109 protein-coding genes, 1 tRNA gene, 1 pseudogene and 2 riboswitches (1 of these 113 only partly in view) are annotated in these 112,410 nt (G+C 68.6%); of the genes and pseudogenes, 60 read left to right on the top strand and 51 right to left on the bottom strand.

All coding sequences use genetic code 11. The annotated features are described in order from the left end of the window. Positions 1-2,368, top strand: the 3' portion of a protein-coding gene (locus D106_RS0100540; RefSeq protein ID WP_018878869.1) for an AAA family ATPase. The gene continues 1,085 nt to the left of window position 1, outside the view; only the last 2,368 of its 3,453 coding nucleotides appear in the window; its start codon lies off the left edge, out of view; its stop codon occupies positions 2,366-2,368. 15 nt (positions 2,369-2,383) lie between these two features. Here D106_RS0100540 and kdsB read toward each other — a convergent pair whose 3' ends face one another. Genes kdsB through cysM form a run of 10 tightly spaced genes read right to left on the bottom strand, consistent with a single transcriptional unit; the run spans position 2,384 to position 11,422 of the window. After that, a complete protein-coding gene (gene kdsB, locus D106_RS0100535; RefSeq protein WP_018878567.1) occupies positions 2,384-3,151 on the bottom strand; it encodes a 3-deoxy-manno-octulosonate cytidylyltransferase in 768 nt (255 codons plus the stop codon). 8 nt (positions 3,152-3,159) lie between these two features. After that, positions 3,160-3,354 (bottom strand): Trm112 family protein, encoded by a 195-nt coding sequence (locus D106_RS0100530; protein WP_018878568.1) that lies wholly within the window; start codon positions 3,352-3,354, stop codon positions 3,160-3,162. Between the two features lie 3 nt (positions 3,355-3,357). Further along, positions 3,358-4,380 carry a tetraacyldisaccharide 4'-kinase gene (gene lpxK / locus D106_RS0100525; RefSeq protein ID WP_018875787.1) on the bottom strand — a complete coding sequence of 341 codons (1,023 nt, stop codon included), beginning with the start codon at positions 4,378-4,380 and terminating at the stop codon, positions 3,358-3,360. A 2-nt stretch (positions 4,381-4,382) separates the two neighbouring features. Continuing rightward, positions 4,383-5,516 carry a glycosyltransferase N-terminal domain-containing protein gene (locus D106_RS0100520; protein WP_018866920.1) on the bottom strand — a complete coding sequence of 378 codons (1,134 nt, stop codon included), beginning with the start codon at positions 5,514-5,516 and terminating at the stop codon, positions 4,383-4,385. Further along, the gene (msbA, locus tag D106_RS0100515) at positions 5,506-7,287 is read right to left on the bottom strand and encodes a lipid A export permease/ATP-binding protein MsbA (RefSeq protein ID WP_018866921.1); all 1,782 of its coding nucleotides are present in this window, start codon (positions 7,285-7,287) and stop codon (positions 5,506-5,508) included. The genes D106_RS0100520 and msbA overlap by 11 nt, the downstream gene beginning before the upstream one ends. Further along, positions 7,277-7,705, bottom strand: coding sequence for a biopolymer transporter ExbD (locus D106_RS0100510; protein WP_018866922.1), 429 nt, complete (start codon positions 7,703-7,705; stop codon positions 7,277-7,279). Before D106_RS0100510 ends, msbA begins: the two co-directional genes overlap by 11 nt. Beyond that, positions 7,702-8,340, bottom strand: coding sequence for a MotA/TolQ/ExbB proton channel family protein (locus D106_RS0100505; RefSeq protein ID WP_018866923.1), 639 nt, complete (start codon positions 8,338-8,340; stop codon positions 7,702-7,704). The genes D106_RS0100510 and D106_RS0100505 overlap by 4 nt, the downstream gene beginning before the upstream one ends. 27 nt (positions 8,341-8,367) lie before the next feature. After that, the gene (gene rlmD, locus D106_RS0100500) at positions 8,368-9,708 is read right to left on the bottom strand and encodes a 23S rRNA (uracil(1939)-C(5))-methyltransferase RlmD (RefSeq protein ID WP_018878868.1); all 1,341 of its coding nucleotides are present in this window, start codon (positions 9,706-9,708) and stop codon (positions 8,368-8,370) included. Then, entirely contained in the window at positions 9,708-10,514 is an 807-nt protein-coding gene (locus D106_RS0100495; RefSeq protein ID WP_018878867.1) for a 3'-5' exonuclease, read from the bottom strand. The genes rlmD and D106_RS0100495 overlap by 1 nt, the downstream gene beginning before the upstream one ends. After that, the gene (gene cysM, locus D106_RS0100490) at positions 10,511-11,422 is read right to left on the bottom strand and encodes a cysteine synthase CysM (RefSeq protein ID WP_018875794.1); all 912 of its coding nucleotides are present in this window, start codon (positions 11,420-11,422) and stop codon (positions 10,511-10,513) included. Before cysM ends, D106_RS0100495 begins: the two co-directional genes overlap by 4 nt. 219 nt (positions 11,423-11,641) lie before the next feature. Here cysM and D106_RS0100485 point away from each other — a divergent pair, with 219 nt between their 5' ends. Further along, complete coding sequence (locus D106_RS0100485; RefSeq protein WP_018878866.1) at positions 11,642-12,349, top strand: MarC family protein; 708 nt, start codon at positions 11,642-11,644, stop codon at positions 12,347-12,349. A gap of 16 nt (positions 12,350-12,365) precedes the next feature. Here the strand turns inward: D106_RS0100485 and D106_RS0100480 are convergent, their stop codons facing one another. Further along, positions 12,366-13,136 (bottom strand): HAD family hydrolase, encoded by a 771-nt coding sequence (locus D106_RS0100480; RefSeq protein ID WP_018878865.1) that lies wholly within the window; start codon positions 13,134-13,136, stop codon positions 12,366-12,368. 168 nt (positions 13,137-13,304) lie between these two features. Between D106_RS0100480 and dksA the strand changes: the two genes are divergently transcribed. From dksA to thpR, 6 genes are all read left to right on the top strand, one after another. Continuing rightward, positions 13,305-13,757 carry an RNA polymerase-binding protein DksA gene (gene dksA / locus D106_RS0100475; RefSeq protein ID WP_018866929.1) on the top strand — a complete coding sequence of 151 codons (453 nt, stop codon included), beginning with the start codon at positions 13,305-13,307 and terminating at the stop codon, positions 13,755-13,757. 13 nt (positions 13,758-13,770) lie between these two features. Beyond that, positions 13,771-14,718 carry a tRNA glutamyl-Q(34) synthetase GluQRS gene (gene gluQRS / locus D106_RS0100470; RefSeq protein WP_018878864.1) on the top strand — a complete coding sequence of 316 codons (948 nt, stop codon included), beginning with the start codon at positions 13,771-13,773 and terminating at the stop codon, positions 14,716-14,718. Positions 14,719-14,807: 89 nt separating this feature from the next. After that, entirely contained in the window at positions 14,808-14,981 is a 174-nt protein-coding gene (locus D106_RS15150) for a hypothetical protein (protein WP_018866931.1), read from the top strand. Further along, positions 14,971-17,898: a sensor histidine kinase gene (locus D106_RS0100460; protein WP_018878863.1), complete on the top strand. Its 2,928-nt coding sequence runs from the start codon at positions 14,971-14,973 to the stop codon at positions 17,896-17,898. Before D106_RS15150 ends, D106_RS0100460 begins: the two co-directional genes overlap by 11 nt. Beyond that, positions 17,895-19,259 (top strand): sigma-54 dependent transcriptional regulator, encoded by a 1,365-nt coding sequence (locus tag D106_RS0100455; RefSeq protein ID WP_018878862.1) that lies wholly within the window; start codon positions 17,895-17,897, stop codon positions 19,257-19,259. Before D106_RS0100460 ends, D106_RS0100455 begins: the two co-directional genes overlap by 4 nt. Before the next feature lie 10 nt (positions 19,260-19,269). Next, the gene (gene thpR / locus D106_RS0100450; protein ID WP_018878861.1) at positions 19,270-19,791 is read left to right on the top strand and encodes an RNA 2',3'-cyclic phosphodiesterase; all 522 of its coding nucleotides are present in this window, start codon (positions 19,270-19,272) and stop codon (positions 19,789-19,791) included. Positions 19,792-19,846: 55 nt separating this feature from the next. Here the strand turns inward: thpR and D106_RS0100445 are convergent, their stop codons facing one another. The 3 genes from D106_RS0100445 to D106_RS0100435 form a co-directional block, all read right to left on the bottom strand. After that, a complete protein-coding gene (locus D106_RS0100445) occupies positions 19,847-20,446 on the bottom strand; it encodes a hypothetical protein (protein WP_018878860.1) in 600 nt (199 codons plus the stop codon). Between the two features lie 146 nt (positions 20,447-20,592). Continuing rightward, positions 20,593-20,883 carry a hypothetical protein gene (locus tag D106_RS0100440; RefSeq protein ID WP_018878581.1) on the bottom strand — a complete coding sequence of 97 codons (291 nt, stop codon included), beginning with the start codon at positions 20,881-20,883 and terminating at the stop codon, positions 20,593-20,595. 4 nt (positions 20,884-20,887) lie between these two features. Further along, positions 20,888-21,835: a sodium-dependent bicarbonate transport family permease gene (locus tag D106_RS0100435; protein WP_018866937.1), complete on the bottom strand. Its 948-nt coding sequence runs from the start codon at positions 21,833-21,835 to the stop codon at positions 20,888-20,890. 204 nt (positions 21,836-22,039) lie between these two features. Here D106_RS0100435 and D106_RS0100430 point away from each other — a divergent pair, with 204 nt between their 5' ends. Beyond that, a complete protein-coding gene (locus D106_RS0100430) occupies positions 22,040-22,618 on the top strand; it encodes an NAD(P)H-dependent oxidoreductase (RefSeq protein ID WP_018878859.1) in 579 nt (192 codons plus the stop codon). 185 nt (positions 22,619-22,803) lie between these two features. Here D106_RS0100430 and D106_RS14455 read toward each other — a convergent pair whose 3' ends face one another. The 12 genes and pseudogenes from D106_RS14455 to D106_RS0100380 form a co-directional block, all read right to left on the bottom strand. Beyond that, positions 22,804-23,133 carry a hypothetical protein gene (locus tag D106_RS14455; protein ID WP_081618705.1) on the bottom strand — a complete coding sequence of 110 codons (330 nt, stop codon included), beginning with the start codon at positions 23,131-23,133 and terminating at the stop codon, positions 22,804-22,806. Positions 23,134-23,248: 115 nt separating this feature from the next. Next, complete coding sequence (locus tag D106_RS0100425; protein ID WP_018866939.1) at positions 23,249-23,770, bottom strand: phosphatidylglycerophosphatase A; 522 nt, start codon at positions 23,768-23,770, stop codon at positions 23,249-23,251. 13 nt (positions 23,771-23,783) lie between these two features. Next, complete coding sequence (gene thiL / locus D106_RS0100420) at positions 23,784-24,791, bottom strand: thiamine-phosphate kinase (protein WP_018878858.1); 1,008 nt, start codon at positions 24,789-24,791, stop codon at positions 23,784-23,786. Between the two features lie 25 nt (positions 24,792-24,816). Next, positions 24,817-25,344: a transcription antitermination factor NusB gene (gene nusB, locus D106_RS0100415; RefSeq protein ID WP_018875806.1), complete on the bottom strand. Its 528-nt coding sequence runs from the start codon at positions 25,342-25,344 to the stop codon at positions 24,817-24,819. A 17-nt stretch (positions 25,345-25,361) separates the two neighbouring features. Next, positions 25,362-25,847 (bottom strand): 6,7-dimethyl-8-ribityllumazine synthase, encoded by a 486-nt coding sequence (gene ribE / locus D106_RS0100410; protein ID WP_018875807.1) that lies wholly within the window; start codon positions 25,845-25,847, stop codon positions 25,362-25,364. A 472-nt stretch (positions 25,848-26,319) separates the two neighbouring features. Then, positions 26,320-26,524, bottom strand: a pseudogene (locus D106_RS15350) (hypothetical protein). 364 nt (positions 26,525-26,888) lie between these two features. Beyond that, positions 26,889-27,995, bottom strand: coding sequence for a bifunctional 3,4-dihydroxy-2-butanone-4-phosphate synthase/GTP cyclohydrolase II (gene ribBA, locus D106_RS0100405; RefSeq protein WP_018867828.1), 1,107 nt, complete (start codon positions 27,993-27,995; stop codon positions 26,889-26,891). A 27-nt stretch (positions 27,996-28,022) separates the two neighbouring features. Beyond that, positions 28,023-28,706: a riboflavin synthase gene (locus D106_RS0100400; RefSeq protein ID WP_018878857.1), complete on the bottom strand. Its 684-nt coding sequence runs from the start codon at positions 28,704-28,706 to the stop codon at positions 28,023-28,025. A 365-nt stretch (positions 28,707-29,071) separates the two neighbouring features. Beyond that, positions 29,072-30,247, bottom strand: a complete 1,176-nt coding sequence (gene ribD / locus D106_RS0100395; protein ID WP_018878856.1) for a bifunctional diaminohydroxyphosphoribosylaminopyrimidine deaminase/5-amino-6-(5-phosphoribosylamino)uracil reductase RibD — start codon at positions 30,245-30,247, stop codon at positions 29,072-29,074. Beyond that, positions 30,247-30,828: a transcriptional regulator NrdR gene (gene nrdR / locus D106_RS0100390; protein WP_026280521.1), complete on the bottom strand. Its 582-nt coding sequence runs from the start codon at positions 30,826-30,828 to the stop codon at positions 30,247-30,249. Before nrdR ends, ribD begins: the two co-directional genes overlap by 1 nt. A gap of 30 nt (positions 30,829-30,858) precedes the next feature. Continuing rightward, a complete protein-coding gene (gene glyA, locus D106_RS0100385; RefSeq protein WP_018878854.1) occupies positions 30,859-32,118 on the bottom strand; it encodes a serine hydroxymethyltransferase in 1,260 nt (419 codons plus the stop codon). Positions 32,119-32,390: 272 nt separating this feature from the next. Beyond that, the gene (locus tag D106_RS0100380) at positions 32,391-33,185 is read right to left on the bottom strand and encodes a transglutaminase family protein (protein WP_018878853.1); all 795 of its coding nucleotides are present in this window, start codon (positions 33,183-33,185) and stop codon (positions 32,391-32,393) included. Between the two features lie 151 nt (positions 33,186-33,336). On the opposite strand from D106_RS0100380, the gene D106_RS0100370 reads away from it, so the two are divergent. From D106_RS0100370 to D106_RS0100340, 7 genes are all read left to right on the top strand, one after another. Then, on the top strand, positions 33,337-34,347 hold the full coding sequence (locus D106_RS0100370) for a TAXI family TRAP transporter solute-binding subunit (protein WP_026280520.1): 1,011 nt from the start codon (positions 33,337-33,339) through the stop codon (positions 34,345-34,347). Then, a complete protein-coding gene (locus D106_RS0100365) occupies positions 34,340-37,123 on the top strand; it encodes a TRAP transporter permease (protein WP_018878851.1) in 2,784 nt (927 codons plus the stop codon). The genes D106_RS0100370 and D106_RS0100365 overlap by 8 nt, the downstream gene beginning before the upstream one ends. A 30-nt stretch (positions 37,124-37,153) precedes the next feature. Then, positions 37,154-37,558: a DUF302 domain-containing protein gene (locus tag D106_RS0100360; RefSeq protein WP_018867836.1), complete on the top strand. Its 405-nt coding sequence runs from the start codon at positions 37,154-37,156 to the stop codon at positions 37,556-37,558. 181 nt (positions 37,559-37,739) lie between these two features. After that, positions 37,740-38,849, top strand: a complete 1,110-nt coding sequence (gene glcE, locus D106_RS0100355) for a glycolate oxidase subunit GlcE (protein WP_018878850.1) — start codon at positions 37,740-37,742, stop codon at positions 38,847-38,849. A gap of 4 nt (positions 38,850-38,853) precedes the next feature. Next, on the top strand, positions 38,854-40,119 hold the full coding sequence (glcF, locus tag D106_RS0100350; RefSeq protein WP_018877880.1) for a glycolate oxidase subunit GlcF: 1,266 nt from the start codon (positions 38,854-38,856) through the stop codon (positions 40,117-40,119). Positions 40,120-40,183: 64 nt separating this feature from the next. Continuing rightward, positions 40,184-41,368, top strand: coding sequence for an alanine--glyoxylate aminotransferase family protein (locus D106_RS0100345; RefSeq protein WP_026280519.1), 1,185 nt, complete (start codon positions 40,184-40,186; stop codon positions 41,366-41,368). A gap of 72 nt (positions 41,369-41,440) precedes the next feature. Then, positions 41,441-41,770: a hypothetical protein gene (locus D106_RS0100340; protein ID WP_018867840.1), complete on the top strand. Its 330-nt coding sequence runs from the start codon at positions 41,441-41,443 to the stop codon at positions 41,768-41,770. Between the two features lie 147 nt (positions 41,771-41,917). Here the strand turns inward: D106_RS0100340 and D106_RS0100335 are convergent, their stop codons facing one another. The 6 genes from D106_RS0100335 to D106_RS0100310 all read right to left on the bottom strand — a co-directional run bounded on the left by D106_RS0100335 (position 41,918) and on the right by D106_RS0100310 (position 48,005). After that, complete coding sequence (locus tag D106_RS0100335) at positions 41,918-42,448, bottom strand: phosphatase PAP2 family protein (protein WP_018867841.1); 531 nt, start codon at positions 42,446-42,448, stop codon at positions 41,918-41,920. Further along, a complete protein-coding gene (locus D106_RS0100330; RefSeq protein ID WP_018878848.1) occupies positions 42,423-43,658 on the bottom strand; it encodes a glycosyltransferase family 1 protein in 1,236 nt (411 codons plus the stop codon). Before D106_RS0100330 ends, D106_RS0100335 begins: the two co-directional genes overlap by 26 nt. Positions 43,659-43,684: 26 nt before the next feature. Then, on the bottom strand, positions 43,685-44,428 hold the full coding sequence (locus D106_RS0100325) for a 1-acyl-sn-glycerol-3-phosphate acyltransferase (RefSeq protein ID WP_018878847.1): 744 nt from the start codon (positions 44,426-44,428) through the stop codon (positions 43,685-43,687). A gap of 4 nt (positions 44,429-44,432) precedes the next feature. Beyond that, positions 44,433-45,248, bottom strand: coding sequence for a GNAT family N-acetyltransferase (locus D106_RS0100320; protein WP_018878846.1), 816 nt, complete (start codon positions 45,246-45,248; stop codon positions 44,433-44,435). A 157-nt stretch (positions 45,249-45,405) separates the two neighbouring features. Then, positions 45,406-45,819: a rhodanese-like domain-containing protein gene (locus tag D106_RS0100315; RefSeq protein ID WP_018867845.1), complete on the bottom strand. Its 414-nt coding sequence runs from the start codon at positions 45,817-45,819 to the stop codon at positions 45,406-45,408. A 152-nt stretch (positions 45,820-45,971) separates the two neighbouring features. Then, entirely contained in the window at positions 45,972-48,005 is a 2,034-nt protein-coding gene (locus tag D106_RS0100310; RefSeq protein WP_018878845.1) for a thioredoxin domain-containing protein, read from the bottom strand. A gap of 101 nt (positions 48,006-48,106) precedes the next feature. Between D106_RS0100310 and lgt the strand changes: the two genes are divergently transcribed. From lgt to D106_RS0100290, 5 genes are read left to right on the top strand one after another with little or no spacing between them, the layout of a single operon-like run. Further along, positions 48,107-48,922 carry a prolipoprotein diacylglyceryl transferase gene (gene lgt / locus D106_RS0100305; protein WP_018867847.1) on the top strand — a complete coding sequence of 272 codons (816 nt, stop codon included), beginning with the start codon at positions 48,107-48,109 and terminating at the stop codon, positions 48,920-48,922. 1 nt (position 48,923) lies between these two features. Next, complete coding sequence (locus D106_RS0100300) at positions 48,924-49,742, top strand: thymidylate synthase (RefSeq protein ID WP_018875823.1); 819 nt, start codon at positions 48,924-48,926, stop codon at positions 49,740-49,742. Positions 49,743-49,782: 40 nt separating this feature from the next. Next, entirely contained in the window at positions 49,783-49,989 is a 207-nt protein-coding gene (locus D106_RS14445) for a type II toxin-antitoxin system HicA family toxin (protein ID WP_018867849.1), read from the top strand. Continuing rightward, positions 49,989-50,204, top strand: a complete 216-nt coding sequence (locus D106_RS0100295) for a type II toxin-antitoxin system HicB family antitoxin (protein WP_018867850.1) — start codon at positions 49,989-49,991, stop codon at positions 50,202-50,204. Before D106_RS14445 ends, D106_RS0100295 begins: the two co-directional genes overlap by 1 nt. A gap of 26 nt (positions 50,205-50,230) precedes the next feature. Then, on the top strand, positions 50,231-50,728 hold the full coding sequence (locus D106_RS0100290; RefSeq protein WP_018877888.1) for a dihydrofolate reductase: 498 nt from the start codon (positions 50,231-50,233) through the stop codon (positions 50,726-50,728). A gap of 258 nt (positions 50,729-50,986) precedes the next feature. Here the strand turns inward: D106_RS0100290 and znuB are convergent, their stop codons facing one another. Further along, positions 50,987-51,808 carry a zinc ABC transporter permease subunit ZnuB gene (gene znuB / locus D106_RS0100285; protein WP_018867852.1) on the bottom strand — a complete coding sequence of 274 codons (822 nt, stop codon included), beginning with the start codon at positions 51,806-51,808 and terminating at the stop codon, positions 50,987-50,989. Next, positions 51,805-52,587: an ATP-binding cassette domain-containing protein gene (locus tag D106_RS0100280; protein ID WP_018878844.1), complete on the bottom strand. Its 783-nt coding sequence runs from the start codon at positions 52,585-52,587 to the stop codon at positions 51,805-51,807. Before D106_RS0100280 ends, znuB begins: the two co-directional genes overlap by 4 nt. A gap of 98 nt (positions 52,588-52,685) precedes the next feature. On the opposite strand from D106_RS0100280, the gene D106_RS0100275 reads away from it, so the two are divergent. Next, the gene (locus D106_RS0100275) at positions 52,686-53,828 is read left to right on the top strand and encodes a zinc ABC transporter substrate-binding protein ZnuA (RefSeq protein WP_018878843.1); all 1,143 of its coding nucleotides are present in this window, start codon (positions 52,686-52,688) and stop codon (positions 53,826-53,828) included. Between the two features lie 151 nt (positions 53,829-53,979). Here the strand turns inward: D106_RS0100275 and D106_RS0100270 are convergent, their stop codons facing one another. The 9 genes from D106_RS0100270 to D106_RS0100230 form a co-directional block, all read right to left on the bottom strand. After that, positions 53,980-54,339, bottom strand: coding sequence for a diacylglycerol kinase (locus tag D106_RS0100270; RefSeq protein WP_028484892.1), 360 nt, complete (start codon positions 54,337-54,339; stop codon positions 53,980-53,982). Further along, positions 54,329-57,904, bottom strand: a complete 3,576-nt coding sequence (locus tag D106_RS0100265; RefSeq protein WP_018878842.1) for a PAS domain S-box protein — start codon at positions 57,902-57,904, stop codon at positions 54,329-54,331. The genes D106_RS0100270 and D106_RS0100265 overlap by 11 nt, the downstream gene beginning before the upstream one ends. A 32-nt stretch (positions 57,905-57,936) precedes the next feature. Continuing rightward, complete coding sequence (locus D106_RS0100260; protein WP_018878841.1) at positions 57,937-60,309, bottom strand: sensor domain-containing diguanylate cyclase; 2,373 nt, start codon at positions 60,307-60,309, stop codon at positions 57,937-57,939. 251 nt (positions 60,310-60,560) lie between these two features. After that, positions 60,561-62,069, bottom strand: coding sequence for an aminomethyl-transferring glycine dehydrogenase subunit GcvPB (gene gcvPB / locus D106_RS0100255; protein ID WP_018878840.1), 1,509 nt, complete (start codon positions 62,067-62,069; stop codon positions 60,561-60,563). Positions 62,070-62,151: 82 nt separating this feature from the next. Then, positions 62,152-62,679 (bottom strand): thiol peroxidase, encoded by a 528-nt coding sequence (gene tpx, locus D106_RS0100250; RefSeq protein WP_018878839.1) that lies wholly within the window; start codon positions 62,677-62,679, stop codon positions 62,152-62,154. 86 nt (positions 62,680-62,765) lie between these two features. After that, positions 62,766-64,118, bottom strand: a complete 1,353-nt coding sequence (gene gcvPA, locus D106_RS0100245) for an aminomethyl-transferring glycine dehydrogenase subunit GcvPA (protein WP_018878838.1) — start codon at positions 64,116-64,118, stop codon at positions 62,766-62,768. An 84-nt stretch (positions 64,119-64,202) separates the two neighbouring features. After that, positions 64,203-64,595, bottom strand: coding sequence for a glycine cleavage system protein GcvH (gene gcvH / locus D106_RS0100240; RefSeq protein WP_018867861.1), 393 nt, complete (start codon positions 64,593-64,595; stop codon positions 64,203-64,205). A gap of 73 nt (positions 64,596-64,668) precedes the next feature. Then, positions 64,669-65,769 (bottom strand): glycine cleavage system aminomethyltransferase GcvT, encoded by a 1,101-nt coding sequence (gene gcvT / locus D106_RS0100235; protein WP_018878837.1) that lies wholly within the window; start codon positions 65,767-65,769, stop codon positions 64,669-64,671. 120 nt (positions 65,770-65,889) lie between these two features. Continuing rightward, positions 65,890-66,001, bottom strand: a riboswitch (glycine riboswitch). A gap of 1 nt (position 66,002) precedes the next feature. After that, positions 66,003-66,104: riboswitch (glycine riboswitch) on the bottom strand. A gap of 327 nt (positions 66,105-66,431) precedes the next feature. Then, entirely contained in the window at positions 66,432-67,352 is a 921-nt protein-coding gene (locus tag D106_RS0100230) for a ZIP family metal transporter (protein ID WP_018878836.1), read from the bottom strand. Positions 67,353-67,533: 181 nt separating this feature from the next. Between D106_RS0100230 and D106_RS0100225 the strand changes: the two genes are divergently transcribed. From D106_RS0100225 to D106_RS15210, 3 genes are all read left to right on the top strand, one after another. Next, complete coding sequence (locus D106_RS0100225; protein WP_018875834.1) at positions 67,534-68,925, top strand: sodium:alanine symporter family protein; 1,392 nt, start codon at positions 67,534-67,536, stop codon at positions 68,923-68,925. After that, positions 68,915-69,823 carry a carboxylating nicotinate-nucleotide diphosphorylase gene (gene nadC / locus D106_RS0100220; RefSeq protein WP_018878835.1) on the top strand — a complete coding sequence of 303 codons (909 nt, stop codon included), beginning with the start codon at positions 68,915-68,917 and terminating at the stop codon, positions 69,821-69,823. The genes D106_RS0100225 and nadC overlap by 11 nt, the downstream gene beginning before the upstream one ends. Positions 69,824-70,290: 467 nt before the next feature. Continuing rightward, positions 70,291-70,512: a hypothetical protein gene (locus D106_RS15210; RefSeq protein ID WP_081620038.1), complete on the top strand. Its 222-nt coding sequence runs from the start codon at positions 70,291-70,293 to the stop codon at positions 70,510-70,512. Between the two features lie 329 nt (positions 70,513-70,841). Here D106_RS15210 and lipA read toward each other — a convergent pair whose 3' ends face one another. The 6 genes from lipA to D106_RS0100190 form a co-directional block, all read right to left on the bottom strand. Beyond that, positions 70,842-71,798: a lipoyl synthase gene (gene lipA, locus D106_RS0100215; RefSeq protein ID WP_018877067.1), complete on the bottom strand. Its 957-nt coding sequence runs from the start codon at positions 71,796-71,798 to the stop codon at positions 70,842-70,844. Between the two features lie 70 nt (positions 71,799-71,868). Beyond that, the gene (locus D106_RS0100210) at positions 71,869-73,074 is read right to left on the bottom strand and encodes an HDOD domain-containing protein (RefSeq protein ID WP_018877068.1); all 1,206 of its coding nucleotides are present in this window, start codon (positions 73,072-73,074) and stop codon (positions 71,869-71,871) included. A gap of 5 nt (positions 73,075-73,079) precedes the next feature. Beyond that, positions 73,080-74,291, bottom strand: coding sequence for an HDOD domain-containing protein (locus D106_RS0100205; RefSeq protein ID WP_018878834.1), 1,212 nt, complete (start codon positions 74,289-74,291; stop codon positions 73,080-73,082). A gap of 87 nt (positions 74,292-74,378) precedes the next feature. Continuing rightward, complete coding sequence (locus D106_RS0100200; protein WP_018878833.1) at positions 74,379-74,933, bottom strand: hypothetical protein; 555 nt, start codon at positions 74,931-74,933, stop codon at positions 74,379-74,381. After that, the gene (locus D106_RS0100195) at positions 74,930-75,334 is read right to left on the bottom strand and encodes a hypothetical protein (RefSeq protein ID WP_018867212.1); all 405 of its coding nucleotides are present in this window, start codon (positions 75,332-75,334) and stop codon (positions 74,930-74,932) included. The genes D106_RS0100200 and D106_RS0100195 overlap by 4 nt, the downstream gene beginning before the upstream one ends. A gap of 18 nt (positions 75,335-75,352) precedes the next feature. Then, positions 75,353-75,592 carry a BolA family protein gene (locus tag D106_RS0100190; RefSeq protein WP_018867213.1) on the bottom strand — a complete coding sequence of 80 codons (240 nt, stop codon included), beginning with the start codon at positions 75,590-75,592 and terminating at the stop codon, positions 75,353-75,355. Between the two features lie 228 nt (positions 75,593-75,820). Here D106_RS0100190 and D106_RS0100185 point away from each other — a divergent pair, with 228 nt between their 5' ends. The 3 genes from D106_RS0100185 (at position 75,821) to D106_RS0100175 (ending at position 78,272) form a co-directional block, all read left to right on the top strand. Further along, a complete protein-coding gene (locus D106_RS0100185; protein ID WP_018867214.1) occupies positions 75,821-76,573 on the top strand; it encodes an MBL fold metallo-hydrolase in 753 nt (250 codons plus the stop codon). Between the two features lie 95 nt (positions 76,574-76,668). After that, positions 76,669-77,547, top strand: a complete 879-nt coding sequence (mazG, locus tag D106_RS0100180; RefSeq protein ID WP_018878832.1) for a nucleoside triphosphate pyrophosphohydrolase — start codon at positions 76,669-76,671, stop codon at positions 77,545-77,547. Then, positions 77,544-78,272 (top strand): ferredoxin--NADP reductase, encoded by a 729-nt coding sequence (locus D106_RS0100175; RefSeq protein ID WP_018878831.1) that lies wholly within the window; start codon positions 77,544-77,546, stop codon positions 78,270-78,272. The genes mazG and D106_RS0100175 overlap by 4 nt, the downstream gene beginning before the upstream one ends. A gap of 205 nt (positions 78,273-78,477) precedes the next feature. On the opposite strand, the gene nadB is transcribed toward D106_RS0100175, so the two are convergent. Next, entirely contained in the window at positions 78,478-80,118 is a 1,641-nt protein-coding gene (nadB, locus tag D106_RS0100170) for an L-aspartate oxidase (protein ID WP_018878830.1), read from the bottom strand. Positions 80,119-80,262: 144 nt separating this feature from the next. Between nadB and rpoE the strand changes: the two genes are divergently transcribed. The 18 genes from rpoE to D106_RS0100080 all read left to right on the top strand — a co-directional run bounded on the left by rpoE (position 80,263) and on the right by D106_RS0100080 (position 96,160). Further along, positions 80,263-80,844, top strand: coding sequence for an RNA polymerase sigma factor RpoE (gene rpoE / locus D106_RS0100165; protein WP_018867218.1), 582 nt, complete (start codon positions 80,263-80,265; stop codon positions 80,842-80,844). 12 nt (positions 80,845-80,856) lie between these two features. Then, positions 80,857-81,420: a sigma-E factor negative regulatory protein gene (locus D106_RS0100160; RefSeq protein WP_018878313.1), complete on the top strand. Its 564-nt coding sequence runs from the start codon at positions 80,857-80,859 to the stop codon at positions 81,418-81,420. Positions 81,421-81,426: 6 nt separating this feature from the next. Next, a complete protein-coding gene (locus D106_RS0100155; RefSeq protein ID WP_081618414.1) occupies positions 81,427-82,401 on the top strand; it encodes a MucB/RseB C-terminal domain-containing protein in 975 nt (324 codons plus the stop codon). Positions 82,402-82,419: 18 nt separating this feature from the next. Beyond that, positions 82,420-82,908: a SoxR reducing system RseC family protein gene (locus D106_RS0100150; RefSeq protein WP_018877076.1), complete on the top strand. Its 489-nt coding sequence runs from the start codon at positions 82,420-82,422 to the stop codon at positions 82,906-82,908. Positions 82,909-82,990: 82 nt separating this feature from the next. Further along, positions 82,991-84,415, top strand: a complete 1,425-nt coding sequence (locus D106_RS0100145) for a DegQ family serine endoprotease (protein WP_018867222.1) — start codon at positions 82,991-82,993, stop codon at positions 84,413-84,415. Positions 84,416-84,502: 87 nt separating this feature from the next. Further along, positions 84,503-84,742, top strand: a complete 240-nt coding sequence (locus D106_RS0100140; RefSeq protein ID WP_017940958.1) for a glutaredoxin family protein — start codon at positions 84,503-84,505, stop codon at positions 84,740-84,742. Continuing rightward, complete coding sequence (gene lepA, locus D106_RS0100135) at positions 84,739-86,547, top strand: translation elongation factor 4 (protein ID WP_018867223.1); 1,809 nt, start codon at positions 84,739-84,741, stop codon at positions 86,545-86,547. The genes D106_RS0100140 and lepA overlap by 4 nt, the downstream gene beginning before the upstream one ends. Positions 86,548-86,614: 67 nt before the next feature. Further along, complete coding sequence (gene lepB / locus D106_RS0100130; RefSeq protein WP_018878317.1) at positions 86,615-87,385, top strand: signal peptidase I; 771 nt, start codon at positions 86,615-86,617, stop codon at positions 87,383-87,385. 63 nt (positions 87,386-87,448) lie between these two features. Further along, positions 87,449-87,805, top strand: a complete 357-nt coding sequence (locus D106_RS0100125) for a DUF4845 domain-containing protein (RefSeq protein ID WP_018867225.1) — start codon at positions 87,449-87,451, stop codon at positions 87,803-87,805. Positions 87,806-87,848: 43 nt separating this feature from the next. Next, positions 87,849-88,526 carry a ribonuclease III gene (rnc, locus tag D106_RS0100120; RefSeq protein ID WP_018867226.1) on the top strand — a complete coding sequence of 226 codons (678 nt, stop codon included), beginning with the start codon at positions 87,849-87,851 and terminating at the stop codon, positions 88,524-88,526. Continuing rightward, positions 88,523-89,446 (top strand): GTPase Era, encoded by a 924-nt coding sequence (gene era, locus D106_RS0100115; RefSeq protein ID WP_018867227.1) that lies wholly within the window; start codon positions 88,523-88,525, stop codon positions 89,444-89,446. The genes rnc and era overlap by 4 nt, the downstream gene beginning before the upstream one ends. Positions 89,447-89,462: 16 nt before the next feature. Continuing rightward, a complete protein-coding gene (locus tag D106_RS0100110) occupies positions 89,463-90,122 on the top strand; it encodes a DNA repair protein RecO (RefSeq protein ID WP_018867228.1) in 660 nt (219 codons plus the stop codon). A gap of 35 nt (positions 90,123-90,157) precedes the next feature. Then, positions 90,158-90,925 carry a pyridoxine 5'-phosphate synthase gene (gene pdxJ / locus D106_RS0100105; protein WP_018867229.1) on the top strand — a complete coding sequence of 256 codons (768 nt, stop codon included), beginning with the start codon at positions 90,158-90,160 and terminating at the stop codon, positions 90,923-90,925. Between the two features lie 5 nt (positions 90,926-90,930). Beyond that, positions 90,931-91,311 (top strand): holo-ACP synthase, encoded by a 381-nt coding sequence (gene acpS / locus D106_RS0100100; RefSeq protein ID WP_018878829.1) that lies wholly within the window; start codon positions 90,931-90,933, stop codon positions 91,309-91,311. Between the two features lie 126 nt (positions 91,312-91,437). Then, on the top strand, positions 91,438-92,658 hold the full coding sequence (gene hflK / locus D106_RS0100095) for an FtsH protease activity modulator HflK (RefSeq protein WP_018878828.1): 1,221 nt from the start codon (positions 91,438-91,440) through the stop codon (positions 92,656-92,658). After that, complete coding sequence (gene hflC, locus D106_RS0100090) at positions 92,658-93,542, top strand: protease modulator HflC (RefSeq protein WP_018867232.1); 885 nt, start codon at positions 92,658-92,660, stop codon at positions 93,540-93,542. Before hflK ends, hflC begins: the two co-directional genes overlap by 1 nt. A gap of 132 nt (positions 93,543-93,674) precedes the next feature. Then, entirely contained in the window at positions 93,675-94,859 is a 1,185-nt protein-coding gene (locus D106_RS0100085; RefSeq protein WP_018878827.1) for an ATP phosphoribosyltransferase regulatory subunit, read from the top strand. Beyond that, complete coding sequence (locus D106_RS0100080; protein ID WP_018867234.1) at positions 94,859-96,160, top strand: adenylosuccinate synthase; 1,302 nt, start codon at positions 94,859-94,861, stop codon at positions 96,158-96,160. The genes D106_RS0100085 and D106_RS0100080 overlap by 1 nt, the downstream gene beginning before the upstream one ends. A 262-nt stretch (positions 96,161-96,422) precedes the next feature. Here the strand turns inward: D106_RS0100080 and D106_RS0100075 are convergent. Next, positions 96,423-96,509: transfer RNA gene (locus D106_RS0100075), tRNA-Leu, on the bottom strand. Between the two features lie 379 nt (positions 96,510-96,888). On the opposite strand from D106_RS0100075, the gene rnr reads away from it, so the two are divergent. The 14 genes from rnr (at position 96,889) to D106_RS0100005 (ending at position 112,101) form a co-directional block, all read left to right on the top strand. After that, on the top strand, positions 96,889-99,540 hold the full coding sequence (gene rnr / locus D106_RS0100070; protein WP_018878826.1) for a ribonuclease R: 2,652 nt from the start codon (positions 96,889-96,891) through the stop codon (positions 99,538-99,540). Positions 99,541-99,643: 103 nt separating this feature from the next. Continuing rightward, positions 99,644-100,411 carry a 23S rRNA (guanosine(2251)-2'-O)-methyltransferase RlmB gene (gene rlmB, locus D106_RS0100065; RefSeq protein WP_018867236.1) on the top strand — a complete coding sequence of 256 codons (768 nt, stop codon included), beginning with the start codon at positions 99,644-99,646 and terminating at the stop codon, positions 100,409-100,411. 149 nt (positions 100,412-100,560) lie between these two features. Continuing rightward, complete coding sequence (gene rpsF, locus D106_RS0100060; protein WP_018867237.1) at positions 100,561-100,965, top strand: 30S ribosomal protein S6; 405 nt, start codon at positions 100,561-100,563, stop codon at positions 100,963-100,965. A gap of 42 nt (positions 100,966-101,007) precedes the next feature. Next, positions 101,008-101,232, top strand: coding sequence for a 30S ribosomal protein S18 (rpsR, locus tag D106_RS0100055; RefSeq protein ID WP_018867238.1), 225 nt, complete (start codon positions 101,008-101,010; stop codon positions 101,230-101,232). A 31-nt stretch (positions 101,233-101,263) separates the two neighbouring features. After that, positions 101,264-102,199, top strand: a complete 936-nt coding sequence (locus D106_RS0100050) for a hypothetical protein (protein WP_018878326.1) — start codon at positions 101,264-101,266, stop codon at positions 102,197-102,199. A gap of 67 nt (positions 102,200-102,266) precedes the next feature. After that, complete coding sequence (gene rplI, locus D106_RS0100045; protein ID WP_018867240.1) at positions 102,267-102,716, top strand: 50S ribosomal protein L9; 450 nt, start codon at positions 102,267-102,269, stop codon at positions 102,714-102,716. A gap of 79 nt (positions 102,717-102,795) precedes the next feature. After that, a complete protein-coding gene (dnaB, locus tag D106_RS0100040; protein WP_018878825.1) occupies positions 102,796-104,160 on the top strand; it encodes a replicative DNA helicase in 1,365 nt (454 codons plus the stop codon). A gap of 8 nt (positions 104,161-104,168) precedes the next feature. Continuing rightward, positions 104,169-105,278 (top strand): alanine racemase, encoded by a 1,110-nt coding sequence (alr, locus tag D106_RS0100035; protein ID WP_018878824.1) that lies wholly within the window; start codon positions 104,169-104,171, stop codon positions 105,276-105,278. Positions 105,279-105,318: 40 nt separating this feature from the next. Next, positions 105,319-106,509: an O-succinylhomoserine sulfhydrylase gene (locus tag D106_RS0100030; protein ID WP_018878823.1), complete on the top strand. Its 1,191-nt coding sequence runs from the start codon at positions 105,319-105,321 to the stop codon at positions 106,507-106,509. A gap of 27 nt (positions 106,510-106,536) precedes the next feature. Then, on the top strand, positions 106,537-108,009 hold the full coding sequence (gene cls, locus D106_RS0100025; protein ID WP_018878822.1) for a cardiolipin synthase: 1,473 nt from the start codon (positions 106,537-106,539) through the stop codon (positions 108,007-108,009). A 105-nt stretch (positions 108,010-108,114) separates the two neighbouring features. Continuing rightward, a complete protein-coding gene (locus D106_RS0100020) occupies positions 108,115-108,483 on the top strand; it encodes a hypothetical protein (RefSeq protein ID WP_018878821.1) in 369 nt (122 codons plus the stop codon). Positions 108,484-108,591: 108 nt separating this feature from the next. Next, positions 108,592-108,723, top strand: coding sequence for a hypothetical protein (locus D106_RS15325; protein ID WP_017940982.1), 132 nt, complete (start codon positions 108,592-108,594; stop codon positions 108,721-108,723). An 11-nt stretch (positions 108,724-108,734) separates the two neighbouring features. After that, a complete protein-coding gene (locus D106_RS0100010) occupies positions 108,735-111,239 on the top strand; it encodes a heavy metal translocating P-type ATPase (protein ID WP_018878820.1) in 2,505 nt (834 codons plus the stop codon). Positions 111,240-111,258: 19 nt separating this feature from the next. Continuing rightward, positions 111,259-112,101, top strand: coding sequence for a ferritin-like domain-containing protein (locus tag D106_RS0100005; protein WP_018878819.1), 843 nt, complete (start codon positions 111,259-111,261; stop codon positions 112,099-112,101). The last annotated feature ends 309 nt before the right edge of the window (positions 112,102-112,410 follow it).

Genomic DNA, 112,410 nt, shown 5'->3' with positions numbered 1-112,410 from the left:
CGGCCTGCCCGCGGCCGACCCCGACCGGCCCGACCCGGAGGCGCTGCGCCGCGCACGGGACGAACTGCTGCACTGGCTCGGCGCCCCGCGCCCGCCGGCGAACTCCGTCCTGCACCGAGCGGCGCGGATCACGGCCCTGGCCGCAGCTGCGGCGGCCATCGGGAGTGCGGCCCTGTGGGTCCACTGGGGCTTCCTCGTCCTGGCGCTCCCCGTGGCCTGGTCGGGCTGGATACTGGCACGACCGAACCACGACGCCGTCCCGCGCCAGGCGGCCGAGGCGCGTTACCGCGATACCGGCATCGAGCCACCCTCGGCCTGGACGCCGGAGGCGGTGCGTGAACGCCTGGAGGCCGTGGAACGGGAACTGCGCGCAGCCGAGGCCGACCGCCACGCGGCCGAACGCCGCACCCGGCTGGAGCGTGAACTGGAGGAGAAGCACGACGCGCTGGCAGCTGCTCGGGAACAACTGCGCCAGACGGCCGCGGCGGTCGGCTTCGACCCCGAGTGTCTGGATGCCTCGTTGCAGCGCTGGATCCACCTGAGCGCGGAACTGGACCGCGCCCGTCGCGACGAGGCCACGGCCCGGGGCGAGCAGGAGCAACTGACGGCCCGTATGGACGAACTGCGCACGGCCCTGGTGCGGTTCCTGGACGCGTACGCGGCCGCCCCGGAGGACGCGCAGCCCACGGCCGACGCCCTGGCGCAGCGTCTGGAACGGCTGGCCCGCCGCCTGCAGGATCGGGACGAGGCACGCCGCGAACAGCACGAGGCGCAGCGCGAGCTCGAGCGCCTGGAAGTCGAGGCCGACACCACGCGCGCACGCGTCACCGAACTGTACGCCCGGGCCGGGCTGGAAGAGGATGACGAAGCGGGACTGCGCGAACACCTGCGGCTGCGGCCGGAATGGCAGCGCCTGCAGGATGAGCTGCGCGACGTCCGCGCCCGCGAAGGCGATCGCAGCCGTCACCTTGAGGCACAACCGGACCTGCTGGCGCTGGTCGATCAGGACGCCGAGGCGGCGCTGCGCGAAGCGCTGGCCGAATGCGAACACCAGGCGCAGCAGCGCGACGAGCTCACCCGCGAAATCACCCGCATCGAGACCGAGATCGACCGCGCCGGACGGGATCGCGCACTGGAGACCGCGCGCGCCCGGTGGGCCCAGGCCCGCGACGCCCTGGACACGCGTCTGGACGAGGCCCTGTTCGCCACCGCGGGCCAGTTTCTGCTGGACCAGGTCACCATCGAGCACGAAGAGACCGCGCAGCCCGCTGCCCTGCGCCGGGCACGTGACTGGTTTCAGCGTTTTACGCGCCATCAATACGAGCTGCTGTTCAGCCCCGGCGAGACGGCCACGCCATTTGGCGCGCGCGAGACCGCCAGTGGCGACACCCGCGGCCTGTCGGAACTCTCCAGCGGCACGCGCATGCAGCTCGTGCTGGCCGTGCGCATCGCCTTCGCGCTGGAGGCCGAACGCGGGCGCACGCCCCTGCCACTGTTCCTGGACGAGGCCCTGGGCACCGCCGACCCCGAGCGCTTCCGCGCGGTCGCCGAAAGCCTCCAGCTACTGGCACAGGAGGATGATCGGCAGGTCTTCTATCTTACGGCCCAGCCCGAGGATGCGCGCTACTGGTCCGCCCGGGACGCCACGGTGCGGATCATCGACCTGCCGGCCGTGCGCGGCGCCCAGCACGCCATCACCGATGCCGGTGACCTGGCCCTGCCCGAACGCCTGGCGATCCCGAGCCCGGGCGACGCCCGCCCCGAGGACTACGCCACCACGCTCGGCGTGCCCGCGATCGACCCGTGGCAGGATGCGGCGCGGATCCACCCGTTCCATCTGCTGCGCGACGACCTTGACGCCCTGCACCGGCTGCTCACCCTGGGGGTGGACAGCATCGGCACGCTGGAGACCGTCCTGCGCGGGCCCGATGCCGAACTCCTGGGGGACCCGGCGCGGCGCGAGCAGCTTGCGGCCCGGGTCGAGGGCGCGCGCGCCTGGCTACGCGCCTGGCGCCAGGGCCGCGGGCGCCCCGTGGACCGTGCCGCGCTGGAGGTCTCCGGCCTGATCAGCGATACCTTTATCGAAGCGGTCAGTGAACTGGCCGCGCAGGTGGACGGAGACGCCGAGGCCCTGGTCCGGGAACTGGAGCAGGGCGCGGTCAAGCGCTTCCAGAGCGCGACGCGCGAGCGCCTGGAGGCATGGCTCGGCGAGCACGGCTACATCGACCCGGAACCGACCAACAGCGACACCACCCTCGAGCACCGGGTGATCGCCACACTGCAACCCTTCAGCCCCTCCCCGGACGCCGCGACCCGCGACGGCCAGGCCCTGGCGCGCAGTCTGCAGGCGGGCCTGCGCTCGAACTGAGTCCGCGGGCGGGGATCAGGCGCGGGCACGCCCGGACAGGAAGGCGTCGACGCGGTCCAGGTCTTCCGGGGTGTCGACGCCGGGGGGATGGGCCTCGGTGCGGCGGCCGACCTGGATCCACGCGCCCATGTCGAGGGCGCGCAGCTGCTCCAGCTGCTCCAGTTGTTCCAGCGGGGCCGGCGGTTCGGCGCTCATACGCCGCAGGAACCCGGCACGGTAGGCGTACAGCCCCAGATGACGGGTGGCCTGCTCTACTGCCGGTACCTGCCCGGCGCGGTGGGCCTCGCGATCCCAGGGGATCGGGGCACGGGAGAAGTACAGCGCCCGGCCGCTGCGGTCGGTCACCAGCTTGACCTGGTTGGGGTCCGCCAGGTCCTGTGCGCAGCGGATGGGCACGCCGAGGGTGGCCATGTCCGCCTGCGGGGTCTGCGCCAGCAGGGCCGCCAGGTCATCCAGCAATGGTCCCGGGGTCAGCGGTTCATCGCCCTGCAGGTTGACCACGATGGACTCGTCCCCCCAGCCCTCGGCGGCCGCGACCGCGGCGATGCGGTCGGTGCCCGAGGGCAGCGCGGGATCGGTCAGGAAGGCTTCGGCCCCGCACTGGCGCGCGACCGCGAGGATGCGCTCGTCATCCCCGGCCACGATCACGCGGCCCGCTGCACTCTCCTGCGCCCGGCTGATCACATGCGCGATCAGCGGGCGCCCGGCGACCGCCGCGAGCGGCTTGTCCGGCAGCCGGCTGGAGGCCATGCGGGCCGGGATCACCACGACGAAGCCCGTCATGCGGCGACTCAGGCCTCGCGCCAGCGTCCCTTCTCGTCCTCGGAGAGCACGCGGGCCTCGTCCTCCAGCATCACCGGGATGTCGTCGCGGATCGGATAGGCGAGCCCGGCGGAGACCGAGATCAGCTCCTGGTTCTCGCGGTCATATTTCAGCGGACCCTTGGTGACCGGGCAGACCAGAATATCGAGCAGACGCTTGTCCATGCATTACCCCAGGTGTTTGAGCCGACTGACGGTCTCCAGACGCGCGAGCAGCGCCGGCTCGAAAGTGGTTGGCAACCGGGCCGCGATCGGCCAGTACCAGTGATTGTCCTGCGCAAACGACCGGCATTTTACGGCATCCTTCTCGGTCATCAGAACCGGCAACTCGTCATCGAAGCGGATCTGGTGCGGCAGGAAGCGATGATGGTCGGGAAACGGATGTCGAATGATACCGATCTTCGCCGCCTCCAGGGTACGGAAGAAGCGCTCCGGATCGGCAATACCGGCGATCGCGTGGGCATCGCGCCGGGCAAACCGGTGGGGCTTGCGCGACTCGTCGGCCCCATCCACCCGCAGCAGCCGGCTGGCCGGGACCAGTTCCATCGGAATCTCGCCGGGGCCGGCTTCGCCCCCGGTCACGATCACGAAATCCGCCCGCTCGCGCGCCCGCCTGGGCTCGCGCAGCGGCCCCGCCGGCAGGCACAGCCCGTTACCGAAGCGGCGCTTGCCGTCGACCATCAGGATGGTGATGTCGCGCGGCAGGCGGTGATGCTGCATGCCGTCATCGGCGATGACCACGTCCACCCCCTGCTCGGTCAGGGCCCGCGCGCCGCGAACCCGGTCGCGGTCCACCTGCACCGGCACCCCGGTGCGGCGCGCGATCAGCAGGGGTTCATCCCCCACCACCACCGGATCGGAATCGGGGGTCACCGCAATCCCGGCGACGTCCCCGCGCCCGCCGTAGCCACGGCTGACAATACCCGGCCGATACCCGGCGGCACGCAGACGCTTGGCCAGCCAGACGGTCATCGGCGTCTTGCCACTGCCACCCAGCGTGAGATTCCCCACCACGATCACTGCCTTGGCCGGGATGGTGATGTCGCGCCGCAATTGTTCCTGGCGCTGACGGTTCCACTCGGCCAGCCCGGCATACACCAGCGACAGCGGAAACATCGCCGCCGCGAACGGCCCGCGCTGGCTCCACTGATCCCACAGCCGGGCACCAAACCATGCCTGCAGCGAGCCCATGGCTACCAGTCCCAGACCTGCTGCAGTACGGCGTCGAAATTTGCATCCACCTGGCGTCGCTCCTCCCAGAAGCGTCGGCGGGCCGCATCACCCTGCTGGCGCCGCGCAGCCGGGTCGTCCCGCAGTGCCTGCCAGGCCGCCAGCACCGCGGCCGGCTCGCCCAGCACCGGGCAGGGCACCTCCGCGGCCGGCGCCTCGCCCAGGCTCACGGCCGCCCCGCCAGCCAGGCCCTGCCACAGGGCCTGGCGATCCGGCGCGGCCAGATGTACTGCATGGGCGGCACTGGCCGCGGCCGCGAACCAGCGCCGATCATCCAGGTGCAGGATGGTCCCCGGCGGCAACGCCGACCGGTCCCAGCCCGAGACCACCTGATCGGCACCCGGCAACGGGGCGGCGTCCGTCTCCCCGCGCAGGCTGGCCAGCAGGATGTCGGTCTGACCCCAGCCGGAGGCCTCCCAGGCCGCCCGCCAGGCCGGCCACTGCGCCGGCGTGCCATGCCACCACCACAGGCGTTCCACCCCGCCCCCAACCAGCGAGCGCAGCACCACATCGGCCTGCGCCTCGACGAACCGGGCCTGGGGGTCGGCCGGGTCCAGCGCCCGAACGCGGGCGGCCGGCCAGCCATCGGCGGCGACAGGATCGACGGGCCAGTGGCAGGCCACCGGGGACATGGCCCCGGTAGCCGGCGCGGTGTTCACCGCGATCACCGGCGCCTCGGTCTCCTGCAACAGATGGACCGGCGCCCGGCCACCGGCCAGCAGGATGCCGTGGGGCTGAAAGCGCCGCAGCACCCGGCGCACCACCCGCGGCCTGTCGCAGGGGCCGTAGCCCACCCCGACCTTGCGAAACGGCTGCATGTGGCGCTCGAAGAGCTCCGGGTAATCCTGCTCGAATGTCAGGACGATGCGCACGTCCTGGCGCTTGTCGCGCACCGCACCCAGCAGCTCGATCCCCAGGCGCACGTCCTCGGGGCTGCCGCCGGCCTTGATCCAGATCAGCCGACCGCGATCCACGGGCGGGGTGAGGAAACCCCGCCGGGCGCGTGCCCGGCTGCCATCGCCGCGGCGGTAATCCCGCCAGGTCGCGCGCCAGACCGGGAGCGGACGATCCCCGTAGCCCCCGGCATCAGCCCCCATCCCCCGCCTCCTCGCGGAACTGCAGGCGGTGCAGGTGGGTGTAGACCCCGCCTCGGGCGATCAGCTCCTCGTGCCGCCCGCTCTCCACGATGCGGCCGTTGTCCATCACCAGGATGCGGTCGGCGCCCTCAACCGTGGAAAGGCGGTGGGCGATGACCAGCGTGGTGCGCGTGCTCACCAGCGCATCCAGCGCGGCCTGCACCTGGCGCTCGGATTCGTTGTCCAGGGCGGAGGTGGCCTCGTCCAGGATCAGGATCGGGGCGTCCCGCAGCAGGGCGCGGGCGATCGCCAGACGCTGGCGCTGCCCCCCGGAGAGACGGGTACCGTTTTCCCCCACCAGGGTCTGCATCCCGTCGGGCAGGCGCTCGATGAATTCCAGTGCATGCGCGGCGCGCGCCGCCTCGCGGATCTCCGCCTCGGTCGCCTCGGGGCGCCCATAGGCGATATTGGCGGCGACGGTGTCCGCGAACAGGGTGACGTTCTGGCCGACATAGGCAATCTGCCGACGCAGGTCGCGCAGGCGGATGGTCTCGAGGTCGTGGCCGTCCAGCAGGATGCGCCCCTCGGTCGGGTGATAGAAACGCGGCAGCAGATTGACCAGCGTGGTCTTGCCGCTGCCCGAGCGCCCGACCAGGGCCACGTTCTCGCCTGGCTCCACCGCGAAGGAGATGGCCTTCAGCACATCCGGGCCGTCCGCGCTGTAGCGAAACGCCACGTCCTCGAATGCCAGCTGACCCTCGGCGCGGTCCAGCGGCACGTGGCCGGTGTCGCGCTCCGGCGTCTCGTCCAGCACCGCGAAGATGTTCTGCCCGGCCGCGATACCCCGCTGCAGGGTCGCGTTGATCATCGACAGCCGGCGGATCGGGCTCAACAGCAGCAGCATCGCGGTCAGGAAGGAGACGAACGTGCCGGCCGTGACCGTGTCGTCGCCGAAATCCGAGGTCGCGACCCAGATCACGAAGGCCAGCACTGCCGCGACCAGGAACTGGATGGTCGGGGTATAGGCGGCCTTGATGCCCTCCATGCGCATATGCAGCCGGCGGTTGCGCTCGTTGATGTCCTCGAAGCGCCCGCGCTCGTAGGTCTCGCCGCCAAAGATGCGCACCACCCGGTGGCCCTCGATCACCTCCTGGGTCACGTGGGTCACGTCGCCCATGTTGTACTGCAGGCGGTGCGAGATGCGGCGAAAGTGCTTGGTGACGACGCGCACCAGCACGGCCAGCACCGGGGCGATGATCAGGATGGTCAGGGTCAGGGTCGGCGTCAGCCAGAACATCCAGGCCAGCAGCGCGATGATCGTCAGGGTGTCGCGCACCAGGGTACTGAAGCCGTCGGTCGCGGCCGTCGCCACCTGCTCCACGTTGTAGGTCACGCGCGAGATCAGCTCGCCGCTGCTCTGCTCCTGAAAGCGCTGCACCGGCATGTGCAGCAGCCGCTCGAACAGCTCCTCGCGCAGGCGCTTGACCACCTGCCGCCCGACATAGCGCATCGCATAGACCGACCCGAATTCGGCCACACCGCGGACCAGAAACAGGCCGATCAGGGCCAGCGGAATCCACGCCACCAGGGGATGGCCCTCGCCCTCGGCGAAGGACTCGTCCATCAGCGGCTTCATCAGCGCGGCGAAGCCCGCCTCGGTCGCCGCCATGCCCAGCATCGCGACCGTGGCAATCGCCAGCAATGGCCAGTAGACGAAGGCATAGCTCAGCAGGCGACGGTAGACCGTCCAGCCGGAATCGAAGTGCTGCGCATGCTGCTCGTCAGTCGTCATCGGCAGCCTCGCCCAGCGTGGCGATCGACACGGACGTAATGCCCAGGCGGCCCACCACGTCCAGGGCTCGCACGACCGACTGATGGCTGGCGTTGGCGTCCGCGCGGATCAGCACCGGGTCATCCTCGCGACCCTCGCGCGTCTCGGACAGCACACGCTCCAGGGTCTCGGCGCGGCGATTGATCAGCTCCTGGCCGTTGATGAAGTAGTTGCCGTTGGCATCCACCACGATGTCGATCCAGGCGCGCTCCACCGCTTCGGCCTCGCGGTCGGCCGAGGGCAGGGTCAGCTCGATGTCCGCGTGCTGGTCAAAGGTCGTGGAGACCATGAAGAAGATCAGCAGCAGGAAGACGACGTCGATCAGCGGCGTCAGATTGACGCCCGGCTCCTCCTGTCGTCGCGGGGTACGGAAATTCACGCCGTGGCCTCGCCCTCGGCCGTGCCGGCCGCGCGCTCGCCGTGGATCACCTCGACCAGCTTGGTGGCCTCCTGCTCCATCTCCAGCACCAGCTCGTCGATATGCCCGCGGAAGTAGCGGTGGAAGGCCAGTGCCGGGATCGCCACGCCGATACCGGCGGCGGTGGTGATCAGGGCCTGGGAGATCCCCCCAGCCAGATCGCGCGGGCTGCCCACGCCGATCTCGGTGATTACGGTGAACACCTCGATCATCCCGACCACGGTGCCGAGCAGACCCAGAAGCGGCGTGATCATCGCGATGGTGCCGAGCGTGTTCATGTAGCGCTCGAGCTCATGCGCAACGCGCCGGCCGGCCTCCTCGATGCTCTCCTGCGTGATCTGTCGGGCCCGGTCATGGGTCGCAAGCCCCGCCGCCAGGATCGCGCCCAGGGGCGAGCCGGCCCGGAGGCGCTGGATGTCGTCGAGCTTGAGCCCCTGGGTGCGCATCTGCTCCCACACCGAGGTCAGCAGGCGCGGCGGGACCACGCGCGAGCGACGCAGCGTCCACAGCCGCTCCAGCACGATGGCGACGGCCAGTACGGAACACAGCAGGATCGGCAGCATCAGCCACCCGCCCGCTTGTACGATCTCCAGCATGCAATTCCCCTCGGATATCGACGCGCGTCAGTCGCGCCGGAATACGGCCATGGATTCCACGTGCGCGGTATGCGGGAACATGTCCATGATCCCGGCCCGCTCCAGGCGATAGCCATGATGATGCACCAGGCGCTCGGCGTCACGGGCGAGCGTGGCCGGGTTGCAGGACACATACACCATGCGCTCGATCCGCTGCGGCGCCAGCGCCTCGATCACCGCGGCCGCGCCGGTACGCGGCGGGTCCAGCAGCACACGGTCATAGCGTTCGGCCAGCCAACCGGCGTTCTTCAGGGCCTCGACGTCGTCGAGGTCGGCGCGTTCGTAGCGGGTGTTGGCGATGCCCTGGTCGCGGGCATTGGCACGCGCCCGTGCCAGCATCGCGTCGTCCACCTCGACACCAACTACTTCGCCAGCCACCTCGCCGTTCGTCACGCTGCGCGCCAGCGGCAGGGTAAAGTTGCCCAGCCCGCAGAACAGATCCAGCACCCGCTGGCCCGGCTGCAGGTCCAGCGCGGCCAGCGCCTGCGGGACCATCTTGCGGTTGATGCCGGCATGCACCTGGATGAAGTCCGTGGGCATGAACGGGACCGACACGCCGTAGTCCGGGTGGCGATAGACCAGTGGCTCGATCGGCCCGGCCAGCGGTTCCACCGTCTCCGGGCCGCCAGGCTGCAGGTACACCTGAATGCCCTCGGCCTCCGCCCAGGCCGACAGGCGCGCGCTGTCCGCCTCGGACAGCGGATCGAGGTTGCGGAAGATCAGCGCCACGCGCTCGTCGTCATCCACCGCCACCTCGATCTGCGGCAGGCGGTCGCGCGCCTCGAGGCCGCCGATCAGCTCGCGCAGGGCCCGAATGCGCTGCCCCACGGCCGGGTGCAGCACCTCGCAGTGGTCCATCTCGGCCAGATACGGGCTGCCGCGCTCGCGAAAGCCAACCAGCACCCCGCCCTTCTTCGGCACGTACTTCGCCCCCAGCCGCGCGGTGCGGCGGTAGCCGAGGGTGGTGTCGGTCAGCGGCTCGAAACGGGCCTCCGGGGTCACGTGGCCGATACGCTCCAGGGCATCGAACAGGGCCTGCTCCTTGATCGCACGCTGGGTCTCGATGGAGGCATGCTGCAGCTTGCAGCCGCCGCACAGGCCGAAAAACTCGCAGGGCGGATCGACTCGGCCCGGGGCCGGCTCCAGCACCTCGACCACCTCGGCGCTGTCGAAACGGCGCTTGCGCCCGGTCTGCTGGGCCATCACCCGCTCGCCCTTCAGGGCACCGTGGATGAAACAGGCCTTGCTATCGCGGCGGATTACCCCCTGGCCGTCCAGCGTGACCTCCTCGATGGTGGCCTCGAACGGGGTCTTGTCGATGCGTGCCATCAGTCCGCGCGTCCGGCCGGCTGCCAGGCGTCGAGGAATTCGCGGTGGTGGGCCGCGCCGCTGGCCTCCAGGTACTCGGCCAGCTGCTGCTGGCGACTGGCCAGGGCCGCGTCGGTCAGATTGCCGCGCATGTACTCGAAGCGCAGCCAGACCAGATAGGTGTTCAGCACGTCGTGCTCCACATAGTCGTGGATCTCGGCCTGACGCCCGTCACGCCAGGCCGGCCAGACCTGGGAGCCATCCATGCCCAGCTTGCCGGGGAAGCCGAGCAGGCTCGCCATCATGTCGAGGCTGGTGACCGCGCGGCCCTGGAACCCCGCCAGCACGTCCATCAGGTCCACATGGCGCCAGTGGAAGCGCGACAGGTAGTTGTTGTAGCGAAACTCGCGGTCGTCGTCGCCCTGCTCCCAGTAGCGCGGGGCCTGCACACCGTTGACCAGCGCGCGGTAGTGCAGCACCGGCAGGTCGAAGCCGCCGCCGTTCCAGCTGACCAGCTGCGGCGTGCGCTTGTCGATTACATCGAAGAACTGGCGCAGGAGCTCGGCCTCGGTCGGTGCCTGGCCATCCTCGCCCTCGCGCCCGAAGGCGGAGAGTTTCAGCGCGTCGCCCCCCTGGTAGAGCACGCCGATGGAGACGATACGGTGCAGCGGGTGCTTCAGGAACTCCGTGCCGGCTTGCGCGCGGCGCAGGGCGAACAGCGCCTCGGCCACCTCGTGATCGCTCAGGCCCTCGAAGTCGTGCAGGCGCCGGGCGCCGTCGATGTCGGGGACGGTCTCGAGATCGAAGATCAGGACCGGGGCACTCATGACGGGAACACGCCGGTGGAGATGTAGCGGTCGCCGCGGTCACAGATGATCGCGACGAAGGTCCCGCCCTCGGTCGCGGCCGCAAGCTTCAGGGCTGCGGCCACGGAACCCCCGGACGAGACCCCGGCGAAGATGCCCTCCTCGGCGGCCAGCCGGCGCATGGTGTCCTCGGCCTCCTCCTGGGTCACGTCCACGGTCTGGTCCACCCGCGAGGCCTCGAAGATGGTGGGCAGGTACGCCTCCGGCCAGCGCCGGATACCGGGGATGGACGATCCCTCGGTGGGCTGCACGCCGACGATCTGCACCTCCGGGTCGCGCTCCTTCAGATAGCGCGACACGCCCATGATGGTGCCGGTGGTCCCCATCGCCGAGACGAAGTGGGTCACCGTACCCTCGGTGTCGCGCCAGATCTCCGGGCCGGTGCCGATGTAGTGGGCCTCGGGGTTGTCCGGGTTGCCGAACTGGTTCAGCACCCGGCCCTTGCCCTCGGCCTCCATGTGGTCGGCCAGGTCGCGCGCGCCCTCCATACTCTCCTCGCGCGAGACCAGCACCAGTTCGGCGCCAAAGGCCTTCATCGAGGCGCGGCGCTCGGCGGACATGTTGTCCGGCATCACCAGGATCATGCGATAGCCCTTCATCGCCGCGACCATCGCCAGCGCGATGCCGGTATTGCCGCTGGTCGCCTCGATCAGGGTATCGCCGGGCTGGATGTCGCCGCGGCGCTCGGCCGCCTGGATCATGTTCAGCGCGGGCCGGTCCTTGACCGAACCGGCGGGATTGTTGCCCTCGAGCTTCACCAGCACGGTGGACGGCAGGTCGGCCGCCATGCGCTGCAGGCGCACCAGCGGCGTGTTGCCGACAAAGTGCTCAAGGGTCGGGAAGGATTCAGGGTGCAGGCGTTTCTTCATGCGCGCAGAGTATAACGACCGGGCCCCGTCCCTGCCCACGCTCGCGACGATCCGGCGTCGGGGCTTCCCATGGAGATTGCTTCGTCGCGTTGTTCCTCGCAATGACGCGAAGGGGGCACCGTCATCGCGAGGCGCGCAGCGTCGTGGCGAGCGGTATGACCCGACCACCTGCGCGAGCCTGCCTCGCAACCTTGCGGGTTCCGGCCTAAGCTCGAACACATGCTTGTGTTACTCGAATACCTGGTCGTTACCTTCCTGGCGGTGTTCGTGATCGTGAACCCGCTGACCACGGCGTTCATCTTCACGGCGATGCTGCCGCGCGCATCGGAGGAGAAGCGCCGGGCGATCGCGCTGCGCTCGGTCAAGGTGGCCACCTCCCTGCTGTTCGCCTTCGCCCTGCTGGGCGGGGTGATCTTCCAGCTGTTCGGGATCACCCTGGCGGCGTTTCGTATCGCCGGCGGGATCATCCTGTTCGGCATCGCGATCGGCATGATCCGGCAGAAGGGGGCGACCGAGAAGGAGACCGCCGAAGAGGTGAAGGCCGACAAGGGGCACGTGACCGAGGACATCTCGGTGATCCCGCTGGCGATCCCGTTCATGAGCGGCCCGGGTGCGATCGCCACGGTGATGATCCTGACCAGCGAGGCCCCGACCGTCTACCACACGGGACTCGTGTTCCTCGGCGTGCTGGCCTGCATGGTCGCCTGCTACTACGCGATGGTCTACTCGCGTTATATCGTCCAGTACCTGGGCGACACCGGGAAGGACATCCTGACCAAGGTCTTCGGCCTGATCCTCGCAGTGCTGGCCGTGCAGTTCGTGATCAACGGCATCAGCGACGCCGCGATCGGGTTCATGCTGGACACGCAGATGCTCGACGAGAACGAGGTCGAGGATCCGCGCGTTCCGACGCGCGAGCTCGACTGACCCGTAACCCGTCCCGCTACGACTGGGCGCTGGCGTGCCAGGCCCGCAGCGTGGCCACGTCCACCGCCGGGCCCGGCAACGCGGGACCGGCCAGAACCCTCGCCGGTGCGTCCGGCTCGCCGAACCCGTCCAGCACCGCCAGCGCGCCCTCGAAGTCCTGTTCCCGGGTGTAGTCGTTGGTGGTGACCACCACCTCCAGCCCGGCGCCGCACGCGGACCGGACCCCGTTGTCGGAATCCTCCAGGGCGAGGCAGGCGCTGGCGGGCAGGTTCATCGCCTCCAGCGCATGGGTGAAGATATCCGGCGCGGGTTTCTTGGCCGGCACCACGTCCCCGGCGGAGATCACCTCGAAGCGGTACGGCCCCGCGTTTCCCAGCGTGGCCTCCAGCAGCGCGGTCACGTTCTCGGGGGTGGTGGTGGTCGCGATGGCCAGGCGCAGTCCCTCGGCCTCCGCCTCGTCCAGCAGGCGGCGAACGCCCGGGCGCAACGGGATCGCGCCGGACTCGAGCATGGCCACGTAGTGACGCGTCTTGGCCGCATGCAGCTCGCGGATGCGGGCATCGATCCCCGGCTCCTCGAGGGCTTCGGGGTGATCTTCCGACAGGTACTGGCGTATGCGCTCCTTGCCGCCGGTGACCCGCAGCAGTTCGCCGTAGCGCGCCACACTCCAGTCCCAGTCCAGGCCCGCGTCCGCGAACGCCTTGTTGAACGCCACCCGATGACCGTCCCGCTCGGTGTCCGCCAGCGTGCCGTCGACGTCAAAGATCAGTGCCTGCAATTCCGCCATCGTGATTCCCGGTCCCTTCCCGTATCTCGCTGAAAACAGTGCCCCGCCGCTCGCAGCCCCTGCAGGTCCGGAGGCGACCGGGCGCAAACCGTCATGGCACGGGACTTGCCCGCCCCGTCCGACTCTGGTACTAAGTGCGCCTCATTTTTCCAGCCGGAGAAAGCCCGCATGGCTGCAGACGAAAAGACCGACAAGCCCTCCACCCAGCACATGGTCGCCGGGGGCATTGCGCCCTACGAGCCGAAGCCGGACGAAGAGTACATGAATCCGGATCAGCTGGACCATTTCCGCAGCCTGCTGCGGGCATGGCGCCAGGAACTGGCGGAGGAAGTCGATCGCACCGTGGGGCACATGCGCCAGGACGCGGCCAACTTCGCCGATCCGGCCGACCGCGCCACCCAGGAAGAAGAATTCGGCCTGGAACTGCGGGCCCGCGACCGCGAGCGCAAGCTGTCGAAGAAGATCGACGAGGCCCTGCGCAAGATCGAGACCCACGACTACGGCTACTGCGAGACCTGCGGCGTGGAGATCGGCATTCGTCGCCTGGAGGCCCGCCCGACGGCCACCATGTGCATCGACTGCAAGCAGCTCGACGAGATCAAGGAAAAGCAGCGCGCCTGATCCCGGCCGGGCCGTGACCCCCACGCCCGAACCGCAGTCCCCGGTCGACGGCTACGTCGGCCGGTTTGCCCCGACCCCTTCCGGCCCGCTGCACGCGGGCTCCCTGCTGGCCGCCGTCATCTCCTGGCTGGACGCCCGGAGTGCCGATGGCGAGTGGCACCTGCGTATCGACGACATCGACGCCCCCCGGGTTCGCCCGGGGGCGGCCGATGCCATTCTGCGCACCCTCGAGGCCTTCGACCTCGGCTGGGACGGACCGATTGTCTGGCAAGGCCAGCGCGGCCCCGCCTACCAGCGGGCCCTGGATACCCTGATGGACACCGACCGGGCCTTTCCCTGCGGGTGCACCCGCAAGGACCTGGCTACCCACGGCCGCCCTGGCTGGGAAGGCCCCGTCTATCCGGGCACCTGCCGCCACGGCCTGCCGCCCGGACGCGAGCCCCGCGCCCTGCGCGCCCGCGCAACGACCCGCTACTGGGCCATCGAGGACCGTTTTCTCGGTGCGGTCGCCTTCGATCTGGAGGCCCTGGGCGGTGACTTCGTCATCCGCCGCGCGGACGGCATCGTGGCCTACCAGCTCGCCACCGTGGTCGATGACCTCGACCTGGGCGTCACGCATGTAGTCCGCGGGATCGACCTGCTGGGCTCTACACCGCGCCAGATGCAGCTTTACCGGGCCCTGGGACACCCCCCGCCGGCCTATGCCCACCATCCGGTGCTGGTCGCGCCCGGCGGCGACAAACTCGCCAAGGCCACGGGTGCCACGGGGATTCGAGCGGATGCGGCGCGGCGCCACCTCGCCGACACCCTGGGGCAGATCGGACTCGCGCCTTCCGACCGACAGGCCCCGGACGCGCCCGGTGCCCAGCTGGCGGAGGCCCTGGAACCGCTACGGCGCCGGCCGCTCGCGGCATACCTGCCGCTGCGCACCACGCTGCCCGGAGCCCCCGCCGCGGTGTAGACTCGCCGCATGCTGTCCCGCCGCGCGCCAACCCGGAAGGCCCCGCAGGAACCCGTCAGCCGCGGCCCGGCCCGGGCGGAGATCTGACCATGGACGCCCCGCGCGCCATCCTGATCGCCCTCCTCGGGGCCCTACTGTTCCTGAGTCCGCTGGTGATCTGGGTCGCCCATCTGAGCCCCGCCTGGTGGTGGCCATTCGCCGCCTGGGCAGTCTTCATCCTGGCCATCGCGGCCCTGAGCCGGGGCGGTCGCCGTGACCCTTAGCCTCGGCCTGCTCTATGCCGTGGGCGTGGCCTACCTGGCCCTGCTGTTCGGCATCGCCTTCCTGGCCGACCGCGTCCCCCGGGTCGGCCGGCTGGCGGCAAACAGCTGGGTCTTCAGCCTGTCGCTGGGGGTCTACGCGACCTCCTGGACCTTCTACGGCAACCTCGGCTTTCTGGCCGACCAGGGCTATCTGTACCTGACGATCTATCTGGGCGTAACCCTGGCCTTCGCCGCCACGCCCTGGCTGCTGCGCCCCATCCTGCGCGTGACCCGCGAACAGCAACTGACCTCGCTGGCCGACCTGTTCGCCTTTCGCTACCGCAGTCGCCTGACCGGACCGGTGGTGGCCCTGTTCATGCTGGCCGGTGTGCTTCCGTACATCGCCCTGCAGATCAAGGCGGTGGCCGAGTCCGCCGCGGTCCTGACCGCGGAAACCCCGCCCCACCTCCTCGCCCTGACCTTCAGCGCCACCATCGCACTGTTCGCGATCCTGTTCGGGGCCCGCCACATCGCCCCGCGCGAGAAGCACGCCGGCCTGGTGCTGGCCATCGCCTTCGAATCCATCGTCAAGCTGATCGCCATCCTCGGCATCGCGGCGGTGGCCCTGTACGCGGTGTTCGGCGGTTTCGCCGGCCTCGACGACTGGCTGGCCGCGCATCCCGAGGCGGTCGATGCGCTGTACGCCCCGGTGCGCGAGGGTGGCTGGTTCGCGATGATGATTCTCGCCTTTGCCGCGGCCTTCCTGCTGCCGCGGCAGTTCCACATGCTGTTTACCGAGAACATCAACCCCCAGGCCCTGACCACCGCCGCCTGGGCCTTCCCGGCGTTCCTGCTGCTGCTGAACCTGCCGATGCCGATCCTCTACTGGGCCGGCGAGGCGGCCGGCCTCGGCATCTCGCCGAACTACTACGCCATCGGGATCGCCGGACTGCTGGAGTCGCCCAGCCTGGCGCTGCTGGTCTTTATCGGCGGGCTGTCCGCCGCCAGCGCCATGATGATCGTGACCACCCTTGCGCTGGCCCACATGGGGACCAACTACCTCTCGCCGCTGACCCGGCTGAACGAAGAAGAACGCAGCGCCAACATCTATACCCGCCTGCTCTGGGGGCGGCGCATCTGGATCGTTTTCATCATCGGACTGGGCTATGCCTTTTACGGCCTGTTGCAGGTGGTCGAGGGGCTGGCGCAGCTGGGGCTGATCTCGTTCGCCGCGGTGGCCCAGCTCCTGCCGGGCCTGATCGGTCTGATGCTGTGGAAACAGGCGACTCGGGTCGGCTTCCTGCTCGGACTGGCCGCGGGCATCGCCGGCTGGGCCTTCACCCTGGTGATGCCGCTATTGTCGGATGCCGGCATCGCCACCGGACTGCCGGACCCGCAACAGTGGCTGCTGGCCGGGATGCTGGACCCATGGACCTTCGCCCTGATGCTGAGCCTGGGCATCAACGCCCTGCTGTTCGTGATCGGGTCGCTGCTGACCCGCCCCAACCGCGAGGAGATCGAAGCCGGCCGAGCCTGCTGCCCCAACGAGTCCACCGGGGCCGGGGCCGGCCTGCCCCTGGCTGGCGACGTGACCGAGATGGAAACCGCCCTGGCGGCCACTCTGGGGCCGGGTGCCGCGCATCACGAGGTCCAGCGCGCGCTCGACGATCTCGGCCTGCCGCGGCACACGCGCTCGCGCAGCGACCTGCGCCACCTGCGCGAACGCATCGAGCGCAACCTGTCCGGTCTGCTCGGGCCGGTCCTCGCGCGCATGATCGTCGACCAGCACCTGCGCCTGGATGCCGCCGGCCGCCAGACCCTCAGCGAGAGCCTGCGGCGCATCGAGGAGCAGCTGGAGACCCGTTCCCTACCACTGTCCGGCCTGGCCGCCGAACTGGATGCCCTGCGCCGCTTTCATCGCCAGATCCTGCACGAGCTGCCGCTGGGGGTGGCCAGCCTGACCAACAGCGGCGAGATTACCGGCTGGAACCAGGCGCTGGCGCAACTCACCGGTGTGGCCACAGAGGACGCCGTGGGCCAGAACATCGGCCGGCTCGACAGCCCCTGGAGCGGCCTGCTGACGGCCTTCCTCGAGAGCCCGGACCGGCAGTGGTACAAGCTGAACGTGGACCTGCCCGCCGGCAATCGCCGCCTGAACCTGCACCGTTCGGAGCTGCAGGATGCCCATGGCCAGGTGGAGGGGCGCGTGGTCCTGATCGAGGACGTGACCGAGCGCGCCCAGCTCGAGTCCGAGATCGCCCACGGCGACCGCCTGGCCTCCATCGGCCGCTTTGCCGCCGGGGTCGCCCACGAGATCGGCAATCCGCTGACCGGGATCGCCTCGCTGGCCCAGACCCTGCCGCTGGAGGATGATCCCGACGAGATCCGCGGCATCGCCGACGACATCCTCGCGCAGACCCGGCGCATCAATGCGATCGTGCAGTCCCTGATCACCTTCGCCCACGCCGACGAGGGGCCGTCCGCGGGGCACTTCGAGACCATCGCGCTGGACGAACTCCTGGCCGAGGCCATTCGCCTGACGCGCCTGGCCGGGCGCAAGGACCTGCAGTTCTCCACCACCGGCCTGGAGGGGCTGCATGTCCGCGGGTCGCATGCCACGCTGCTGCAGGTCTTCATCAACCTGCTGACCAACGCCGAGCAGGCCTCGCCCGAGGGCTCCACGGTCGTGATCGCCGCGCGCGTCCATGGCCGCCACATCCAGATCACCATCGACGATGCCGGCCCCGGGATCGACGAATCCAGCCTGGAACGCCTGTTCGAGCCCTTCTTCACCACCAAGCCGGCCGGTCAGGGCACCGGCCTGGGCCTGCCGGTGGCTTACAGCATCGTGCGCGACCACGGTGGTACCCTGATGGCCGCCAACCGCCCCGAGGGTGGGGCCCGATTCCTGCTCATGCTGCCGCACCAAGACCGATGACCCGCATCCTGCTCGTAGACGACGAAGCCCCGATCCGCCGCGCCGTGCGCCGGTTCCTGGAGCATCACGGCTTCGAGGTCGGCGTAGCCGAGAACCTGGCCGAGGCGCGCGCCCTGGCCGCGGCCGACCCCTACGACCTCCAGCTGGTGGATCTGCGCCTGCCGGACGGCGAGGGCATCGAGCTGCTGCCCGAGTTCACCCGCTCGCCCACGGTCATCATGACCAGCTACGCATCGGTCCCCTCGGCGGTGAACGCGATGAAAGAGGGCGCGGCCGACTACATCGCCAAGCCCTTCGACCACGACGCCCTGTTGCTGACCCTGCGCGCCGCCCTGCGCGAACGCGAGGCGCGCGACCGCCTCCCGCCCGAGCCGCCCGACGCCGGGACCGAAACCCTCAGTCACCCGGGCCTGGGCCTGATCGGCGACAGCCCCGCGATGCAGCGGCTGCGCGACCAGATCCGGCGCGTGGCGGCCACGCACTCCACCGTGCTGCTGCGGGGGGAATCCGGCACCGGCAAGGAGCTCGCCGCACGCGCCCTGCATGAACTGAGCCCGCGCGCCGGGGGGCCCTTCGTGGCCGTCAACTGCGCCACCATCCCGGAGGGCCTGGTGGAGGCCGAGCTGTTCGGGCACGCCCAGGGCGCCTACACCGGGGCGGTCAAGGCCCGCACCGGCCTGATCCAGAGCGCCCATGGCGGCACCCTGTTCCTGGACGAGATCGGCGAACTCGCGCCGGCGGCCCAGGCGCGCCTGCTGCGCGTACTGCAGGACGGCGAGATCCGTCCGGTGGGCGCCAACGAGAATCAGAAGGTCGACGTGCGCCTGCTGGCCGCGACCCATCGCGATCTGGAGGGCATGATCGAGGATCAGGCCTTTCGGGCCGATCTCTACTACCGCCTGCGGGTACTGGAGCTGGCGATCCCGCCCCTGCGCGAGCGGCGCGAGGACATCCTGCCGCTAGCGCAGCATTTCCTCGAGGGGCTGGCCGGATCGGGAACGGTCCCCCGCCTGACGCAAGCGGCCCGGGATGCCCTGGAGGCCCAGGACTGGCCGGGCAACGTGCGCGAACTGGCCAATGCCCTGGAGCGCGGATGGGTCCTCTGCCCCGATGGACACATCGCGCCGGAGCACATGGGCCTGGAGGCCCCGGACGCCGGCGCGGCCGAGGAACACCCCAACCCGGCCTTCCCGACGCGCCGCAAGCCCCGGGGCTCGAGCCTGAACGAGTACTTCCGCCAGTTCGTACAGGAGAACCAGGACCGCATGACCGAAACGGAACTCGCGCGGGCGCTGGGCATCAGCCGCAAGACACTGTGGGAACGCCGTCAGCGCGAAAATCTGCCGCGACCACGCACCTGAACCCGCCGCTGTGGCCGAGGCCCCCGAGTTCCGACGAGTCTTCCTCGCCCTGTGGCCCGACACGGCCACACGCGAACGACTGGATCGGCTGGGACGCACCCTGGATGGTCCCGGCCGTCCGATCCCGCCCGAACATCTGCATCTGACGCTGGCCTTCGCCGGCACAGTTCCCGCCGGGCAGGCCGATTGCCTGGCCGGTCACCTCGGGAGCCTCGCCAGAGACCCACTGGAACTGACTCTGGACCGACTGGGGCACTTCGCGCGGCCGCGCATCACCTGGGTCGGCCCCGGCGATCCGCCGGCGGCCCTCCTGGACCTCGCGGATCGGGCCCATGCCCTCTGCCGGGAGTGCGGCATCGACACCGGCCCGCCCCGTCCGTTCCGGCCTCACGTTTCGCTGCGCCGCCACGCGGCGCCGCCCGCCCGGGAGCGGATCGAAACGCCGCTGCACTGGGCGACGGACACGATTGTCCTGATCGAGTCCGGCCGCGACGGGCATCCCGGGCCCTACCGCATCCTCGCCCGGACGTAAGGCGGGCCCGCTTCGCGCCCCCCCGGACGAAGCGCGATACCCCGGGCCGCCGCGATCAGTCCACCGGCGGGAGATTGCCCGTTTCTGCCGGGTCCGCCGGCTCTGACGGATCGGCGGGTTCGGCCGGGCGGTTACCGGTGTCCGGCCGCGTCGGGGTCTGGTCCCCCAGCGGAGGCGCATCCGCGCCTCGGGGCTGACGCTGCTGGCCCAGCGGCGGCGCGTCCTGGGGCTGCCCCTGTCCTTGCGGCTGCCCCTGGCCACCGGGCGGCTGGCCCTGCCCCTGAGGCGCGGTCGGCGCGCCGCCCTGACCGGGGGCCGGCTGACCACCGCGCTCCATCTGGCCCGGGGCCTGCTGCCCCTGGCCCGGCGGCTGGCCGGGGGCCGGCTGTGGCTGCCCCGGGGGCATGCCCTGACCACGCTCCTGGCCCTGGCCGCGCGGCATACCCTGACCGTGCTCCTGGCCCTGGCCGCGCGGCATGCCGCCGTGCCCCGGGGTGTCCTGCCCGCCCGCCGGAGGGGCACCCCGCTCGGCGGGGGGTGTACCCTGGCCCATGCCACCTTGCTGGCCGCCTTGCTGCGCCTGGGCATGGGCCGTTCCCACGGCGAAGAGCGAGCCAAGGGCAATGATCAATGCGGTACTGCGAAACCGGGTCATGGGAAACTCCTTGCGGCCGTGAAGCCATTGGTTCAGGCCCCCGGTGATAGCAGCCGAGCCCCGCGCCCCCCAAGGCGCAGGGGCGAGTTCCCGGGCATTTCGTGAAGTACTTCACTGCATGGAGGCTGCCTGACTGCCCCGCCGGATCAATTCTTCAAGGCGACGGGCACAGTAAACATCAGCAATCCGTAGTCCGACTCGTACTGTTCCTTGAACCGGGCCGCGATCCGCTCGCACAGCTCCGACGAGGCCACGACCTCCAGCTTGATGTTGCCGCCGGCCCGCCAGTTGCCCCGGCGCTTGCCGTGCCGGCCCCAGCCGCGTGCGTCGGTCACCGTGTAGCCGGCCGCCCCCATGGCGCGTACCTCGTCGATCAGCATCTCCTCCAGGATCGCCTCGGCCACCACCGTCAGCAGGTACATGTCATCGCCTTGCATCGAGCTAGCCTCCGAGCGAATAAAGGGTCTGGGCCATCCAGAAATACAGCGGAACGCCCAGGAAGATATTGAACGGGAACGTCACACCCAGCGAGGCCCCGATCGACAACGCGGGGTTGGCCTTGGGCACGGCAATGCGCATCGCGGCCGGCGCCGCGATGTACGACGCACTGGCATACAAGGTGGCCAGCAGCAGCGTGCCCCCCAGGCTCATGCCCAGGCCCCATCCGAGCAGGATCCCGAGGATCGCGGAGACGATCGGCATGACGATCGCAAAGACGATGAGGAACAGCCCGTACTGGCGGACATCCGCGATGCGGCTGGAGGCCACCAGCCCCATCTCCAGCAGGAACAACGCCAGCACCCCCTTGAACAGATCAAAGAACATCGGCTCCAGCGGCTCGATGTGATCCGGGCCGGCAATGAACCCGATCACCAGCCCACCGGCCAGCAGGAAGATGCTCTTGCCAAAGATGACCTCGTGCAGGGTCTTGCCCCAGCGAGTGGGGCCCCGGCTGCCCATGCGCGCCAGCAGGATCCCGATGACCAGCGCCGGCATCTCCAGGAGTACGAGGAACACCACCATGTGCCCCTCGTAGTCCAGACCCCGGGACGCCAGAAACGCGACCGCGACCGAGAAGGTCACGACCGACACCGAACCGTAGTGGGCCGCAATGGAAGCCGAATCCGCCCGCGGCATCCGCCCGAGAAGGTACAGCACCGGAAACGCGATCAGCGGGATCAGCGAACCCACGGCGAGCACCGCCAGGCCCGGCAGCAGCAACGGAAGCAACTCGCTTTCCGCCAGCTTGACCCCGCCCATCAGGCCGATGGCCAGCAGCAGGTAGATCGACAGCGCCTCGTAGATCGCCATCGGGATCTTGAGGTCCGACTTCGCCAGACCCGCGATCGCCCCCAGCAGGAAGAACAGCACAACCGGATCGAATGCCATTTCGCCTCCGCGTCCCGACGCTACAAGCCACCGCAGCGCACCCCGTTATGGTAGGCAAGACCCTCGTGCCAGGGAACCGGTTTCCGGAGGCGTTTTTGGCGGCCAACCAACCGCCCCCTCACACCACGGCCCGTACCGGAACCACCGCGTCCGCCGGCTGGGCTACGCTTGGGAAACGGGCTCAGCCATCACGAGGGCCAACGCATGACGCGAATCCTGATCCTCCAGGGGCACCCGGACCCGGCCGGCGGCCATCTCGACCACGCGCTCGCCGACGCCTACCGCGAGGGGGCCGAACAGGGCGGCTTCGCGGTGGACACCTACACCATCGCCCATCGTGATGTCCCGCTGCTCAGGAGCAAGGCCGAGTTCCTCGACGCAAGCGTCCCGCCCGCGATCCTCGAGGCCCAGGCCCTGATCGAGGCCGCCCACCACATCGTGCTGATCTACCCGCTGTGGCTGGGCGACATGCCGGCCGGGGTGAAGGCCTTCCTGGAACAGACCCTCAGGCCAGCCTTTGTCGCCGATGGCGACATGAACCGTCTGCGCCACACGCGGCTGAAGGGCCGTTCCGTACGCATCGTGGTCACCATGGGCATGCCGGCCCTCGCCTACCGCTGGTGGTTCGGCGCCCACAGCCTGAAGAGCCTGGAGCGGAACATCCTGCGCTTCTGTGGCTTCGGCCCCGTCCGCCACACCCTGATCGGCCAGAACGGCGGCAACGCGGCTGCGCGCGAGCGCTGGCTGCAGCAGCTGCGCACGCTCGGCCGCCAGGCGAAGTAACCGACCAGTCGGTGCACTTGGGGACCATTCCCATCCAGCCGGCCTGTGTGTACCCCAACGACCTCCCACTGAGCGAAGGACGGGAGCACCGATCGGGACGTCCGAAATGAATTGACCACTACACGGTCAAACGGAGACCGCCCCACCCCGGGAACACGTGCGCAGGGCGGATCCGCCGCGCTCGGTCAGAGCCCCGGGAGATCCGGGCTCGGCGGGGTGGGCGGCTCGGGGAGATCGGACGGGTCCGGCAGCGGCGCGTCGTCCGGGGACGGCGGCGAGGACGGATCCGGCGCCCGCGGAAGGTCGGGCCCCCGATCGGGGCGCGGGTCGCCGCGGCGCTGCCCGGGCGGAGTACCGCCGTGTCCGGGTGGCAGGTCGCCAGCGGCCGGCGTGTCGCCACTGGCGCCCGGGGCGCCCGAAGGCGGCCCGCCCGCCGGCTGCGCCTGGGCGCCGCCAGACGCCAGGAGGGCACTCACGAACAAGACTTGAAGCCAATGACGCATGGAGATCTTCATGCCACACACTCCTTTGGTGGATATCTGACCCTGAGGCGTTGCCGTATCCGCACGAGTTCCCGTCATCGCGCGACTCTGCCGACCCGTTCACACCCGGGCCCACCCCAGCGCTGTCCTACGCCTCGACCACCAGTTGCTGGAACAACCCGCCCAGGATCACCAGGGCGAAGCCTGCGTACAGGCCGGCGACCACATCGTCCATCATGATCCCGTGGCCGTCCTGCCACTTGTGGTCGAAATAGTTCGCCGGCCAGGGCTTGAGGATGTCGAAAATCCGGAACAGCAGAAAGCCGACCACCACCCACATCAGCCCCGCGGGGGCAAAGGCCAGGGTAATCAGCATGCCCGCCCATTCGTCCCAGACGATGCCCGGGTGATCGTGCACACCGAGTTTGCGGGCACTCTCGCCACAGATGTGGAAGCCGGCCATGACCACGATCACGGTCACGGCGATGTAGGCCCATTCCGGGAAATTCATGATCGCGAAGTACAGCACCAGCGCGCCCAGCGAGCCGGTGGTGCCCGGGGCCCAGCGCGACAGGCCGCTGCCGAAGCCGAAGGCCAGCAGGTGGATCGGATCGCCGAATACGGTCTTCGCCGATGGCATCTGCGGCTTGCGGCTCTTCTGCTCCGTCATGGCTACCCTGTCCCTAGTGTTCTTCGGTGTCCGCGAAATGATCGTGCCCCGCCCGCGTCACGTCCAGTCGCCGCCCGTCCGCGTCCTCGACGACCACCGCTTCACCCTCCTTGCATTCCCCGATCACGGTCAGCGGCACATCCACGCTGAAGGCCAGCAGATCCAGCGATTCCCCGGCCGGCAGTGCGAACAGCAGTTCGTAGTCCTCGCCTCCGCCGAGCGCATACTCGCGGGCCTGATCGTCCGGGATCTGTGCCAGCAACGGATCGCGGGGGACGGCGGGCCAGTCGACCCGCGCGCCACAGCCCGACGCGGCACACAGGTGCCCGAGATCCGCCAGCAGGCCGTCGGAAATATCGATAGCCGCCCGGGCACGGTTCCGCAGGCCGCGCCCCAGGGCCAGCCGCGCCCGGGGCCAGAACAGCCGGTCGCAGGCCGGCTCCCGGGCATCGGCGGGCAGAGCCGCGCCCGCGGCGCCCCGCGCCCGCCGGGCGGTCTCGTGGGCAAGCCCGAAGGCCGCCCCGCCCAACGCACCGGATACCACCAGTCGGTCGCCGGGCCGGGCCCCGGCCCGGCGCAGGGCCTGGCCCGCGGGCGCGGTACCCAGCACGGTCACGCTGATTGCCAGAGGGCCCCGGTTGGTATCCCCGCCTACCAGCGGGATACCAACCTCTTCGGCCAGCGCCAGGAAGCCCTCGCTGAAACCCGCCAGCCAGTCATGATCGACCCGTGGCAGGGTCAGCGACAGCAGCGCGCCCAGCGGCTCGGCCCCCATCGCGGCCAGGTCACTGAGGTTGGAAGCCAAGGCCTTGTGCCCAACGCTCGCCGGCGGGTGATCGGGGAAAAAATGGGTACCCTCAATCAGGGTGTCGACAGTGACGGCCAGCTCGTGGCCGCTCGCCACAGCCAACAGGGCGGCATCGTCCCCGATGCCAAGCCGAACGCCCTCGGCGTTCACGTCCGCCGACGGCGCGCCGAAATAACGCTGAATCAGGTCGAACTCGGAGTCGGGGCCGGCCATTGCCGTGCTGCGGCGTTGCGCGGGGTCAGCGCGGCGTGGCGCGCTCGGGACCGCGCAGCTCGGCCGAGAGCCGGTCCAGCACACCGTTGATGTAGCGATGCGACTGCTCCGCACCGTAGCGTTTGGCCAGGTCCACGGCCTCGTTGATCACCACGCGATAGGGCACCTCGATCCGCTCGGCCAGCTCCCACTGACCCAGCCACAGCAGGGCATGCTCCACCGGGTCGAGCTGGTCCAGCGGGCGGCCGAGGTACGGCTCCATGCGGGCATCCAGGGCCTCGCGATCGCGGGTCACACCGATCAGCAGCTCGCGGAAATACTCGGCATCCGCCTTCGCGTGTTCCTCGTCGTCACGGAACTCGGCCAGGATGTCCTTGGGGTGGGCGCCGGTCATCTGCCAGGAGTACAGCGCCTGCATGGCGCGACGCCGCGCGAACGAGCGCGCGTGGCGCGCCCGCTGTTCGGGCGTGCTGCGCGGGCGCTTGCCGCGTGCGCCGCCCGCGCCCTTGGCGGCGGGACGGTCGGGTTGGGAGGGATTGCCAGGTTCGGTCACGTCGGTTTCGTGCTCGCTCAGGCGCCGCCGCGCAGCTGCCGCATCAGGCTGACCATCTCGATCGCGCCCATCGCGGCATCCGCGCCCTTGTTGCCGGCCTTGGTGCCGGCGCGTTCAATCGCCTGCTCAATGGAGTCCGTCGTCAGAACACCGAAGCTGATCGGCAGGTCCTCGGCCATCTGCACCTGGGCCAGGCCCTTGGCCGCCTCGCCGGCGACGTAGTCGAAATGCGGGGTGGAGCCGCGGATCACGCAGCCCAGGGCAATGACCCCGTCATACTGCCCGGAACGCGCCATCGCCTGGGCCGCCAGCGGCAGTTCATAGGCCCCCGGCACGCGGGCGATGGTCAGATTCTTTTCCTGCACGCCATGGCGCTTCAGAGTATCCACCGCGCCTTCCAGCAGGCGCTCGACGATCAGGCTGTTGAAACGCGCCAGCAGCAGGCCATAGCGATGGTCGGCGGCGTCGGTGAATACGCCTTCCAGGGTCTTGATGTCGTGCATGGTTTCATTCCGATTGAGACGGAGACGAGGCGGCCGTTCGGGGCCGACCCGCGGGGCCGAGTTGCAAAGGCCGCCTAGTGTAGCACCGCGAACCCGCGCGGTAGAGCGCGCCCGCCCGAATCGCGCAGCCGCCCGCCTGCCATGGCGCTGACTGGACCTGCATTTGGCGCCGGTATGCTCAGTGGCGTCGGCCCGGCGTCCTGCCCGATCATGGCGGACCCTTGTTCATCGCTCGGTGGTTGACGGTCCCTTCGTTAGGTCGCCTGCCTCGTGGTGGCTGGTCTGGGTTCGGCATCCGGTGTTTACGTGCTTTCGGTCTACATACTGCCGTGCGCTGACTCGCCAGCGCGCCCCGAGGCACTTTCTTGCTTGCCCAAGAAAGTACCCAAAGAAGGGCACCCGGATTTCGCCCAGGAACCTTGCTCCAGGGCCCTCGGGCCGGCGGCGCTGAACTCGCTACGCTGCGCTCCGCTCAGACATCCAGCGCCTTCTCCCGCCCCGAGAACCCTTCCGCAAGGGGCTCCATACGGGAGGCGAAGGTCAAGACAGAAGGTATTCCGACCCCGCGACACCACAACGGCCCTGCCGCCTGAAAGCCCCCGGCGCCCGCTGCGCGGGCGCGGCACGCAACGGCCAAAGGCCGAGCGTGCCCAGATGTCCGAAAGCCTAGCCATCATCCATTAGCTATATCGCTGGGATCGCCGTTGTTTGGACCTGCCTCCCCGTTGTCGTCGCGCCGAGTGTAGAGGGTTTTCGCGGGGAAAAAGGCGCTGGATGTCTGAGCGGAGCCGAAGGCGCAGCGAGTTCAGCGCCGCCCGCGAAAAGCCTCGGAGCGAGGGAAACCCCGGCCCGCGAAGCGGGCCGGGGTCGCGGCAGTCGGGCGTGTTTCTTGGTGACTTCTTTGCACGAGCAAAGAAGTCACTCGGGGCGCGCTGGCGAGTCAGCGCACGGCAGTATGTAGACCGAAAGCACGTAAACACCGGATGTCGAACCAGGGCCAGCCACCACGAGGCAGGCGGCCAGGCGCGTGCCGGCCGGGGGCTACTCGTGGACGTAGTCCACGACCTCCAGGCCGAAGCCACCGAGGCCATGAAAGCGCTTGGGCGCCGACATCAGCTTCATGCGCCCCACCCCGCAGTCAGCCAGGATCTGGGCACCAATGCCATACATGCGCCACTCGGCGGAGTTCTCGCGCCCACTGCGCTCCTCCGGCGCCGGCTGGCCGATATGCTCCAGACGCTGGGCCAGGGCCTCCGGGCTCTCGTGCTTGCGCAGCACCACCACCACGCCCTCGCCGGCCGCGTCGATCCGGCGCAGGGCATCATCCAGCGGCCAGCCACGGTCCGGGCCGGCATAGCCCAGCGTGTCGTACAGCGTGCTCTCCAGATGGACACGCACCAGGGTCTCCTGGTCCGGCTTCGGCTCCCCGCGCACCAGCGCGAAATGCAGCTCGTGATCCACCTCGTCCTCGAACGCCAGCAGGCGGAATTCGCCGTGCTCGGTCGGGAACGGACGCTCCGAAACCCGACGCACGGTTTTCTCGTTCTCGATGCGATAGCGGATCAGGTCCTCGATGGTGCCCATCTTGAGGTCATGCTCGGCGCAGAAGCGCTCGAGATCCGAACGCCGCGCCATGCTGCCGTCCTCGTTCAGGATCTCGACAATCACCGCCGCCGGTTCGGCCCCGGCCAGGCGCGCCAGATCGCACCCGGCCTCGGTATGGCCGGCGCGCACGATGACCCCGCCGGGCTGTGCCATCAGCGGGAACACGTGCCCCGGCTGGACGATATCCTCGGGCTTCGCGTTGGGCGCGACCGCGGTCCGGATGGTGTGTGCGCGATCGTAGGCCGAGATGCCGGTGGTCACGCCCTCGGCGGCCTCGATCGACAGAGTAAAGTTGGTGCCATGCACGTCATTGGTGTCGGTCACCATCAGCGGCAGCGCGAGCTGCTTGCAGCGCTCGCGGGTCAGCGTCAGGCAGATCAGGCCGCGGCCGTACTTGGCCATGAAGTTGATGTCCTCGGGCCGCGCGTGCGAGGCCAGCATCAAGAGGTCGCCCTCGTTCTCGCGGTCCTCGTCGTCGACGATGACCACCATGCGTCCGGCCTGCAGTTCCTCGAGGATGGTTTCGGTACTGGAAAATTCCATGCGTGCCTTCGGTCGGGGGCCGTGCGTTCAGTCGCGCGGCCCGGATTGATTGGGAAAGCCCTGTTCAGCCAGCCAGGCCTCCGACAGGTCGCCCGCCTGCGCGCCGGGCTCGGCCGCCCGCTCGCCCAGCATCAGACGCTCCAGGTAGCGGGCGATCAGGTCGACCTCGAGGTTGACCGGGGTGCCCACCGTATAGACGGCGAAGCGGGTCAGGGACCAGGTATGCGGGATGATGTTGACCTCGAACTCGGCGCCGTCCACGCGGTTCACGGTCAGGCTGGTGCCATCAATGGTGATCGAGCCCTTGGCCGCGATGTAGCGGGCCAGTGCCGGTGGCGCGCGAAAGCGCACGCGGGTCGAGCGCGCATCGGGCTCCATCGCCACCACCTCGCCGACGCCGTCGACGTGCCCGGACACCATGTGCCCGCCCAGGCGGTCGCCCAGGGCCAGCGCCCGTTCGAGATTCACCCGGTCCCCCGGTTCGAGATGGCCCAGCGTGGTCACCTCCAGCGACTCGCGCGAGACATCGGCGGCAAAGCCGCTGCCCGCCAGGTCGGTCACCGTCAGGCAGACCCCGTTCACCGCGATCGAGTCCCCCAGCCGGGTGTCCGACAGGTCCATCCCGGTCGCGTTCACGTGCAGCCGCACGTCGCCACCGCTGGGGGTCAGGCGCTCCAGGCTGCCTAGGGTCTCGATGATTCCGGTAAACATGGACGTCCACTCGTTCCGGGGTGCCCGCACGGACCGCGCCGGGCTGCTCGCCGCCCATCATAGGGAAACCCTAATGAGTTCGCACCACGCCCCGCCCTTTTACCCGGTTCCTGCCCGGAAAACCCTTGTTCACCACGAAGCACACGAAGACACGAAGAAGGTCAAAGGCGGTTCACAGGAAGATGGGAAGATTGGAAGGGTTTTTCGGTAAAGCACAATAGCGGATGGTCATGGTCTGCCCATGCGATGCGGTTGCGCACCCCGTTTCAAACCCAGTCATCCTTCCACTCTTTCCGTCTTCCTGTAGACCGCCCTTGACCTTTCCCTTCTTCGTGCCTTCGTGTGCTTCGTGGTGAAATCGGCCTTCACGAACGCGGGTGGGCGCGCAGGCGCAGGGTTTCGCCGACCCAGCGGGAATCGACGATCTCGAGTTCGGCGCGCTCGGACATGCGGGCCAGCGGCCACTCGACCAGGGGGCGAGCATTGGAGCCCATCAGCAGGGGGGCCTGGTAGATCAGCCATTCGTCCACCCAGCCACCGCGCGCAAGCGCCCCGGCCAGCCCCGGCCCGGATTCCACATGCAGCTCGTTGACCTCGGCGCGGCCCAGCTCCGCCAGCACCGCGCCCAGATCCAGCCCGCCCTCGGCGGATTCCTCCGCCAACGGCACGGGCCGGACCTCCGCCCCTCGGCCGCGCAGGGTGTCCGCGGCCGGCGAGTCCGCGGCATCGGGCACCGTGAGGATCCAGACCGGTCCCTCGCGCAGGATCTGCGCGCCCGGCGGCGTCCGCAGGCGGGCGTCCAGGATCACCCGCAGGGGCTGGCGTCCCGGCAGGTCGTAATAGCGGGGGTCATCCGGAAACCCGGCATGGGCGGCCAGATCGAACGGCTTCATGCGCACGTTCAGGCGCGGGTCGTCGGCGACCACGGTGCCGCTGCCGGTCAGGATCGCGCCCGCGCGGGCCCGCCACTGCTGGACGTCGCGGCGCGCCGCCTCGCCGGTGATCCACTGCGACTCGCCGGAGGCCATAGCGGTACGCCCGTCGAGGCTCGCGGCAAGCTTGACGCGCACCCAGGGGCGTCCCTGCTCCATGCGCCGCACGAATCCGGGGTTCAGGGCACGCGCCTCGGCCTCCAGCACGCCGCTGTCGACCGGGATACCTGCTGCCCGCAGGGCCTCGATCCCGCCGCCACAGACCTGCGGGTTGGGGTCCTGCATGGCGATCACGACCCGGGCTACCCCGGCGCCGATCAGGGCATCGGTGCAGGGCGGGGTCCGGCCGTGATGGCTGCAGGGTTCCAGGGTGACGTAGGCGGTTGCGCCGCGCGCGGCCTCGCCGGCCGCCCGCAGTGCGTTCACCTCGGCATGGGCCTCGCCGGCCTTCCAGTGCAGTCCCGCGCCGACTTCGTGTCCGTCGCGCACGATCACGCACCCGACCCGCGGGTTCGGGTCCGCGGTGAAGCGGCCGTAGTCGGCCAGCTCCAGGGCCCGCGCCATGTAACGGCGGTCCGTGATCGCCTGCTCGGTCGTGGGTGCTTCCATCACTCCCCCCTGGACGAGTCACCACTCCCCGGTGGCTCCTGCGGGCCACCCGCCGCCGATTCCGGGGCAGGACCGGGCGCCTCCTCGTCGATCAGGCGCAGCTGCGAGCGGCGCATCTCCGGGCTGAGGTCTTCCTCCAGCCGTTCGATGGCCTCGCGGAAGGACTGCACACTGGCGAAGCTGAGATAAATGGAGGCAAACCGGATATAGGCCACATGGTCGAGCCCGTGCAAGGCGGCCAGGACCATTTCGCCGATACGGTCGGATTTCACTTCGGGGGCGGTGAGCGCGGACAGCTGGCGCTTGATGTCGTCAATGACCCGCTCGACATCGTCGGTCTTCACCGGGCGCTTGTGCAGGGCCCGACGCAGACCGCTGCGCAGCTTCTCCTCGTCGAAGGCGACGCGTTCGCCGGAGCGCTTGACCACCCGCGGCAGGCTGAACTCCGCCCGCTCGAAGGTGGTAAAGCGTGCCCCACAGGCGCGGCACTGGCGCCGGCGCCGGATCTGTTCCTGCTCCGGGCCGGCCACCCGCGAATCGACCACGCGGGTATCCTGATCATGACAGGACGGACAGCGCATCCCGCGCCCGCGACCCGTGACTCGCCGAGATTATTCGGGCGCGCCGTAGACCGGGAAGCGGCGGCAGATCTCGACGACCTTGTCGCGGGTCGCGTCGATCACCTGCTCGTTGTCGTGGTCGTCCAGCACGTCGGCGATCCAGCCGGCCAGTTCGCGCGACTCGGCCTCGGTAAAGCCACGCGTGGTCAGCGCGGCGGTGCCGATGCGGATGCCGGAGGTCACGAACGGCGACTGCGGGTCGTTCGGCACCGCATTCTTGTTGACCGTGATGTTGGCGCGGCCCAGCGCGGCATCCGCGGCCTTGCCGGTCATGCCCTTAGACACCAGGCTCAGCAGGAACAGGTGGTTGTCGGTGCCGCCGGAGACGATGTCATAGCCGCGCTCGACCAAGACCTCGGCCATCGCGCGGGCGTTGGCGATCACCTGCTTCTGGTAGGTCTTGAATTCCGGTTCCAGGGCCTCCTTGAACGCCACCGCCTTGCCGGCGATCACGTGCATCAGCGGGCCACCCTGGGTACCCGGGAAGATCAGCGACTGGAACTTCTTGTTCAGCTCCGGCTGACCCTTGGTGATGATGAAGCCGCCACGCGGCCCGCGCAGGGACTTGTGCGTGGTGGAGGTGACCACGTGGGCGTGGTCGATCGGATTCGGGTATTCACCAGCCGCGATCAGGCCGGAGACGTGGGCCATGTCCACCATCAGGTAGGCGCCCACGGAATCGGCGATCTCGCGGAAGCGCTTCCAGTCGACCACACGCGAGTAGGCGGAGAAGCCGGCGACGATCATCTTCGGCTGGTGCTCGGTGGCCAGGCGCTGGACCTCGTCGTAGTCGATCAGGCCCTCGTCGGTGATGCCGTACTGCACCGCGTTGTAGATCTTGCCGGAGAAGTTCGGCTTGGCGCCGTGGGTCAGGTGGCCGCCGGCGTCCAGGCTCATGCCCAGCACGGTGTCATGCGGCTGCAGCAGGGCCATGTACACGGCCGCGTTGGCCTGCGAGCCGGAATGCGGCTGCACGTTGGCGTAGTCGGCGCCGTAGAGTTCCTTGAGACGGTCGATCGCGAGCTGTTCGACGATATCCACGTACTCGCAGCCACCGTAGTAGCGCTTGCCCGGGTAGCCCTCGGCGTACTTGTTGGTCAGCACGGAGCCCTGGGCCTCCATCACGCGCGGGCTGGTGTAGTTCTCGGAGGCGATCAGCTCGATGTGCTCTTCCTGGCGCTGCGCCTCCTTGCTGATGGCGCCCCAGAGTTCGTCGTCGTAACCGTGGATACTCATGTCGATCGAAAACATTCGGTTCTCCCGTTCAAGGCTTCGGATTCGGTGGATTGCGGCGCGCCCGCCGGAAGGCGGCACTGCCGTCAAAAAGGCCGCTTATCATACGTCATCCGGCCCCTCTTTTCAGACCGGGCGGCTCCCGGGGCGCCCACCACGACGCCTCGCGAACGCCCCGAAATTGCGGGTTTCGCAAGCCCGATCAAGTACTTTGATGCCGGTCCCTTCGGCGCGGACGGGGCCGGCTCAAGCCCCTTCCAGCGACCGTGGAATACCGCGCCCGGCGCGCGTCAGGCGGGTCCGTCGATCCGCTCGACACCCACCTCGTGGCGGATCGGGTAGACCGGGAGCCCGAACTGGTTGTAGATCGCCACGTCCGCCGCGTCGCGGCCGTAGCCCACCACCACGTAGCCGCCCCGCAATTCCGTCTGGGTCGCATCGAAGCTGTACCAGCGACCGCCGACGAAGGCCTCGAACCAGGCGTGCATGTCCATCGGCTGCAGGCCGTGCAGATACCCGACCACCATGCGCGCCGGGATGCTGAGACTGCGGCAAAGCGCAATGCCGAGATGCGCCAGGTCGCGGCACACCCCGCTCCCGCGCTGGTTCACCTCCACCGCGGACACCGGGACGTCGCTGGTGCCCGGCAGGTACTCGATGCGCTCGCGCAGCCACTGCTCGATCGCGGCCACCTGGTCGTAGCCCAGCCACTGGCCAGCGGTGATCTCGGTGGCCATCAGATTGAAGCGGTCCGATTCGCAGAAGCGGCTGGGCAGCAGGTAGCCAAGGGTCGCGTCCGGCAGGGCCTGCACCTCGACAAACGGGGCGCCAGGCGCGCGATCCAGGGCATCGGCCGTCTGCACCTCGGCCGCTGTGTGGATCGAGAACGGCCCCGGCGGCGCGACCAGACGCTGGCAGAGATTGCCGTATATATCCACGAACTCGGTCACCGGGGCGTTCGGCACCAGGCGATACTCCTCGCGCGCGATCCACTGCAGCGGGCCGCTGCGCGGGCGCAGCATCAGCACGAACGGGGTCGGGACCGGGATCTCGAATTCGAAGTCACAGCGGGTTTCAAGCCACATGGGGCAATGCCTGCGTCGGATGGAGGCCCCACCCTACGCGCCGCTTGGCCGCAGAACCAGAAAAACCTTGTCGCGTGCCTCGGACTGGCGAGCGTGTACATTGCGGCCCGATTCCCTACACTCGCGATACCGCCTGTTCCCGGGAGAACACATGCGAGGATCCCCCGTGCACCGCACCCCGACACGTCACCTGACCCGCGGGCTGCCGGCCCTGGGCCTGAGCCTGGCTTTGCTGCTGCTCGCGCCCCTGGCGGCGGCCGAGCAGCGCTTCATCAATATCGGTACCGGCGGTGTCACCGGGGTCTACTACCCGGCCGGCCAGCACCTGTGCCGCCTGTTCAACACCCGCCGCGACGAACACGGGATGCGCTGCACCGCGGAAAGCACCGGGGGCTCGGTGTTCAATCTGAACATGGTGCGCTCCGGCGACATGGATTTCGGCGTGGCCCAGTCGGATCTGCAATACCACGCCTACCACGGCAGCGGCCGCTTCGAGGCCTTCGGGCCGGCCACGCACCTGCGGGCCATGTTCAGCCTGCACCCGGAGCCCCTGACCCTGGTGGTGCGTCCCGACGCGGAGATTGCCGGACTGGATGATCTGCCGGACAAGCGCGTGAACATCGGCAACCCCGGATCCGGCCAGCGCACCCTGATGGAAGAGCTGATGGAGAAGCTCGGCTGGGATCACGATACCTTCCGCCGGGTCAGCGAGCTGCCCTCGCGCGAGCAGGCCCAGGCCCTGTGCGACAATCGCATCGACGCCTTCGTGTTCTCCGTCGGCCACCCCTCGGCGGCGATCCAGGAGCCCATCGCCACCTGCGATGCGCGCCTGGTCTCCATCGAGGGCCCGGCCATCGAGGAGCTGATCCGCTCGACCCCCTACTACCTCACCGCCGTGATCCCCGCCGATACCTACCCAGGGCAGGACCAGGACATCCGCACCTACGGCGTGGGTGCCACCCTGGTCACCTCGGACCGCACGTCGAATACCGCCGCCTTTGAACTGACCCGCGCCGTGTTCGAGAACTTCGAGACCTTCCGCGGCCTGCACCCAGCCTTCAGCGGGCTCGAACGCGAGGGCATGGTGGACGAGGGCCTGTCCGCGCCCATGCACCCCGGCGCCCGACGCTACTTTCGCGAGGCAGGACTGATCGATGACTGATACCCGAGCCCAGGATGCCGCCAGCCCGGAAGACCGTCAGGTCGCCGAGCTGGAGACCGGCGGCCGCCACCCCGGCCGCGCGACCCGCAGTCTCATCTGGATCACGGCCGTCGCGTGGTCGCTGTTCCAGATCTGGATCGCCGCGCCGATGGCCGACTGGGTGGATGTCTTCGTGGTCTCCGAGACCGAGGCCCGCTCCATCCATCTGGCCTTCGCGATCTTCCTCGGCTACCTGCTCTTCCCCGCGGTACGTCCCACCGCCCGCGGCAAGGGCTGGCAGCACGCGATCGGCATCCTCTATGCCCTCGGCGGCCTGGCCCTGATCGCACTAGGGCTATGGCAGCTGCTGGGCCTTGAACGCCTCGGCGAGGTCTATCTGGCCCTGGGCATTGCTTTGGTAGTAGTGGCCTGGCCCCTGCTGCGCGGGAACGACCCCGTGCATCGTGTGCCCCTGGGCGACTGGGTATTCGCCGCGGTCGCGGCCTTCAGTGCGCTCTACCTCTACCTGTTCCACGGGGCCCTGGCGGCGCGCCCCGGCGCCCCCACCGAGCTGGACCTGGTGATGGCCGGGATCGGCCTGATCCTGCTGCTGGAGGCGACCCGTCGCGTGCTCGGCCCGGCGCTGACCATCATCGCGGCGATCTTCCTGTTCTACACCTTCGCCGGACCGCTGATGCCGGACCTGATCGCCCATCGCGGCGCCAGCTACCCGCGCGCGATGGCGCAGCAGTGGCTGTCCAACGAGGGCGTGTTCGGGATCGCGCTCGGGGTCTCCACCAGCTTCGTGTTCCTGTTCGTGCTGTTCGGCGCGCTGCTGGAACGCGCCGGCGCCGGCGACTACTTCATCCGTGTCGCCTTCTCCCTGCTCGGGCACCTGCGCGGGGGGCCGGCCAAGGCCGCGGTGATGGCCTCGGGGATGACCGGGGTGGTCTCCGGTTCATCCATCGCCAATGTGGTCACCACCGGCACCTTCACCGTGCCGCTGATGCGCCGGGTCGGTTTCGCCCCGCACAAGGCCGGCGCGGTGGAGGTGGCCAGCTCGGTCAACGGCCAGTTGATGCCGCCGGTGATGGGGGCCGCCGCCTTCCTGATGGTCGAGTACGTCGGCATCCCCTACGTGGAGGTGCTCAAACACGCGATTCTGCCGGCGCTGATCGCCTATATCGCGCTGATCTATATCGTGCATCTGGAGGCCTGCAAGAACGGCATGGAGGGGCTCCAGCGCGCCACCGTGACCACCTGGCGCGGGCGCCTGATCAGCTTCGGAATCACCGTCTCCAGCCTGATCATCCTGGCCGCCGCGGTGTACTGGGGGCTTGGCTGGATCAAGGAGGTGGCCGGCGACGCCGCCGCCTGGATCATCGCCGGCCTGCTGTTCGCCGCCTACCTGATCCTGCTGTGGATCGTCGCCCGCGAACCCGAGCCGGAACCCCTGGACACCGAGCAACCCCTGCCGCGCGTGCTACCCACGGTACTGGGCGGTCTGCACTATGTGCTGCCGCTGGTGGTGCTGGTCTGGGCCCTGGTAGTGGAGCGCCTGTCGCCGGGGCTGGCGGCGTTCTGGGCGGTGGCCTTCATGATCTTCATCGTCCTGACCCAGCGCCCGCTGGTCGCGCTGTTCCGGCGCCAGGGCCGGCTGCTGCAGGCGACCTGGGTCGGGGTATGGGAGCTGTTTCAGGGCTTCGAGACCGGCGCGCGCAACATGATCGGTATCGGCCTGGCCACCGCCGCGGCCGGGATCATCGTCGGCACCGTGGCAATGACCGGCGTCGGGCTGGTGCTGACCGACCTGGTGGACACCCTGTCCGGCGGCAACCTGCTGCTGGTGCTGGTGCTGACGGCCCTGATCAGCCTGATCCTGGGGCTGGGCCTGCCGACCACCGCGAACTACATCATCGTGGCGACCCTGATGGCCCCGATCATCGTCGACCTGGGCGCCCAGCACGACATCCTGATCCCGCTGATCGCGGCCCACCTGTTCGTGTTCTATTTCGGCATCATGGCCGACGTGACGCCGCCGGTGGGTCTGGCCTCGTTCGCCGGCGCGGCGATCGCGAAGGCCGACCCGATCCGCACCGGGATCCAGGCCTTTGCCTACAGCCTGCGCACCATCGCACTGCCGTTCTTCTTCATCTTTAACAGCCAGTTGCTGCTGATCGGCGTGGACAACGTGTTCCAGCTGACGCTGGTATTCCTCGGCTCGCTGGCGGGCATCCTTGCGTTTACCGCGGCCACCCAGGGCTGGTTCCTGACCCGCAGCCGCTACTGGGAATCCGGCGCCCTGCTGGTGGTGGCCTTCGTGCTGCTAGTGCCCACGGTACTGATGGACCGCATCGCGCCGCCCTTTGCGCACCAGCCGCCGGAGACCCTGCTGGAGGTCGTCGAAACGATCCCGGATCGTGACTCGCTGCGCGTGGAGGCCACCGGCATCGACCTGGAGGGCCGCGAGATCACCCGCACGGTGATGTTCCCGCTGGGCAGCCCGGACCTGGCTCCGCGCGAACGCCTGGCCGATGCCGGCCTGGACGTGCGCTTCGATCCCGACGCGCAGAAGGCGCAGATACAAACGGTTGCTTTCGGCAGCCCGGCCGGCCGGGTAGGCTTGGAGGGTGGTTGGGCCATCACCGGCGTGCTGGTGCCCACCGACCGTCCGAGTCCCTACTGGTTCTACCTCCCCGCGCTGGCCCTGGGGCTCCTGGTCGCCTGGAACCAGCGCCGGCGCACGACACCACCGGGAGGCGGGCCATCCGGCGACGCCCCGGCGCTGTCGGCGTAACCCGACCTCACCACGAACGGAGGACCCGCGATGGAACAACCTCAATACGGCTTCAACGTGATCGTGCCGGGCGCGATCGATCAGGTGATCGAGCGCACCACGGCCGCCCTGGGCGAGGAAGGCTTCGGCATTCTCAGCGAGATCGACGTGGCCGCGGCCTTCAAGAAGAAACTGGACCTGGATCATCGGGCCTACCGCATCCTCGGCGCCTGCAACCCGAACCTGGCCCGCCAGGCGATCGAGGCGGATCCGAACATCGGGCTGCTGCTGCCCTGCAACGTCCTGGTACAGGACAACGAGAACGGGACCTGCACGGTCGGCTTCATGGACCCGGTCGCGGTGATGGGTCTGGTCAACAAGCCCGGTGTCGAGGACCTTGCTCAAGATGTGCGGCATCGCCTGGAACGGGTACGCCTGACACTGGAGACGGGCTAGTGGGCCATGCGGGAAGTTCGGTGACGATGGAGCACAGCCAGAAGTGCCGGAGCAAGGCGGGCAAGTGCCGGAATAGCCACGCTATTTCAAACTTGCCCAACGCAGCGCCGGCGCTTCTGGCGAAGCGATCCGTTACCGAACTTTCCACGAGGCCCACTAGCCCCGGCCGCGCCCGCATCTGATGGAACCCGGAACCGACCAGTCCTTGCTACTGGCCGAGCGCATCCGTTCGGCCAGTGCAGCCGGCCACCGCCTGGCCATCACCGGCAGTGGCAGTCAGCGTGCCCTCGCGTTCCCCGAAGGATATCCGGCGGGTGTGCAGCTGCTGGAGGCAGGCCGCCACCACGGCATCGTCAATCTGGCCCCCAGCGAGCTGGTGGTGACGGTGCGTGCCGGCACACCGGTGATGGAATTGCAGGCCGCGCTGGAAGAGGTCGGCATGATGCTGCCCTTCGAGCCGGCCATGCCCACCCCGTCCAGCACCGTGGGCGGCATGGTCGCCCTGGGGCTGTCCGGCGCGCGCCGCCCCTGGACCGCCAGTCTGCGTGACGCGCTGCTGGGTACGCGCATCGTGAACGGCCGCGGCGAGATCCTGCGCTTCGGTGGCGAGGTCATGAAGAACGTCGCCGGCTTCGACGTCTCGCGCCTGATGGCGGGCAGCATGGGCAGTCTGGGCCTGCTGCTGGAAGCCAGTTTCAAGCTGCTCCCCGCCCCCGCCTACCAGGCCTGGCTGCGCCGCGAGGCCTCCGCGGCCGAATTCATCCAGCAGGCTCGGGACTGGGGACGCACCGCCCTGCCCTTCTCCGGCCTGGCCTGGGCCGACGGGATCACCCGGATCCGCCTGGGCGGTGGGCAGGAGGCCGTGCAGGAGGCCGCCGAGCGCCTGGGCGCGGATGCCGATCTGGAGGGTCCGCCCTTCTGGACCCGGCTGCGCGATCGTCACCTGCCGTTCCTGACCGGTTCGGTGACCGGCGACGAACGCCTGTGGCGTCTGAGCCTGCCGCCGGCGACCCAGCCCCTCGACCTGCCGGGTGAGTGGCTGATGAACTGGGGCGGCGGCGAGCGCTGGCTGCGCTCCAGCGCGGCCCCGGAAACGGTCCGCACGACGGTCGCAGACGCGGGCGGGCATGCCCGGCTGTGGCTGGGCAATCCCGCCGGCGGCTCCTGGCTGCATCCGCGCCCCGCGCCGCACGCGCGCCTGGAAGGGGAAGTCCGCGCGGCGATGGACCCGGACGGGGTATTTTTCGCCCCACTGATTGCCCCCCATCCACGCCCCGCCCGGGCGAGCTGAGACCATGGAAACCCGCCTGCACCCCCGCTTCGAGAACGACCCGGCGGCGCGCATCGCCGAGGACGCGCTGCGCGCCTGCGTGCACTGCGGCTTCTGCAACGCGACCTGCCCGACCTATCAGGAACAGGGCGACGAGCTGGACGGCCCGCGCGGCCGGATCTACCAGATCAAGGAGGTCCTGGAGAGCGGCGAGGCCAATGCCACGACGCGCACCCATCTGGACCGCTGCCTGACCTGCCTCAACTGCATGACCACCTGCCCCTCCGGCGTGGACTACAACCACCTGGTGGCGGTGGGCCGCGAGGTCGTCGAGCGCGACCTCGACCGCCCCTGGCGCGAGCGGCTGCTGCGCGGCCTGCTGGCGCGCGCCCTGCCGGCGCGCTGGCCGTTCCGTCTGGCCCTCGGGCTGGGGCGTCTCGCCCGCCCGGCCCTGCCCGCGCGACTGAAGCGGCGCGTGCCGCCGCGCCAGGCCACCGGGACCGTACCCCGGCCCGCCAACGGTGCTGCGGGACCCGGCTTCCAGCATGGGCGCGTGCTGCTGCTGGGCGGCTGCGTGCATGACGCCATCGACGCCCGCATCAACGCGGCCCTGCGCCACCTGCTGGCCCGCCGCGGCGTCGAGGTAGTGGAGACCGGGGCGGCCCGCTGCTGTGGAGCGGTGGAACACCACCTGGCCTTCGAGGAACGGACCCGCGCCCGGGTCCGCGCCAACCTCGACGCCTGGGAACCGGTCCTGGAGCGCGGCGTCGACGCGGTCGTCAGCACCGCCAGTGGCTGCGGCGTGCTGCTACGCGACTACGGGCACATCCTGGCCGACGACCCGACGTACGCCGAGCGCGCGGCCCGGCTGGCGGCACGGGTTCGCGACCCGGTGGAACTGTTCGACGCCGAAAGCATCCGCGAGCTCGGGATCCGCGCACCGGCCGATCACCCACCAGTGGCCTGGCACGCCCCCTGTACCCTGCAACACGGCCAGGCCCTGCCCGGGCGCGTGGAACCGCTCCTGCAGGCCGCCGGTTTCAATCTGGTTCCGGTCATCGAGCCGCACCTGTGCTGCGGCTCTGCCGGCACCTACTCGATCCTGCAGCCGGAGATGGCAGGTCGGCTTCGCCAGCGCAAGCTGGACAACCTCGAGGCCGCGGGCCCCGCGCGCATCGTCACCGCCAACATCGGCTGCCAGACCCATCTGCAAAGTGGCACGGACACCCCGGTCGAGCACTGGCTCACGCTGCTCGAGCGTCACTGTCCGGCAACTCCCGCCGGTGCGTAGGGGCGCTTGCCCGCGCCCCGGCGGCGATCTAGATTCCCCCTTTTCCAATCCGGTAGACGCATCCATGCAGGCAAAATCCTTTCTCCCCCCGCAGCGCACCCTGATGGGCCCCGGCCCCTCCGATGTGAACCCGCGTGTTCTGAGCGCGATGAGCCGCCCGATCATCGGCCACCTGGACCCGGTTTTCGTCGGCATGATGGAGGAGATGAAAGGCCTGCTGCAGTACGCCTTTCAGACCAGTAACGCGCTGACCCTGCCGGTCTCCGCCCCCGGCTCCGCCGGCATGGAGACCTGCTTCGTGAACCTGGTCGAGCCGGGCGACAAGGTGATCGTCTGCATCAACGGCGTGTTCGGCACGCGCATGAAGGAAAACGTCGAGCGCTGTGGCGCCACTGCCGTGGTGGTCGAGGACGACTGGGGCGCCCCGGTCTCCCCGCAGAAGGTCGAGGACGCGCTGAAGGGCAACCCGGATGCGAAGATCCTGGCCTTCGTGCACGCCGAGACCTCCACCGGCGCGCGCTCGGACGTCGAGACCCTCTGCCGGCTGGCGCGCGAACACGACTGTCTGAGCATCGTCGACTCGGTCACCGGCCTCGCCGGCAGCCCGCTGTACGTGGATGACTGGGGCGTGGATGCAATCTACTCCGGCTCGCAGAAGTGCCTGTCCTGCACCCCGGGCCTGTCGCCGGTCAGCTTCAGCGAGCGCGCGGTAGAGCGCATCCAGGCACGCAGCCACAAGGTCCAGAGCTGGTTCCTCGACCTGAACCTGGTCATGGGGTACTGGGGCGGCGGCGGCAAGCGCGCCTACCACCACACCGCCCCGATCAACGCCCTGTACGCCCTGCACGAATCGCTGGTAATCCTTGCCGAGGAAGGCCTGGAGAACAGCTGGTCGCGTCACTGCCGCCACCACGACGCCCTGCGCGCCGGCCTCGAGGCCATGGGCCTGAGCTTCCTGGTGGATGCCGAGCATCGCCTGCCGCAGCTCAATGCGGTGCACGTGCCCGAGGGCGTGGACGAGGCCGCGGTGCGCGGCGAACTGCTGAACCGCTACGGCCTGGAGATCGGCGCCGGGCTGGGACCGTATGCCGGCAAGGTCTGGCGTATCGGCCTGATGGGCTACGGCGCGAACGAGAAGAACGTCCTGCTGTGCCTGTCCGCGCTGGAGGCCGTGCTGGCCGACATGGGGGCCGTCACCCCCGGCCGCGCGATGCCCGCCGCCCGGGCCGCCTACGCGCAGCAGGGCTGAACCCACCGATCACCGGTCGCCGCCGCGCCCATGCGCGCTGGCGGCCACTCGAGACCCAACGGGAGGCGCATCATGACGCTAAGCGAACTGCTGCAGTACCTGGATGAACACATGGACGGCGTGTTCCTGGACGGCGACCCTGCCGCGTCGCTGGAAAAGGCGCGCAGCGGCGAACACCGCAACCCCATCGCGGCCGAGGTCCTGGTCGCGCTGATGGACGGGGCCGGCGCCGACAGCCCGGACACCACCCTGGAACGCGCCGAGGCGGTCAAGGCCATTGGCCCGACCCGCCTGAAGTACATGGGCGATGACGCACCCGTGGAGGGCTTCCGCCTGGTGGAGAAAACCATCGTCACCATCGACGCCGCCTACAACGAAGAGGCGCTCGCCTCCCGCGGCTGATCCCGCCCGCTAAGGCGTCATCCCGGAAACCGCGCAGCGGTTGTCCGGGATCTCCAACGCCGGGGCAGATCAGGGCGATGGGGCTTCCGCGAAGCGGGGATCCCGGCTCTTCGCTGCGCTACGGCCGGGATGACGCGAGGTGTTTCCCTAGAACAACCCGGCGAGCCACAGCACCGCGCCGGCCATGGACGCCCCGATCAGCGCGCCCATGGCGACGTCGCTGGGATAGTGCAGCGCCAGTACCAGCCGCGAGGCGGCCACCAGCGCCGCGAACGGCACCACCAGCCAGGCCCAGACCGGGAACCACGCCACCAGGACCACGGTGAATCCCACCGCGTGCATGGTATGGCCGGAGGGGAAGCTGAATTCGTCCAGCGGGTCCACCGTCCGCGTGAACGGGCGATCACGGTGGCAGGGCCGCCGCCGGCTGGTGCGTCGCTTCAGCCACTTGTACACCGGCAGCGACGCCAGCCCCACCACCGCCATCTGCAGGCTGACCCAAGCCGCCTGCGGCCCGTGCAGCAACGGCAGCACCAGCATCAGCGCATACCAGGCCACCCCGTCGCCCAGCCGGCTCACCCCGCCAAAGAACCCGCTGACGACGCGGCGCCGATTGTAGTGGTTGAACTGCCGGCAGACCGCCAGCTCCAGCTCATCCATCCATTGCAGGACGCGCATCGCGACCCTCCTTGAGGATTCCCAGACACTGGGACTCGAACTCGGCCACCACCTCGACCCAGTCGAGCCCGCGGGCATGCGCTCGCGCCTGACGGCCCATCTCGCGCCAGGCCTCCGGATCCTGCGCGAGAGCGCCCGCCGCGCCGACGAAGGCGGCGGCATCCTCGGACGCCGTTCCCGTCAGCGGCACCCGGGCGCCACTCACGCCGCTGGTCACATGCTCGTGAGCCGCGGCCGAATCGAAGGCCAGCACCGGGAGCCCGCTCGCCATGGCCTCGATCACCACATTGCCGAAGGTCTCGGAAGTCGACGGAAACAGGAACAGATCGGCGCTGGCGTAGTGCTGTGCCAGGGCCTGGCCCACCTGCTGGCCGGTGAAGATCGCGTCCGGATTGGCCCGCTCCAGCTCCGTTCGCGAGGGGCCATCGCCGACCACCACCAGGCGCGCGTCGGGGCGCGCCGCCTGGATGGCGCGAAAGGCATCCACCACCAGGGCCAGATTCTTCTCCGGTGCCAGGCGCCCGACGTACAGCACGACCGGTGTGGCGGTCGCCGCACCCCATTGCTGGCGCAGGCGCGATGACCGCCGCGCCGGGGTGAAACGCCGGGTATCCACGCCCCGCGCCATCACCCGCACGCGCTGGAATCCCTGCGCCGCCAGCGTGTGCGCCAGTGCCCCGGTCGGGGCCAGGGTCACGTCACAGCGGTTGTGGAAACGGCGCAGGACAGCGCGCACCAGCGGGGTCAGCCAGCCGACACCGTAGTAGCGGGCATAGCCGTCGAAATGGGTATGGAAACCCGAGGCGACCGGAATCCCGAGGCGCCGCGCCGCGCGCAGGGCCGCATGCCCCAGCGGACCCTCAGTGGCGATATACACGGCATCCGGGCGGTCCTCCGACCACAGGGCCTGCAGCCGGCGGCGCGCCGGGAGACCCATGCGCAGGCCGCTGTAGCCGGGCAGCGGCAGGCCCGCGAGCAGGTGGTCACACGTCACTGATTCGTCGCCCGCCCCGCAGGGGCGCGCCACCTCGCCCGGCTGGCGCGGGCGGGCGACCTGCACCCGGTGGCCACGCGCGCGCATCCCCTCGACCAGCCGCGCGAGGGTATGCGCCACGCCGTTGACCTCCGGCGGCCAGGTCTCGGTGACCAGCGCCAGATGCAGGCGTGTGCGGCAGGGGCCCGGGGACTCGATGTGCGGTTGCGACCACATAATGAATCCCCGTGCCGTGCCCGACGCTATGCAGGCGAGCGGTCGCTTTCGCGACCGGCTGGCGGTTCCAGGGGCAGGCCCAGCACCCGGACGATGGCCTCACGGGAACCGTCCGCCAGGCTCCGCCGGTCCTGGTCCGCGACTTCCAGCGGCGCCAGAAAATGCAGGTCCACACGCGTCTCGCGGCGGCACAGCAAGCGCCATACGTTGGGGATCAGGCGATCCCCGCCGGAATACGACACCGGAACCGCGCCGTCGGGCGCCCGCTCGTAGGCCAGCGCCACCGGCTGCACCGGATGCCGAGTGCCGGTGACGGCCGCGAACAGGCGCGGGTGGAAACGGCGCACGAACTCGCCCCGGCTGGTCGTCCCCTCCGGAAACACCACGAAGTGGCGGCCCTCGTCCAGGCCAGCCTGCATGGCCTCGACATGGGCGGAGGCCTGGTGCGCACCGCGCTCGATGAAGCGGGTGTCGTGCTGCCGGGCCAGCCAGCCGATGACCGGCCAGCGCGCGATCTCCGCCTTGGACAGGAAGCACGGGTCCAGCGCTGCCCCGATCAACGGGATATCCAGCCAGGAGACATGGTTGGAGACCACCAGCGACGGCCGCCGGGGCGGCTCGCCATGGATCCGGAAACGCACCCCCGCGATCCACAGGGCACGGTCGTACCAGGCCCGGCGGATACGACTGCGCTCCTCGAAGTCGGCCTCGCGGCGGGTCATCCGCCAGGTCAGCCAGACCCCCGCCAGCATGTGCAGCACGATACGCATCAGCCTAGCCAGTGCCCGCAGTGTTCCGGTCATGTTCCGTTCCTCGGCTTGCGGGCGCCGCGACGCCCAGGAAGTGCCGATGGTAACGGTCCGGCATGGCGCGCACATCCAGCAGGACGAGCACGTCGGCCACATTGAAATCGGGATCGAAACAGGCCTCGCCGCAGACCCGCGCGCCCAGGCGCAGGTAGGCCTTCAATAGCGGCGGCATACCGCTGCGGCTGGGCGTGCCGTGGCAGATGGTCAGGGCGTTGGGCAACGGCCGGCGCGGGGTCACCCGCAGGCGCGACGGGGCCCGGTGAAACATGCGCAGCCAGGCCAGCTGGGCCGGTGTCTGCTCGGTCAGGGGCAGGCTGGCGCAGCCCATGAGGTAGTCGTAGCGATGGGCATTCATGAAACGCGCCAGCCCGGTCCACAGTGCGTTGATGGCGCCGCCCTGGCGATGGTCCGCGCGCACGCAGGTACGACCGACCTCCAGAGTGCGCCCGGGCAGATTCATCAGCGGGCCCAGTTCGAATTCGGACAGCGAATAGAAACCGCCGGCCGTGCTCGCACTCTCTTCGGTCAGGATGCGCGTGCAGGCCACCACACCGCCCGAACGTCGGTCACGCACCAGCAGGTGATGACAGAAGGCGTCCAGCGGGTCACGATCCAGCCCCGAGGCGGTGTCCGGCAGCGCTGCCCCCATCTCGCCGGCGAAGACCTCGTGGCGCAGGCGCTGGGCGGCTTCCAGATCCGCGGGGCTGGAAGCCAGATGGACGCGATAGGCAGTTTCGGCATCCGTGGAGGACACGGACAGGGAGCGAGGCGGTGCGGTCATGGTGGCGACCTCCGGTTGAACTGCCCCGGAGACTACGCCGCGCGCTTGACCATCCCGTGTAGAAACGATGACGGTCGGGTGAATCCGCCGTCGGATGCCCACCCGCAGAGGGTGGCATTGGGGGCGGAGGCACCAGCCCCCGCCCCGCGAGGCCGTGCTACGGCAGCTTGCCGGTGTAGGCGCCGGATTCGACCGGCAGGTCCTCGCCTTCCCAGCCCTTGATGCCACCGGCGATATTCACCACGTTGGTGAAGCCCATCTCCTGCAGCCGCTGCACGGACATCGCGGCGCGGCCGCCGGTCGCGCACATCACGGCCACCGGTTTCTCGCGGGCCTCCACCAGGGCGTCGATGCGGTGCGGGGTGTTGGGGTCGGCCGCGCCCTCCAGCAGGCCGCGCGGGACGAGGATGGAATTCGGCGCGTGCATCTTTTCGAACTCATAGGGTTCGCGCACGTCGACCACCAGCCAGTCCTCGCCCGCTTCCATCTTCTCGGCGAGATCCGCCGGGGCAATCTCCTTCACGTTCTTGCGTGCCTCGGCGACGAAATCCATCAGCTTCTTCTCGCTCATTCGAATCTTCCCTTTTGCAATGATCTGGATGTCTTTGTAGGAGCCTGCTTGCAGGCGAAGCCCCTGCCCATGTCGGAGTTTGGCAGGGGCTTCGCCTGCAAGCAGGCTCCTACCACCGGACGCATTCTACCGTGGGTACGCGACCCGGCGTTTCAACCCTGTGAGAGCGCGCTGTCCAGCGCCGCAGGGTCAGTCACCGGCGCCTCGCACTGCAGGCCGCGGCAGAGATAGGCACGCACACCCGTCTCCGGCGCGGCCTTCTCCGCCAGCACAGCGGGCAGGTCGCCGGCATCGGCCGGGATCGCGAGGGCCCATACCGGAGCAGCCTGCGCCCGCAGGCGCTGCTGCCACGCGGGAAGTTCGTCCGCCGCCCCGCGCAGCACGACCAGGGCCGGCGGCTGGTAGTGGATGTCCAGCGCCATCAGCAGGCTCATGTGTCCCACCGGGGCCTGCTCGATCATCGGTCCGGCGTTGGCGAGGGTGCGCTCGGCCGCCTCGATATACCGTGGCTCGGCCAGCATGAACCCGAGCTTCTGCAAGGCCTGCGCCGCGACACCGTTGCCATTGGCCATGGCATCGTCGGAATACACTTTCGGGCGCTGGATCAGCGCCTCGTGATCGCCGGCGGTAAAGAAGAAACCGCCGTGCTCGCGGTCCTCGAATTCCGCCAGCAGGGTATCGGCCAGAGTCACGGCCCAGCCCAGCAGCTCGCTGTCCCATTCAGTCTCCAGCAACGCCAGCGTGGCCTCCAGCAACAGGGCGTGATCGTCGAGATAGGCGCGCGGCATCGCACCGGTGGCCCCCTCGCGCACGCTGGCGTACAGCCGGCCGTCGCGCCACAGGCGCTCGCGCACGGCGGTCATCGCGTCACGTGCCAGGTGCAGCCATTCCGGACGCCCCAGGGCGCGCGCGGCCCGCGCCAGTCCGGAAATCATCAGGGCATTCCAGGCGCCGAGGATCTTCTCGTCCCGGTGCGGTCGCACCCGATCCTCGCGGGCCGTCAGCAGACGTTCCCGGGCCTGATCCAGCCGCCGGTTCACCTCCGCCTCGTCGATCCCCAGCGCCTCCGCGCCGGTCGCCGGCGGCACGACCTCGTGCAGATGCCAGCGCCCCTCGAAATTGGCCGGGCCATTGAGCCCCCAGACCCGGCTGGCAACGGCCCATTCGTGCTCCGGCAACAACGCCTCCACGGTGTCCGGATCCCAGACGTAGAAGCGTCCCTCCTCGCCCTCGGAGTCCGCGTCCAGGCTCGAGTAGAAGGCCCCGGAGCCGTCCCGCATCTCGCGTTTCAGCCAGGCGACCGTCTGTTCCACCACCCGCAGCGCGCGAAGATCGCCGCCGGCCGCGCGCTCGGCATAGAGCCCCAGCAGCGGGCCGTTGTCGTAGAGCATCTTCTCGAAGTGCGGAATCATCCAGCGGGCATCCACCGAGTAGCGACAAAAGCCACCCCCCGCCTGATCAAAGATGCCACCCGCGGCCATCGCGTCCAGGGTGCGCCCCAGCATGCGGTCGGCCTCGGCATCGCCATGGCGCGCCGCATGCCAGGCCAGCCACTCGAGCGAGGCCGGGTGCGGAAACTTGGGGGCATCCCCGAAGCCGCCAAACTGCTCGTCGAAGGTCTTCGCCAGTTCCGCGCGCCCCTTGTCGATGACACTGAGCGCCGGGATCGCGCCTCCGGCGGGGCGGTAGATCCGACCCAGCGCCTGCTGCAGCGATTCGTTCTGGCGCTGGATCTCGTCGGGGTGCTCGGCGAGGAAGTCGGCAACCCGCGTCATCAGATCCACGAACGATGGCAGGCCGTGGCGCGGGGTGCTCGGGAAGTAGGTCCCGGCAAAGAACGGCACCTGGTCGGGCGTCAGGAAGACGGTCAACGGCCAGCCCCCGGGACGCTGCGACAGCAGCATATGCGCGTTCTGGTAGATGCGGTCGAGATCCGGGCGCTCCTCGCGGTCCACCTTGATATTGACGAACCGCTCGTTCATCACCGCGGCGGTGTCCGGGTCCTCGAAGGACTCGTGCGCCATCACATGGCACCAGTGGCAGGCGGAGTAGCCGATCGACAGCAGGATCGGCTTGCCCTCGCGGCGGGCGCGTTCCAGCGCCTCCTCGCCCCAGGGGTACCAGTCCACGGGGTTGTCGGCGTGCTGCAACAGATAAGGGCTGCTGGCCCCGGCCAGTCGATTCATCGCGCGACCTCCTGGAAAGTGGATCCGACGACCCGCATGCAGGTGCATGCCGGCGCCCGGCCGGGTAGCATGTGCAGCCGGTTTTTCATCCGCAAGCGTCCATGCCCACACACCCGTTTATCGACCCGGTCGCGCTGTCCATCGGCCCGCTGACCCTGTACTGGTATGGCCTGATGTACCTGGTCGGCTTCATCGCCTTCTGGGCACTCGGCGTCTGGCGCACGCGCACCCGCGACTGGGACCCCCTGCACCCCTGGCAGGTCGGCGACCTGCTGTTCTGGGGCGTGGTCGGGGTCGTGGTCGGCGGACGGCTCGGCTATGCCCTGTTCTACAACCTGGACGCCACACTGGCCGACCCGGTGAGCCTGTTCCGCATCTGGGAAGGTGGCATGGCCTTCCACGGCGGACTCGCCGGGGTGCTGGTCACCTGCTGGCTGTATGCCCGCAAGATCGGCCAGCCGTTCTTCCGCCTGACCGACTTCATCGCCCCGCTGATCCCGATCGGCCTCGGCGCCGGCCGCATCGGCAACTGGATCAACGGCGAACTGTGGGGCAAGCCCACCGACCTGCCCTGGGCCATGGTCTTCCCGGCCGCGGACTACATCCCGCGCCACCCGTCGCAGTTGTACCAGGCCTTTCTCGAGGGGCTGGTGCTGTTCGTGGTGCTGTGGATCGTCTCGCGCCAGCCGCGCCGCACGGGCCTGATCTCCGGGCTGTTCCTGACGCTCTACGGCGGCTTCCGCTTTGCGATCGAGTTCGTCCGCGTGCCCGACGCCCACATCGGTTACCTTGCCTTCGACTGGCTGACCATGGGCCAGGTCCTGAGCCTGCCGGTTATCCTGTTCGGCGTGGCCCTGATCGTCTGGTCGCGGCGCAACCCGCTGCCCGCAGCCCGCCCGGCCCCGGAGGCCTCCTGAGATGCAGCAATACCTCGATCTGGTGCGGCACATCCGCGACCATGGCACGGATCGTCCGGACCGCACCGGTACCGGCACGCGCTCGGTGTTCGGCTACCAGATGCGGTTCGATCTGGCTGACGGCTTCCCGCTGGTAACCACCAAGCGCACTCACCTGCGCTCGGTGATCCACGAGTTGCTGTGGTTCATCGCCGGCGACACCAATATCCGCTACCTGCGCGACAACAAGGTCCGCATCTGGGACGAATGGGCAACCGAGGACGGCGACCTGGGCCCGATCTACGGCGCCCAGTGGCGCAACTGGGCCGGCCACGACCAGTTGGCCGAACTGGTCGACAACCTGCAGAACCGGCCGCATTCCCGGCGCCACATCATCAGCGCCTGGAACGTGGCCGATCTGCCCGACGAGTCCGTCTCGCCGCAGGCCAACGCGGCGGCCGGGCGCATGGCGCTGGCGCCCTGCCACACCCTGTTCCAGTTCTACGTGGCCGACGACCGCCTGTCCTGCCAGCTCTATCAGCGCAGCGCCGATGTCTTCCTCGGGGTGCCGTTCAACATCGCCAGTTACGCGCTGCTGACCCACATGCTCGCGCAGGTGGTCGGCCTGAAGCCGGGCGAATTCGTGCACACCTTCGGCGACGCCCATCTCTACCGCAACCACCAGGACCAGGTCGAAGAACTGCTCGGGCGCGAGCCGCTGCCGCTGCCGACCCTGCACCTGAACCCCGACGTCACCGACCTGTTCGCCTTCACCTTCGACGACATCGAGGTCCGCGACTACCAGTCCCACCCCCCGATCAAGGCCCCCATCGCCATCTGACTCCGCTACCCTCGCAAATGGATACCGGCAAGGAAGCCGAATGAAGATCAAGGAACTGATCAGATGCCTGGAACGCGATGGATGGGTTCAGGTTCGACAAAGAGGCAGCCACCGCCAATTCAAGCATCCAACGAAGCCGGGACTTGTAACCGTGGCGGGAAAACCTGATCTGGATATTCCCCCCGGAACACTGAACAATGCGCTGAAACAGGCGGGTCTCAAGGACAAAAACCCGAGGAGGCGATGATGAACTACACCGTGATCATCGAGGAAAGCGAGGATGGTTGGGGTGCATATGCGCCCGATCTACCCGGCTGTATGGCCTCGGCGGCCAGCCGCGAAGAGGTCGTAACCCTAATCCGGGAGGCCATCAAGTTCCATCTCGAAGGCCTCCGGGAGCAAGGGGAGCCCATTCCCGAGCCGCACTGCCAGAGCGAAATCATTCAGGTCGACGCCGCCTGACCCATCCGCGATCGGACTATCTCTACATGCGCCAACCCGAGATCCACCTGATGGTCGCGCTCGATCCGGATCACGTGATCGGGCGCGACAACGACCTTCCCTGGCATTTGCCGAAGGACCTGCAGCACTTCAAGCGCGTGACCAACGGCCACCCAATGATCATGGGGCGGCGCACCTTCGAGTCCATCGGACGACCGCTACCGAAGCGGCGCAATCTGGTCCTGACCCGCCAGTCGGACTGGCGCGCCGACGGCGTCGAGGTCTACTCGGATCTGGACGCGGCCCTGGCCAGCATCGAGGCGGGCCCGGCCTTCGTGATCGGCGGCGCGGGTCTGTTCGAGGAGGCCCTGCCGCGCGCCGACGTGCTGCACCTGACCCGCGTGCACGAGCGCCACGCCGGGGATACGTACTTCCCCGCGATCGACCCCGCGGACTGGGACGTCGTCTGGTCCGAACACCACGAGGCCGACGACCGCCACGCCTGCCCCTTCACCTTCGAACGCCTCGAACGCCGCTCCTGCTGACCACTCTCCGGCGCCCTTTTTGTTCACCACGAAGCACACGAAGGCACGAAGAAAAGCTAGGTCAAGGGCGTTAACAGGAAGATGAGAAGATTTGAAGGATGATATGAATCAGGGCTAACCAGCGTGCGCAGGCCCGCACCGCAGGGACAGACCCATTTCAGAATCCTTCCTGACTTCCTTTCTTCCTGTTCAAGCTTTTTGCTTTTGACCTGGCCTTTCTTCGTGCCTTCGTGTGCTTCGTGGTGAATACAAAGGGGTTCAGCGGCCGCCGAAATGGGGGATCAGGCGGCCCGGCAGCAGATGCACCAGGATGAAGCCGAGCATCGCGGCGACCACGATGGTCGGGCCGGTCGGCGTGTCGTACTGGAAGGAGCCCCACAGCCCGGCCCCCACTGCCAGCATGCCGATGATGCCGGCAAGGATCGCCATCTGCTCGGGGGTGGTGGCGAAGCGCCGTGCACTGGCGGCCGGGATGATCATCAGCGCGGTGATCAGCAACACCCCGACGACCTGCATCGCCGCCGCGATCACCAGCGCGATCAGCAGCATCAGGCCCAGCCGGACCAGCAGCACCGGCACGCCCTCCACCTGCGCCAGTTCCTCATGCACCGTGAGCGCCAACAGCGGGCGCCACAGGACGATCAGCAGTAGCAGGGCCACGCCACCGCCAATGGCGATCGACAGCAGATCCCCGGTCCCGACCGCGAGGATGTCGCCGAACAGGTAGGCCATCAGGTCCACCCGCAGCCCCTCGATAAAGGTGATCGCGACGATCCCCAGCGACAGCGCGCTGTGCGCGAGGATCCCGAGCAGCGTGTCCGCGGCCAGTTCCTGGCGGCGTTGCAGCAGCACCAGCAGGATCGCGATGGCCACGCATACCAGCGTGACCATCAGGTTCAGGTTCAACCCCAGCAACACCCCGAGGGCCACGCCGAGCAGGGCCGAATGCGACACGGTATCGCCGAAATAGGCCATGCGCCGCCAGACCACGAAGGCCCCCAGCGGCCCGGCCACAGCCGCTACCATCAGGCCCGCCAGCAGCGCGCGCACCAGGAAGTCGTCAAGCAGCCCTTCCATCATCGGGACCCGCCTCCGCCGGGGCCTGACGGCCGACCATGGGCACAGCCGGCGTGATGCTCATGCACTTCCCCGGCCACGTCGTGCACATGGTCGTGATCGTGCCGGTAGACCCCGATCCCCTGCATGTCTGTCTCCGGGAACAGGCGCTGGTATTCCGGGTGCCGCGATACTTCTTCCGGCCGCCCGGTACAGCACACATGCTGGTTCAGGCAGATCACCGCATCCGCCCCCGCCATCACCAGGTGCAGGTCGTGCGAGACCATCAGCACCCCGCAACCCGTCTCGTGGCGGATATCGTCGATCAGTTTGAACACCTCGCCCTGGCCGACGATATCCACCCCCTGAGCCGGTTCGTCCAGCACGAGCAGGTTCGGTCGATTGAGCAGCGCGCGGGCGAGCAGTACCCGCTGCATCTCTCCCCCGGAGAGCGACTGCACGGGCTTGTGCAGCAGGTGCGGCACCCCTACCCGTTCGAGCCGTTCCCGCAGCACCGACTCCGGGGCCCGCTGGCGCAATGTCAGAAAGCGCCGCACCGACAGCGGCAACACCGGCTCGATCTGCAGGCGCTGGGGCATGTAGCCGATGCGCAGGCCGCGTCGGCGCTGCACCCGACCCCGCCCCGGTTTCCACAGCCCCAGCAGGACGCGCAGCAGAGAGGTCTTGCCAGCTCCGTTGGGGCCGATCACCACCGTCACCTCGGCCGGTCGCACCTGGACGGAGACCTGATCCAGGATTACCCGACCCGCACGCTCCAGCGATACGTCACGGGCCGCCAGCAAGGGCGATGCGTCGATTTCCGCTGCAGCGGGCTGGGAAGGGCTTTTTCGGATCATGTTGGTATAGTATAACGTTGATAGCCCCGATGGAGAATCCGCCCATGCGTTCCGCCTTTCGCCGTCCGATCTTCCCCGCCCTGCTGCTGGCCCTGGCGTTGCTGCCGGGGCTGACCGTTCCCGCTCAGGCGGACGCGCCGCGCATCGTCACTTCGATTCTACCCATCCACAGTCTGGTTGCCGCACTGGCCGGCGATACCCACGAGGTCGAACTGCTCGTCCCGGCCAGCGCATCGCCCCACGGCTACGCGATGCGGCCTTCCGAGGCGCGCCGCCTGCAACAGGCCGACGTGGTCATCTGGGTCGGCCCGGAGCTGGAAGGCTTCCTCGAGCGGCCGCTGCGCGGGATCTCCGACCGCGCTACCGTGATCAGCCTGATGCACGACCTCGACCTGGACCTGCTGGAAGGCCGTAGCGGCGGCGTATGGGAAGGTCATCACGACCATGGCGACCACGGACATGACGCGCGCGGCGATCACCACGAAGCGCACGACCACGGTGATCACGAGCACGGGGACCACGGACACACCCATGACGAGCATGCCCCCGATGCACACGGGTCGGACGACCACGGGCACGGGCACGGGCACGGGCACGGGCACGGGCACGGCGAGCATGACCACGACCACGGGCACGCGCACGCGCACGCGCACGCGCACGGCGGTGTCGACAGCCATCTGTGGCTGTCGCCGGCTGTGGCGACGGCCGTCGTCGAACAACTGGCCGACCGCCTCGCGGAACACGACCCGGACCAGGCCGCCACCATCCGCGACAACCGGGATCGCCTGCTCCAGCGCATCGAAGACCTGGATGCCGGGATCGCCGAACAACTGGCGCCGGTGCGCGACCAGCGCTTCATGGTGTTCCACGACGCCTACCAGTACTTCGAGCGGCACTACGGCCTGAACGCGGCCGGCTCCATCAGCGTCGACCCGTCGCGCATGCCCGGGGCGCGCCGACTGTCCGAACTGCGCACGCGCCTGGCCGAGGGCGATGTCACCTGCCTGTTCACCGAACCCCAGTTCCGCCCGGCCCTCGCCGAGACCGTGGTCGAAGGTACGGACACCCGACTCGGCATGCTCGACCCCATCGGGGCGGAGCTGGAGCCGGGCCCGGATGCCTGGTTCGACCTGATGCAGGGCCTGGCCGACGGCTTCACCGACTGCATGGCGGCGGACGCTCGCTGATCGCCACACGCCCCGCGTCCGCCATCCCGGGCACCGCGCAGCGGTGACCCCGGAGCCTCGCGCCTCGTAGTACCTCCTGCGCCAGAGATCCCGGCTCTACACTTCGCTACGGCCGGGATGAGCCAGGCCAGCGGCGCGGATGCCCCGACGATCAGAGCAGGACCAGGCCCCAGACCAGTGCCGCCAGCAGGAAGCTGACCAGCACGGCGGCCGAAGCAATATCCTTGGCCCGCGCCGACAACGGGTGATGCCCGTCGCCGAAGCGGTCGATCGCCGCCTCCACCGCCGAGTTCAGCAGTTCCACCACCAGGATCAGCAGCACGCTGCCCGCCAGCAATGCGCGTTCGACGCCATCCTGCCCCAGCACCATCGCCAGGGGCAGGAGCACGACCGCCAGCGCCAGCTCCTGGCGAAAGGCGGCCTCGTGACGGAATGCCTCGCGCAGCCCGCGCCAGGAATACCCGAACGCGTGCCACACCCGACTCAGGCCGCGACGCCCGCTATGCGCCATCGGGTTCGTCCCCGGTCCGGACGACCGAACCTGCCGGCGGGTCCGCGATCGCCACCCGGTTGCGACCCTCGCGCTTTGCCCGGTAAAGCGCCTCGTCGACCCGGCGCAACAGGTCACTGCGCGGTTCGCCAAAGGTGAAGGCCGCCACCCCGAGGCTGATGGTCACGCGGCCCACCTCCGGGAAGGCATATTGGGCCACGCGTGCGCGGATCGATTCGGCGACCCGTGCACCCGCCTCCGCGTCGTCCCCCGGCAGCAGGACCATGAATTCCTCGCCGCCCCAGCGCCCCAGCACGTCCGAAGCGCGCAGACGCTCGCCCGCCACCCGGGTGACGTCCTGCAACACGACATCCCCGGTGGCATGGCCATAGGTATCGTTGACGGCCTTGAAATGATCAAGATCGAACATCACTAGGGAAAAGGCCTGTCCATAGCGTTCGGCACGCCGGAGTTCGCGGTCCAGCAGGCTTTCGAAGTACCGCCGGTTGGCGACACCGGTCAGACGGTCGTAAAACGCCTGACGCTCCAATTCAGCCTGATTGCGCTCCAGCTCCATCTGCGTGGTCTTGAGTTCGGTGATATCGACGGCGGTGCCCGCGACTCGGGTAACGTGACCCTCCGGATCCGTCACCGGATAGCGGTGGACGCGCACCCAGCGTTGCTCCCCATCCGGCCGCCGGATCCGGAAAGTCTCGTCGGTCCGGGCATTCCACAGTGGCTGCGCCAGAAAAACGGATTCCACCCGTGCCCGGTCCTCCGGGTGCACCGCCTCCAGCATCGCCGCCGGATCGCGCAACAGATGTTCACGACTGTAGCCCCAGACCCGCTCGTAGGCCGGGTTCACGTACAGGATGGAGTCCGCGTCCTGGAGCCAGAAGACCTCGTTGACCGAGCCGGCCAGCTGGCGGAATCGCTGCTCACTCTCGCGCAGGGCCTCTTCGACCGCCTTGCGCTGCGAGATGTCGCGCAGGATGGTGGAGATCTGTCGCACATCCCCGTGGCCATCGCGGCGTACGACAACCACCTGCGACACTGGCACCTCCCGACCCTGGGCGTCGAGTATCGCGGTCTCCCCTTCCCAGACCCCGTCCCGCATCGCGACGGGTGCGGCCTCCTGGAGGATCTGGTCGGCCGCCCAGGGCGGGTGGAACCGCCGAATCGCGGTCTCCAGAGAGCCCGTTTCGGCCGGCAGATCGCGGCTGTTCCAGCCGCCTTCGGGATCCCAGGGCTCCCCGGAGGACAGGGGCAGGCCGAACAGACGCCGCCCGGCACCATTCAGGAACAGCATGTTGCCGGCCGGGCCGTGCATCGCGACCACGTCCGGAGTGGACTCCAGGATGCCGACCAGCCGGCGCAGGTTCTCCTCCAACGCGTGGCGTTCCGTCACGTCCTGCACGGTCCCCATCATGCGACAGGGTTTGCCCCCTGCATCGTGTTGCGTCGATCCGCGTGCATGGACTACGCGCTCGCGCCCGTGGGGGCGCACGATCCGGAAATGGATGTCGTACTCACCACTCTCCAGCGAGGCCTCGACCGTCGCGGCCACGCGATCGCGGTCGTCCGGGTGCACGGCCTGCAGGAATCCCGCGTAGTTCGCCTCCTGATCTTCCTTGCGCAGACTGAAGAGACGGTAGACCTCGTCCGACCAGTGTGTGCGATCGGCCGCGATGTCCCAGACCCAGCTCCCCATGTGCGCGATGCGCTGTGCCGCGGCAAGCTCCTCGCCCCGCGCGCGCAGGGCGTCCTCCATAGCTACCTGCTCGGAGATGTCGATCATCACCCCGTGCCAGACGATGCTGCCATCCGGGCGCGGTGCCTCCGGGGTCGCGCGACCCTCGACCCAGAGCGTCCCGCGCAGTGGATGACGTACGCGATAACGGACCTGCCAGGGGCCCATGGTGCGCGCCGACTCCTCGATGCTCGCCTGGATACGCGGAAGGTCGTCTGGATCGACCCGGGCAAAGGCGGCATCCGCGTCCTCCTGGATGAGATCGGGAGAAACCCCGTACACCCGCTGCGCACCCTCGCTGACAAACGGGAATTCATGACGACCGTCCGGATACAGCCGGTACTGGTAGATCGCACCCGGCAGATGACCGGTCGCCTTCAGCAGGTGGGCCTCGCGCTCGCGCCGGGCCGTCTGGTCCTGGAACGAGACCACGGCGCCGTCCACCCGACCGGACACGTCGAATGTGGGTGCGGCAAACACACTGACCGGGAACAGGCTCCCGTCGGTGCGCACGAAGTGATCATCCCAGGCCTCCAGTGGCCTGCCCGTCTCGAGGACGCGGTAGATGGGACAGGCCTCCGGCGGGTAGGGCGTCCCATCTGTCAGCACGTGATGGTTGGTCGAATGCGATTCCTGCCCCAGGGCATCCAGCTCCCGTTCGAAACCCAGCAGACGGCAGGCCGCCGGATTCAGGAAGGTGTAACGGCCATAGCGATCCAGCCCGAATACGCCTTCGGCAAGGCTTGCCAGCAGGCGCGTCTGGAACGCCTCGGCCGCGCGCAGCTCGGTGATGTCCTCGATCACCCCGTCGAACACACACTGACCGTCCGCATCCTCGGTCCGGTAGGCGGTAATCCGGGCGCGGAAGGGGCGCCCCCGCAGCGTCTTCAGATCCACCTCGCGTCCGACCACCCGCCCGGACGCCGCCAGATCGCGACTGAGCGCCGTCCGCTCGGCAGGGTCCCGGTAGAGCTCGCGGACCGGCGTCGATCGCAGCTCGGCCTCGGTCGCGGCCTCGAACAGCTCCACCATCGCCGGGTTGAGCCGCACGAAGCGGCCCTCCGGCCCCGGTGTATTGCGGTACACGCCCACCGGCAGCCGGCCGAAGGCCACACCGTAGAACTCCAGCTCGCGTTCGTAGCGGCGGGTCTCCGAGACATCGTGGATGATCGAGTAGAGGTAGCGCCGGCCGTTCAGCACCACCGGACCCGAATACACCTCGACGTCGCGCACATCACCGCCCCGGACGCGGTGCCGGAAGCGGAAGAACCGGCGCTCCTCGCGCGCCGCCCGGTCCATCTCGGCGCGCACCTCGGCCGCCGACAGCGTATTGATCTCGTGGATGTGCATCCCCTTGAGCCGCGCGACCGAATAGCCATAAAAGGCCTCCGCGGCGGGGTTGGCATCCACGATGGCACCGTCCTCGGGATCGATCAGCAGCTTCGGCGCGGTATTGGCGGTAAAGGTCTGCTCGTAGACCCGGGCCGCCGAGTCACCCGGCTCCCGGCGCTGCACCGTGGCCAGCCGCCCGTCCGGATCGGGCGCCAGCACAACCGTGCAGGCCATCGGCGCTACGCCTCGATCACCCGGGGCCGCAAGCTCCAGGTCCAGGGTGACTTCGCCCACTCCGGCGCGGGCCAGCGCATCGCACAGGGCCTGGCGCGCGTCCTCGGGGACACACTCGACCAGCGACTGTCCCTCGAGATCCTCCGGGGCACAGCCCAGCCAGTCCGCCAGGCGCGCGTTGGCGGCCCGCACGCGACCGTTCGCCTCCAGGTACAGCAACCCCACGGCCGCGCGATCGAACAGACCGTCACGCCCGGATTCTGCCGGCATACCCCCCGCTCCGGCTCGGCGTCCATGGTCGTTCAATCGCGTCGCACCACCTGATTCCGCCCGGAGTGCTTGGCCCGGTACATCGCGTCGTCCGCGCGCTTGATCCAGTCCTTGATCGCCTCGCCCGGGCGGCATTCGGCCACCCCCAGACTGATGGTCACCGATCCCACATGGGGCAACTCCAGCGCGGCCACCTGGCGCCGCAGGTCCTCCGCCAGGCTACAGGCCGCCTCGGCCTTCGTGCTCGGGAGCAGGACCATGAACTCCTCCCCGCCCCAGCGACCCAGCACATCGGCCTGGCGCAGCCGATCGCTCGTGGTGGCGACCACGCGCCGGAGCACCTCGTCCCCGACATCATGGCCATGGGTGTCGTTGATCCGCTTGAAATGGTCCAGGTCCAGCATCACCAGCGAGCAGGGGTCCGCATAGCGATCGGCGCGCCGGGCCTCCTGTTCCAGCAGGGCCTCGAAGTGGCCGCGATTGGCCGCATCGATCAGCGGATCGTAGAAGGCCTGGTGTTCCAGCGCCGCCTCCAGCTCCTTCTGCCGCGAGATATCGTGAAACATGGCGACGTAATACTCGATCGCCCCGGTGGCATCCCGGATCGCGGTGACGATCTCGTGCAGCGGGAAGACGCGGCCGTCCTTGCGCCGGTTCCATACCTCGCCCGACCAGTGCCCCTGCTCGCGCACGGCTCGGAACATCTCCTCGTAGAAGCTGCGGTCCTGGCGGCCGGAGTTCATGATCCGGGGGTTCCGGCCCAGCGCATCGGCCTCGGTGAAGCCGGTCAGCTCGGTGAAGGTGGCGTTGACACGCTGGATCGTCCCCTCGACGTCGGTGATGAAGATCGCCTGACTGCTGTCGAAGGTCGCCGCCAGCAGGCGCTGCTCGCGCTCCAGCTGGTGACGCTCGGTGATGTCCTGCACCGTCCCGATCATGCGCAAGGCCCGGCCGTCCTCGGCGAATTCGACGTAGCCGCGCTCGTGCACCACGCGTTCCTCGCCGCCGGGGCGCAACACGCGATGGATGGTATCGAGCGTTCCCTCCCCGGCCATCGCCGCATCCACCTCGGCCTGGATGCGGTCACGATCGTCGGGATGGACGGACTGCATGAAGGCCTCGTGCGTCCCGCCCCACTGGCCCCGCCGCAGGCCGAAGATCCGGAAGACCTCGTCGGACCAGCGAATCTCGTTGCGCACGAAGTCCGACACCCAGTTGCCGATATGGGTAATGCGCTGGGCCTCGGCCAGCTCGCGCTCACGCTGATGGAGTGCCTCCTCGGCACGCACCTGCTCGGTGATATCCAGGATCACGCCATTCCAGAGCACACTACCGTCGTCCAAGGCCTCGGGGCTGGAGTGCCCTTCCAGCCAGATTTCGCCGCGGTCGGGATGGTGCACTCGGTAGCGCTGGCGCCAGGGGGTCAGACAGCGCATGGACGCCTCGATGCTCACCGTCACGCGGTCCAAGTCCTCCGGATGGACCACCTCAAAGACGCAACGGGCGTCCCGCATCACTGCCTCGGGCGTGACCCCGTAGACATCCACGATCCCCTCGCTGGCATACGGGAACGTCGCATGCCCGTCCGGGGACTGACGGTACTGATAGATCACCCCCGGCAGGTTCTGCGCGATCTTCTCGAGGTGACGCTCGGTTTCCACCCGGGCGCCCACGTCCTGGAAGGCGCCGATCAGCTCGACCACCGCCCCCTGATCGTCCCGGGTCGCGGTGACCTGGTCCTCCAGCCACTGCCAGTGTCCGCCGGGCATGCGCTGGCGATAGTTCAGGCGACAGAATCCGCGGGCGCCTTCCGCCAACCAGCGTTTGATCTGGCTTGCGCAGCGCCGATAGTCCTCGGGGGCGAGATGGGTGAGGAGCCAGTCCGGCTCGCGCGTGATCTGCTCCGGGCTCCAGCCGGTCACCGTCTGCACGTTGCGGCTGAGCCAGGTCATGGTGCCCAGATCCGACGGATCCATGGTGTAGATCACCGCCGGGCTGGCCCGCAGGAGGGTCTCGGTGCGCTGCTCGGCCGCCTTGCGCGTGCCGATATCGTTGACCACCACGAGCAGCGCCTCGGGGCTGTCCTCGGTGGCCGGGATGCGGCTGGTCGTCAACTCCACCCACTGGGCCTGGTCGGTGGCATCCAGCAGCCGAGCCTCGACCTTGCCGTTGCCGCACCCGCCATTCAGCAGGGCATGGCGATGAGCCTCCACCCGCTCGCGGTCGTCCGGGCAGACGTGCGCTTCCAGCGTGGCACCGGCCAGATCCGCCGGATCAAAAGCCAGCAGGGCCCCAAGGCGGGGATTGGCGCGCAGGATGCGCCCCTCGGTATCCATCTCGGCCAGCCCCACCGGCGCATGTTCGAACAGCGCCGCATAGCCGTGGATGCCACAAATCTCGCTCATTGGATTGCATTCCTTGCCCGTCTTGGTCTCTCTTGGCGGAGACTTGATCGACACACGCTCGCGGTGCCGGCTGCCCTCGGGCCTGACAGTGCTTGAGTAGACTGAATCCAGAAACTACCAGATGCCGAGTCTGGTTTCTGCTTGCCCCTACAAAATCGCGATTACTGCCGTACAAAACGAGAACACCCCCGACAAGCGGGGGCGTCTCGGTCGGAGCGCACGGGCGCCCCGGGGCAGTGACCGGGCTCGGTCTAGCCGTGGGTACCGGTGCGGGGCGCGCGGTCGTCTCCCTCGTCGGCGGCCTGGAACACCACATCCAGTGCCTTGGCTGCGGCCACCTCGTTGAAGCGCCTATTGGGCAGCGTGTGCGGGGCGCCCTTGATCGTCTCCATATCGTTTTCCGACTCGGCCAGGATGCAGGCCATCGCCTCGACAAAACCGTCCAGACTCTCCTTGGATTCCGTCTCGGTGGGCTCCACCAGCAGACACTCCGGCACCAGCAGCGGGAAGTAGGTGGTCGGAGCGTGGTACCCATGGTCCAGCAGGCGCTTGGCGACATCGCCCGCGGTCAGGCCATTCGCCTTCGCCTGCTTCTTCAGCGTGACGATGAACTCGTGGGTCGCACGCCGTTCGGGATAGGCCAGATCGAACCCGACCCGTTCCAGCTCGCGCGCCAGGTAGTTGGCGTTCAGCGTGGCGAATTCGGACACGCGCTGCATGCCCTCGCGCCCCAGCATGCGCATGTAGACGTAGGCGCGCAGCAGCACTCCGGCATTGCCGGCAAACGCGGCCAGGCGGCCGATCGTCTGGGGGTAGTCGGCCTCGGTGGCGAAGCGATATCCCTCGGCGCCATCCTCGATCACGTGCGGCACCGGCAGGTGCGGAATCAGGCGCTCGCCCACACCCACCGCACCGGAACCCGGGCCACCGCCGCCATGCGGCGTGGAGAAGGTCTTGTGCAGGTTCATGTGGATCACGTCGAAGCCCATGTCGCCCGGACGCACCTTGCCCAGGATCGCGTTCAGGTTGGCGCCGTCGTAGTACAGCAGGCCGCCGGCGTCGTGCACGATCTTCGCGATCTCCGAGATACGGCGCTCGAACACGCCCACGGTGGACGGGTTGGTCAGCATGATCCCGGCGGTCTGCGGGCCCACGGCCTCCTTCAACGCCTCGATATTCACGTCGCCGCTGACATCGGTGGGGATCTCGCGCACCTCGTAGCCGCACATGATCGCGGTCGCCGGGTTGGTACCGTGCGCGGCATCCGGGACGATGATCTCGCGACGCTCGGTATCGCCGCGGGCGTCGTGGTAGGCACGGATCATGGCCACGCCGGTGAATTCGCCCTGGGCACCGGCCATCGGCGCCAGCGACACCGCCTTCATGCCGGTGACTTCCTTCAGCATCTCCTGCAGCTCGAACATGGTGTGCAGGAAGCCCTGGCTGTGGCTGGCCGGGGCATGCGGATGCCGGTTCAGGAATCCGGGCAGCATGGCCAGGCTGTTACAGGCACGCGGGTTGTACTTCATCGTGCACGAGCCCAGCGGGTAGAACTGGGTGTCGATGGAGAAATTCTTCTGCGACAACCGCGTGTAATGCCGCACCACGTCCAGTTCCGAGGCGGCCGGCAGACCCGGCGCGGACTTGCGCTGCAGATTCGCGGGGATGCGGGTCGCGGCATGCTCGCGCGGCGCCTGGGCCACGGCCGAGCGACCGGCGCGGGAACGTTCGAAGATCAGATGGGCGTCTGTGGTGCTCATAGCGGTTTCTCGCTTGCATATTCGGGTGACGGCGACCGGGCACGGGCCCGGCCGCCGGCGGCGCAGTGGTTCTCGGCGCCGGTTACTGGGTCGGGCTCAGGTTGGCCCGGTCATCCAGGGCCGCGAACGCGGCGTCGTAGTCCGGCTCGTCGCCGATCTCGGAGACCAGCTCGGCGTGCATCACCAGATTGTCGGTATCCAGCAAGACCACGCCGCGGGCGGTGATCCCGGCCAGCGGGCCGTCCTGGATCAGCACGCCGTAGTCCTTGGCGAAATTGCGATCGCGCATCATCGACAGGACGGTCACGCGCTCGAGGTTCTCGGCGGCGCAGAAGCGGCTCATCGCGAACGGCAGGTCGGCGGAGACGATCAGGATCTCGAGATCCGGACGGCTGGCCACCATCTCGTTGAACTTCTTGGTGGAATCGGCGCAGACCGGCGTGTCCAGGCTGGGCACGATGGAGATCAGCTTGCGCTTGTCGCCGAAGTCCGCCAGCGAGACATCCTGCAGATCCTTGTTGGTCAGCTTGAAGTCCGGGGCCGGCGAGCCCACATGCGGCAGGTCGCCGTTGGTGTTGATCGGGTTACCTTGCAGCTTGATTTCGGCCATGGTTGCCTCCCGGCGTTGTGTGTATGGCGCGTGGTGTCGTTGACCCTGGGGAAAACTGATCAGTGTTTCCCCTGGTGCGGACCGCCTCAGGCGGCCTGCTCCCACGTGGTCACGTACTGCTCGAGGTCGGATTCGGTCTTGGTCTCGGTGGCGCAGGCCAGCACGCAGCCATCCAGCTGCGCGTAGTCGCGGCCCAGCTCGAAGCCCGCGAGCACGCCAGCGTCGGCCATGGTCTGCACGCGGCTGGCGGCATTGCCGCCGAAGTCCAGCGCGACTTCGTGGAAGTATTCGCCGGTAAAGCGCGGCTTGATGCCCTTGGCCGCCAGCTTTTCCACCAGTGCGTGGGTATTGGCATAGCAGGCCTCGGCCACGCGGGTCAGACCCTCGTCACCCAGCATGGACATGTGGATGGTCGCGGCCGTCACCACCAGGCCCTGGTTGGTGCAGATGTTCGAGGTCGCCTTGGAGCGGCGGATATGCTGCTCGCGCGCCTGCAGGGTCAGCACGAAGCCGGGCTTGCCGTCGGCATCCTCGGCGCGGCCGACGATCCGCCCCGGCATCTGCCGGATGTGCTTCTTCAGGGTGGTCATGAAGCCGAAGTACGGCCCGCCGGAGGACAGCGGCGCCCCCAGCGGCTGGCCCTCGCCGACCACGATATCGACGCCGTTGGTGCCCCACTCGCCCGGCGGCTTCAAAAGCGCCAGCGAGACCGGATTCACCACGGCGATCACCGGGACGCCGCGCTCCTCGGCCCAGCCGGTCAGGGCGTCCACATCCTCGAGGATGCCGAAGAAATTCGGCTGGCTGATCACCATGGCGGTGACGTCCTCGTCGGCATACGGCGCCAGGGCGTCCACCGGGGTCTGGCCGGTGGTCTCGTCGAACGGCAGCTCGACCAGCTCGATGCCCTGGTTGCCGATCAGCGTCCTGACCACCTTGCGGTAGTCCGGGTGCAGCGCGCCCGGCAGCAGCACGCGCTTGGCCTTGGAGCGGCGGTTCACGCGAACCGCCATCAGCACGGCCTCGGCCAGGGCAGAGGCGCCGTCATACAGCGAGGCGTTGGAGACCTCCATCCCGGTCAGGCGGCTGATCATGGTCTGGTATTCGTAGATCAGCTGCAGCGTGCCCTGGCTGGCCTCGGCCTGGTAGGGCGTGTAGGCGCTGTAGAACTCGCCGCGGGTGGCGATCTGCCACACGGCGGCCGGGATGTGGTGCTCGTAGGCACCGGCCCCGATGAAATTCGATGGCATGCCGTCCTTCGCGGCCCGCTCCTGCATCAGGCGGGTAATCCCCATCTCGTTCTCGCCCTCGGGGATCCCCGTGAGCGGCGGCGAGCGCAGATCGGCGGGGATCTCGTCGAAAAGATCCTCGACGGATTCGGCACCGATGCTATCGAGCATGGCGCGGATGTCTTCTTCGGTATGCGGGATAAACGGCATGTCAGGTCTCGCTTCCGCCAATGATGGCGAAGTTCGGTTGGGTCCCGGCCGGACATGACCGGGACCAGTGATGCACAGCCAGGCTCAGGACTCGGCCTCGACGTGCGCGGCATAGGCATCCGCGTCCATCAGGGCGTCCAGCTCACCGGCATCGGAGGGCTTCACCTTGAACAGCCAGCCGTCCTCGAAGGGCGACTCGTTGACCTTCTCGGGGCTGTCTGCCAGGTCCTCGTTGACCTCGGTCACCTCGCCGGAGATCGGCGCATAGATATCCGAGGCGGCCTTGACCGATTCCACGGTGGCACAGGCCGAACCCGCCTCGATGCTGCTGCCCGCTTCCGGGGCCTCGACGAACACCAGATCACCCAGCAGTTCCTGCGCGTGATCGGTGATGCCCACGGTCACGCTGCCATCGGCCTCGCTGCGCACCCACTCGTGGCTCTTGGTGTACTTCAGGTCCTTCGGTGCTTCGCTCATGACGTCTTCCTTTTTCGTTTGGATCCCGCCTGCGCAGTGTAGTCCGGCACACGCGGCATGAGGCAATAATTCGTTAGCGATTCAGTTCGATCTGCGGCTCGCCATTGCGGACGAACACCGGCTTCACCACGCGCACCGGCAGCTTGCGGCCGCGGATGTCCGCGTGCAGCTCCTCGGCCTCGACCCCGGCCGGGATCCGCGCGAAGGCGACCGACACCCCGAGGCTGGGCGAGAAGCTGCCGGAGGTGACCACGCCGTCGCCGGCCTCGGTCTCGATGCGGGTGCCGCCACGCAGCACCCCGCGCCCGTCCAGCACCAGCCCGACCATGCGTTCCGGCACGCCCGCGGCCTTTGACTGCTCGATCGGCGCACGGCCGATGAAATCGCGCTCGGCATCCTTCAGCGCGATGGTCCAGCCGAGGTTAGCGGTCAGCGGATTGGTCTGGTCGTCCATGTCCGTGCCGTAGAGATTCATGCCGGCCTCCAGGCGCAGGGTGTCGCGCGCGCCGAGACCGATGGGATGCACGCCGGCGGCCTTCAGCTTCTCCCAGAAACCGTCGGCGGCCTCGGCCGGCAGCATCACCTCGAAACCGTCCTCGCCGGTGTAGCCGGTGCGGGCGACAAACCACGTGTCATTCCAGACCGCGGAGAACGGCTTGAGATCCCCGGCACTACGCAGGTCATCCGGCAGCAGCGGCAGGGTCTTCTCCACCGCCTGCGGCCCCTGGATCGCGATCAGCGCGAACTCCGGGCGCGGCTCGACGTTCACGTCGAAATCCTTCGCGACCTTCTGCATGTGGGCGATATCGCCCTCGGCGGTAGCGGCATTGACCACCGCGCGGTAACTGGCGCCCCCGGTCCAGTAGATGATCAGGTCATCGATCACCCCGCCGGCCTCGTTCAGCATGCAGCTGTACAGCGCGCGGCCCTCGGTCTTCAGCTTGGCCACGTCGTTCGCCAGCAGGTAGCGCAGGAAGGCCTGCGCCTGCGGGCCACGGATATCCACGACCTGCATGTGCGAGACATCGAACATCCCGGCGGATTCGCGCACTCGCTTGTGCTCCTCCATCTGGGAGCCGTAGTGCAGCGGCATCTCCCAGCCGGCGAAATCGACCAGCTTGGCCCCCGCGCGCTGATGCGCGGCATGGAGCGGAGTTGTCTTCAACGTCGTCATCTGATTCTCGCCTTGCGTCCGTTTCGTGGTCGATTCGCCGGCAGCCGCCGGTGGAACCGCGAGGCCCGGTCGCCGTGCGCCGGGCATAAAAAAAGGGGCGGCCAGCAGGGATGATCTGCCAGCCGCCCCTCTGTCCTGAAACCTGAGAGTTTGCGTCGCGTCAATCCGTTTCCGGACTGCGTGACCGCCCCCTTCGGTGGGCCGTTTCCGGCCGCTCTCCAGAGTGTGTCTCCTGCACCGTTCCGGTCCTGTAGCCTGAGCGATTCCGGGCGGATGTTGCGCCTTCGGCGTCTGCCAATCGACTCGCGATCGCAGATCTCTTCCAGAACGGTGTGCGGGCATTGTCGGGCACCCGCAGACGAAACTAATTGTAGACCAAAATATCTCCGGCGCGAAAGCCCGGACGCCCGGCGGCGACTTTCCGGCCCGGAGCAACCGCTCGACCCGCGCCCCCTTCGCGCAACCGGGGCACCGTCATTGCGAGGAGCGCAGCGACGAAGCAACCTCCTTACGAAACCACCGGATGCTGACGCGCGGCCAGCTTTCGAAGGTGACTCGCTGCGCCCGCCCTTCGGGCCGCCCTGCGGCCGTTCAGCGCGCAGCGCGTTTTTGTGCCGCGTCGTCTGGGGTTCCTCGGAATGACGGTGCATGTGCGTGGCGCCCTACAGCGCCAGGTCGATCGCCAGCAGGACGACGAAACCGACCAGCACGCCGACCGTCGCCTGCGCCTCGTGCCCCTTGCGGTGCGACTCGGGGATGATCTCGTGACTGATGACGAACAGCATCGCCCCGGCCGCGAAGGCGAGCCCCCAGGGCAACAGGAACTCCATCAGCGTGATGGCGCCGGCCCCGATCAGACCACCGACCGGCTGCACCAGCCCGGTCAGCAGGGTCACCCCGAATGCGGCCCACTTGCTGTAGCCCAGCGACAGCAAGGCGATTGCCACCACCAGCCCCTCCGGCATGTTCTGCAGACCGATCGCGATGGCCAGCGCGATCCCGTCACGGACGTCATCGCCCCCGAAACCTACGCCGACGGCCAATCCCTCGGGCAGGTTGTGCAGGGCGATGGCAAAGATAAACAACCAGACACGGCGGATCTTGGCGGGGTCTGCCCCGCTTTGCGGGCCGATGTGGAAGTGTTCGTGCGGCACGCACTTGTGCAAGGCGAGCAGCGCGCCGCCCCCGAGCGCCATACCCACCGCCAGCACGACAATCGCCATACCCACGCCGCCATACTGCAGCTCGGCCTGTTCCACCGACGGCAGAACCAGCTCGAAGGCCGTGGCAGAGAGCATCACTCCGGCGCCGAAGCCCATCATCGCGTCCTCCACCGACTGGCTGATCCGGCGCAGGAAGAAGATCGGAAGCGCGCCCACGGCTGTCATCAGCCCGGCCACGAAGCTCGCCAGCAGGCCGATCTGCAGCGTACTCAGGCCGACGAGCCGCTCTTCCAGCGAAGGCCAGACCAGACTGACCAGCCAGATGAAGGCCGCCAGCGCGATCAGCGACCCGATCAGGAAGACCCGGGGGACGGGTTTGCCGTGATCGTATTCGACAACGGGCTCGTTTGATTCGCTCATGCTCGATCCTTGAACGTCCTGACGGCGTGGTGTTTCTACCATGGATTCCCGGGCCGCCTGCGGGTTTCACAGGCACAGGCTATGGCCGCGGTGCGCTCAACCTATCGTAAACGACGGCCGTGCGCGGTAGAGTTTTCGGCCAGCACTGCGGCCGTCCCACCCGGATTACAAGGACCCACCGATGCTCGACACCATCGACCAGTTCCTCGGCGACACCGCCGGCCTTCTCTGGGGCAACCCGATTACCCTGATCCTCCTGCTGGGCACGGGGCTCTATCTCACCATCCGCCTGGGTCTGGTCCAGGTCGTGGCCTTCCGCGAGGGCTGGCGTGCCCTGCGCGGGTCGGACGGTCGGGCCGGCGGCACCGGACAGATCTCGCCGTTCCAGGCGCTCTCCACCGCGCTGTCCGGCACCATCGGGACCGGGAACATCGCCGGCGTAGCCACGGCCATCGCTCTGGGCGGCCCGGGGGCGTTGTTCTGGATGTGGGTCACCGCCTTCTTCGGCATGGCCACCAAGTTCGCGGAGACCACCCTGGCGGTGCGCTACCGCGAGATCGCCCCGGACGGCAGCATCGCCGGCGGGCCGATGTTCACGCTCCTCAACGGCCTGAAGATGAAGAAGCTGGCGATCCTGTTCGCCGCCTTCACCCTGATCGCCTCGTTCGGCATCGGCAACATGGTGCAGGCCAACTCCGTGGTCGACGGCCTGACCTTCATCGTGCCGGACCTGCGCGCGGACGACGACATCATGGGCTGGATGGCCCTGATCATCGGCCTGACCATGGCCGTGCTCGTGGCGCTGGTCATCATCGGCGGCGTCAAGCGCATCGCCATGATCGCCTCGACCATCGTCCCGTTCATGGCCGTGATCTACATGCTGGGTGCCTTCGTGGTGATCGTCGCCAACATCGATGCCGTCCCGGCCGCGGTCGCCACCATCCTGAACCTTGCGCTCAATCCGTGGGCCGCCGGCGGCGGCGCGATCGGCCTCGCCATCCAGTACGGCGTCGCGCGCGGCATGTTCTCCAACGAGGCGGGCCTGGGCTCCTCGGCCATGGCGCATGCCGCGGCCAAGAACGGCGATCCGCCGCGCGAGGGCTCGGTGGCCATGCTCGAGCCGTTTATCGATACCATCGTGGTCTGCACCCTGACCGGTCTGGCCATCGTGGTTACCGGGGCCTACATTGACCGCGCCGACGACGTCGTGGGTGCCTCCCTGACCGCCACCGCCTTCAGCTCCACCCTGGGCCCGTTCGGCGCCATGGTGGTGGGTATCAGTCTGATGCTGTTTGCCTTCTCCACCATGATCGCCTGGTCCTACTACGGCGACCGCTCGGCCTACTTCCTGTTCGGCGAGCGCGCGGTCATGCCCTACCGCATCGTGTTCGTCATCCTGATCGTGATCGGGGCCACCATCCCGCTGGGCGTGGTCTGGAACTTCTCCGATATCGCCAACATCGCCATGGCCGCACCTAACCTGATCGCGCTCATCCTCCTGGCCGGCCTGGTGAAGAAGCTGCGCGACGACTACGTGGCCCACCGCCCGATCCCGGATCGTCATGACGGATAAGGCCCCGGTCGCAGGCGGCCCCAGCGACCCTTTCGCCCAGGGCCCGGCGCGGCCCGATGCCGCCATGCTCGTGCGCGAGGTCGAGGCCGCCCTCGCGGAAGACCTGGGCCCCAACGGTCTGGACGGCGACCTGACCGCCGCCCTGGTCCCGGCCGAACGCGTCGCGCGCGCCACGCTGCTGCTCAAGGAGCCCGCGATCGTCTGCGGACAGGCGTGGTTCGAGCGCGTATTCACCAGCCTCGCGCCGGAGACCCGCATCGACTGGCAGGTACCCGAGGGCGCCCGGGTAACCGTGGACGGCCAACCCCGGGTGATCGCGACGCTCGAGGGGCCGGCCCGGGCCGTCCTGGCCGCCGAACGCGCGGCCCTGAACCTGCTGCAGACCCTCTCCGGAACCGCCAGCGAGACCGCGCGCTGGGTCGCGCGCCTGGAAGGCACCGAGAGCCGCGTCCTGGACACCCGCAAGACCCTTCCGGGGCTGCGGCATGGGCAGAAGTACGCGGTGCGCTGCGGCGGCGGCTACAACCATCGGCTGGCGTTGTGGGATGCGGTGCTGATCAAGGAAAACCACATCGCCGCCTGCGGCTCCATCGCCGCCGCGGTCGAGCGCGCCCGCACCCTGGGTGCCGGACGCTGGGTCGAGGTGGAGACCGAGAGCCTCGACGAGGTGGACCAGGCCCTGGCCGCCGGAGCCGACGTGATCATGCTCGACGAGCTGTCGCTGGACGACCTGGCCACTGCGGTGCGGCGCATTCGTGGCCGCGCGATCTCCGAGGCCTCCGGCGGGGTCACGCCCGACAGCCTGGCGGCCATCGCGGCGACCGGCGTGGACTACATCTCCGTGGGCGCGCTGACCAAGCACCTCCACGCGATCGACTACTCCCTGCGCCTCGATTAACCGCTCGACCCGCAACCGGCCTTCGTTCGGGAAGGCTTCGGTCGGCCGCCTGCCTTGTTGAGGCTGGTCCTGGCTCGGCCTCTGGGGTTTACAGCGCCTTCGGTCCGCATACTGCCGATTGTTGGCTGGGCCTGGTTCGGCATCCTGTGTTTACGGTGCCTCCGGTCCGCCGCCTGCCAGGCGCTGACTCGCCAGCGCGCCGCGAGGTACTTCTTTGCTCGTGCAAAGAAGTACCCAAGAAACACGCCCGACTGCCGCGACCCCGGCCCGCTGTGCGGGCCGGGGTTTCCCTCGCTCCGAGGCTTTTCGCGGGCGGCGCTGAACTCGCTGCGCCTGCGGCTCCGCTCAGACATCCAGCGCCCCCGTTTCTATTTTGAATCGTCCCGCGAAAACCCTCTCCGCTCGGCGCGACGACAACGGGGGGATCAAGGTCAAGACAACGGCCATCCCGACGGTCTTGCCAGTGGATGAAGGCTAGGTCTTCGAGCATCTTGGGCACGCTCGGCCTTCGGCCGTTGCGTGCCGCGCCCGCGGTGCGGGCGCCGGGGACTTTCGGATGGCGTTGCCTATCGTTAGGCGTAAAGGTGGGGATACGTTCGGTTTTGACCTTCCCCTCCCGTATGGAGCCCCTCGGGGAGGGCGTGATGGGCCGGCCCGTTTTCCATAAATTCGGGGCGCTGGATGTCTGAGCGGAGCCGAAGGCGCAGCGAGTTCAGCGCCGCCGGCCCAGCGCGTCCGGAGCGAGGTTCCCGGGCGGAATCCGGGTGCCCTTCTTTGGGCACTTTCTTGGGCAAGCAAGAAAGCCAGTTGTTGATCAAAAACGGGCGGGGCGCGCTGGCGAGTCAGCGCTCGGCAGTACGTGGACCGGAACCACCGTAAACACCGGATGACGAACCAGGCCCAGCCACATCATGGCAGGCGGCCGGACGAAGCCATCGCAATCACCGGGGCTCGAAGCGCCAGCGCCAGCCTCGGGGCACGGGATGATGGCCCAGAGGCTGGAAACGGCAGGGCGGGGTCAGGCGGTTTCGAGGCCCTGGGCCTGGAGGTCGGCGTGGTAGGACGAGCGGACCATCGGGCCGCTGGCCACCTGCTTGAAGCCCATCTCGCGGGCACGTTCGCCCAGCTCGTCGAACTCCTCCGGCGACAGGAAGCGCGTCACCGGCAGATGGTGGCGCGACGGCTGCAGGTACTGGCCCAGGGTCAGCATGTCGCAGCCATGCTCGCGCAGGTCCTGCAGGACCTCCAGCAACTCCTCGCGGGTCTCGCCCAGCCCCAGCATGAGGCCGGACTTGGTCGGCACGCCGGGGTGCTGCTCGCGGAACTGCCGGAGCAGGTCCAGCGACCAGGCATAGTCGGCGCCGGGGCGCGCCTCGCGGTACAGGCGCGGAACGGTCTCCAGGTTGTGGTTGAAGACATCCGGCGGGGCCTGGTGCATGATCTCCAGCGCGCGGTCCATGCGCCCGCGGAAATCGGGCACCAGGATCTCGATCCGGGTGTTCGGGTTCAGGCTGCGCACCTCGCGGATGCAGTCCACGAAGTGCCCGGCCCCGCCGTCGCGCAGGTCGTCGCGGTCCACCGAGGTAATCACCACGTAGTTGAGGCCCAGCGCCTGGATGGTCTCGGCCAGATGGCGCGGCTCGTCGGCATCCAGTGCCTCCGGGCGGCCGTGGGCCACATCGCAGAACGGGCAGCGACGGGTGCAGATGTCGCCCATGATCATGAAGGTGGCAGTGCCGTGGGCGAAGCATTCGCCCAGGTTGGGGCAACTGGCCTCTTCGCAGACGGTGTGCAGCTTCTGTTCGCGCAGGATGCCCTTGATGCGCTGCACCTCGGGGCGGGCCTGACTCTGGGCGCGAATCCACTTGGGCTTGCGCTGCGGGCGCTCGGTGGGATTGATCTTGACCGGGATGCGCGCGACTTTGTCGGCGGCGCGCTGTTTCTCTCCGGGCTGGGGGCGGGTGCGTGTGTCCATGGACCTTCCCTGAATCTCTCGGGCGGCCGCTGTGTGGGCGGCCGACGTGGGGCGACTGGGCGGTACCGGGTCAAGCAACCTGACGAATCAGTTCCTCGACCTCCTGCCGCGCGGTCTCGATCGCGGGCAGGCTGCCATCCTCGTCGAGGATGAAGCCGAGCCGTTCCACGGCCCGCAGATCGGCGAGCGGGATGCGGTCGGCAAGCGGGTCGTCCTCGGCATCTCGCGGGCACGCGGCGCGTGCGATCCGCACGATGTCCGTCAGGACAGGGGCCTCGGGGTTCTCCGGGCCGCCGGAATCGCGAATGGCGTCAATGATATCGGATGACAGATCCCATTGCTGGGCAACCAGTTCGCCGATCAGGCCTTCGAGACGAAACAACACCCGTTCGACCTCTTCCGGCGTGCGCTCCGGGTGGGTGCGGGCGACCTCGGCGATCACCGGCAGGGCGCCCACCCGGTGCAGCAGTCCAGCCAGCAGGGCGGTCTGCGGATCGACTGCCTCGCACTGGTCGGCGAGCACGCAGCTGATGGCCGCGATGCGCGCGGAGCGGCGCCACAGACGTTCGAGGAGGTCGTGGTAGGGGCTGTCGCGATGGATGAAGACCTGGTGCATGGCCAGGGCCATCACCAGCTGGCGGGTGCGTTCGAGCCCCAGTCGGGCCACGGCATCCTGCAGGCGTGACACCTCGCGGCGGCTGCCCATGGCCGGGCTGTTGGCCACGCTCAACAGGCGCCCCGCGACGCTCGGATCTTCCTCGATGATGCGGGTGGCCTCGGCAATGGAGACGTCCGGATCTTTCAGGGCCTGCTGCAGGTGCAGCGCCACCTCGGGGAGCTGGGGCAGGGCCAGCTCGCCCGAGTAGGCATGCGTGTAGATGCTGCCGAACAGCTCGCCCTCGAGGTCGGACAGCTCGATCTCGCTGACCTCGACGCTGTCCTGCCCGCCGCCGTCGACCAGGGTCTCGTAGACCTTGCGGTCCAGCATCGCCAGGGTGGCGCGGGTCGCGGCGATCGCATGGCTGTGATAGTCGTGGGGTTCGAACAGCGGGTTGAGGGCCTCGCTGGAGTCCCCGTTGAGCATGACCGAGTTGCGCCCGCTGGCCAGGATCATCCGCCCCTCCAGCAGGAAGATCATGCTGCGGAATTCGTCGCGCGCATGCAGCTTGAACCCCGGATCCACCGTCATGGTGCGGGCATGCTGCAACAGCTTGTCGCGGGCGCGCTCGCTCAGTTCGGCGAACGGGCGCAGCTGTGGAAGGCGTTTTTCGATCACGGGGTTCAGACGTTGAACATCGCGCGGAGTTCGGCCAGGTCCTCGGCGCGTTCCTCGAGGAACGCGATCGGTTCCCCCGGCGCCGGCGGCTCGATCCCGAGCACGCCGAAGGCGGCGACCTCGGCCGCATCGGGCACGGTTTCGCCCTCGGCGCGTCGGGCGGCCCATTCCGCGACCAGCGCGATGCTGGCGTAATCCGGTTCGCCGGCGCGATAGCCCCAGTCCCCGGCATGCTCCGCGACCGTGACCAGGTCGCCCCCGAGGTCCCAGTAGTTGATCACCAGGACACCGGCGAGGTTGCGCAGGCGCCGGACCAGCGACTGCACGCGCTCGGTGTCGGGGTGGTCCTCGCGCAGCTCCACGAACTGGATGATCGGGACCGCGCCGATCCCGGCGACCAGCCCGGCCAGCAGGCCGCGTTCGCGGTCCAGCAGCTTGAGCGAATCCGCGATCAGGTAGCTGTAGGCGGATTGCAGGGCGCCATGCTTCCAGCTGGCTTCCATGGCGTCGCGGGTGGAGGCGTGCTTGGCCTTGAACGCCTGGCGCAGCGCCATGTTCATCGCCAGCATGCGGGTGTTGCGAAAGCCGAGGCGATTGACCGCGTCCCGCACGGACTGGATCTGCTTGGCGGCGCGGAACAGCGGGCTGTTGGTCGCGTGCAGTAACGCCCCGGCGATGGTGCCGTCACGCTGGATGACCTCGGTCAGCTTGTCGAGGTCGGCGTCCGGGTCGTTGGTCAGTTCCTGAATACGCAGTGCGATCTCCGGCATGGTCGGCAACTCCAGCCGGTTGCTGGTAATCAGGTCGTAGAGCTCGCCGAAGAAAGCGCCTTCGGTATCGTCCAGGTCGGTGTCATGCACGACCAGCGAAGCGCTGTGGGCCTTTTCGAGGGCCGCGGTTGGGATCTCCAGCATCTGGCAGGTCTTCTCGGTGATCAGGAAGTCCTGCTGGCCGATGTTCTGGTCGAACATCTGCAGCGGGCTGTCGGGGTCGGCCGCATCCAGGGTGATACGCGCCGGGCTGCCGCCGCTGACGCGGACCAGCTGGCCGCTTACCAGGAACAGGTAGCGGTCCTCGACCTCCTGCGGGCGCAGGCGCCGACCGGCGTCCAGCTCCCGTGCCAGGCAGGCCGAGGCGAGTTCGCTGCGGGCCTGGTCCGACAGGCCGGAGGTGAGGTCCAGGTCCTGAAGCAGGGTGTCGATGCTGGTGCTATCCATGGGGCGGTTCCCGGTCCGTGCTGTGCCAATCCATTCCCGCGTCGCGACGCCGCAGGAAGGGCAGCGGGGCGGGCGCGCGTGCGCGATCTAGTCAATGGACGCCAGTGTAGCATCCGATCCCGCCACGGGAACCGCCGCCGCGGCCCCGCGGCAGGCGAAGCGCGGCCGGTCGTCGTGGTCGATCAGGTCGTGGGATTGCAGGAAGCGGCGCGCGTCGGCGGCATCCTCGCAAAACCATGCGGCGGTGCTGCCCAGGCGGAAGCTGTAGCCCCAGGTGTCCATATCCCGCATCAGCCGCTCGCGGCCGACGCCGGACAGCTCGTCAGCCAGCAGGATCTGCAGGTAGCAGACACCGCATTCCTCGAGGTCGTCGCCGCCGGCATTGGTGTGCAGGGTGGCACGCCGCGTGGCGTCCATGCAGATCAGGTGTCCGGCCTCGTGCAGGGCCGAGTGGATCGGGGTGTCCGGGCGCACGTGGACCTCCAGGCCGATAATCCCGGCCTCGGGTTCGCCCCACCAGGTGCCGGGCAGCGGGGCCCGGGCCGGGTGTGTCACCAGACGCAGGCCGTAGCGCGCCAGCAGGTCCGCGAGGGCCTCCCGCAGGCCGGGGTCGCCGCAGGTCTGGATCGCGGAGGGGCTCATGCGTCTGGCCGACCGGGCAGGGCGCTGCTGTGCTTGCGGCTGCGCCGGGGGCACTCCTCGGGATGCTCGCGGCACCAGGCGTCGACGCGCTCGGCGAGGTCGTCCTGAAAGCACAGCAGGTAGAACCGGGCCTGTTCGCGGTTGACGATGGCCGGGCGTCCCAGGGTGTCGACTACCCCGGTGCGCAGGGCGGCGATGATCGCGTTGGCGGCCTTCTTCTGTGGCCAGGTGGTGATCTGCTCCCAGGCCTCGGGGGTGAAGTACAGGCGCAGCAGGTCGGGGCGGGTGGTCAGCAGCATGCGCGTGACGTTGCGCAGCGTGGTCTCCGCCTCGCCCCAGTCGTGGACCAGTCCGCCTTCCAGCAGGCGCTCGATCTCCTCGCGGCCCTTGGGTGACAGCATGGGAGGATGCGGTACGCTTCAGGCGTCCGGTGCGTCCTCCGGCGTGAAGGCGCGGATGGACAGCGCGTGCACCTCGCCGGAGTCGATCTGATCGCGCACGGTGGCGTAGACGGTCTGGTGCTTCTTGACCGCGTTCATGCCGGCGAACTGCGGGCTGACGACCAGGGCCTCGAATTTGCCCTCGCCCCCGGTGACCTCGACCTTCTGGGCCTCCGGCAGGCCGGCGCGGATGAGTTCGGCCACTTGGCTGGCTTCCATGATGAGTCCCCTTGCGTGCGTGCGTGTGATGAGTGCGAATGTCAGCCGCGGATGATAGCCGGGCGTCTGGCCCGACATGAAGTGCCCCCACACGCGGAACTCCAACCCGGAGTGGGGTTCCCATCGGAACACCTGCATGGAAAGTCGGGGTGGTTTGGTCCGAACCGAACCGGCTCGCTAGCATCAGGCCATCATTGACCGGCCCGTCGGGCCACGGAGGCAAAGACCATGATCTTCAAGCAACTGTTCGAGGACGAGTCGTCCACCTATACCTATCTGCTGAGCTGCCCGGATACCGGGAAGACGGCCCTGATCGACCCGGTCATCGAGACCGTCGACCGCGATCTGCGCGTGCTGCAGGAGATGGGCCTGAGTCTCGACTACGTGATCGAGACCCATATCCATGCCGATCACATCACCGGTGCGCGGATGCTGCGCGAGAAGACCGGCTGCAAGCTGGGCGGTCCGGCGATGGACGAACTGCCTTGCCGGGATTTCGGCCTGCGCGAGGGTGAGCCCTTCCAGGTGGGCAACCTGGTGATCAACCCGCTGTATACCCCGGGCCACACGGATGCGCACCACGCCTATCTGATGGACCACGTGGGCCTGAAGATGCTGTTTTCCGGTGATGCCCTGCTGATCGAGGCCTGCGGCCGCACCGACTTCCAGTCGGGGGATGCCAAGACGCTGTACCACTCGATCCAGGACAAGTTCTTCACCCTGCCGGACGAGACCCTGGTGTACCCCGCGCACGATTACGAGGAGCGCCAGATCACCACCATCGGCCAGGAGAAGATGCGCAACCCGCGCCTGGGCAAGGGCAAGCCGGAGGCCGAGTTCGTCAAGATCATGGACGAGATGGACCTGCCGTATCCGAAGAAGATCGACTGGGCCCTGCCCGGCAACGAGGGCTGCGGGATCTGTCCGGACAACCTGCCGGACGAGAAGAAGCGCCTCTGCGAGACCGATCAGCAGGGCTGACCGACAACGACCGGGGCTCTGCCCGGAGTCGCCGGACCCGAACGTTCATCCGGTGGGCGGTTTTTCCCGCTCACCGGACCCCGTACACTCCAGCGATGACCGACCACACACCCGCTGACGCGCCGGGCTCGCTCGCGTCGCCGCACCCGCTGGAACGTCTGCGCGCGATCATGGCGCGGTTGCGCGATCCCGAGGCCGGTTGTGCCTGGGACCGGGCGCAGACCGCGGGCAGTATCGTCCCGTTCACCCTGGAAGAGGCCTACGAGCTGGCCGACGTGATCGCCCGCGACCAGGGCGCGGATGCGGATGCCTGCGAGCTGCGTGACGAGCTGGGGGATCTGCTGTTCCAGGTGGTCTTCCAGGCGCGTATCGCCGAGGAGGCCGGTCGCTTCGATCTGGATGATGTCGCCCGCGCGATTGGCGACAAGCTGGTGCGCCGGCATCCGCACGTGTTCGCCGATGTCGAGCACGGCTCGGATGCCGAGCGCGAGGCCGCCTGGGAGGCGGACAAGGCGCGCGAGCGTGCGGCGCGCGCCCAGACCAGCGCGATGGACGATATCCCGCTGGCGTTGCCGGCCCTGTCGCGCGCGGTGAAGAGTCAGCGCCGCGCCGCGCGCCTGGGTTTCGACTGGGACGACCCGGCCCCGGTGGTCGCCAAGATTCACGAGGAGCTGGCCGAGGTGCAGGCGGCGGTGGACCAGGGCGAGCCGCCGGCGCGCATCGCCGAGGAGGTCGGCGACGTGTTGTTCGCGGTCAGCAACTGGGCGCGGCATCTGGGGGTGGACCCGGAGGGCGCGCTGCGCGGCAGCACGCGCAAGTTCGAGGCCCGTTTCCGCCAGATGGAGGCGCTGGCCGCGGCCAGCGGCGAGACCCTGGCCGGGCTCGATTTCGACCGCCAGGAGACCCTTTACCAGGAGGCGCGGCGTCTTGAATGCGCGACCCGGGACACATTCGATACCAAGGACCCGACATGACCGAAGCCGTTGAGCTGCCCGACCACTTTCTGCCCGCCCGGATCGAGACCATCGAGCAGGTTACCCCGCTGATCAAGGTATTCACCCTGGCGGCGGACCCGCAGCGGTTTTCCAGCAAGGCCGGCCAGTGGCTGGACCTGGTGATCCCGCAGGCGGAGGGCAAGCCCTTCGTCGGGGGGTACTCGGTGGTCTCCGCGCCGCGCGCGGACGGGCGACTGCAGCTGGCCATCAAGTACGCGGATCATCATGCGGCGACCCATTACCTGCACACGGAGGTCGGCGAGGGCGACACGGTGTACATCACGCCGGGGCAGGGCAGCTTCTTCTTCGAGCCCGGCATGGCGCAGAACGTGGTGCTGCTGGGGGCGGGCATCGGGGTCACGCCGCTGTTCGGCATCCTGCGCGCGATTCATGCCGGGATGCCGGACGTCTATGCCCACCTGGTCTACAGCGTGGCCCACCAGGACGAGGTGCTGTTCCCGCAGGAGCTGGAGGCGATGGCCGCGGCACCGAACATCGACGTCAGCCTGACGGTCACGCGCGAGGCGGAGGACTGGCTGGGGCATACCGGCCGCATCAGTCATGCGTTGCTGGAGTCGCTGGACCTGCCGCGCGATGCGCTGTTCTATTTCTGCGGGTCGCGCGAGTTCATCGAGGACATGGCCACCCTGCTGGCGGAATGGGGCATCCCCGAGGCCCAGCTGAAATACGAGAAGTGGTGGTAGTGCGCCAGGCGGCGGTCTGAATTGGTCATTGCGAGTCGCCGCAGGCGACGAAGCACAAAAGCAGCGAAGCTGCGTTGAACGGCCGCAGCCCGCCCGAAGGGCGAGCGGAGCGAGTAATCTCCCAACGCTGGCAGTGCGCCGGGATCAGGTGGCTGAGCACATCGATTGCCACGTCGCCTGTGGCGACTCGCAATGACGGGGTGGCTTACGGGCGGCGGGTGTCGCGCGGGCGCAGGGCGTTGTCGGGGGCGAGGATCGTGGGCTGTCCGTCCAGTGCCGGATCGGTGTCGGGGTAGTCGCGGATATAGTGCAGGCCGCGGCTCTCCTGGCGCGACAGCGCGCTCTTCACGATGATCTCGGCGACCATGGCCAGGTTGCGCAGCTCCAGCAGGTCCGGGGAGATGCGGAAGTGGCTGTAGTACTCGTGGATCTCCTCCTGCAGGATGCGGATGCGCCGCTCGGCGCGGTGCAGCCGTTCGCGGGCGCGCACGATGCCCACGTAGTCCCACATCAGGCGGCGCAGTTCGTCCCAGTCGTGGGCCACCACCACCTCTTCCTCGGACTCGGTGACCCGGGACTCGTCCCAGGCCGGTGGGACCGGGAGCTGCTCGGGGGCGGGCAGATCGGTCTGCGAAAGGATGTGATCGGCCGCGGCACGGGCGTAGACCAGGCACTCCAGCAGCGAGTTGCTGGCCATGCGGTTGGCCCCGTGCAGCCCCGTGTAGGACACCTCGCCGGCGGCGTACAGTCCGGGCAGGTCGGTCTGACCGAAGTGGTTCACCATCACGCCGCCACAGGTGTAGTGGGCGGCCGGGACAACCGGCAGCGATTCCCGGGTCATGTCGAAGCCGAATTCCAGGCAGCGCTCGTAGATCGTGGGGAAATGCTCGCGAATGAACTCGGCCGGCTTGTGGCTGATGTCGAGGTTCACGTGGTCGATGCCGAGGCGTTTCATCTCGTGATCGACCGCGCGGGCGACGATATCCCGCGGGGCCAGTTCCGCGCGCTCGTCGAAGCGCGGCATGAAGCGCTCGCCGTCGGGCAGGAGCAGCACCCCGCCCTCGCCGCGCACCGCCTCGGAGATCAGGAACGACTTCGCCTTCGGGTGGAACAGGCAGGTCGGGTGGAACTGCATGAACTCCATGTTCGCGATGCGACAGCCGGCGCGCCAGGCCATGGCGATGCCGTCGCCGGTCGCGCCGTCCGGGTTGGAGCTGTACAGATAGACCTTGCTGGCCCCGCCGGTGGCCAGGATCACGGTCGGCGCCAGCAGGGTCTCCACCTCGCGGGTCTTCGCGTCCTGCACATAGGCGCCGATCACTCGGCGGCTGCCATCCACCGGCTGGGTGATCAGGTCCACCGCCACATGGCGTTCGAAGACCTCGATGCTGCCCTGGCCCGAGGCGTTGCGCACCAGTGCCTCCTCGATCGCGCGGCCGGTGGCATCGGCGGCGTGTGCCACCCGGCGCGCGCTGTGCCCGCCCTCGCGGGTGAGGTGCAGGCGGCTGCGGCCTTCCAGGGGTTCCCGGGTGAACGGCACGCCCAGGTTGAGCAGCCAGTGGATGGCCTCAGGGCCGGCCGCCACGGTGCGGCGCACGGCGTCCGGGTCGCACAGGCCGGCACCGGCGTCCAGGGTGTCCTGGATATGGGCGTCGAAGGAGTCGGTGCGGTCGAGTACTGCGGAGATGCCGCCCTGGGCATAGCGGGTGGAACCCTCGTCGACCGGACCCTTGCTGATCACGGTGACGCGTCGATGCGGGGCCAGATGCAGGGCCGCGGAGAGCCCCGCCGCGCCGCTTCCGATCACGAGGACGTCCGCCAGGCGCGGTTGTTGTACTGTCCCCATGGGTCAGGTAACGTGCTGCGCTTGTTGCCAGAGCAAAATGTGGCCCTTGCGCAACAGTGTTGTGCGCAAAGCGAACTTAATGCGAGTCAGGCGGTCCATGCACCATAGATTACCGGAGACCGGTGTGCTGGCGGGAGTCCCCGCATGAGCGAGAAGGCTTCCGACGAGGCCCTGGTCAAGCGAGTTCAGAACGGCGACAAGGCGGCTTTCGACATCCTGGTGCTGAAGTATCAGCACAAGATCGTCAACCTGGTCGGGCGCTATGTCCATGACCATGCGGCGGCCCTGGATGTGTCCCAGGAGGCCTTTATCAAGGCCTACAAGGGGCTGGCGAACTTTCGCGGCGAGAGTGCGTTCTATACGTGGCTCTACCGCATCGCCATCAACACGGCCAAGAACCACCTTGTCTCCCAGGGACGGCGTCGGCCCGAGGCCGAGGTCGATGCGCAGGACGCGGAACAGATGGGCGGTGACTCCGCCCTGAAGGACAGTGCAACCCCGGAGGGGGAGCTGTTGTCCGAAGAGATTGAAGGGGCGGTGCGTAGCACCATCGAGGAATTGCCCGACGACCTTCGGATGGCCATCACGCTGCGCGAGATCGAGGGACTGAGTTACGAGGAGATCGCGCAGACGATGGGATGCCCGATCGGCACCGTCCGCTCGCGCATCTTCCGGGCCCGCGAGGCCATCGACCGGACCTTGCGTCCGTTGCTAGACAACAACTGAACGAGTAGCGCCATGAAAGAACAAGTCTCCAAGAACGAACGTCTGTCGGCCCTGGTGGACGGAGAAACGGATGACTTCGAGACGCGTCGCCTGATGGACGAACTGGTGCGGTCCGAGGAGGACCGGGCCCGCTGGGAACGCTATCACCTGATCGGCGACAGTCTGCGCGGGGGGATGCGTCGCACCGCACCCGCGAGCTTCATGGACGGCGTCCAGGCGGCCCTGGCCGAAGAGGCCCCGCTGTCGGTCGCGCGCAAGCCGGATCAGCCGCGCTGGCTGAAGCCGGTGGCCGGTACTGGCGTCGCCGCCGCGGTCGCGATGGTCACCCTGGTCGGGATGCAGATGATTGGCCCCGACTCGGGTGCGCCGGAGGCGACGCCGGTCGCCAGCGAGGGCACGCCGGCGCAGCTGGTCGACGGTATCCAGCGGGTCAGCACCACGGGTTCCGAGGCGCCGGCCACCGAGCCGGAAGGCCTGGATCCGCGCTTTGCCCGATACCTCGAAAACCATGCGGAACTGATGGGGCCGGGGTCCACCGCCCTGGGTCGTGTTCGCTTTTCGGTGAGTGACGAGTAACGCGTGATGCGCCGCAGCCTCGCGTACGCCCTGGTTGCCGCTACCGCGCTTTGTTGTCTGCCTTTGCCGGTCCTGGCGGGGGAGGCGTCCCCCGCCGACTGGTTGCAGCGTATGACCGGCAGTCTGCACTCGGAGAGTTACCAGGGGACCTTCGTGCTCCAGCGCGACGACCGGCTGGACGCCATCCGCGTGGTACATGCCGCCGAGAACGGTGGCTACCGTGAACGTCTGGAGACCCTGACCGGCGCCCCGCGCGAGATCCTGCGTTCGGTCGACCGGCTGAGTGCCCTGAAGGGTGCCCGGGCGGCGGCGGGTGAGCCCCCGCACGGCCCGGCCGGTGCGCCGGTGTTCCTACTTGAGCGCCATGATTACTATGAACTGAAGGACATGGGCGCGGACCGGGTGGCCGGTCTCGAATGCCGCATGATCCTGGCGCGGGCGCGCGATACCTTGCGCTACAGTCATCGCTACTGCCTGCACACGGAGACCGCGCTCCCGCTGCTGAGCGAGCTGTACGACGGGCATGGCCATCTGCTGGAACGTCTCGCGTTCACCAGTCTCGAGCGCCTGGAGGAGGTCGCCGAGGGTGCTCTCGAGCCCACGCAGGAAGACGCGGAGCGGGTCGAAGTGCGGGCCGATCGTGGCCACAAAAAGCCCGAATGGGACGAACAGACGGGCATGGACGGCTGGCACTTCGATGCGCTGCCGGACGGTTTTACCGCGATCGCCGCGACCGAACGTCCGGTCGGGGATGGCGAGGCCCGTCTGCGCCACTTCGTGCTGAGCGACGGCCTTGCCTCGGTTTCGGTGTATATCGAAAAGACCAGTGGCGAGCGAATGTTCGAGGGCACGACCCGCGCGGGCGCCACGCACGGCGCGGCCCGCTCGATTGCCGGGCACCAGGTAACCGCGGTGGGCGACGTCCCGCGGGCCACGGTTCAGGGTGTGCTGGATGCGATCGTGTACCACTCCGGTGAATGATTCCTCGCGGGGCGCAGCATGAGTGAATGGATCCGCGAACGGGGCATTGTGCTGTCGGTGGAGGGCTATGCGGCGCGCGTGCGCATCGAGCGCCAGTCGACCTGCGGCAGTTGTTCGGCCCGTTCGGGCTGCGGCAGCGGGGTGCTCTCCGAGGTTCTCGGCCGCAAGGCGGTGGAGGTGACCGTCGGGCATCCTGGAACGCTGCAGCCCGGGGATACCGTGACCCTGGGGATCCGTGACCAGGCCCTGGTCTCAGGGGCCCTTGCAATGTACCTGCTGCCACTGGCCGGGCTGGTGGCGGCGCCCGGCCTGATGATGCTGGTCGCGCCCGGGCTGGGCGAGGGAATACACCTGCTCGCCGGCGCCCTGGGCTTTGCCGCGGGCCTGTATGCGGTACGCGTCTGGCTGCGCCGTCGGGCGCCGGATCTGGCGCCGGTGCTGCTGGAGCGTCATCCGGCCTCGGGGGTGCATGGCTCCGCCGGCTCCGTGCTCACGCCGCGACCCTGAGGGTCTGTGTGCGCCCGCGGGAACTTGCGGGTGGGTGCGGCTTTCTAGAGCGTTGAACCTTCGACTTCCCAATGCGGATCAGATGATGATGAAACCGATGCAATGGGCACTGGTGGCCCTGACCTTTCTCGCCCTGTCGCTGCCGGCCTCGGCGCGCATGCTGCCGGACTTCGTGCCGCTGGCGGAGGAACACAGCCCGGCGGTGGTGAACATCGCCACCACCCGCGAGCGCGAGAATCCGCATCGCGGCCAGATGCCGGACTTCGAGGGCACGCCCTTCGAGGACCTGTTCGAGCGTTTCTTTGGCGGTCCGGGCGGCTCGGGCGAGCGCGCCCCGGAGAGCTTCGAACGCAACTCGCTGGGTTCCGGCTTCATCTACACCGAGGATGGCTACATCATCACCGCGAACCATGTGGTGGACGGAGCCTCGGAGGTCGTCGTCCATCTGTCCGACCGGCGCGTGTTCGACGCCGAGATCGTCGGCAAGGACCCGCAGAGTGACGTGGCCCTGCTGAAGATCGACGCCGAGGACCTGCCGACCCTGAAGCTGGGTTCTTCGTCCGACCTGAAGGTCGGCGAATGGGTGCTGGCGATCGGTTCGCCGTTCGGCTTCGATCACTCCGTCACCGCCGGCATCGTCAGCGCCAAGGGGCGCAACCTGCCGACCGAGAACTACGTCCCGTTCATCCAGACCGACGTGGCGATCAATCCGGGCAACTCGGGCGGGCCGCTTCTGAATCTGGATGGCGAGGTCATTGGCATCAATGCCCAGATCTACAGCCGCACGGGCGGCTTCATGGGCCTGTCCTTCGCCGTGCCCATCGAGATGGTGGAGGACGTGGTGCAGCAGCTGCGGGAACACGGCGAGGTGACGCGCGGCTGGCTGGGTGTGCTGATCCAGGAGGTTACGCGCGAGCTGGCCGACTCCTTCGGCATGGACAAGCCCACCGGCGCCCTGGTCGCGCGGGTGCAGGCCGACAGCCCGGCGCAGAAGGCCGGCTTCGAGACCGGTGACGTGATCCTGTCGTTCAACGGCATCGAGGTGCCCAACTCCTCCGCTCTGCCGCCGATCGTCGGGCGCACGCCGGTGGGCACCGAGGCCGAGGTGGAAGTGCGCCGCGGCGACGAGACCCGCACCATCACGGTCGAGATCGAGCGCCTGCCGGACGACATCTCGGCCCAGCGTGGCGGGCCACAGCGGCAGACGCCGGAGCGGACCGAGCCGCAGAGCCTGCTGGGGATGGTCCTGGAGCCGCTGGAGGCCGAACGCGCCGCGGAGCTGGACGTGGACGCCGGCGTGGTCGTGCGGGAGGTCGTCGACAACCCGGCGCGTTCCGCCGGCCTGCGCCCCGGCGATGTGATCGTGCAGTTCGGCGGCCATGCCATCGACTCGGCGGAGACGCTGGAGCAACAGATCGCCGAGGTCGGCGACCGGCGGACGGTGCCGGTCCTGGTGTATCGCGGCGACAACCCGACCTACATCGCCCTGCGCATCCCGCGGGACTGAGACCGCCTTCGGGGCGCACGCCCCGGGGCCGCCATGGAGCAAGGGAGGGTTGTCGGCCCGGTCGGCAGCCCTCCCGATCGTTTGCGGATGACCGAACTGACGCTTTATCACCGCGAGAGCTGCGGTCTCTGCCATGACATGCTGGCCGAGATCATGGCCCTCAAAAGCCGTTATACTTTCGCGCTTACGGTCGTCGACATCGACGAGGACCCGGAGCTGCAGGCGCGTTTCAACGTCAAGGTCCCGGTGCTTGCGGTCGACGGCGACATTCTCTGCTGCCATTTCCTCGACCGAAAGGCACTGCTGGACCAACTGGCCCCTGCATGACCGAAACCCGCCTTACCCGCAATTTCTCCATCATCGCGCATATCGACCACGGCAAGTCCACGCTGGCGGACCGCCTGATCCAGGGCTGTCATGGCCTGACCGAACGCGAGATGTCCGAGCAGGTGCTGGACTCGATGGATCTGGAGCGCGAGCGCGGGATCACCATCAAGGCGCAGAGCGTCTCGCTGTACTACGACGCCCAGGACGGTGAGCGCTATCAGCTCAATCTCATCGACACCCCGGGGCACGTGGATTTCTCCTACGAGGTCTCGCGCTCGCTGTACGCCTGCGAGGGTGCGTTGCTGGTGGTGGATGCCTCGCAGGGCGTCGAGGCGCAGAGCGTCGCCAACTGCTACACCGCGATCGATCAGGGGCTCGAGGTCGTCCCGGTGCTGAACAAGATCGACCTGCCCGCCGCCGAGCCAGACCGGGTGGCCGCGGAGATCGAGGACGTGATCGGTATCGAGGCCACGGATGCCCTGCGCGTCTCCGCCAAGACCGGCGAGGGCATCGCCGAGCTGCTGGAGGAGATCGTGCGCCGGATCCCGCCACCGGAGGGCGATGCCGAGGCCGCGCCCAAGGCGCTGGTGATCGACTCCTGGTACGACAACTACCTGGGCGTGGTGGCGCTGGTGCGGGTCAAGGCCGGACGCTTCTACGCGGGCCAGAAGATCAAGGCGATGTCGGTGGGGCGGGCGCACGAGGTCAGCCGGGTCGGCGTATTCACGCCCAAGCCGGTGGACCGCAAGACGCTGGAGGTTGGCGAGGTCGGCTATCTGATCGCGACCATCAAGGACATCTCCGGGGCCAAGGTGGGCGACACCTTCACCGATTTCAACAACCCGGCGGACGAGCCGGTACCGGGCTTCCAGGAGATCCAGCCGCGGGTATTCGCCGGGCTGTTCCCGGTCAGTGCGGACGACTTCAACGACCTGCGCGAGGCGCTGGACAAGCTGCGCCTGAACGATGCGGCGCTGTCGTTCGAGCCGGAGACCTCGCAGGCGCTCGGGTTCGGCTTTCGCTGCGGTTTCCTCGGCATGCTGCACATGGAAATCGTGCAGGAGCGCCTGGAGCGGGAATACGACCTGGACCTGATCACCACCGCGCCCACCGTGGTCTACGAGGTGGAGCGCAACGACGGCGAGGTGGTCTCGGTGCACAACCCCTCCGAGCTGCCGGCGAACAACGAGGTGGCCGAGATCCGCGAGCCGATCATCGAGGCGAATATCCTGGTCCCGCAGGAGTATGTAGGGGCGGTGATCACTCTGTGTGTCGAGAAGCGCGGTGTGCAGACGAAGATGCAGTACCTCGGGCGCCAGGTGCAGCTGTCCTACGAGCTGCCGATGTCCGAGGTGATGCTCGACTTCTTCGATCGGTTGAAGTCCGCGACCCGCGGCTATGCCTCGTTCGACTACCAGCCGCTGCGCTTCCAGGCGGCGCCGCTGGTGCGCGTGGACATCCTGATCAATGGCGACCGCGTGGACTCGCTGTCGGCCATCGTGCATCGCGACCATGCCGAGTCGCGCGGGCGCGAGATCATCGAGCGCATGGCCAAGATCATTCCGCGTCAGATGTACGAGGTGGCGATCCAGGCGGCGATCGGTTCCAAGATTATCGCGCGCGCCACGGTCAAGGCGATGCGCAAGAACGTGCTGGCCAAGTGCTACGGCGGCGACGTAACCCGCAAGCGCAAGCTCCTGGAAAAACAGAAAGCCGGCAAGAAGCGCATGAAGTCGATCGGCAAGGTGGATGTGCCGCAGGAGGCCTTCCTGGCGGTGCTGTCGGTGGACGACGACAAGAAGTGACAATCAGGCCTGCGGCCCGGAAGGGTCGTCGGGCACTCCCCGGCGGGCCGGGAACAGAGGACACGGCATGGCAAATCTCGAACTGATCCTGGTGCTGGCAACCGCCGTGACCGGCCTGATCTGGCTGGGCTGGGTGATCCTGCGGCGGCGTCGCAGCCCGGAGCGCCAGCGGGCGATGCCCTGGTTCGTGGACTACTCGCGTTCGTTCTTCCCGGTGCTGCTGATCGTGCTGATCCTGCGCTCGTTCGTGGCCGAGCCCTTCCGTATCCCCTCCGGGTCGATGATGCCCACCCTGCTGGTGGGCGACTTCATCATGGTCAGCAAGTTCTCCTACGGGATCCGCCTGCCGGTCACCCGCACCAAGATCCTTGATACCGGTGAGCCGGAGCGTGGCGAGGTCGTGGTGTTCAAGTATCCCCGCAACCCCGCCGAGGACTACATCAAGCGGGTCATCGGTCTGCCGGGCGATACCATCGCGTTCCGCGATCGTGTGCTGTACGTGAATGGCGAGCCGCAGCCGGCCGAGCGGGTTGGAACTTTCGAGGGCGAGGGCTCCGGGCAGGTCATGTCGGGCGCGTCGATGTTCGAGGAGACCCTGGATGGACGCACCTACAACACCCTGATGCGCGAGCAGCAGGCGAGCCTCGACGGTTCTGTCACGGTCCCCGACGGCCACTACTTCATGGTCGGTGACAACCGCGACAACTCCAACGACAGCCGGGTCTGGGGGTTCGTCGCCGAGGAACACCTGGTGGGCCGGGCGCTCTTCATCTGGCTGCATTGGGATTACAATGAAGGCCATCGGGACTTTTCCCGGATCGGCCAGGCGATTCGCTAGGCCGTATTCCGCGGGAGCAGGCAACCAGGGGGCAGGGTATTCATGCGACATTCCAGACACTCGATGCAGGGCGCGGGCGCGGTGACGATTCTTGCGCTGATCTTCCTCGCGCTGCTGGTCGGCACCTTCGTGATCAAGATGGGTACGCAGTACACCCAGTTCCTCACCGTGCGCTCGATCATGCAGGATGTGGCCACCCAGACCGGCGCCGCCGACAAGAGCGAGCGCGAGCTGTGGCGCGAGATCAATCGCCGGTTCCAGATCAATTCGGTATACGACGGGATCGGCGAGGACAACTTCAGCGTGACCGAGCACGGGGAGGGCCGCCGCCTGAACCTGGAATACGAGGTGCGCCGCGAATTCCTCGGCAACGTGGACGTGGTGGCGCGCTTCTCGAACAGCGAGACACTCGCCCCTTGAGGACGGCGGCGTCGATCTGTTGCATGCCTCCAGGGGTGTTTTCGTGAGTCGTGACTTTCGCAGCCTGCTGCCGCCGGCCGTGCGCGACGGCGAGGGCGTGGGCCAGGCGCTGACCCACCGCAGTGCCGGCGGGCGCAACAACGAGCGTCTCGAATTCCTCGGGGATGCCGTGCTGGGCCTGGTGATCGCCGACGCCCTGTACGAGCAGCTCCCGGACGCCCCGGAGGGCGACCTGACCCGCCTGCGTGCCGCGCTGGTCAATCGCGAGTCGCTGGCCGCGCTGGCGCGCGAGACGGGACTGGAGGGCACGCTGAACCTGGGCCAGGGCGAGCGCAAGAGTGGTGGTCAGCGCCGCGACTCTATCCTCGCGGATGCCGTGGAGGCCCTGATCGGGGTGACCTATCGCGAGGCCGGCATGCAGGCCGCGCGCGAGTTCACCCTGGCGCTTTACGCCGAGCGCCTGCAGGATCTGCCGTCGGCCGAGTCGCTGAAGGACCCGAAAACCCGCCTTCAGGAACAGCTGCAGGGCCGCAATGCGGAGCTTCCGGTCTACGAGGTACTGGAGGTGGCCGGCCCCGATCACAAGCGCCAGTTCACCGTGGCGGTGCACCTTCCCACCCAGGGCTGGGGGCAGCGCGGCCAGGGCTCCTCGCGGCGCCGCGCCGAGCAGGCCGCGGCCGAGGCCGCCCTGAAGCGCCTGCAACAGGTACAGGAACAATGAGCGAAACCGATGACCGCCCCGCGGGCGAATCCACGCGCTGTGGTCTGATCGCGCTGATCGGCCGGCCCAACGTGGGCAAGACCACGCTGATGAACCGTCTGGTCGGCGAGAAGCTGGCGGCGACGACCCGGCGGCCCCACACCACGCGCAACCGCATCCTCGGGATCGTGACCGAGGAGCAGGACCAGATCGTGCTGATGGATACGCCCGGCATCGACACCGAGCGCACCCAGCTCGTGAACCGCGTCCTCAACCGCACGGCCAGCCAGGCGCTGGCGGATGCCGACCTCGTCTGCTTCATCGTCGAGGCCGGCCAGTTCCGCCCGGGCGACGAGCGCATCGAAGAGACTATCCGGCATTCCGGGCGCCCGGCGCTGCTGGTGATCAACAAGGTCGACCAGTTCCGCGCGAAGGAGGAGCTGCTGCCGTTCATTCAGGCCCGGGCCGCGAGTTTCGACTATGCCGGCGTGGTGCCGCTGTCGGCGAAGACCGGCTCCAATCTGGAGGGCCTGATCGCGGAGATCCGGACGCACCTCCCGCAGGGCCCGTTCCTGTACGACCCCGATCAGCTCTCGGATCGTCCGCAGCGATTTCGCGCCGAGGAGATGATCCGCGAATCCATGCTCGAGCACCTGGGGCAGGAGGTTCCGTACTCGGTGGCGGTGCGCGTGGAGGACTGGTCGGACGAGCCGCGCACGACACACATCGACGCGGTCATCCTGGTCGAGCGCGACAGCCAGAAGGGAATCGTGATCGGCAAGGGTGGCCAGCGCCTCAAGCGGATCGGCCAGGCGGCCCGCGTCCAGCTGGAAGAACTGCTGGAGCGCAAGGTCATGCTGCGTCTGACCGTGCGGGTGGAGGCCGACTGGACCCGCAACCCGCGGGCCCTGCGCGAACTCGGCATCGAAGAACCCCGATGAGGGCCCCGCGACGGGCATGAGTGGCGCGGGGTCGGCGGTCACCCAGGGGGTCGTGCTGCACGCCCGCCCGCTGCGCGAGAACAGCCGCGTGCTGGATCTGCTGACCGCCGGGAGCGGCCGCCTGTCGGCGGTGGTGCGCGGCAAGGCCGGGTCTGTCCAGCCGTTCGTGCTGCTGGATCTGGCCTGGCGCGGGCGCGGCGAGTTGCCCACCCTCAGCGTCGCTGAGCAGCAGCGGGTCTTCCCGCTGACCGGACGGTCCCTGGTCTGCGGGCTGTACCTGAACGAGCTGATCCTGCGCCTGTACCCGCGCGAGGCCCCGATCCCGGAGGCCCTGCCCGCGCTGCTGTCCGCCTACGCCCGGCTGGCCGCGGGCGAACGCGCCGATACCGCCCTGCGTCGTGCCGAATGGGCCCTGCTTGCCCCGCTGGACTCCGGGCTGGAGCATGTCGAGCCGGCCGAGCTGGACCCGGATGGCTGGTATCGCTACGACCCGGAGGCCGGACTGGAGCCCGTGGCCGCCGGACGGGGCGAGGCGATCCCCGGTTCGGCGCTGCGGGCGCTGGCCACCGGGGAGGACGTGCCGGATAATCATGCCCGCGTCAGTCGCGACTTCATGCGCCGGCTGATCGACATCCACCTGGCCGGTCGGCCCCTGCGCACCCGGGGTCTGCTGTAGGCTTCGGGACCGCATCCAACCAAGGGCACCGCCTCATGTCGCATCCTGCTCCGCTCAAGCTCGGGGTCAATCTCGATCACATCGCCACCATTCGCCAGGCGCGGCATACGCCGTATCCGGACCTGATGCAGGCGGTGCGCCTGGCCGAGGCCAGCGGCGCGGACTCCATCACCCTGCACCTGCGCGAGGACCGCCGCCATATCCAGGACGACGATGTCTTCGGGATCAAGCCCCGGCTCAAGGTCCCGATGAACCTGGAGATGGCGGCCACCGAGGGCATGCAGGCGATTGCCCTGAGGCTGCGCCCGGAGGCGTGCTGCATCGTGCCGGAGAAGCGCGAGGAGCTGACTACCGAGGGTGGGCTGGATGCCGTGGGGCAGCTGGAGCGCCTGCGCGAGTTTGTCGCGCCCCTGACCGCCGCGGGGATCGAGGTCTCGCTGTTCGTGGAGCCGGATGCGCGCCAGCTGGAGGCGGCGGTGGCCATTGGCGCGCCGGTGGTGGAGCTGCACACCGGTGCCTATGCCAACGCCCGTGATGCGGCCGAGCGCGAACGCTTGCTCGCCGGCATTAACGAGGCCGCTGCCGCCGGCCGGGAGATGGGGCTGGTGATCAACGCCGGCCACGGGCTGGACTACGACAACGTGCGCCCGATCGCGGCCAACCCGGTTTTCCACGAGCTCAATATCGGGCATTCGATCGTCGCGCGGGCCCTGTTTACCGGCCTGCCCGAGGCGGTCAGTCACATGCGCGGGCTGATGGATGCTGCCCGCCAGGGGCTGCCGGCCGGGCAGTACCCGGTCTGAGCGCGATGATCCTCGGGATCGGGACCGATCTGGTGCAGGTCGCGCGCATGCGCGGCATGTGGGAGCGCCACGGCCGCCGCCTCGCCGAGCGCATCCTGCATCCGCTGGAGCAGGCCGATCTGCCATCCCATGAACCGGCCGGGTTTCTGGCCCGGCGCTTTGCCGCCAAGGAGGCGCTGGCCAAGGCGCTGGGCTGCGGGGTCGGGGCCGACATGGCGCTGGCGGAGGCGGGGGTGACCCATGACGCGCGCGGGCGCCCCGAATTCGTGCTGGCCGGGCGGGCCCGGGCCACCGCAGACCGCCTCGGTGTGCGCGCGATCCATCTCAGCATCAGCGACGAACGCGAATACGCCCAGGCCTTCGTGGTCCTCGAGGGTGGCGAGTAACCCGCCTTTCCCTCCGGGCGAGGTTGCCCGGGTTGGGGCGGCTCCCTAGAATGTGGCTCCTTATGCCTGCCGGTGTCCGCAGATGCCGCGGCAGGCCAGCCCTGAGCGAGCGACGGAGTCCAGTCAATGCCCTGGAACGAACCGGGAAACAACAACCGCGACCCCTGGAGTGGGGGTGGTGGCGGCCAGCGCGGTAGCGGTGGCGGTGGCGGGGGTGGCAATCAGCCCCCCGACCTCGAGGAGATGATGCGCAAGCTGTCGCGTCAGCTGAATGGTATCTTCGGCGGGGGCGGCAACGGCGGCTCGGGCGGTTCCGGCAGTGGCGGCATGGGCCGGGGTGCCCAGGCCCTGGTCAGCCTCGGCCTGATCATCGCGCTGGTGGTCTGGCTGGCGTCCGGCTTCCACATCATCTCGGAAGGCGAGCGCGGCGTGGTGCTGCGCTTCGGCGAGTTCCAGCAGGTGAAGAACCCGGGGCCGGGCTGGCATCTGCCCTATCCCATTGAGCGCATCGAGATCGAGAACGTCGACAACGTCCGGACGCTCGAGCATCGCGCGCTGATCCTGACCGGCGACGAGAACATCATCGATGTCGATATCGCGGTGCAGTACCGCATCCTCGACCTGGTCGACTATCTCTTCAATGTCCGCAACCCGAACGCCACGGTGAACCGGGTGATGGAGTCGGCGATCCGCGAGCGCATCGGCAAGAACAACCTCGAATTCATTCTCGGCGAGGGGCGTGGCGAGATCGCCTCGTCCTCGCGCGTGGTGATGCAGGAGAACCTGGACGCCTACGGTGCCGGCATCATCGTCACCGCCGTGTCCATGCAGCAGGCGCAGCCGCCGGAACCGGTGCAGGAGTCCTTCGCCGACGCGATCCGCGCCCGCGAGGACGAGGTGCGCTTCCGCAACGAGGCCGAGGCCTACGCCAATGGCGTGATCCCGCGGGCCCGTGGTCAGGCCGCCCGCATCATCGAGGAGGCCGAGGGCTATCGCGATCAGGTGATCGCCCGGGCCGAGGGTGATGCCTCGCGCTTCGACCAGTTGCTGGCCGAATACCAGCAGGCCCCGGATGTGACCCGGGATCGTCTCTACCTGGAGGCGGTCGAGGCCGTGCTCGAGGATTCGCGCAAGCTGATGCTGGACGTGGGCAGCAGCAACAACCTGATGATGCTGCCGCTGGATCAGTTGTTCCAGGGCGCCGCGCGCAGCGGGAACAGCTCCGGCGACACACCGACACCGCGGCCGCTGGATACCAGCCGCAGTGTCTTCAACAGTGGCTCGGGTACGAGCAGCCGGCTGGGTGATCGCGACCCGGCCGCCCAGCGTTCGCGGGAGGTGCGCTAATGCTCCGCATAGCCGGTATTGCCGTGGTCGTGCTCGGTATCGTCGTTGCCCTGTCGACCTACACCGTTGACGAACGCGAACGCGTGATCAAGTTTGCCCTGGGGGAGATCCGCGAGGTCGACCCGGCCCCGGGTCTGCACTTCAAGTTCCCGCTGATCCAGAACGTCGAGAAGTTCGACGCCCGGATCATGACGCTGAACATCCCGCCGGATCGGTTCCTGACCTCCGAGGCGAAGAACATCATCGTCGATTTCTACGCCAAGTGGCGGATCGACGATGTCGGACAGTTCTACCGCGCCACGCGCGGCGACGAGCGCCTGGCCGAGGAGCGCCTGGCGCAGATCCTGCGCGACGGTATGCGTAACGAGTTCGCCCGCTTCGAACTGCAGGATGTGGTCGCTGGCGAGCGCCTGACGATCATGGGCGCAGTGCGTCAGACGGCACTGGAGACCGCCCAGGAGCTGGGTATCAATCTGGTGGATGTGCGCATCCGCCGCATGGATCTGCCCGACGAGGTATCCGAGTCGGTGTACGAGCGCATGCGGGCCGAGCGTCAGCGCGTGGCCCAGGACTTCCGGGCCCGCGGGCAGGAAGAGGCCGAGCGCATCCGGTCGCGGGCCGACCGTGAGCGGACGGTGATCCTGGCGAATGCCTATCGCGACTCCGAGGAGATCCGCGGTGCCGGTGACGCACGGGCGACGGAGACCCTCGGGCGTTCGTTCGGCGAGGACCAGGACTTCTTCCGCTTCTATCGCAGCCTGATTGCCTACCGCAACAGCATGAGCGGCGAGAACAGCACCTTCATCCTGGAACCGAACTCCGAGTTCTTCCAGTACTTCAATGCCCCCGGGGGCGAACGTCCGGCGCCGCTGCCGCCCCGCTGAGCGGGGCGGAAACCGGGTGGCTGCGGCCGCCCCGAAGGTCGCCGTTTGCAACGGGCCCGGAAGTATCCGGGCCCGACTTTTGCCGGACGGTGGGCCGGGCGTGGTGGATGACAGGACAAGGACAGGGATGACATGACCGATATCAACCGCTGGTTGCTGCCGGACGGCCTGGAGGAGGCCCTGCCGGATGCCGCGCGGCGTCTCGAGGCGCTCCGGCGCCGCGTGCTGGACCAGTTCGACACCTGGGGCTACGACCTCGTGATGCCGCCCCTGGCCGAGTATCTGGAATCCCTCCTGACCGGGGCCGGGCATGCCCTTGATCTGCAGACCTTCAAGCTCACCGATCAGCTCACCGGTCGCATGATGGGTGTGCGCGCGGACCTGACCCCGCAGGTGGCACGTATCGACGCGCATCGCCTGCGGGTGCAGGGGCCGAATCGCCTGTGCTACGTGGGTACCGCCCTGCGTACCCGCGCGGACGAATGGTCCGGCTCGCGCAGTCCCTTGCAGGCGGGTGCCGAGCTGTTCGGCCACGACGGGATCGACAGCGATCTCGAGATCATCCGTCTGATGCTGGCCACCCTGACCGTCTGCGGCGTGGACCGCCCGAGCATGGATCTCGGCCATGTCGGGATCTATCGCGCCCTGGCGCGCGACGCCGGCCTCGACGAGAGCCAGGAGCAGGACTTCTTTGACCAGCTCCAGCGCAAGAGCGTGCCCGAGATCGACGAGACCCTGGCGGCCTGGCAGGCCTCCGGCATGGACCCGGTCGCCTGCGCGCGCCTGCGTGCGCTGGTCGATCTGAACGGGGACGCCACGGTACTGGACGAGGCCCGCCGGGCCCTGGACGGCGCACCGACGGAGGTGCAGGTGGCGCTGGATCACCTGCAGGCCGTGGTCGCGCGCCTCGAGGCGGGCGAGCCGGGGCTGGAGCTGCACCTGGACCTTGCGGAACTGCGCGGCTACGCCTACCACACGGGGCTGGTGTTCGCCGCCTTCGTCCCGGGTTCCGGCCAGGCCATCGCCCGTGGGGGGCGGTATAACGACATCGGGCGGGTATTCGGCCGTGCGCGCGCGGCGACCGGGTTCAGTACCGATCTGCGCGCCTTCGTGCGCCGCGAAGGCGGGGTGGCGGCCCCGACCCGGGAAAGCGTGCATGCGCCGGCCAGCGGCGATGCGGGCCTGGAGGCCGCGATCGCGGACCTGCGCGCACGCGGGGTGCGCGTGGTGCGCGAGCTGGATGGCCAGGACAATGAATCACCCGCCGGCGCGCGTCTGGAGCAGCGCGACGGCGAATGGACGGTAGTGGAGCATTGATGACGATGGGACGTTTTGTAGTCGTGCTGGGCAGCCAGTGGGGGGACGAGGGCAAGGGCAAGATCGTCGATCGTCTGACCGAGGACGCGGCCGCGGTGGTCCGCTTCCAGGGCGGGCACAATGCCGGCCACACCCTGGTGATCGGCGGTGAGAAGACTGTTCTGCACCTGATCCCGTCCGGCATCCTGCGCGAAGGCGTGGAATGCATGATCGGCAACGGGGTGGTGCTCTCGCCCGAGGCCCTGATCACGGAGATGGAGGAGCTGGAGGCCAAGGGGGTGCCGGTCGCCGACCGCCTCCGTCTGTCGGATGCCTGCCAGCTGATCCTGCCCTACCACGTGGCACTGGACCATGCGCGCGAGAAGGCACGCGGCAAGGCGGCCATCGGGACGACCGGGCGCGGCATCGGGCCGGCCTACGAGGACAAGGTGGCGCGTCGCGGCCTGCGTCTGGACGACCTGTTCCACCGCGAACGCCTGGCGGCCAAGCTGGGCGAGGTGATGGACTATCACAACTTTGCGCTGAAGCACTACTTCAAGGCGCCGACCGTCGATCAGCAGGAAGTGCTGGAGCAGTGCCTGGCGCACGCCGAACGACTGCAGCCGATGGTCACGGACGTGGCCGGGCGGCTGCACGCGCTGCGCGAGCAGGGCAAGGACGTGATGTTCGAGGGCGCCCAGGGCACGCTGCTGGACATCGACCACGGCACGTATCCGTTTGTGACCTCGTCGAACACCACCGCGGGGGGCGCCTCCACCGGCTCCGGGGTGGGCCCGCGGGACATCGACTACGTGCTGGGGATTACCAAGGCCTATACCACGCGTGTGGGGGCGGGGCCGTTCCCCACCGAGCTGTTCGACAACATGGGCGAGCACCTTGCGCGCCAGGGCAACGAATTCGGCTCCACCACCGGTCGTGCGCGGCGTTGCGGCTGGTTTGACGCGGTCGCGCTGAAGCGGGCGGTCCAGGTGAACACGATCAGCGGCCTGTGCATGACCAAGCTGGATGTGCTGGACGGGCTGGAGAGTGTGCAGATCTGTGTCGGCTATGACTGTGGTGGCGAGCGCCGCGAGGTGCCGCCCTCTGGGGCCGAGGCCTATGCGGCCTGCACCCCGATCTACGAGGAGATGCCGGGCTGGGCGGAGTCCACGGTCGGCATCCGCGAGTACGCGCAGCTGCCGGCGAATGCGCGCGCCTATCTGGAGCGGCTGAGCGAGGTCGTCGGGGTCCCGGTGGATATGGTCTCCACCGGCCCGGATCGCGACGAAACCCTGGTGCTGCGCGACCCGTTCGACAGCTGATATCTCGCCCGGACGGTCGGGGCGTCAGCAAGCGCGGGCTTCGGTGATGTCCCGGCCCGGGGGGGCGGCGCCTGTGCACGCGGGTGCGCATGACGCGTGCGTATGAAGCGGCGTCGAGGTTCGCCCATGTGGTATGCGAATGGCCCGGGTGAATGCTCCACGGGCCGCGCCCGCGAAGGCAGCGCCCACGAAAAAATCCACGCCATCCATGTGGATGCCGCGCGTTACGGGGTGGTTCAGGGAGTGTGTTGAAGCAGAAAAATGGTGCCGAGGAGAGGACTTGAACCTCCACGGGGTTACCCCCACTAGCACCTGAAGCTAGCGCGTCTACCAATTCCGCCACCTCGGCACGAGGGACGACACAGCGGTGAAAACCGAGTGTCCTGCGCTTCAGGAGCGCGCAATATAGTGCGCGTTCGCGAGGCTGTCAACGCCCCGGAGGCCGAAATTCGCCGTCCGGGACGGGCGCCGGCGGGCCGGCGCGCACCCGTGCTGCGCAACAAAATTCTGCATGCCTCATAATGGGCGCTTCGGGAAGCGCCGATTCATGTACCCGCTGGTGTTGCGGTCCGCTGGTGTCGCTCGGCTACACTGCGCTCATCGCATCTTGTTCGCACGCTGGAAAGCGGCTCGAGCGCGAGCGTGCACATGAATCAGCGTTTCCCTTGCGCGCCCGGCCGGGTTCCCGGCGAGGGGCTGCCCATTGCAACATCCACAGAGTTCACTGAATGCCAAGACAACGTCGCAAGACCCCCGCCGATCCCAACTTCGAGCGCGAGGCGCAGAAGTACGACAACCCCATCCCCAGCCGCGAGTTCATCCTCGGGCTCCTGCAGGAAGCCGACAATCCGCTGTCCTACGACGAGATCGCGGAGCGGCTGCAGATCGACGATGACGATCGCCTCGAGGCCCTGCGCCGCCGCCTGAAGGCGATGGAGCGCGACGGCCAGGCCCTTTGCAATCGCCGAGGGGCCTATCTGCCGGTCAACCAGGAAGATCTGATCCGCGGCCGTGTGATCGGGCATCCGGACGGCTTCGGCTTCCTGGTGCCGGACGAGCAGGACGACGATCTGTTCCTGTCGCCCAAGCAGATGCGCGGCGTATTCCATGGCGACCGGGCGCTGGCCCGGGTCATGGGCGTGGATCGCCGCGGCCGCCGTGAAGGCGGGATCGTGGAGGTCCTCGAGCGCAACACCACCCAGGTGGTCGGGCGCCTGAAGATCGAGGACGGGGTCGGTGTCCTGACCCCGGACAACAAGCGGATTACCCACGACATCCTGGTGCCGCCGGACGGCCTGGGCGAGGCGCAGGACGACCAGATCGTGGTGGTGCGTATCCGCGAATCCGCCTCGCGCACCGCGCGCCTGAAGGGCGATGTGCTGGAGGTCCTGGGCGAACACATGGCCCCGGGCATGGAGATCGACATCGCGATCCGTGCCCATGGCCTGCCGCACGAGTGGCCGGACGAGGTCACGGCCGCCGCCGACGCACTGGGTGCCGAGGTCGCCGAGAAGGACAAGAAGGGCCGTCTGGATCTGCGCGAGAAGCCGTTTGTCACCATCGATGGCAGTGATGCCCGCGACTTCGACGACGCCCTGTACTGCGAGCCGGAGGGCAAGGGCTGGCGCCTGTGGGTCGCGATCGCCGACGTGTCCCATTATGTCGAGCGCGATGCGGCCCTGGACCGCGAGGCCCGCACCCGCGGCACCTCGGTGTACTTCCCCGACAACGTGATCCCGATGCTGCCGGAGGCCCTGTCCAACGGCCTGTGCTCGCTGAACCCGAAGGTGGATCGGTTGAGCATGGTCTGCGAGATGGAGATCGGCGCGCGCGGGGCACTGAAGAGCTATCGCTTCCACGAGGGCCTGATCCGCTCGCACGCGCGTCTGATCTACGACGATGTTGCGGCGATGCTCGACGGCGACACGGCCCTGCGCGAGCAGAACGCCCATGTGATGCCGCATCTGGAGACCCTGCACAAGGTCTTCAAGTCCCTGCACGCAGCCCGCAATCGCCGCGGCGCGATCGACTTCGACACCACCGAGACCAAAATCGTATTCGGCGAGGACCGCAAGATCGAGCAGATCGTCCCGACCGAGCGCAACGATGCCCATCGCCTGGTCGAGGAATGCATGATCATGGCGAACGTCGCGGCGGCGCGGTTCCTGAAGAAGCACAAGGTGCCGGCGCTTTATCGTATCCACGACCAGCCACCGGCGGAGAAGGTCGAGGAGCTGCGCGAGTTCCTGAATGGCGCGGGCCTGAGCCTGGGCGGCGGGGCCGAACCCACACCGGCCGACTACACCGCCGTGCTGAAGGCCGCCCGCCAGCGCTCGGACCAGCAGCTGATCCAGACGGTGCTGCTGCGCTCGCTGAGCCAGGCGGTGTACGCCCCGGAACTGGACGGGCACTTTGGTCTGGCGCTGGACGACTACGCGCACTTTACCTCGCCGATCCGGCGCTATCCCGACCTGCTGGTGCATCGTGGCATTCGTCATGTGCTGCGCAAGGGCAGTGGCAAGGCGTTCCCGTATTCGCACAGCGACATGGAATCGCTGGGCGAGCACTGCTCGATGGCGGAGCGGCGCGCCGACGATGCCACCCGCGATGCCGAGGCCTGGCTGAAGGCCGAGTACATGCAGGACAAGGTCGGGGAGACCTTCACCGGCGTGGTCTCCGGCGTAACCGGGTTCGGCCTGTTCGTCGAGATCAAGGATGTCTACATCGAGGGCCTGGTCCACGTGACCAGCCTGGACAATGACTTCTACCACTTCGACCCGACCCGTCACACCCTGACCGGCGAGCGCGGCGGACGGGTGTTCCGTATTGGGGACGAACTGCAGGTGCAGGTGGCCCGGGTGAGTCTGGATGATCGCAAGATCGACCTCGCGCTGGCCGGGGAACCGGGCAAGCCGAAGCCGACGGACGCGCCACCGAAGAAGCGCAGCCGCCGCAGCAAGCGCCGCAAGGATGCCGAGACCGCCCCGGCCGCCACCCCGGCGGACGAGACCCAGCCGGCCGAAGCTGCGGCGGAACCGGCTCCGGCCGAGCCGCAGGCACCCGCCGCCGACGACGAGGCCCCGGCACCGAAGAAGAAGCGTCGCCGTCGCGGGGGTCGCCGCCGCGGTTCGGCCTCCGGTGACACGACCCCGGACCCGGCCCCCGAACCGGGGAACGAGGCGGCCCCGGTGTCCGACCCTGACGAGGGTATTCCCGATGCCCCGGAACCCGGCAACGAGGCGGTCCCGCCGCCGCGACCGGAGGCCGACAAGGACGGCAACACCATCGTCGAGTCGGAGCCGCAAGCCCAGGCGGCGGGCAAGAAGCCCGCGGGTTCCGGCCGTCGCCGCAGCCGTCGCCGGCGTCCCTCCTCGTCCTGAGGTACCGCCCGGTGAGTGCGCAGGGCCATCCATCGCGAGGCGCGGCATCCCCGCGCGAGCGCGCGGCGGGTTCGCGGCCGGCTGTGTCCCGTGGAGGGGTGCGGTGAGCAAGGGTGGCAAGGGCAGCCGCGCGGAGACCTTCGGCGGTATTCATGCGGTGGCGGCGGTATTGGAGCGTGCCCCGGAACGGGTGAAGCGCCTGCAGCTCGCGACCGACCCGGTCGAGCCCGCTCTGGAGCGCCTGCTGCATCGTGCCCGCGCCTGCGGTCTCGCGGTGGAGCGGGTGGGCCGCGAGCGACTGGATCAGCAGCATCCGGGGTTCCAGAACCAGGGCGTGATCGTCCACTGCACCCCGCGTCCGGTGGTGGATGAAAAGACCCTGATCCAGCGGGTGCGCGATGGTCTGGACCTCGTGCTGATTCTCGACGGGGTGACCGACCCCCACAACCTCGGCGCCTGCCTGCGCACCGCCGATGCGGCGGGGGCCGGCGCGGTGATCATGCCGCGCCACCACAGCGCCGCCCTGACCCCGGCGGCCATCAAGGTGGCCTCGGGCGCGGCCGAAACCGTGCCGGTGGTAACGGTCGGAAATCTCGCGCGGACGCTCGCCTCGCTCAAGCAGGCCGGTATGTGGACCGTCGGCCTCGCGGGCGAGGCCGGGGAAAGCCTCTACGCGCTGGACCTGCGCCCGCCGACCGCGATCGTGATGGGGGCCGAGGGCGAGGGCCTGCGCCGGCTCACCCGGGAGGCCTGCGACCACCTGGCCGCCTTGCCCATGCACGGGACGGTGGAGAGCCTCAATGTCTCCGTGGCCACCGGGGTAACCCTGTTCGAGGCGGTGCGCCAGCGCCAGGCCGGCGCGCCGGACTGAGGGCGTCGGCCGCCTGGCCTGTTCGTCGCTTGTTGTTGTCGCCCGCTTCGGTTATCGTATCGCGCCTTTCTGCCCCGCGGGCGCGCCCGCGGGGTTGAACCCTTGCCTCACCGCGTGGACGGGAGGCTGATACCCGCAAGGAGTTCCCGATGCGTCACTACGAAGTTGTATTCCTGGTCCACCCGGACCAGAGCGAGCAGGTCCCGGCGATGATCGAGCGCTACAAGGGCCTGGTCGAAGGCCACGAAGGCAAGATCCATCGCTTGGAAGACTGGGGCCGCCGTCAGCTGGCCTACCCGATCCAGAAGCTGGTGAAGGCCCACTACGTGCTCATGAACATCGAGGCCTCGGAAGAGGCGATGGAAGAGCTCGCCAGCGCCTTCCGGTTCAACGATGCCGTGCTGCGCCACCTGGCGATGCGCATGGAAGAGGCAGTGACCGAGACCTCCCCGCTGGCCAAGGGCCAGGAAGAGGAAGGCTCCAAGGGCCGTCGCCGCGAGCGTGACGACGAGGGCGGCGAGTCCGCCTCCGATGATTCGGCCGCTGCCGAATAAGTCCCGCCCGTTCGTTGACCGAATTTTTGAAGGAGAGTTGAGATGGCCCGTTTTCCGCGTCGCCGCAAGTACTGCAAGTTCACCGCCGAAGGCATCGATTACATCGATTACAAGGACCTGAACCTGCTCAAGGGTTTTATTACCGAGACCGGCAAGATCGTGCCTAGCCGCGTCACCGGCACCAGCGCGAAGTACCAGCGTCAGCTGGCCACCGCCGTGAAGCGCGCGCGCTTCCTCGCCCTGCTGCCGTACAGCGACAACCACTAAGTCTCGTACCGGTTCGCCGGGGGCCGTCGCCATGCGCGCACTGGCCGAATTCGCGATGAAGAGCCGGGGCCGCGCCGTGGGCGCGGTCTCCGGTTTTGGTGTGGCGGGGCTGTTTCTGCCGCCGGTGGCGCTGCTTGGCAGCGCGCTGGTCGCCCTGGTCGGGCTGCGCATTGGCCTCGGGCAGGCACTGCTGGTGATCGCGCTGTCCGCGCTCGTGCTCGGGGTCGCAATGTTTGCCCTGATGCCCGAGGCCCCGCTGTTCGCGGGGGTGGTGGCCGGGGTGGTGCAATGGGCGCCGGTGGCGCTGCTGGCGGAGCTGCTGCGACGGACCGTCTCGTGGCGCAGCACGCTGCAGGCCGCCGCCGGGGTCGCCGGGTTCGGGGTGCTGGCCGTCCATATGCTCGTCCCGGATCTCGAGTCCACCTGGGCCGAGGCCGGGATGAGACTGCTGGGGCCCCTGGTCGAAGGTAGCGAGACCGGTCCGCAGGAACTCGAGGCGGCGTTGCGCCGCGCCGCCCCGTACCTGACCGGGCTGTTTGCCGGGATCCTGCTGCTGAGCCTCACGCTCTCGGTGCTCCTGGGTCGCTACTGGCAGGCGCTGCTGTACAACCCGGGGGCGTTCGGCGAGGAGTTTCGGGCACTGCAGTTCGGGCGCGCCACAAGCGCGGCCACGCTGCTGCTGGCGGGGATCGGCCATCTGGGCCCGGTGCCGCTGGCGACCGAACTGGCGTTCATCCTCGCGGTGCTGTTCTTCCTGCAGGGGATCGCGCTGATGCACGCGCTGACCTTCCGTCAGGGCATGAGCAGCTTCTGGCTGGTGGGGATGTACGTCCTGCTGGCGCTGGCGATGCCGCAGATGTTCCTGCTGCTCGCCACCATCGGCGTCATCGACGCCTGGGCGGACATCCGCTCGCGGCTGGGCCCCGGCTCCGCATCGGGTGGGCAGGGCGGCGACAACAATCCGTGAGACCGGTCCGAGACCGGTGTAGAATGCGAGCCTTCGGGCGCTGATCAAACGTTACAGGAATACAAAGATGGAAGTCATTCTGCTGGAAAAGATCGATAACCTCGGCACCCTGGGTGACCGTGTCAACGTGCGTCCCGGTTTCGCGCGGAACTATCTGCTGCCGCAGGGCAAGGCCACGTTCGCCACCGCCGAGAACATCGCCGAGTTCGAGGCGCGTCGCGCCGAACTGGAGAAGGCCGCCGCCGAGGCCCTCGCCGCTGCTGAGGCGCGCAAGGAAAAGCTGGACGGCACTGTGCTCGAGATCACCGCGAAGGCCGGTGGCGAAGGCAAGCTGTTCGGCTCCATCGGCCCGGCGGACATCGCCGACGCGCTGAGCGCCAAGGGCACCGAAGTCGAGAAGAAGGAAGTGCGCATGCCGGAAGGCCCGCTGCGTACCGCCGGCGAATTCGAGGTCGGGCTGCACCTGCACTCGGACGTGGATGTGGACATTCGCGTCGTTGTGATCGGCGAAGAGTGATCCGTCGGATGTCGGGAGGGTGGCCCCACCGGGTCGCTGATACCCGGCAGGTGGGCGGGTTCGTCGCATGAACTCGCCCATGACCCCGAATCCGCGGGTCCCCCCGCATTCCGAGGAGGCCGAACAGGCAGTCCTCGGAGGCCTGATGCTGGATAACGCCGCCTGGGACCGGGTGGCGGACCGCATTACCGCAGAAGACTTCTATCGCCACGACCACCGCATGATCTTCCGGGCGGTGTCCACGCTGGCGGATCGCAATGCCCCGTTCGACATGGTCACCGTGTCGGAGCAGCTGGACCGTACCGCGGAGCTGGAATCCGCGGGGGGCATGGCCTATCTCGGCCGCCTGGCAGCGGAAACCCCCAGTGCCGCGAACATCGTGGCCTACGCCGATATCGTCCGCGAGCGCTCCATCCTGCGGTCGCTGATCTCGGTGGGCACCGAGATCGCCGATTCGGCCTATACCCCCGAGGGCCGCGACTCCAAGGAACTGCTGGACGTGGCGGAGCAGAAGGTGTTCCGCATCGCCGAGCAGGGCGCGCGCGGGGCCCAGGGCTTTCGCGGGATGAAGCCGCTGCTGACCGCAGCGGTCGACCAGATCGAGTATCTCTACGAAAGCCAGAACCCGATTACCGGGGTGGCCACCGGCTATCAGGATCTGGATGCCCTGACCTCCGGACTGAACCCGGGCGATCTGGTGATCGTCGCCGGGCGTCCGTCCATGGGCAAGACCTCGTTCGCGATGAACATCGCCGAGTACGTGGCGATGAAGAACTCCGAGCCGGTCGCGATCTTCTCCATGGAGATGCCCGGCGAGCAGCTGGCCATGCGCCTGCTGTCCTCCATGGGCCGGATTAACCAGCAGAAGCTGCGCTCCGGGCGCCTGGAGGACGGCGACTGGCCGCGTCTGACGAGCGCGGTGCAGATGCTCTCCGAGGCGCCCCTGTTCATCGACGACACACCGGCGCTGTCGCCCACCGAACTGCGGGCGCGCACCCGCCGCCTGATGCGCGAACACAAGGGGCTGGGTCTGATCGTCGTCGACTACCTGCAGTTGATGCAGTTTCCCGGCAGTGGCGAGAGCCGGGCCCACGAGATCTCCGAGATCTCGCGCGGGCTGAAGGCTCTGGCGAAGGAGCTGAGCGTCCCGATGATCGCACTGTCGCAGCTCAACCGCTCGCTGGAACAGCGCCCGAACAAGCGCCCGGTGATGTCCGATCTGCGCGAGTCCGGGGCCATCGAGCAGGACGCGGATATCATCGCCTTCGTGTATCGCGACGAGGTCTACAACGACGAGTCGCCGGACAAGGGTACTGCGGAGATCATCATCGCCAAGCAGCGTAACGGCCCCATCGGCACCGTGCGCCTGACCTTCCGCGGGCAGTTCACCCGTTTCGAGAACTATGCCCCCGACGTCTACGGCGAGATCGGCCACGAGGCCTGACTCGGGACGTGAAGCGAGCGGCGACCATCCAGCTCGACCCCGAGGCCCTGCGGCACAACCTGGCCGTGGCGCGACGCCTGGCGCCCGGTGTCCCGATGTGGTCGGTGATCAAGGCCGAGGGCTACGGCCATGGGCTGATATGGGCCGCCGAGGCCCTGGCGGCGGCCAGCGACGGGCTCGCCGTCTCCCAGGTCGGCGAGGCCCGGGCGCTGCGCGCGGCCGGCTTCGACGGTCCGGTGCTGGTCCTGCAGGGGCCGCACGATGCCAGCGACGCACGCGCCTGTGCCGAGTTCGCCCTGCAGCCGGTCCTGCATGACCCGGCTCAGCTCGATCATCTGGAGGCCTCTGGCATCCGCCTCCCCGAGGTCTGGGTCAAGCTGAACACCGGCATGAACCGCCTGGGCTTCGAGCCGCGCCAGGCGGGCGAGGTGGCGATGCGCCTCCAGGCCGCCGGGCACGGGCAGCAGGGGCTGCACTGGATGACACACCTGGCCTGCGCCGACACGCCCGGCCACCCGCAGAATACTCACCAACTGGAATGCTTTGCCGGCGCCGTCGGGGCGTGGCCGGGATACCGCAGCGTGGCTAACTCCGCTGCATTGTTCGCCGGCTGGGGCTCGGGCGGTGAGGGGGCCGCGCCTGGCGACTACTGGGCGCGGCCCGGCATCATGCTCTACGGGGCACACCCGGCCTCCGCGCCGGCGGATCGTCCGCCCGAGGGGCCGGAGGGCGAGCTGCGCCCGGCGATGACGGTGCAGGCCCCGGTCATCGCGACCCAGCCGCTGGAGCCGGGCAGCCGCGTGGGTTATGGCGCCACCTGGACGGCCGATCGACCGGGTCGCGCCGGGATCGTCGCGATGGGCTATGCCGATGGCTATCCGCGTCATGCCCCGTCGGGCACGCCGGTGCGGGTCGGTGACCGGATCTGCCCGCTGATCGGGCGCGTCTCCATGGACATGCTGGCGGTGGACCTGACGGACTGCCCCCAGGCCGGGGTCGGTGATCTTGCCACGCTGTGGGGCGAGGGGCTGCCGGTGGAGCGGGTCGCGCGCGCGGCGGGCACCATCAGCTACGAGCTGCTGACGCGCGTGGCGGACCGACTGCAGCCGGCGCACTGAGCCCGGTACACTGTGGCATCCCGCAGCCAAGGATGCCCCGATGACCGATTTCGACCCTGCCGATTACGACCCGCAGACCGTAGCCATCCGGCATGGCTACCAGCGCACCCCGGAGGGGGAGCATTCCGAGGCGATCTTCCCCACCTCCAGCTTCGTGTTCGGCTCGGCCGCGGAGGCCGCGGCGCGCTTCGGCGGGGAGTCGCCTGGCAACATCTACTCGCGCTTCACCAACCCGACCGTGCGTACCTTCCAGGACCGCCTGGCCGCGCTGGAGGGGGGCGAGGCCTGTGTGGCCACCGCCTCCGGGATGTCGGCGATCCTCGCGACCATGATGGGCCTGCTGAAGGCCGGCGATCACGTGGTCTGCTCGCGTTCGGTGTTCGGCACGACTACGGTGCTTTTCAACAACTACCTCGGCCGTTTCGGTGTCGAGGTGACCTACGTCGAGCTGTCGAACCTCGAGGCCTGGGAGGCCGCCACCCAGCCGAATACCCGGTTGTATTTCTGCGAGACGCCGTCCAACCCGCTGGGCGAGGTGGTGGACATTGCCGCGCTGGCGGAGATCGCGCATCGGCACGACGCCCTGCTCGCGGTGGACAACTGCTTCTGCACGCCGATCCTGCAGCGCCCGCTGGATCTGGGCGCCGACATCATCATCCACTCGGCGACCAAGTTTCTCGACGGCCAGGGCCGCTGTCTGGGCGGCGCGGTGGTCGGCGACGCCGAGCGCGTCGGCAAGGATGTCTACGGCTTCCTGCGCACCGCCGGGCCGACCCTGTCGCCGTTCAACGCCTGGGTGTTCCTGAAGGGGCTGGAGACCCTGGCCCTGCGCATGCGCGCCCACAGCGAGAACGCCCTGGCCCTGGCGCAGTGGCTGCAGGCCCACCCGAAGGTCACGGCCGTGCATTACCCGGGGCTCGAGTCCCACCCGCAGCACGCAATCGCGAAGCGCCAGCAAAGCGGCTTCGGCGGGGTGCTGAGTTTCGAGGTCGCCGGCGGGCGTGAGGCCGCCTGGTCGGTGATTGACGCCACGAAATTCCTGTCGATCACCGCAAATCTGGGCGATACCAAGACCACCATCACCCATCCGGCCACCACTACCCACGGCCGCGTGGACCCGGACAGGCGCGAGGCCCAGGGCATTACCGAGGCCCTGGTGCGGGTCGCCGTGGGGCTGGAGGCGGTCGCCGACATCCAGCGCGACCTGGCCCGCGGGCTCGACGCGCTCTGACGCGGCTCCCGGGTCGACCGCACGGATATGTCCAGACCCGCATCCGGTGATGTCCATCCGAAGCCGCGCCGGCGTCCGCGCTGGCGCGTACTGCTGACGGTCGTTATTGGCTTCCACCTGCTGGGGTTCCTGTCGTCGCTGGATGCGCTGATGTCCACGCGGACGCCGCAGGGCGCGGTGGCCTGGATCGTGTCGCTCAACACCGTTCCCTATGTGGCCGTGCCGGCCTACTGGGTATTCGGCGCCAGCGAGTTTCGCGGCTACGTGGTCGCGCGCCGTGACGAAGACTCCGCTCTGGCGCGGGCCCTGCAGCCGAAGACCGAGGAGCTGTGGTCCCACCAGTACATCGCGCAAGAGCCGAGCAAGCACCTGGACGGGGTGCAGCGGCTCGCCCGCTGGCCGTTTCTCCACGGTAACGAGGTCGAGCTGCTAGTGGATGGCGAGGCGACCTTCGACAGTATCTTTCAGGGGATCGAGCAGGCCGAGCGCTACCTGCTGGTGCAGTTCTATATCGTGCGCGATGACGAGATCGGGCGCGAACTTAAGCGACGGCTGGTGGAGCGGGCGCAGGACGGGGTCGAGGTCTACTTCCTGTACGACGAGATCGGCAGCTACCGCCTGCCCGGCAGCTATCTGGACGCCATGCGCGACGCGGGCGTCCATGTGCAGCACTTCCACTCGACCCGCGGGCGGGGCAATCGCTTTCAGCTGAACTTCCGCAATCACCGCAAGATCATGGTCGCCGATGGCGAACAGGGCTGGGTGGGCGGCCTGAACGTGGGGGACGAGTATCTAGGGCGGGACCCGAAGACCGGACCCTGGCGCGATACCCACCTGCGCATCGAGGGGCCATCCGCCCTCGCGCTGCAGTCGGTGTTCCTGGAGGACTGGCACTGGGCGACCGAAGACATCCCGGAGCTGGAATGGAAGCCGGCGATCATGGCGGACGACGGCGTCCCAGTACTGATCCTGCCCTCCGGCCCGGCGGACGAATTCGAGACCGCCAGCCTGATGATGCAACAGGTTATCCATGCGGCTGATCGGCGTATCTGGATCGCGAGCCCGTACTTCGTGCCGGACGAGGGCGTGCAGGGCATGCTCAAGCTGGCCGCGCTCAGTGGCGTCGATGTACGTGTGCTGATCCCCGAGGTTACCGACAACCCGTTGACCACGCATGCGGCCTATGCCTTTCTGGGGCCGCTGCTGGATGCCGGCGTGCGCATCTACCGCTATCAGGAGGGTTTCCTGCACGGCAAGGCCTTCGTGGTGGACGACATGGGCGCGGCGGTGGGGACCGTGAACCTGGACAACCGCTCGTTCCGGCTGAATTTCGAGGTCACCGCGCTGGTGATGGATCCGGCCTTCGCCCACGAGACCGCGCGCATGTTCGAGGCGGATTTCGCCCGCTCGCGCGAGATGACCCGGCAGGACGTAGACGACCTGCCGCTGTGGCGACGGGTGGCCGCAAGGGCTGCCTATCTGCTGGCGCCGGTGTTGTAGGGAAACACGGATCAACGTACACGCTCGGGCGGCTTGATCTGTGTCACACCGAATGCCGGAGCGGCTGCTAGACTTGCAGGCAGAATACCTGTTCGAGGCCAGCCCGTGTCGCGAGCCCTGCACCATCTGCTGAACCTGCTGATTGTCGCCGCCCTGTTGCTGGCGCCGATCGCCGGTGCGGGGATGATGCACGGCGATGCCCCAGGCGGCATGACCGCGGCGGGCCACTGCCCGGGTGGGGGTGCCGGATCGCTTTCGGAAGCCGTGCCGCTGGACCTTTCCCCGGACTTCGTGATCCAGGCCGAGCCTTCGGCCTGCGAGATGCCCTGTGCGGTCTGTGGCGTCTGCGGGGTCTCGGGTTTGCCTGCGCCCGCCGGCACGCCGGTCTCGGCGGCCGCGCCCGTTTTCGTTTCCCTTCCCGTCGCCATGGGCCCCGGTACCCCCGCGGCACCGGATCTGCGCCCACCCCTCTGATTCCTCCCTGGCCGGGGTTCCACCCGGCCCCGGGTGATCGCGCATCACCCACGCTTTGCGCATTACCGCGCTTTGCGTCTTTCACTCTGTCCCGGGGAGGACTACATCATGATGAATGAACAAGGTTTCGGCTGGATGGGCGGTATGGGTCTTGGCGGGGGCCTGATCGGGCTGCTCGTCCTGGTGCTGCTGATCCTCGGCATCGCCGCCCTGATCAAGTACCTGTTCGGCAATCGCTGAGGAGGCGCGCGATGACGACGGAAACGAAGCCAGCGGATGCCCGCGAGGCGGTGGTGATCGTCCCCGGCATGGGGTCGGACCACTGCGCGGGGATTGTTCGCACGGCGCTGGAGAAGACCCCGGGTGTGGCCTCGGTGGGGACCAATATTGCCCGCCACCGGGTGACCGTGGGATACGACCCCGAGCAGGTGAACCCGCAGGGGTTGCGAGCCGCCGTGGAGGGGGCTGGCTACGATGTCGCCCAGGTCGAGGGCGAAACGGGCGCCGCCGGTACAGTGCGTCTGGTGGTACCCCGCATGGGTTCGGACCACTGCGCGGGGATTGTGCGCGGTGCGATCGAGAAGCTGGACGGCATCCAGGCGGTGCGCACCAACATCGCCGATCACCGAGTGACCGCAGAGCCCGGTCCCGGTGGCCCCGACGCCGAGGCCCTGCGCGCCGCAGTCGAGGGGGCCGGCTATGACGTGGCGGCGGTGGAGACCGAGGAGGCCGGCAGCGAGGCGGACGATGCCGAGATTGACGCGGCCTATCTGAAGCAGGCCTGGCGCCGGCTGTGGATCGCGATGATCCCGACCATCGCGATCATGGTGCTGATGATGCCGCACATGTTCTGGCAGGAAATCCCCGGTTATCTGCTGATCATCGCCGTGCTGGCCTTTCCGGTGGTGTTCATGGCGGGGGGTGCGGCTACCCACCGTTCGTCCTGGCGCGCGCTGAAAAGCGGCAGCCTCAACATGGACGTACTGATTTCCATGGGCTCGCTGCCGCCCTATCTGCTGGGACTGATCGGCTTCTTCTATCCGATGACCTCGTTCATCGAGATGGCCGCGACCATCATGGCCTTCCACATGCTCGGGCGCTACCTGGAGTACCGCGCCAAGGGCGAGGCCTCCTCTGCGATCCGCAAGCTGCTGGATCTGGGCGCGAAGTCGGCCCGGGTGGAACGCGACGGCGAAGAGATCGAGGTGCCGGTGAAAGCGCTGCAGGTGGGCGAGGTGATGATCGTGCGCCCCGGCGAGAAGATCCCCACCGATGGCGAGGTGGTCGCCGGCGAGAGCACGGTGGACGAATCCATCGCCACTGGCGAGTCGGTGCCGGTGGACAAGGGCGAGGGCGATAGCGTGCTCGGCGCGACCCTGAACCAGCAGGGGCGGTTGAAGGTGCGTGCGACCCGTGTGGGGGCCGACACCTTCCTGTCGCAGGTGATCCGTCTGGTGAACGAGGCTCAGGGTTCGCGGGTGCCGGTTCAGGAGCTGGCGGACCGTATCACCGCGCGCTTCGTGCCGGCGGTGCTGGTGATCGCACTGGCTGCGTTCGCGGCCTGGTTGGCGTTCTCCGGGGCGCTGCAGCCGATCCTGATCTGGGGCGAGGGCTTCCTGCCGTGGGTGGACTCGGAGCGGCCGCCGATCGTGCTGGCCATCCTCGCGGCCATTGCCGTGCTGGTCATCGCCTGCCCCTGCGCGCTGGGGCTGGCCACGCCCACCGCGCTGATGGTCGGCTCCGGCATGGGGGCCGAGCGCGGGGTGCTGATCCGCTCGGGCTCCGCGATCCAGACGCTGAAGGACATCCGTGTGATCGTGCTCGACAAGACCGGAACCATCACCCGCGGGCAGCCGGCCCTGACCGACGTGATCGCGGCCGAGGGCTTCGATGACGCCCGCGTACTGGGCGCGGCCGCGGCCGTGGAGGCCGGCTCCGCGCATCCGCTGGCGGAGGCCATCGTGCAGGGCGCGCGCGACCAGGAACTGGCGATTGCCGAGGTCGAACAGTTCCAGTCGCACACCGCGCGCGGGGTGGAGGCCCACCTCGACGGGGAACGCGTCCTGGTCGGCAGCCAGCGGCTGCTGGAGGAGCAGGGCCTGGATCCGTCCGGCCTGCTGGAATCGCTGCGGCAGTTCGAAGATGCCGGGAAGACCGCGATGCTGGTGGCCATCGGCGATCGACCGGCCGGCATCGTCGCGGTCGCCGACACCCTCAAGGAAGAGTCGCAGAGCGCCATCGAACAGCTGCATGGCCTGGGCATCCGCTGCGTAATGGTCACCGGCGACAACGAGCGCACCGCGAAGGCCGTGGCCGCGCTGGTCGGGATCGACGAGGTCCGCGCCGGCGTGCTTCCGGAGGGCAAGGTCGAGGCGATCCGCGAACTGCAGGCCGAGTACGGCGACCACGTGGCGATGGTGGGTGACGGCATCAATGATGCCCCGGCCCTGCAGCAGGCAAACGTCGGCATCGCCATCGGCGCCGGCGCGGACGTGGCCATCGAGGCCGCCGACGTGACCCTGGTGCGCGGCGAATTGACCAAGGTGGTCGAGGCCGTGCAGCTCTCGCGTATGACGTTCCGCAAGATCGTGCAGAACCTGATCTGGGCCTGGGGCTACAACTCCGCCGCGATCCCCATCGCCGCGGTCGGCCTGCTGCACCCGATGATCGGCGTGATCGCGATGACCGCCAGTTCGCTCTCGGTCATCGGCAACTCCATCCTGCTGCGCCGCAGCATGCCGCCCGGCGAACGCTGAACGGGTATCCTTGGCCGCCATGAGCCAGCCGATCACCCATCCCGTGAGCCCGGATCTCTACCGTGCGGCCGAAACGGCGCTGCGCGAGAGCGATCCCGAGGCCAAGTGCGAGCGCGTGCTGGCGCTGATGGACGCCTGGTGGGCCGATGAGCTGGAGGCGCTCGCCAGTTCCGGGCCGGAACGGTTGGAGGTGCCCGGGCGTCCGGAACGGCCGGTGCTGGTGCACCCGAAGGATCTGCCGCGGCGCGGGCTGCACACCACGGCCGGGCGGGTGGCGCTGGTGCACGCGGTCGCGCATATCGAGTTCAACGCGATCAATCTGGCGCTGGACGCCGTCTATCGCTTTCGCGACATGCCGGCGCCGTTCGTCAGCGACTGGCTGCAGGTGGCGGCCGAGGAGGCGCGCCATTTCCGGCTGTTGCGTGCGCGGCTCAACGAGCTGGGGGCGGACTACGGCGACCTGCCGGCCCACAACGGGCTGTGGGAGGCCGCACTCGCGACCGACCACGACGTGATGATCCGCATGGCCCTGGTGCCGCGCGTGCTGGAGGCGCGCGGGCTGGACGTGACCCCGGGCATGATCGAGCGCCTGGCAGCAGCGGGCGATCACGCGACCGTGGCGCTTCTCGAGATCATCCAGCGCGAGGAGGTCGCCCACGTGGCGATCGGCACGCGCTGGTTCCGGGAGCTGGCCCATGCACGCGGGCTTGACCCCGAGCCGCTGTTCCTCGAGCTGCTGGCCGAGTACATGCCGGGCCGCGTACGCCCGCCCTTCGCCCATGCCGCCCGCCGCGCCGCCGGCTTCACCGACGCCGAGATGGCGCAACTGGAGGCCCAGGCCGCCACCGATTCGTCGCCATAGATTCGAGCGGATCGGCTCTGCGCCGTTTTGTGGTCAGGCCTGGCAGTGGCTGGTCCTGGTTCGGCATACGGTGTTTAAGGTGCCTTAGGTCCACATACTGCCGAGCGCTGACTCGCCAGCGCGCCCCGAGTTACTTCTTTGCTCGTGCAAAGAAGTACCCAAGAAACACGCCCGACTGCCGCGACCCCGGCCCGCTGCGCGGGCCGGGGTTTCCCTCGCTCCGAGGGTTTTCGCGGGCGGCGCTGAACTCGCTGCGCCTTCGGCTCCGCTCAGACATCCAGCGCCTCTGATCCCGCGAAAACCCTCTCC

Origin of the sequence: Thioalkalivibrio sp. ALE9, from assembly GCF_000377445.1 — a bacterium.
Taxonomy (GTDB): Bacteria; Pseudomonadota; Gammaproteobacteria; order Ectothiorhodospirales; family Ectothiorhodospiraceae; genus Thioalkalivibrio.
The sequence above is the reverse complement of the archived record's forward strand: the minus strand, read 5'-3'. Positions and strand labels throughout refer to the sequence as shown.

What these genes read in the sequence shown, in the direction of transcription:
- rnr (WP_018878826.1), top strand. Translation starts at nt 96,889, where the DNA reads ATGCCAAGACAACGTCGCAAGACCCCCGCCGATCCCAACTTCGAGCGC.
- D106_RS0100345 (WP_026280519.1), top strand. Translation starts at nt 40,184, where the DNA reads ATGCAGGCAAAATCCTTTCTCCCCCCGCAGCGCACCCTGATGGGCCCC.
- rplI (WP_018867240.1), top strand. Translation starts at nt 102,267, where the DNA reads ATGGAAGTCATTCTGCTGGAAAAGATCGATAACCTCGGCACCCTGGGT.
- D106_RS0100200 (WP_018878833.1), bottom strand. Translation starts at nt 74,933, where the DNA reads ATGAGCCCCTCCGCGATCCAGACCTGCGGCGACCCCGGCCTGCGGGAG.
- D106_RS0100340 (WP_018867840.1), top strand. Translation starts at nt 41,441, where the DNA reads ATGACGCTAAGCGAACTGCTGCAGTACCTGGATGAACACATGGACGGC.
- dnaB (WP_018878825.1), top strand. Translation starts at nt 102,796, where the DNA reads ATGACCCCGAATCCGCGGGTCCCCCCGCATTCCGAGGAGGCCGAACAG.
- D106_RS15325 (WP_017940982.1), top strand. Translation starts at nt 108,592, where the DNA reads ATGATGAATGAACAAGGTTTCGGCTGGATGGGCGGTATGGGTCTTGGC.
- gcvPB (WP_018878840.1), bottom strand. Translation starts at nt 62,069, where the DNA reads ATGAGCACCACAGACGCCCATCTGATCTTCGAACGTTCCCGCGCCGGT.
- dksA (WP_018866929.1), top strand. Translation starts at nt 13,305, where the DNA reads ATGGCTGCAGACGAAAAGACCGACAAGCCCTCCACCCAGCACATGGTC.
- D106_RS0100270 (WP_028484892.1), bottom strand. Translation starts at nt 54,339, where the DNA reads ATGGCGCATAGCGGGCGTCGCGGCCTGAGTCGGGTGTGGCACGCGTTC.
- D106_RS0100400 (WP_018878857.1), bottom strand. Translation starts at nt 28,706, where the DNA reads ATGTTTACCGGAATCATCGAGACCCTAGGCAGCCTGGAGCGCCTGACC.
- gcvPA (WP_018878838.1), bottom strand. Translation starts at nt 64,118, where the DNA reads ATGCCGTTTATCCCGCATACCGAAGAAGACATCCGCGCCATGCTCGAT.
- hflC (WP_018867232.1), top strand. Translation starts at nt 92,658, where the DNA reads ATGCTCCGCATAGCCGGTATTGCCGTGGTCGTGCTCGGTATCGTCGTT.
- D106_RS0100335 (WP_018867841.1), bottom strand. Translation starts at nt 42,448, where the DNA reads ATGCGCGTCCTGCAATGGATGGATGAGCTGGAGCTGGCGGTCTGCCGG.
- nrdR (WP_026280521.1), bottom strand. Translation starts at nt 30,828, where the DNA reads ATGCGCTGTCCGTCCTGTCATGATCAGGATACCCGCGTGGTCGATTCG.
- D106_RS0100205 (WP_018878834.1), bottom strand. Translation starts at nt 74,291, where the DNA reads ATGGATAGCACCAGCATCGACACCCTGCTTCAGGACCTGGACCTCACC.
- D106_RS0100485 (WP_018878866.1), top strand. Translation starts at nt 11,642, where the DNA reads ATGCTTGTGTTACTCGAATACCTGGTCGTTACCTTCCTGGCGGTGTTC.
- D106_RS0100380 (WP_018878853.1), bottom strand. Translation starts at nt 33,185, where the DNA reads ATGTGGCTTGAAACCCGCTGTGACTTCGAATTCGAGATCCCGGTCCCG.
- D106_RS0100185 (WP_018867214.1), top strand. Translation starts at nt 75,821, where the DNA reads ATGATCTTCAAGCAACTGTTCGAGGACGAGTCGTCCACCTATACCTAT.
- znuB (WP_018867852.1), bottom strand. Translation starts at nt 51,808, where the DNA reads ATGATGGAAGGGCTGCTTGACGACTTCCTGGTGCGCGCGCTGCTGGCG.
- era (WP_018867227.1), top strand. Translation starts at nt 88,523, where the DNA reads ATGAGCGAAACCGATGACCGCCCCGCGGGCGAATCCACGCGCTGTGGT.
- D106_RS0100160 (WP_018878313.1), top strand. Translation starts at nt 80,857, where the DNA reads ATGAAAGAACAAGTCTCCAAGAACGAACGTCTGTCGGCCCTGGTGGAC.
- D106_RS0100050 (WP_018878326.1), top strand. Translation starts at nt 101,264, where the DNA reads ATGCGCGCACTGGCCGAATTCGCGATGAAGAGCCGGGGCCGCGCCGTG.
- D106_RS0100260 (WP_018878841.1), bottom strand. Translation starts at nt 60,309, where the DNA reads ATGAGCGAGATTTGTGGCATCCACGGCTATGCGGCGCTGTTCGAACAT.
- D106_RS0100195 (WP_018867212.1), bottom strand. Translation starts at nt 75,334, where the DNA reads ATGCTGTCACCCAAGGGCCGCGAGGAGATCGAGCGCCTGCTGGAAGGC.
- D106_RS0100300 (WP_018875823.1), top strand. Translation starts at nt 48,924, where the DNA reads ATGCAGCAATACCTCGATCTGGTGCGGCACATCCGCGACCATGGCACG.
- acpS (WP_018878829.1), top strand. Translation starts at nt 90,931, where the DNA reads ATGATCCTCGGGATCGGGACCGATCTGGTGCAGGTCGCGCGCATGCGC.
- nadB (WP_018878830.1), bottom strand. Translation starts at nt 80,118, where the DNA reads ATGGGGACAGTACAACAACCGCGCCTGGCGGACGTCCTCGTGATCGGA.
- D106_RS0100435 (WP_018866937.1), bottom strand. Translation starts at nt 21,835, where the DNA reads ATGGCATTCGATCCGGTTGTGCTGTTCTTCCTGCTGGGGGCGATCGCG.
- D106_RS0100310 (WP_018878845.1), bottom strand. Translation starts at nt 48,005, where the DNA reads ATGAATCGACTGGCCGGGGCCAGCAGCCCTTATCTGTTGCAGCACGCC.
- D106_RS15150 (WP_018866931.1), top strand. Translation starts at nt 14,808, where the DNA reads ATGGACGCCCCGCGCGCCATCCTGATCGCCCTCCTCGGGGCCCTACTG.
- lpxK (WP_018875787.1), bottom strand. Translation starts at nt 4,380, where the DNA reads ATGGGCTCGCTGCAGGCATGGTTTGGTGCCCGGCTGTGGGATCAGTGG.
- D106_RS0100440 (WP_018878581.1), bottom strand. Translation starts at nt 20,883, where the DNA reads ATGCAAGGCGATGACATGTACCTGCTGACGGTGGTGGCCGAGGCGATC.
- cls (WP_018878822.1), top strand. Translation starts at nt 106,537, where the DNA reads ATGTCCAGACCCGCATCCGGTGATGTCCATCCGAAGCCGCGCCGGCGT.
- mazG (WP_018878832.1), top strand. Translation starts at nt 76,669, where the DNA reads ATGACCGACCACACACCCGCTGACGCGCCGGGCTCGCTCGCGTCGCCG.
- cysM (WP_018875794.1), bottom strand. Translation starts at nt 11,422, where the DNA reads ATGAAGAAACGCCTGCACCCTGAATCCTTCCCGACCCTTGAGCACTTT.
- D106_RS0100320 (WP_018878846.1), bottom strand. Translation starts at nt 45,248, where the DNA reads ATGACCGCACCGCCTCGCTCCCTGTCCGTGTCCTCCACGGATGCCGAA.
- D106_RS0100010 (WP_018878820.1), top strand. Translation starts at nt 108,735, where the DNA reads ATGACGACGGAAACGAAGCCAGCGGATGCCCGCGAGGCGGTGGTGATC.
- D106_RS0100145 (WP_018867222.1), top strand. Translation starts at nt 82,991, where the DNA reads ATGATGATGAAACCGATGCAATGGGCACTGGTGGCCCTGACCTTTCTC.
- thiL (WP_018878858.1), bottom strand. Translation starts at nt 24,791, where the DNA reads ATGGCCGGCCCCGACTCCGAGTTCGACCTGATTCAGCGTTATTTCGGC.
- nadC (WP_018878835.1), top strand. Translation starts at nt 68,915, where the DNA reads ATGACGGATAAGGCCCCGGTCGCAGGCGGCCCCAGCGACCCTTTCGCC.
- ribE (WP_018875807.1), bottom strand. Translation starts at nt 25,847, where the DNA reads ATGCACGACATCAAGACCCTGGAAGGCGTATTCACCGACGCCGCCGAC.
- D106_RS0100275 (WP_018878843.1), top strand. Translation starts at nt 52,686, where the DNA reads ATGCGTTCCGCCTTTCGCCGTCCGATCTTCCCCGCCCTGCTGCTGGCC.
- gcvH (WP_018867861.1), bottom strand. Translation starts at nt 64,595, where the DNA reads ATGAGCGAAGCACCGAAGGACCTGAAGTACACCAAGAGCCACGAGTGG.
- lipA (WP_018877067.1), bottom strand. Translation starts at nt 71,798, where the DNA reads ATGGACACACGCACCCGCCCCCAGCCCGGAGAGAAACAGCGCGCCGCC.
- D106_RS0100150 (WP_018877076.1), top strand. Translation starts at nt 82,420, where the DNA reads ATGAGTGAATGGATCCGCGAACGGGGCATTGTGCTGTCGGTGGAGGGC.
- D106_RS0100455 (WP_018878862.1), top strand. Translation starts at nt 17,895, where the DNA reads ATGACCCGCATCCTGCTCGTAGACGACGAAGCCCCGATCCGCCGCGCC.
- ribBA (WP_018867828.1), bottom strand. Translation starts at nt 27,995, where the DNA reads ATGGAATTTTCCAGTACCGAAACCATCCTCGAGGAACTGCAGGCCGGA.
- D106_RS15210 (WP_081620038.1), top strand. Translation starts at nt 70,291, where the DNA reads ATGAAGGCTAGGTCTTCGAGCATCTTGGGCACGCTCGGCCTTCGGCCG.
- D106_RS0100325 (WP_018878847.1), bottom strand. Translation starts at nt 44,428, where the DNA reads ATGCGTATCGTGCTGCACATGCTGGCGGGGGTCTGGCTGACCTGGCGG.
- D106_RS0100125 (WP_018867225.1), top strand. Translation starts at nt 87,449, where the DNA reads ATGCAGGGCGCGGGCGCGGTGACGATTCTTGCGCTGATCTTCCTCGCG.
- rpsR (WP_018867238.1), top strand. Translation starts at nt 101,008, where the DNA reads ATGGCCCGTTTTCCGCGTCGCCGCAAGTACTGCAAGTTCACCGCCGAA.
- tpx (WP_018878839.1), bottom strand. Translation starts at nt 62,679, where the DNA reads ATGGCCGAAATCAAGCTGCAAGGTAACCCGATCAACACCAACGGCGAC.
- glyA (WP_018878854.1), bottom strand. Translation starts at nt 32,118, where the DNA reads ATGTTTTCGATCGACATGAGTATCCACGGTTACGACGACGAACTCTGG.
- lepA (WP_018867223.1), top strand. Translation starts at nt 84,739, where the DNA reads ATGACCGAAACCCGCCTTACCCGCAATTTCTCCATCATCGCGCATATC.
- D106_RS0100295 (WP_018867850.1), top strand. Translation starts at nt 49,989, where the DNA reads ATGAACTACACCGTGATCATCGAGGAAAGCGAGGATGGTTGGGGTGCA.
- D106_RS0100140 (WP_017940958.1), top strand. Translation starts at nt 84,503, where the DNA reads ATGACCGAACTGACGCTTTATCACCGCGAGAGCTGCGGTCTCTGCCAT.
- lgt (WP_018867847.1), top strand. Translation starts at nt 48,107, where the DNA reads ATGCCCACACACCCGTTTATCGACCCGGTCGCGCTGTCCATCGGCCCG.
- D106_RS0100085 (WP_018878827.1), top strand. Translation starts at nt 93,675, where the DNA reads ATGACCGATATCAACCGCTGGTTGCTGCCGGACGGCCTGGAGGAGGCC.
- glcE (WP_018878850.1), top strand. Translation starts at nt 37,740, where the DNA reads ATGGAACCCGGAACCGACCAGTCCTTGCTACTGGCCGAGCGCATCCGT.
- D106_RS0100430 (WP_018878859.1), top strand. Translation starts at nt 22,040, where the DNA reads ATGACGCGAATCCTGATCCTCCAGGGGCACCCGGACCCGGCCGGCGGC.
- D106_RS14445 (WP_018867849.1), top strand. Translation starts at nt 49,783, where the DNA reads ATGAAGATCAAGGAACTGATCAGATGCCTGGAACGCGATGGATGGGTT.
- D106_RS0100505 (WP_018866923.1), bottom strand. Translation starts at nt 8,340, where the DNA reads ATGCTGGAGATCGTACAAGCGGGCGGGTGGCTGATGCTGCCGATCCTG.
- D106_RS0100225 (WP_018875834.1), top strand. Translation starts at nt 67,534, where the DNA reads ATGCTCGACACCATCGACCAGTTCCTCGGCGACACCGCCGGCCTTCTC.
- D106_RS0100480 (WP_018878865.1), bottom strand. Translation starts at nt 13,136, where the DNA reads ATGGCGGAATTGCAGGCACTGATCTTTGACGTCGACGGCACGCTGGCG.
- D106_RS0100365 (WP_018878851.1), top strand. Translation starts at nt 34,340, where the DNA reads ATGACTGATACCCGAGCCCAGGATGCCGCCAGCCCGGAAGACCGTCAG.
- D106_RS0100495 (WP_018878867.1), bottom strand. Translation starts at nt 10,514, where the DNA reads ATGAGTGCCCCGGTCCTGATCTTCGATCTCGAGACCGTCCCCGACATC.
- rlmD (WP_018878868.1), bottom strand. Translation starts at nt 9,708, where the DNA reads ATGGCACGCATCGACAAGACCCCGTTCGAGGCCACCATCGAGGAGGTC.
- D106_RS0100155 (WP_081618414.1), top strand. Translation starts at nt 81,427, where the DNA reads ATGCGCCGCAGCCTCGCGTACGCCCTGGTTGCCGCTACCGCGCTTTGT.
- msbA (WP_018866921.1), bottom strand. Translation starts at nt 7,287, where the DNA reads ATGACGACTGACGAGCAGCATGCGCAGCACTTCGATTCCGGCTGGACG.
- pdxJ (WP_018867229.1), top strand. Translation starts at nt 90,158, where the DNA reads ATGTCGCATCCTGCTCCGCTCAAGCTCGGGGTCAATCTCGATCACATC.
- kdsB (WP_018878567.1), bottom strand. Translation starts at nt 3,151, where the DNA reads ATGACGGGCTTCGTCGTGGTGATCCCGGCCCGCATGGCCTCCAGCCGG.
- gcvT (WP_018878837.1), bottom strand. Translation starts at nt 65,769, where the DNA reads ATGACGACGTTGAAGACAACTCCGCTCCATGCCGCGCATCAGCGCGCG.
- D106_RS0100290 (WP_018877888.1), top strand. Translation starts at nt 50,231, where the DNA reads ATGCGCCAACCCGAGATCCACCTGATGGTCGCGCTCGATCCGGATCAC.
- D106_RS14455 (WP_081618705.1), bottom strand. Translation starts at nt 23,133, where the DNA reads ATGAAGATCTCCATGCGTCATTGGCTTCAAGTCTTGTTCGTGAGTGCC.
- lepB (WP_018878317.1), top strand. Translation starts at nt 86,615, where the DNA reads ATGGCAAATCTCGAACTGATCCTGGTGCTGGCAACCGCCGTGACCGGC.
- D106_RS0100330 (WP_018878848.1), bottom strand. Translation starts at nt 43,658, where the DNA reads ATGTGGTCGCAACCGCACATCGAGTCCCCGGGCCCCTGCCGCACACGC.
- D106_RS0100425 (WP_018866939.1), bottom strand. Translation starts at nt 23,770, where the DNA reads ATGACGGAGCAGAAGAGCCGCAAGCCGCAGATGCCATCGGCGAAGACC.
- D106_RS0100005 (WP_018878819.1), top strand. Translation starts at nt 111,259, where the DNA reads ATGAGCCAGCCGATCACCCATCCCGTGAGCCCGGATCTCTACCGTGCG.
- glcF (WP_018877880.1), top strand. Translation starts at nt 38,854, where the DNA reads ATGGAAACCCGCCTGCACCCCCGCTTCGAGAACGACCCGGCGGCGCGC.
- D106_RS0100265 (WP_018878842.1), bottom strand. Translation starts at nt 57,904, where the DNA reads ATGCCGGCAGAATCCGGGCGTGACGGTCTGTTCGATCGCGCGGCCGTG.
- D106_RS0100190 (WP_018867213.1), bottom strand. Translation starts at nt 75,592, where the DNA reads ATGGAAGCCAGCCAAGTGGCCGAACTCATCCGCGCCGGCCTGCCGGAG.
- D106_RS0100230 (WP_018878836.1), bottom strand. Translation starts at nt 67,352, where the DNA reads ATGAGCGAATCAAACGAGCCCGTTGTCGAATACGATCACGGCAAACCC.
- rpsF (WP_018867237.1), top strand. Translation starts at nt 100,561, where the DNA reads ATGCGTCACTACGAAGTTGTATTCCTGGTCCACCCGGACCAGAGCGAG.
- D106_RS0100360 (WP_018867836.1), top strand. Translation starts at nt 37,154, where the DNA reads ATGGAACAACCTCAATACGGCTTCAACGTGATCGTGCCGGGCGCGATC.
- D106_RS0100520 (WP_018866920.1), bottom strand. Translation starts at nt 5,516, where the DNA reads ATGGGGGCTGATGCCGGGGGCTACGGGGATCGTCCGCTCCCGGTCTGG.
- D106_RS0100030 (WP_018878823.1), top strand. Translation starts at nt 105,319, where the DNA reads ATGACCGATTTCGACCCTGCCGATTACGACCCGCAGACCGTAGCCATC.
- D106_RS0100445 (WP_018878860.1), bottom strand. Translation starts at nt 20,446, where the DNA reads ATGACCCGGTTTCGCAGTACCGCATTGATCATTGCCCTTGGCTCGCTC.
- D106_RS0100175 (WP_018878831.1), top strand. Translation starts at nt 77,544, where the DNA reads ATGACCGAAGCCGTTGAGCTGCCCGACCACTTTCTGCCCGCCCGGATC.
- rpoE (WP_018867218.1), top strand. Translation starts at nt 80,263, where the DNA reads ATGAGCGAGAAGGCTTCCGACGAGGCCCTGGTCAAGCGAGTTCAGAAC.
- D106_RS0100315 (WP_018867845.1), bottom strand. Translation starts at nt 45,819, where the DNA reads ATGAGCGAGAAGAAGCTGATGGATTTCGTCGCCGAGGCACGCAAGAAC.
- ribD (WP_018878856.1), bottom strand. Translation starts at nt 30,247, where the DNA reads ATGGAAGCACCCACGACCGAGCAGGCGATCACGGACCGCCGTTACATG.
- D106_RS0100530 (WP_018878568.1), bottom strand. Translation starts at nt 3,354, where the DNA reads ATGGACAAGCGTCTGCTCGATATTCTGGTCTGCCCGGTCACCAAGGGT.
- D106_RS0100080 (WP_018867234.1), top strand. Translation starts at nt 94,859, where the DNA reads ATGACGATGGGACGTTTTGTAGTCGTGCTGGGCAGCCAGTGGGGGGAC.
- D106_RS0100370 (WP_026280520.1), top strand. Translation starts at nt 33,337, where the DNA reads ATGCGAGGATCCCCCGTGCACCGCACCCCGACACGTCACCTGACCCGC.
- D106_RS0100110 (WP_018867228.1), top strand. Translation starts at nt 89,463, where the DNA reads ATGAGTGGCGCGGGGTCGGCGGTCACCCAGGGGGTCGTGCTGCACGCC.
- hflK (WP_018878828.1), top strand. Translation starts at nt 91,438, where the DNA reads ATGCCCTGGAACGAACCGGGAAACAACAACCGCGACCCCTGGAGTGGG.